Here is a 109,845-nt window from a genome sequence, read left to right on the forward strand (position 1 = left end):
CCATCGCTGTTCTCAAGGTTGAAGAGCGCAAGGTCAGCATAGTCACCGGCCGCCTCGGTCAGGTTGGCGCGTGCCGCCGACAGCATCGGCGGGATGGCGGCGAGCTGTACAGACACCCGCCCGCGGGCCTGCGCACCTGCCCCCAGATCGGTGAAGGCGACCCGCATCAGTGGATCCAGATAGAAGCCGGGGTCGCGCTTCCATGGTCGCAGTACCTCCAGATTGAACCGGTAGCCGTTCAGCAGTGACTTCACAGCGAGGAAGTCAGCCTGCTGATCGCGCGGCCAGCTATCGACCGCCATGCCGGCGAGGCGTTCCTCAAAGCGCGTCAGACCTGCGCGTTTGTCCGCCATGAGCGGGTCAGCATAGAGCTCACCGACCCGCGCTCCTGAATCGAGCACCACGCTCGGCGTGAAAGCGGGCACCATATAGGCCTGGAGCTCCTCGTGCACGGCGAGAAGCTCGTCGTAGGTGCCGCTAGGCGCGGCTTGTGCATTCGCCACCGACGCCCAGGCCACAAGGAAGAGAAACGTCAGGAAGTGCCGCATGATTGCCTCCGGTTGCCGCCAGAGGGTGCGAAGGCGATTGCCTTTTGTCTAGTGGGCAAATTTGCGGCGCAAAGAACCGCCCGGCTCTAATCCCAGCTGGGGGAAAGCTGGCTGTCACGTCAGACGCAATGGCTCCGTCTCGACCCGTAACAGCCGCAACGCATCCGCACACAAATTTAAAGGGCCTTTGCGAAGAGGCGCCGGAGTTTTGGAATGTCCCCCGGCCGCCAGTCGCACGTGCACCTCCGACTGGCGGCCACCTTTAGCTTCAGTCTCGCCGACCTGCGCTATCGCGGCGGGATCGATTCTTTCCTTGCCAGCCTCGATGCGCAGCGCGCTTCCTACGCTGCACAGCGCACGCTTCTCGCAACGCAGCTGATCGAAGCCAGCAACCGGGTCGCCCTGTACCGCGCCCTGGGAGGCGAAACTGTAGATGAGCGGCGACCTGACGGATTGCCTTGAAGGGAGGCGCCGGACAGTAAGCCCGGCGCCTCGCAGTCGTCTTGCCTTACCGCAGATCGAAGCGGTCGAGCATCATCACCTTGTTCCAGGCCTTGGCAAAGTCTTGCGCGAACTTTGGCTCGCCGCCTTTCACCGCATAGGTTTCCGCCACGGCGCGCAGTTCCGAATTGGAGCCGAACACCAGATCGACTTCGGTGGCGGTCCACTTGAGCGCGCCGGTTGTGCGGTCGCGGCCTTCATAGACGCCCTTGGTCTCAGCCGGCTTCCAAGTGTTGCCCATGTCGAGCAGGTTCACAAAGAAGTCGTTGCTAAGCGTGCCGGGGCGATCGGTGAACACCCCATGCTTGGCGCCGCCGCTATTGGCATCAAGCATCCGCATCCCTGCCAGCAACACGGTCATTTCCGGCACGGTCAGTCCCAAGGTGTCAGCCTGATCGATCAACATCTGGGTTGGCGTCAGGCGGGCCTTGTCGCTGTAGAAATTGCGGAAGGCGTCGGCTGCCGGACGCAGCAGTTCGAAGCTCTTGGCATCGGTGTGAGCCTCAGTCGCATCGGTCCGACCCGGGGTGAAAGGCACGGTGACACTCTGCCCCGCCGCCTTGGCCGCGTCCTCGACAGCGACCACGCCGCCGAGCACCACGAGATCGGCGATCGACACCTTCTTGGCACCCGCGCCAGCGTTGAACTTCGCCTGCACAGCTTCCAGCGCGGTGACCACCTTGGCGAGCGTGGCGGGATCATTCACACCCCAGTCCTTCTGCGGCGCAAGCCGGATGCGCGCACCGTTGGCACCGCCGCGCATATCGGTGTCACGGAAAGTGACCGCAGATGCCCATGCGGTGCGGACCAGATCGGAGCGGCTGAGCCCGGTGGCGCGGATCGCCTGCTTGAGCTGGGCGATGTCGCCCGCTTCGACCATGGCGTAATCTGCCTTTGGCAGCGGGTCCTGCCAGATCAGGTCTTCGGCAGGCACCTCGGCCCCGACATAACGCGCCTTGGGGCCAAGATCGCGGTGGGTCAGCTTGAACCATGCACGGGCGAAGGCCGCGTCCATCGCCTTGGGGTCCTTGGCCCAGCGGCTCGTAATCGCGCCATAGGCCGGGTCATAACGCAGCGCGAGGTCGGTGGTCAGCATCACCGGCGAATGCGTGACGTTCGGATCGAACGCGTCGGGGACGACCTTCACATCTGCCGCATTGACCGACTCCCACTGCTTGGCACCGGCCGGGCTGGTGGTCTGCTTCCATTCGAAACCATAGAGGTTTTCAAGGTAGTTGCTGCTCCACTGGATCGGCGTAACCGTCCACGCGCCTTCAAGGCCGCTGGTGGTCGCATCCTTGCCAACGCCAGTGCCGCAGGTGTTCTTCCAGCCCAAGCCCTGCGCCTCGACGCCCTCGGCAGCGGGCTCCTTGCCGACGCAATCGGCCGCCTTGCGCGCGCCGTGCATCTTGCCGATGGTGTGCCCGCCGATCACCAGCGCAGCGGTTTCCTCGTCATTCATTCCCATCCTCCCGAACGTGGTACGGATCTGCTGGGCGGACTTGAGAATGTCGGGATTGCCTTCCGGCCCTTCGGGATTGACGTAGATCAGACCCATTTCCGAAGCGGCGAGCGGGGTGTCGAGGTTTTCGCCCTCGGCGTTGCGCTCCGAAGTCAGGAACTTGGTTTCCGGGCCCCAATAGACCAGCTCCGGCTCCCACGCGTCGGCGCGGCCACCGGCAAAGCCGAAGGTTGTGAAGCCGGTGTTTTCGAGCGCGACATTGCCTGCCAGGATGATGAGGTCCGACCACGAAAGCGCCGCGCCGTACTTCTGCTTCACCGGCCACAGCACGCGGCGAGCCTTATCGAGGTTGCCGTTATCGGGCCAGGAGTTGAGCGGCTCAAAGCGGATCTGCCCGCCGTCCGAACCCCCGCGCCCGTCACCCGAACGATAGGTGCCTGCCGAGTGCCAGGCGAGGCGGATGAACAGCCCGGCATAATTGCCATAATCGGCCGGCCACCACTCCTGCGAATCTGTCAGCGCAGCGTTGATGTCGGCCTTCACCGCCTTCAGATCGAGCTTGGCGAATTCGGCTGCGTAATCGAAATCCGTGCCGTTGGGGTCGGGGTTGTATTCGTTCTGGCGCAGGCGGTTGAGGTCGACCACATTGGGCCACCAGCCCTGCACATTGCGCGGCGCAGCTTCAGTCTGCGGCATCGCCGCGCGGCCCATGCCATGCTCGTTGAACCCCGGAGGCGTGGCCGCCGCAGGCAAGGCAAGCATAAGGCTGGAGGACAGGAGCAACAGCCCCTTCGTTTTGCTAATCATTTGTAGCCCCGTTCTGGTCTGTTGATCATCACGCACCGCGAGACATTGTCAGAACCGTTGTTCAGGTCCGGTAGCGATGCGCGCCGAGGGCCACATAGGGCGGCGCGCTGAACGGAGAAAACGGCTTGTCGCGATAACTGTGATGCGGTGCGTCGATGATCCACACAGCTTGAGCGCGATCAAGCCCACTTTCGGCCAGCTATCCGGAAGCGGCCGTCGACCCCCAACCGCTCATTACCTTGGTCCCGTCGGCTCGCTAAGAGCAGGCTGCGTTTGAACAGCAGCGGCGGGTGTCAGCTTACCGCAAATTCGACCGTCCCGTTCATGGCGTGACCATCACCCGCTGCGGCCTGCCACCGCACCTCGTAGCTCCCGGTCGGGAGGGGCTTCTTGAGTGTGAGCGTCAGGGTTGTACGGTCAGCGGACCAGCTTGTCGTGAAATTGCGGATGAGCATTTCACCGTGGTTCGCCATCCCGGGCATGGCAGTCATTACAATGCTGGCGGCAGCGCTCGCTTGATCGACCGGCTGACTGAAGGTGAGGGTGATCTGCTTGGGCGCTTTGGCGGAAGAGTCAGCTGTCGGCGTCGAGGCGGTAAGCTGGACGTGGGCTAGCAGTGCCGCGGGCGCGAGCGTGGTGAGGGCAAGAGCAGCGATGAAAGCAGGGATGCGCATGTTTGGTGTCCTTCGTGTCGATCAGAACCAGAAACGGATGCCGGCCAGAAAGCTGGTGGCAGATGGGTCTTCACCCCGAGCGCGGGCCAGTGTTGCGCTGCGTCCGGTGCGCCATGATTGTTCGACGCCGATATAGGGCGCGAATTCGCGGCGGATTTCGTAACGCAGCCGCGCGCCAATCTCGATCTGGTCGAATCCCGCACCGATCCCGAGTTCGGGAATGTCCTGCGCGGCAAGGTTCGCTTCAATCCGGGGCTGGAGGATCAGGCGCTGGGTGATGCGCTGGTCGATTTCAGCCTCGACGCGGGCGGTCAGATCGCCCCGCTGGGACAGAAACAGCGCGGTGTCGATCTCGAACAGATAGGGCGCAAGGCCCTGCACGCCGATAACCGCATGGGTGGTGTCGGGCCCGGCAATGTCATGGCGGACACCTGCCTGCACGTCCCAAAAGGGCGCGAAGGCTTTGGCGTAGAGCGCCTGCACTTCGGTATCTTCGGGGTTGGAGCCGAACGCGCCTTCGCCTTCGGATTTGAACCAGAGCCGTTCCGTGGGGCCGCCGTAATACCCCTGGATATCCCAAAGATAGACGTCTTCACCCTCGCGCACCTGCGCTTCCAGCCGATCGCCCTGGAACCAGAACACCGGGAAATCGCCGTGGGTGCGGCGCAGGTCTTCGCGGGAGTCAGCCATCGCCTCCGCGCCCCAAATGGCATCGGCAGCGCGCGGCGGGCCGCTTCCGACAGCGGCGGGTGGCGGGGTTTCCATCGTCGGGCCGGGGGAGGCTGGCTTGTCCATCGCACCCATGTCGTGCCCGGCGTGCTGATCCTGCGAAGCCCCAGGCATGGTATGATCTGCGTGGGGATCCTGCGCGGCGAGCGGCACCGCTGCTATCAGGGCAAGGGCAGGAAGAGCGACCCTCATGACCCGCTCTCCGGCCCCATCACCGTCACGGTTTGCATCATCCCGCCGTGCATGTGGTAAAGCAGGTGACAGTGAAACGCCCAGTCGCCCGGCTCGTTGGCGGTCAGATCGAATTGCGCGCTCGCTCCGGGCTGAACGATCACGATGTTCTTGCGCGGCTGGTGCGCGGCATCCTCGCCGTTGACCAGTTCGAAGAACATCCCGTGCAGGTGGATGGGATGCGCCATCATGGTATTGTTGACGAGCTTCACCCGGACCCGTTCGTTCCAAGCGAAGCGGATCGGAACATCGCTGACGGCGGAATACATCTGGCCGTCGAAGGACCACATGTAGCGTTCCATGTTGCCGGTGAGGTGCAGCTCCAGCAGGCGCGAGGGCGTCCGCGTGTCGCGGTTGGGTTCAAGCGCGGAGAGCATCCGGTAGGTGAGCACGCGGTGCTCTACATCGCGCAGGCCAAGGCCCGGATCACCCAGCTTGTCCACCGGCGCCATGGAAACCATGTCGATGCCGGGGCCGGTCTTCACATCGGGCGGCAGCAACAGCGTGTCGCGCATCTTCATGCCGTCCATCGAATGCGATGCGCCATGATCGCCGTGGTTCATCCCCATATCGCCCATGTCGAGCAAAGGGGGTTTGCGCGGTGGCGGAATAGGAGCCCGCGCACCGGGCCGGCTTGCCAGCGCGGCGAGCGCCATGCCGGAACGGTCCATGCTTTCAGCGACGATGGTGTAAGCCTCGGCCCGAGGCTCGATGATGACGTCGTAGGTTTCGGCCGTGCCGATCTGGAATTCGTCCACCTCGACCGGTTTCACGTTCTGCCCATCGGCAGCGATCACCGTCATCGGCAGGCCGGGAATGCGCAGGTTGAAGAAGGTCATCGCCGAACCGTTGATGACGCGCATGCGGACGCGTTCACCGGGGTTGAACAGGTATTCCAGCCCCTCCTTCGGCCCGCGCCCATTGGCGAGGTAGGTGTAGGTCGAACCTGTCACATCGGCGATGTCGGTCGCAGGCATCCGCATCTGAGCCCACATCCGGCGGTCTTCGGCGGTCAGCGGGTATTGATCGTTCCAACTGGTCTGCTGGTAATTGAAATAGCCTTCGCCCTTGCGCAGCCGATCCATGATGGTGTGCGGGTGTAGCGGGGTGAACTCGCTCAGGAGCAGGATATAGTCCCGGTCATACTCCGCCGGTTCCTCGCCCGCCGGATCAATGATCAGCGGGCCATAATGGCCCTGCTGTTCCTGGAGGCCCGAGTGACTGTGATACCAATAGGTGCCCGCTTGCCGCACCGGGAATTGATACGAGAATGTCTGCCCCGGCCTGATACCCGGAAAGCTGATCCCCGGCACACCATCCATATAAAACGGCACAAGCAGGCCGTGCCAGTGGATCGAGGTGTCCTCTTCGAGATGGTTGGTGACGTTGAGGCGGACGTCAGACCCTTCCCTCAAGCGCACCAGCGGCCCCGGCACCGATCCGTTGATGGCGACGCCATGTCCCTTGCGTCCCTGCACCGTGCGCGGACCGTGACCCACCGCAAGGTCGATCACTGTGCCCGACACCTCGTCAAAGCCCACGCGGATCGGTGCGCCGCCGCGCATCTTGTGCATCGAATGGCCCTGCGCCCAGGCGGGCAGCGCGGTGAAGGCCGAAGCAGCGCCTGCTCCGGCAAGCAGATGACGACGGGTAACAAGCGGTGCAGTCATGCCTTCTATACGCCGGAGCGCGGCTCACCCCTCACCATCTCCGTCAATTTATGCCGTGCTCGATACAGCCGGGTTTCCACGGCCTTGGTGCTGATGCCCAGTGCCTCGGCGGTTTCCTGCTGACTCATTCCTTCGACCGTGCGCAGAATGAGCACGTCCTTGAGCGAGGAGGGCAGTTCGGCAATGGCGCGGGCGGTCGCGATAAGCTCTTCCCGGCTTGCCGCCTGCGTTTCGGGCGAGGGGGCATCATCGGCAATCCATTCAGCGGCATTGTCGGGCAAAGGTAGACCAAGGAACCGCCGCACCGCCCGCCGCCGTGCCCGATCGCGGCACTTGTTGAGCGTTATAGCGGCAATCCACCCCCGGAACGGACGCGCCGGATCGTAGCGGGACAACGCACCGAATGCCGAGACAAAGGCTTCCTGCACGATATCGAACGCGTCCTCGGCGTCGCCCGTCGCTGTGCGCGCGAGCCGGTAAACCGCCTCCCGGTGCCGCGCCACCAGCACCCGCGCCGCCCGCGGATCGCCTGCCAGCACACCGCGCACCAGCGCGGAATCCAGATCCTCGCCGGTCACTGGCCCGGCTGCGCAAGGCTTTCGGCGACCACTGCATCGAAGCGCGCCTGCTGATCGGGCCGCAGGATCGCGCGCATGGCGAAGACATGTTCAAGCGTCGCTTTCTGGAGATCGCCCATGCTGGCATGGGTCGCATCGACCGCTGCCGAGACACGCGCACCATAGACATGCTCAGCCGCAATCGCGTCGGCAAGCCGGGCATTATCGGCCCGCAGCCGTCCTTCGAGCGCTTCGCGTCGCTCGGCGAAATCGCGTTCAAGCACAGCGAGCGAGCGTTCCTGCGCGTCGTCGAGCTCTAACCCATCATGCATCAAGGCGTGCAGCTCGGCGCCGCTGTGATGGGCCACAGGCTGAAACATGCGCCCGAGCCACACCCCCACCAGAGCAAGCACGACGACCAAAATGGCGATGAGAGCGAGCCGGCGGCCGGTCATTCCTGCCCCAGTGCGATCAGGGGAGTAAGGGAGAGCGAAGGGCCGAAGGCGACAATGGACCCTTGGGCCTGCGCCGGGGTCTGCATTCCGCCCAGAATCCCAATCCCCAGCGCGGCAGCCATCGCCGCCGCCAAGGTGCCGCGCGCCTGCCGCGCCTCGGCCCGCGCCCGCACGGCGAGCGCTCCGCCCTCAATCGAAGAAAGGTCGGGCAGCGGGGCCGCCGCGAGCCGCGTAAGATTGCCGTCGAGATCCATCACATTCCTCCTGACCCCATGCATACGCATCCGCGCGAAAAATCCCTCAGGGGATACGTAAAATCATGTCTGGGCCGCTTCGGGGTTGAAGGCCGAGGATAATGTCGCCGCCACGCCGCAAACCATAATCGGCGGGCAGCGCATTGGGGCATAGATGATTTCCGTGTCGGCGTTGTGCAGCACGACGCCCGAGAGGACGTTCTCCATCATGAACTGGTGATCGAGTTCGAGCTTTTCCGCCTTGAGCTCAGCGTTCTTTTGTCGGGTAATGTCCCGCGATATGCCGATGAAATGGCGGAATGACGCATCGGCATTGAATTCGGGCCTGAAGGTGAGGTCGTTCCAGAATATCTCGCCCGACTTGCGGTAGCCCGGATCTCCCCGGAAAAGGCTTGCCGCGCCTCGATCGCTGCGTCGATGGCAGCGATAACCGCGCAGTCCGTATCGGACCCTTGCATGATGCCGCACAACGCGCCCGCCATTTCCGACCGATCGAACCCGGTGCTGTTGAGAAATGCCTGATTGCAATACACGATCTGGCGATCGGCACCGAACACAACCACGCCTTGCGAGACCGTATCGAGGAGAGTCGTAAGCGTGCTACTGTCCATAACCGGTCGCTGCCGTCGTCCCGAAGTAGCTAAACTATGTTAGTATTAGCAGTTCTCATGCTCAATGAGACGGAGGCTTGGTGCAATTTCTACGGGCCCAATCCGCAGACGTCAGTCAGGCACCCTTATCGCACATCGCTCCACGGCTTCGATAGCAGCCCGGCGCAGTTGATCACGCCGACCAGCGAATATGTCTGCGGGAAGTTGCCCCACAGCTCGCCGTCATTGTAGTCGAGGTCTTCGCTCAGCAGGCCTGAGCGGGTGGTGTGGCTCAACATCGTTTCGAACAGGCGGCGGGCCTCGTCACCTCGGCCTGCCATGTGGAGTGCTTCGATCAGCCAGAAGGTGCAGACGTTGAAGGCGGTTTCGGGCGCGCCGAAATCATCTTCGGCGGCGTAACGCAGCATGAAATCGCCGCGGCGCAGCTGCTGTTCGACCGCCGCGAAGGTCGACGCGAAACGCGGATTGTCGGGGGCGAGGAAGCGCAGTTCGACCATCTGGAGCAGGCTCGCGTCGAGGTAGTCACTTTCGAAGCTGGCGCCGTAGTGGCCCCCTTCTGCGCCGTTCTCGACCCACGCATCCTGCTCGATCCGAGCACGGATAGCGTTGGCGCGCTCCCGCCAGAGTTCCGCACGATCCGCCTTGCCGAGCCAGTCCGCCGCCATCGCCAGCCTGTCACACGCCGCCCAGCTCATCACTGCGGAATAGGTTTGGACCTCCTGCCGGGTGCGGAATTCCCACAGGCCGGCGTCAGGCTGATCGTGCATCGCCCACGCCATCTCGCCGACCTGTTCGAGGCTCTCGAAGTCCCGGCCGTCGGCAATGCGCAGCAGGCGCTGGTCGATGAAGGCCTGCACCGTCGGCAGAACGATCTGGCCGTAGCAGTCGTGCTGCACCTGCTTGTAGGCCGCGTTGCCGATCCTGACCGGCCCCATGCCGCGATAGCCTGGAAGTGCGGGGGCTGTGGCTTCGCCCAGTTCGGCCACGCCCATGACCGAATAAAGCGGCTGGATCTGCCCGCCCTTGGCCCCGTCGACGATGTTGCGAAGATAGCCGAGATACTTCTCCAGCACATCGAGCGCTCCCAGCCGGTTCAGCGCCTGCACGGTGTAGTAGGAATCGCGGATCCAGCAGTAGCGGTAGTCCCAATTGCGCTCCGAATGGGGTGCTTCGGGGATCGAGGTGGTCAGCGCCGCAACGATCGCGCCGGTTTCCTCATGCTGGCACAGCTTCAGGGTGATGGCGCAGCGGATGACCTCATGTTGCCACTGGAACGGCGTGGCGAGCCCTCGCACCCAACGCTGCCAATAGCTGCGAGTGGCCTGCTCCATCCGGCGGATTTCCTCGCGCAGATTGCCAGCAAAGGGTTCGTCCGGGCCGAGGAAGAAATGCATGTCCTGCCCGATGCGGAAGACGCGCTGTTCGAGGATATAGCCGACCGGCGCATCGGTGCTGAGGCGCAAGGCTTGCGGGCCGACCAGATAGCGGATGTGATTGGAGCCGTGCGTCGTCTCGGCCAGCGCAGCGCCATAGTCACGCATCGGGCGGAGCACCACGCGGATGCGCGGGCTTCCGGCCACCGGGCGCACGATCCTGCTGATCGCCACAGGCCGATACATTCGCCCCTTGTCTTCATAGCGCGGGCAGAAATCGAGCACTTCGACCACGCTGCCATCGGCCGCCTCAAGCCGGGTGACGAGGATCGGCGTGTTGCGGATATATTCCTGGGTGGCGCTGACCTGTCCGACCATTTCGAACCGCCAGATGCCGGTATCGCGGTTGTCCCCGTTGAGCAGCGAACAGAACACCGGATCGCCATCGACCCGCGGGACGCAAGCCCACGCAATCGCGCCTTCGCGGTCGACCAGCGCGCTGACCTGGCAATTGCCGATCGGCCAGAGTTCGAGATCGGGCGTCGTTGTTCCAACCATGGGGGCGTGTCCTTCTGCCGTTGCAAGGGGAAGGCGCGGCGCAGCCAAAGGCCGCTCGCCAAGCGCAATCCCGGGGAGCCACCATGCCAATCGCAGGCGACAAAGCTGTCCTTGCCAGTAACATTAGCACGGATGAACACAGGCTTGGCGGACGCCACGGAAGGCAGCCATTTACGCCGAGCTTGCCGATCGAACAGCGGTCGCGCGCGCGAAAGCCCGGTTCATCCCGGAATAGCAGATGCCTGCCGGTCAGTCGCCTGCGAAGTCGCCCGGTGTGCCTTCGTGCGGCGCTTCGTGGGTTGCCCAGTCGGCGGAGCCCGGCGGCGGCTCGGGGGTTCCGGCGGGGCCAGCGCCCTCGCTCTCCTCGCCTTGGCGCAGCCGGTGGAGGTGGACCTTGGCGATCATGTTGGCGCTGATCGGCGCGGTGACGAACAGGAAAACCGAAACCAGCAGCTCATGAGTGGTCCACACACCCTCGGCCAGCTGGAACCACACCACCGATCCGACCAGCATCGCCCCCAACCCCAGCGTCGTCGCCTTGGTCGGGCCATGAAGCCGCTCCATCAGCGAAGGCAGGCGCACCAGACCCCAGCTGCCGATCAGCGCAAAAGCGCCGCCCAGCACCACCAGTGCGCTGACGATCAGATCGGCAGAGGCGGGTGCGGTGCCGCTCATTCGATGATGTCCCCGCGCAGCAGGAACTTGGCGTAAGACACCGTGCCGACAAACCCGACCATCGCCAGCAACAGCGCCGCTTCGAAGGAAGTGCCGCTACCCGAGGCGATGCCGGTGAGCACGATGATCCCGATCACATTGATTACCATCGTATCGAGCGCGAGGATGCGGTCGGCGACCCCCGGCCCCTTGAACAGACGCCATAGGTTCAGTGCTAGCGCCGCTCCCAGCGCAGCAAAACCAAAGGCAAGCGCCCAAGGGAGAATGGGGCCGATCATCGGAAAATCTCCTTCAGCCGCGCCTCATACCGCGCCTTGACCTTGGTGATCTCGCCCGCCGGATCGGGCGCGTGCAGGGCATGGACCAGCAAATACTGGCCGCAAGCCGAGATATCGCTCGAAACCGTGCCCGGCGTCAGGCTGATCGTGCCAGCAAACACGGTAATCGCCTCGGGCGAGGACAGATCGAGCGGGATGGTCAGCCAAGCGGGCTTGAGGTCGCGATTGGGCTTGAACAAGATGATCGCGGCCACGTGGAAATTGGCGACCACGATGTCCCACAGCACAATCCCGAGATAGCCGAGCGCAGGCACAAGCCGCACCGGCGGCCGCTCCGGCCACCACGGCGCGGTGAAGATCGGCACCAGAATGCCGAACACGATCCCGAGGAACAGCGTGCCGAAGGTGAGGTCGCTGACCATCACAACCCACATCACCACCAGCAGCAGGCTGAGGCCGGGATGCGGCAAGAGGCGGTTTGTCATTGTCCCGCCTCCGTCAGCACCGCGCGGGCGCTTTGCGCAGGATCGAGCACCTGCGCGGCGGCGGCATCGGTATAGGCGCTCACCCAACCCGCTCCCGCCGCCAGCGCAGCAAGCAGCGCCAATGCGATGGCAGGCGCGGCGAGGTCGGCACGGGTGGCATAGCCAGCGGGTGCGGTACCCTCGCCAGCCGTCTTCCAGAACACCGCGCTCCCCACCCGCGCGAAGCCGACCACGCCGATAAAGGTCGTCCCGAGGATGGCGCCCCACGCCCAGCCCCAGTCGGGGAGGGCGGCGACGGACTTGAGGATCAGCAGCTTGCCGATGAAGCCAGACAGCGGCGGCAAGCCGGTCGCCGCAATCGCTGCAGCCATGAACAAAAGCGCGATCCCGCCGCGCTGCGCGAAGACTGGGCCGGGACTGGCGTTGTCCCCAAAGGCACCCCGCCGCCGCGCGACAACATCCGCCACCAGAAACAGTGCGGCCGCCGCCAGCGTCGAATGGGCGAGGTAATAGAGGCCCGCACCAAGGCTCTCAGCGCTCCACCCGGCGACCGCGATCAGCAGCGTGCCGGTCGATCCGATCACGGCATAGGCGGCTTGTTCGGACAGACTGCGCGCGACGAACACGCCCGCGAAACCGATGATTGCGCTCACCATCGCGGCGGGCAGCAGATAAGGCGCCGGCACCCACGCCGCCGCGCCTGCGCCCTCGCCAAACACCTGCGGCACCACCCGGATCAGCGAATAGACGCCGACCTTGGTCATGATCGCAAACAGCGCCGCCACCGCTGGGGTCGAGACCGCATAGGTGCGCACCAGCCACAGATGCAGCGGCGCCACCGCCGCCTTCAGCGCAAACACGCTCACCAGCAGCAGCGCGGCGATCCGCAGTAAGCCCTGATCCTCCGGCGGAACCGCGGCTACGCGCAAGCCCATGTCGGCCATGTTGAGCGTGCCGGTCAGCGCGTAGAGCATCCCCAGCGCGATCAGGAACAGGGAGGAACCGACGAGGTTCACCACGACATATTGCACGCCCGCCTTAAGCCGCGCCGGGCCTTGGCCGTGCAGCATCAGGCCGTAGGAGGCGATGAGCAGCACCTCGAAGAACACGAACAGGTTAAACAGGTCGCCGGTCAGGAACGCGCCATTGAGGCCCATCAGCTGGAACTGGAACAGGGCATGGAAATGCCAACCCTTGCGGTCGGCGCCGGTGACCAACGCGTGCAGCAACGCAATCAGCGCAAGGCATGCCGTCAGCACCAGCATCATTGCGGCAAGCCGGTCTGCCACCAGCACGATGCCGAAAGGTGCGGGCCACTCGCCCACCGCATAGGCGAAGATCGTGCCATTGCTCACTTGCATCATCAGCATGATCGCGGTGGCCAGCAAGGCAAAGCACGAGGCCACGGAAACAGTAACGCCCAGCGTCGGCCGCCGCCGCATCACCAGCAGCACGATCGGCGCGGCCAGCGCCGGGATAATGACCGGCAGGATCGGGAGATGATCGGCGAGCGTCACGGGCGCGTGTCCTCCCCGTCTTCGGCGGTGCTGCCAGCCATACCGTCCTGCGCGTCACACGGCACATTGTCGCCATCAACATGATCGCTGCCGGTCTCGAGGAAGCTGCGCAAGCTCAGGATCACCACAAAGGCGGTCATGCCGAAGGTGATGACGATCGCGGTCAACACCAGCGCCTGCGGCAGCGGGTCGGTGTATTGGCTCACCGCCTTGTCCCAGATCGGCGGGCGTCCCACCACCAGCCGCCCGGAAGCGAACAGGAACAGGTTGACCGCATAGGAGATCAGCGTGAGGCCAAGCACCACCTGAAAGGTGCGCGCCCGCAGGGCCAAGTAGATGCCGCCGGCCACCAGCACGCCAATCGCGCTCGCGACGAGGAACTCGTAGCTCATGCGCCGCCCTCCCCGCTCTTGCGTGCGGCGCGGGCCGCACGCTGGGCGATGTGGCTGAGTTGGGCGAGCGCGAGCATGACGGCACCAAACACGGTGAGGAACACCCCGGTATCGAACAGCATCGCGCTCGCCAGTTCGAACTTCCCGATCAGCGGCAGGGTGAAATAGCCGAAGGTCGAGGTCATGAACTTCGCTCCGAACAGAAACGAGCCGAGCCCTGTCGCCATCGCCACCAGCACGCCCCAACCGATCAACTGATGCTCGCCGAACCGCTTGCGCGCGTCGGACCAGTCGAACCCGGCGGCGAGGTATTGGACCAAGAAGGCGATCGCAGCCACCAGCGCAGCGATGAACCCGCCGCCCGGCTGGTTGTGCCCGCGCAGGAACAGGTAGATCGCCACTGTCAGTGTCAGCGGCAAGACAATCCGGCTGGCGGTGACGAGCATCATCGGATGACGCTCGGGCGAATGGGGCATGTCTGCGCGCCACGCCCGCAGCCGCGCGCCCGCCGCGCCGGTGGCGGTGCTTTCCAGCAGCGCGAAGATGCCCAGCCCAGCGATGCCGAGCACGATGATCTCTCCGAGGGTGTCGAAAGCGCGGAAATCGACGAGGATGACGTTGACCACATTGGTCCCGCCTCCGCCCGATTTGGCATTGGCGAGGTGATAGGCCGCAATGCTCGGCCCCGGATCGCGGGTCAGCATCGCCCAGGCGATCCCGCCGACCAGCAGGCCACCTGTGATCGCCAGCGCGCCGTCACGCCATTTGCGCGAGGCGGTCGAGAGCAACGGCGGGCTTTTGGGCAGGAGGTTGAGCGCGAGCAGCAACAGCAGGATCGTCACCACCTCGACCGAAATCTGGGTCAGCGCGAGATCTGGTGCGGAGAACTGCACAAAGGTGAGACTGACCACGAGACCAATGACGCTGACATAGATCAGCACCCGCAGGCGGTTGCGCGAATCGTTCACCACCGCCGCCGTCGCCGCGATCAGCAGCACCCACGCGACGACCGCAACCGGCGTGGCGGGCAGGAGCGCGCGGCCACCGGTCAGCATCCCGCCGCCCGTCCGCGCGCCGTCGATGACCAGCAGCACGATCACGCTGAAGCTCGCCAGCAGCATCCGTTGCAGCGACGGTGTGTGAGTGGCGACGATGGCCTTACGCACCCATTTGTCGGCGAACGCAAAGGCCCGTTCGAAGATGCGCTTCGCATCGGGGAGGCTGGCACGCTCCCATGCGGCAAGTAGGGGCTTATGCTGCCACAGCAGCAGCGCGCCGCCCGCGACCGCGATCAGGCTGAGGATCAGCGCGAGGTTGACCCCGTGCCACAGCGCAAGGTCGAATTCGGGCGCGGGCGCTCCGGTAACGGCGGCGGCCACCGCGCCCACCAGCGGGCCGGCGAGCAGCATTGGGACAAGCCCAAGCAGCACCGCCAGCGTGGTGAGCAAGGCAGGCGCGGCCCACATCCCTGCGCCCGGATCATGCGCACGGGCAAAGGGCTCGGCCTCGCGCGGCCTACCAAAGAACAGATGCGCAGCCAGCCGCAATGAATAGCCGACCGAGCAGGTAGCCCCCAGCGTGGCCAGCACCGGCAGCAGCCACGGCAGGCCCAGCAGCGCGAGCTTGGGCGTTTCGTAGAGCATCAGCTCCTTGGAGATAAACCCACCCAGCGGCGGCAGGCCCGCCATGGAGGCTGCCGCGAGTGTGGCAATCAACGCGGTGATCGGCATCGCCTTCGCCAGCCCGCCCAATCGCCGGATGTCACGCGTGCCGGTCTCGTGCTCAACGATCCCGGCGCTCATGAACAGCGCCGCCTTGAACGCGGCATGGTTGAGGATGTGCAGCACCGCCGCCAGCGCCGCCGCCTCCAGCGAAAAGCCGAGCAGCATCACCAGCATCCCGAGCTGCGAGATGGTGGAATAGGCAAGGATGCTCTTCAGATCATGCCGGAACAGCGCCACCACCGCGCCGAAGATCATCGTGGTCAGGCCCACGCTGGTGACGGTGACGGTGTAGAGATCAGTCCCCGCCAGCACCGGCCACAGCCGCGCCAGCAGGAACACGCCCGCCTTCACCATCGTCGCCGAGTGAAGGTAGGCGCTCACCGGGGTCGGCGCGGCCATCGCGTGGGGGAGCCAGAAGTGGAACGGGAACTGCGCCGACTTGGTGAAGCACCCCAGCAGGATCAGCCCCAGCAGCACCGGGTAGAGCGGCGAAGCGCGAACGATGTCGCCTCGCTCAAGGATCGTCGCAAGGTCGAAGCTCCCGCCAGCCACGCCCAGCAGCACCATGCCCCCGATCAGCGCGAGGCCCCCGCCCCCCGTCACCGCCAGCGCCATGCGCGCGCCTTGGCGCGCCTCCGCCTTGTGCTTCCAGAAGCCGATCAGCAGGAAAGAGGCCAGACTGGTCATCTCCCAGAATACCAGAAGCAGCAGCACATTGCCCGCGATCACTATGCCCAGCATCGCGCCCTGAAACAGCATCAGGCTGGCAAAGAAGCGCCCGGTGGCCTCTCCCGCATAGAGGTAGAAATGCCCGAAGATCACCACCAGCAAGCCGATGCCAAGGATCAATCCGGCGAACATCAACCCCAGCGGATCGACCATCAGCGTCAGATCGAGGCCCAGCGCAGGCACCCACGCCCAGCTGGCCGAGGGCACCTCGCCGCCGAGCACCGGTGGGGTCAGCATTACCAGTAGCGCCAGGCCACCTGCGCTCGCACCCGCTGCGATGCTGGAATGCACCGCACGCCCCCCGCCATGCAGCAGGGCAATGGCCAGCGCAGCCACAAACGGGAGCGCCACCAGTGTCAAAAGCGTCAAGGCAATAGCCATTGGCGGCCCCGGTGGTCCTTTATCATACGAATAGGCGTATCGACGGGGCGATGATCTGCGCCCCTCTCAGGCATAGACGAGGGATTTGCACCAGCACAACCCAAACCGGTCAGCGCTGGCTCTCCCACCGAGGGAGCTAAGGTCAGTCGCCTTCGAACTCCATCAATGCGTTAACCGCAATCCCCGCACTGCGCAGCCGCACCGCACCTCCGAGGTCGGGCAGGTCGATCACGAACAGGGCCTGCTCGACAACCGCCCCCGCCATGCGCAGCAGCTCGGCCGAGGCGAGCGCCGTGCCGCCGGTGGCGATGAGATCATCGACCATCACCACCTTCTGTCCAGGCTCGACTGCGCCAGGGTCCATCTCGAGCCGGTCAGTGCCGTATTCGAGCGCGTAGTCGATGCCGATGGTATGGATCGGGAGCTTGCCGGGCTTGCGGACCGGCACAAAGCCGATGCCGAGCTGCACCGCGACCGCCGCACCGAAGATGAAGCCGCGTGCCTCCATGCCCGCGATCTTGTGCGCGCCCGCCGCATCGGCGAGCTCGGCGAGATGATGCACGCTCGCCGCCATGCCCTGATGATGGCCGATCAGCGTGGTAATATCGCGGAACTGGATGCCGGGATGCGGGAAGTCCGGCACGGTTCGCACCAGCGCCTTGAGCTCTTCGGGAGAGAGATGCGGTGCAACCATAGCGAAAGGCCCCTGTTTCAGCCCCGTAAAAGCAGAGCGCCCCGCCATCCGCAAGGGATGACGGGGCGCTGATGCGTTTCGACGGGGTAGGCTTAGCCCTTCTTCGGCTTCAGCCCGGCCCAGATCTGCTTGTAGCTGAGGAAGGCCAACACCGTCGCGAACAGCAGGAAGCCGATCACGAACCAGCCGGTCTGCTTACGCTCTACCAGCGAAGGCTCGGCGGTCCAGGTCAGGAAGGCCGCCACGTCAGTCGCCATCTGCGGGATGGTCGAGGCCGTGCCGTCAGCGAAGGTCACCTGACCATCAACCGCAAGCGGCGGGGCCATGGCGATGTTCACGTTCGGGAAGTGCTTGTTGAAATAGAGGCCGTCGGGGGTCTCGAAGCCAACCTTGGCAGCCTTGGCCGGATCGGCCTCGCCATAGCCGGTCAGCAACGAATAGACGTAGTTCGAGCCGTCATGACGCGCCTTGGTGATCAGAGAAAGATCAGGCGGGATCGCATTGTTGTTGGCAGCCGCCGCAGCGATGGCGTTGGGGAACGGCATCGGGAAGTAATCGGTCGGCTGGCCTGGACGGGTGGTTGTCTCGCCGGTGGCGGGATCGATGCCCGGAACGGTCCAGCTCGCAGCTTCGGCGTCAACTTCAGCCTCGGTGTAGCCAAGGTCCTGAAGGTTTCGGAAAGCGACGAACTTCAGGCTGTGGCAGGCCGAGCAGACCTCCTTGTAGACCTGATAGCCGCGTTGCAGCTGGGCATAGTCCCACTTGCCGAACGCACCGTCGAACGAGAAGCCGTTCGCCGGGCCTTCACCATGCTCGTAGAAGGCATAGGAAGGCTGCTTTTCCGGCGCCGGGCCGAAGGCGAAGTTGTAGGCACCGGGCGCAAGCGACCAGAGCACCAGAACTAGGGTGATGGCCAGGCCTGCAATGATGCCGCCGAGACGAATAGACATGACTGAACTCTTTCTAGTTGTCGGTTCAGATAGCTTGGGACTGCCCCGGCCGATTACTCGGCCGGTTGCAGCGAACCATCAGTTGCGGTGCCAGCGTCAGTGCCGTCAACCGTTCCGGCACGCGGAGCTTCCGCGGCCTTGTCCTTGCCGAGCACCGCTTCGGTGATCGAGAAGGGCAGCGGCTTGGGCACTTCGATCTGGCTGATGATCGGCAGGATCACCAGGAAGTGCATGAAGTAGTAAGCCGTGAAGATCTGGCTGAGCATGATGTACGGCTCTTCCGCGTGGGCACCGCCCAGGTAGAACAGCGCCGCCATGGTCGGGATCAGGCCGAACCAGAAGAACTTGCGGAACAGCGGGCGATAGTGACCCGAACGCACCGGGCTCTTGTCCAGCCAAGGCAGGATGAACCACACCAGAATCGAGCCGAACATCCCGATCACGCCCAACAGCTTGGCGGGGATCAGCACGATACCGGTGAACGGAATGGTGAGGTCACCGGTGAAGGCACGCAGGATCGCGTAGAACGGGTAGAAGTACCATTCCGGAACAATCAACGCCGGTGTCGAGAGCGGGTTCGCTTCGATGTAGTTATCCGGGTGACCCAGCGCGTTGGGCAGGAAGAACACCATCGTGGTGAACAGGATCATGAACACGCCGAGACCGAAGCCATCCTTCGCCGTGTAGTAGGGGTGGAACGGAACGGTGTCCGATTCCTGCTTCACTTCCACGCCGGTCGGGTTCGAGGACCCGGGAATGTGCAGCGCCCAGATGTGCAGGATCACAACACCGGCAATCACGAAGGGCAGCAGGAAGTGCAGCGAGAAGAAGCGGTTCAGCGCGGCGTTGTCCGGCGCGAAGCCGCCCAGCAGCCACACCTGCAACGGCTCACCCACCAGCGGGATCGCGGTGAACAGACCGGTGATGACCTGCGCGCCCCAGAAGCTCATCTGGCCCCACGGAAGCACGTAGCCCATGAAGGCGGTCGCCATCATCAGCAGGAAGATCACCACGCCCAGCAGCCAGATCATCTCGCGCGGGGCCTTGTAGGACGAATAGAAGAACCCGCGGAAGATGTGCAGGTAGATCACGATGAAGAAGAAGCTCGCGCCGTTGGCGTGGGCGTAACGCAGCATCCAACCATAGTTGACGTTGCGCATGATGTGCTCGACCGTGCCGAACGCGACTGCCTGGTTGGCGGCATAATGCATCGCCAGCACGACGCCGGTGACGATCTGCAACATCAGGCAGAAGCCGGCGAGCACGCCGAAATTCCACATGTAGTTGAGGTTGCGCGGCACCGGATAACCGGCACCTACCGCGTTATAGACGAGCCGCGGAAACGGCAATTTCTCGTCCAGCCACTTGGTGAAAGCGGACTGCGGTTCATACTGCTTGGCCCAGGCGAAACTCATGGCGTTCTCTCGGCTTGATCTGAGTTAAAGAAACAGACGATTATCATTATCGTTCAGATACGAAGGCTCACCCGACGCGGACGACGGTGTCTGACGAAAAACTATATTCCGGCACCTTCAGGTTGAGCGGCGCGGGGCCTTTGCGGATGCGGCCGGCCACGTCGTAGTGCGAACCGTGGCAGGGACAGAAGTACCCGCCGAACTCACCCTTGTTCTCACCTTCGGCCGCGCCCAGCGGCACGCAGCCGAGGTGGGTGCAGACGCCCATGGTGATGAGGATGTCTTCGTGACCTTCCTTGGTGCGCGAAGCAAGCGTCGCGGGGTCACGCATGTCAGCCGCGTCATCCTTCTTGGCGGCGGCGATTTCTTCCGGCGTCAGGCGCTTCACGAACAGCGGCTGCTTGCGGAACGTGGTCTTGATGCTCTGGCCCGGCTGGATCGCGCCGACATCGACATCGGTGCTGCTTGCGGCGAGCACGTCTTCCGACGGTGCCATCTGGCTGATCAGCGGGAACAGCAGCGATGCGCCGCCAACGCCCGCCGTGCTCAGCGCGGCAATGTGGATCCAGTCGCGACGGCGCACGCCGTCATCGGTGCTGAGTGCGCTGGTATCGGCCGTGTTAATAGCCATTTCGTCTTACCCTGCTCGTTCTGCCGCGGCGGGGTAATGGCCCGCGCGGCGTTGTGTTCCACTGCCGGGGCTCGCGCCCCGATTCCATTCCGTCGATTGATCCCTGCTTCGAGCCTAGCAGCGCCTTTGAGCGCACCTCACCCGAAACCTGCGCGGGGCAATTAACGGCAATCCTGCGAGAATCCAACCGTGTTTTAAACAAGCCGCGTTCGCCTGCGTGCAAGCCGGTGTCAGGGCAGCGCGATCATACTGATCTGCCGACCATAATTGGCTTCACCCGCTTGGCTAGAGCGTCTGTGGGAATGGTAACGCGCGACATGGGAGAATGTATCCCGCCCCAGATTCGCAATTTTGCTAAGGCCCGACGCTGCCAACTGCGCCATGATGAAGCCGGGCAGATCGAAATGCCACCGCGGCGTCCCATCGCGCTCCAGAGCGAGGGCGAAGAACGGCTCGGCTTCGACGGCGAAATGCGCGCGGAACGGCGCGTCGACCTCGTAGCTCGGCTGCGCGATGGTCGGCCCGAGCACGGCAGTGATGCGCTCTCGCTGCGCGCCGAGCGCCTCCATCGCGGCCATGGTGTTTTCGAGCACGCCGTCCACCGCCCCGCGCCACCCGGCATGGGCCGCACCGATCACGCCCGCTTGCGCGTCGGCAAACAGGATCGGGCCGCAGTCGGCGGTGACGATCCCGAGCACGATGCCTGGAGTGGCCGTCACCACCGCATCAGCCACCGGACGGCCCGCAGCAGCATCGTCCCAAATTTCGTCCACCACTACGACATCGGGAGAATGCACCTGATGCGGCGCGGCAAGGCGCCCACCGGCACGGATCGCTTCGGCAGCGGCGGCGCGCAGAGCCTGCACCTCCGCTGGATCGCCCGGACCGCCAAAGCCGAACTGGTGCACGCCGCCCGCGCTGCCGAAGAAGCCATGCGGCACGCCGTCGAGCAGGGCGGAGCGTTCGATCTGGAAGCCTATCACCTCAGCCTTCCAGACTGCGGCTGACCTGCTCGAACGTATCGCGCGACAGATTGCCCGCCGCCATGATCCGTTCCAGCTCACCCTTCATCAGCGCCGCCCGGCCCGGCTCAATCCGCCGCCAGCGGCCCAGCGCAGGCACAAAGCGCGCCGCCGTCTGCGGGTTGATCGGATCGAGCGCGAGGATCACATCGGCGACCATCCGATATCCCTCCCCATCGGCCTTGTGGAAGCCCTTGGGATTACCCGCGAAGGCCATGTGGAGAGACCGCACGCGGTTGGGGTTCTTCATGGTGAAGTCCGGATGCTCGGCGAGCTGGCGCACATGCGCGATCACATCGGGGTGAAGCGAGAGCGCCTGCAACGTGAACCACTTGTCCACCACCAGCGCGTTGTCGCGGTACCGGGCGTAGAAATCCGCCAGCTTGGCCTCGCGCTCCGGACCGTCGAGCCCGCAGAGCACCATCAAGGCGCCCTGCCGGTCGGTCATATTGTCCGCCGCGTCATATTGCGCCGCCGCCAGATGCGCTGCCCGCGCCGGGTCGGCAGCGGCGATCAAGCCCAAGGCGATGGTCTTGACCTTGCGCGCGCCGCGTCCTGCCGGATCGTCCAGCGTTACCGCCGAGGCCCGCGCATGAAGCGCGTTCAGTTCATCAGCGAGCGCGGTGCCGATGGCAGCCTTCAGCCCCTCGCGCGCGGTATGGATCGCACCAGGATCAGCCTTGCGGTCGCCGGTCGCCATCACCTCGAACAGATAGGTTTCGGACGGGAGCACCATCAATTCGCCGCGCATTGCGTCGTCGAGCGCATTGTCGGCTAGGCTCGACCGGAACGCGCCGATGATCGCCGCTTCGCCTGCCGCCTGTTCGCCCGCCGCCAGCGACCCGCTCGCCGTTCCGACGAGGTGGCTGACGGCGAGTTCCTGCAAGGCTTCCGAGCGAGCAAAAGGATCATCATCATGCGCGGCGAGGAACACGAGGTCTTCGCGCTGCAAAGCACGCTCGATCACCACCGGAGCGGTGAAGCCGCGGTTGATCGAGACCACCGGATCGGGGCCGGTCAGCGGGAGAGAGAAACTTTGCTCCTCGTCCGTCAGCACAATCAGCTGTTCTTCGCCCAGTGCCCCCTGCCCGCGTGAGTGCACCGCAACCCGCAGGGGGATCGGCATGGGCAGCTTGTCAGGCTGACCCGGCGTGACGGGGACGGTCTGCTTGAGGGTCAGCTTGAGCGTGTCACCCTCGACCGCCTGCGACACAGTGACGCGCGGGGTGCCTGCTTGCGAATACCAGCGCCGGAATTGCGCAAGGTCGATCCCTGCCCCATCCTCGATCGCCTTGATGAAATCTTCGCAGGTCGCGGCCTCGCCATCGTGGCGGTCGAAATAGAGATCGGTGCCCGCGCGGAAGCGTTCGACGCCTACCATCGAGCGCATCATGCGGATGACTTCGGCGCCCTTGTTGTAGACGGTCGCAGTGTAGAAGTTGCTGATCTCGCGGTAGGAGTCCGGGCGGATCGGGTGCGCGAGCGGCCCTGAATCCTCAGGGAATTGGGCGGCGCGAAGGATGCGCACATCCTCGATCCGCTTGACCGCCTCGCCGCGCATATCCTGCGAGAACAGTTGGTCGCGGAGCACGGTGAAGCCTTCCTTGAGGCTCAGCTGGAACCAGTCGCGGCAGGTGATCCGGTTGCCCGACCAATTGTGGAAATACTCATGCGCGATCACGCCTTCGACCGCGTCGAAATCGGCATCCGTCGCGGTGTCGGGGTCGGCCAGCACGTATTTGGTGTTGAAGACGTTGAGCCCCTTGTTCTCCATCGCCCCCATGTTGAAGTCGGAGACGGCGACGATGTTGTAGAGGTCGAGGTCATATTCGCGCCCGAACACGTCTTCGTCCCATTTCATCGACCGGTGGAGCGATTCCAGCGCGTGGTCGGTGCGGGTGAGATCTTCAGCCCGGACCCAGACATTGCACTCGACTTCACGGCCCGAGACCGTGACGAAGGGCTTGGAGTTCGCCACCAAATCGCCAGCCACCAACGCGAAGAGGTAGGACGGCTTGGGCCAGGGATCGTGCCACTCGGCCCAGTGGGTGCCGTCCCCGTTCTCGCCCGCATTGGTGCGGTTACCATTGCACAGCAGGATCGGGAACAGGTTGGCATCGCCCTCCATCCGCACCGCATAGGTCGAGAGCACATCGGGCCGGTCGGGGAAGAAGGTGATGCGGCGGAAGCCTTCCGATTCGCATTGGGTGCACAGCATCCCGTTCGACGCATAGAGCCCCATCAGCTGGGTGTTGGCGCTGGGATCGATCCGGGTGACAATGGTGACGCTGTGTGCTTCGCCCGGCAGGGTCACGATCAGATCGGGGCCGTCCATCCGCCACTCAGCCGGGGCGCCGTCGACAGTTACGCTTTGCGCTGTCAGGCTGTCGCCGTTGAGACAAAGCTCGCGGCTTGCTGCGGCAGCGGGGTTGCGTTCGACCTGCAGGGTCGCGGTTACGGTGGTCGCCTCCAGCCCCAGGCGGAAGTCGAGCTGCGTGGTCGGCACCAGCCACGGAAACGGCTGGTAATCCTCGCGCCGGATGACCGGCGGCTCGTGCGGGGTGGGGGCAGCGTCGGCGAGTTCGGGGTTGCCGTCGGGGGTGATGGGGGTGGTTGCGATGTCCATGAGCGCCGATTTAGGTTGATTCGCGCGAGCGTCCAATCTTTAGGTTGGCCCATGGCGCATTTGCTGATCTTCGGACTGGGCTACACGGCGGGACGCATTGCCGAAGCGATGCGGACGCGCGGCTGGCACGTAACTGCCACCGGCAGCGCGGGCGCTATCGCCTTTAGCGACCGGGCGGCCGTGCAGAAGGCGCTGGGCGAGGCGACGCACATCCTCTCCTCCGTCCCGCCCGACCGAGCCAGCGGCGGCGATCCGGTGCTAGATGTCTATGGCGAGGCTCTGGAGGGGCGGGAACTGTTCTACCTCTCGTCCACCGGCGTCTATGGCGACCGCGCCGGCGCGTGGGTCGACGAGGCGACGCCCACTATCGCGCAATCGGGAGAGGGCCGCAGGAACGCGCGAGCCGACGCTGATCTGGCATGGCTCGCCATGGGTGCGCGGGTGTTCCGCCTGCCAGGGATTTATGGGCCGGGGCGCAGCGCGCTCGACCGGGTGCGAGAGGGCAAGGCGCGGCGGATCGACCTGCCGGATCAGGTGTTCAGCCGTGTCCATGTTGACGACATCGTCAGCGGCGTGGTTGCCGCCCTGACGCAGGGTTCGCCCGCAGGGGCCTACAACCTCGGCGATGATCTGCCGTGCAGCGGTAACGAGGTCACCGAACACGCCTGCCGCCTGCTCGGGCTTGAGCCGCCGCCGTTGGAGACGCTGGAGGAAGCGAACCTCTCCGAAATGGCGCGCGGATTCTACATGGAGAACCGCCGGGTCGCCAATGGCAAGGCCAAGCGGGTGCTGGGGTGGCAACCGCGCTATCCGACCTTTGTGGAAGGACTCGCCGCTCTCCTCTAATGAATCATGGCGACCCGCAGGCGTTGCAGGTTTCACGCAGAGTCGCGGAGAAGAAAAGGAAGACGCGGAGGAAGTGCACCCTGCGCCGCAGGCCCAACCCATGCAAGGCCTGACCGGATATAGCGAGCCTTCGGCTCGACGCAGTATCTCTGCGTCTCCCCTGTTTCTCTGCGTCTCTGCGTGAACCCCTTACTTCTTCTTCTGCTTAGAGCGCAGCGCCAAGCCCATCCCCAGCAACGCCAGCCCCATGCCGCCTGCCGACAGCGCATCCCACTCGAACCCCTCGAACAGGGTCGACAGCCCCATCGCCACGCACACCGTCACGATCCCGTTATAGGCCGTGCGTCCCGCGCCGATCTCGCGCACCAGATTGTAGTGCAGCGGGAAGGTCACCACCGAACCGATGATCGCGAGGTACGCCGTCCCCGCCCAGAACTGCCACGCGCTTGGCACCTGCGGCGGGCCGACCGTCACCAGCGCATAGACCAGATCGAAGGCGGTGCCATAGACCATCGCCCAGGCGAGAAAGCTCACCATCGGCACGCCGCGCCCGGTGGGGTTGGCCTGCACCACATTGGCAATAGAGGCCGCCAGCATCCCGCCAATCGCCAGCACAATCCCGAGGCCCACATTGCCCCCCAAAGGCGCCGCGTTCCATTCGTGCACCAGCAGCATCCCCACGCCCGCAATCGCCACGAGGCTCCCGCCGATGAAGCCGCCCTGCACCTTCTCGCCGATGAACACCTTGGCGAAGATCGCGTTCGGGACCATCAGCAGCGCAAACATCACCGCGACAATGCCCGACGTGATGTGGCTTTCCGCATGGTAGACCAACAGGAAGTTGCCGCTGAACTGCGCAATGCCGACACCCAGCGCCAACATATGCTCGGGCCGGTTCAGCTTCAGCCGATTGCCCATTACCACCGCCAGCACGAACAGCGCCGGGGTGGCCAGCATGAAGCGGTAGAACACGCCCCATGCCGCAGGCACATCGCTGATCTGGCCAGTGATGACGAACCAGGTTGAACCCCAGATCGTGCCGGTCAGCATGAAGGGGATCAGCACCTTGGGGCTGAGCATGGACGGCGCGGAGACTTCGCTCATAGCGCGGCGATGGCCTTGCCCAGCGCCTGCGCGTCCTCAGGCCGGGTGTTCCACGCGGTGACGAAGCGCGCAGAGTTTGCGCCCCAATCGTAGAAGGCGAAGTCCTGCGCCCGCAGCGCCGCGCGCTCGGCTTCGGTCAGGTGCACGAACAGCTCGTTCGCTTCGACGGGGTGGAGCAGCCGGTCGGCGCAGCCCGCCGCAACCTCCTGCGCCGCCGCATTGGCGTGGGCGGCGTTGGCGAGCCACAACCCGTCATCCAGCATCGCGAGGATCTGCGCAGCGAGATAGCGGCCCTTGCATTGCAGGTGCCCGGCGCGCTTGCGGCGGTAGCGCACTTGGCTAGCGGCTTCGGGATCGAACAGCACCACGGCCTCGGCTCCCATCCCGCCGTTCTTGATGAAGCCGAAGGCGAGACTATCGACCGGACCGCTCGCCGCGCGAGCCGCTGCGTCGGGCGAACCGCCGAGATGCGCGGCCGCATTGGCGAAGCGTGCACCGTCCATATGCAGGCCGAGCCGGCGCTCCTTGGCGAAAGCTCCCAGCGCTGCGAGTTCTGCTGGAGAATAGGCGCGGCCATATTCGCTGGCCTGCGTGATCGCGATGGCGTGGGGCTGCACCTGATGGACATCATTGCGGATCGGGTCGATCACCGCCACGACGCTCTCAGGCGTCAGCTTTGCGCCCTCGCCATCGGCGTGCATCAGCTTCGCGCCGTGGAGGAAGAACCCCGGCGCGCCGCCTTCGTCGACCTCGATATGCGCCTCGCGGTGACACACCACCCCGCCATGGGGCGCGCACATCGTGGCAAGCGCCAGACAATTCGCCGCCGTCCCCGTAGCCACCCACAACGCTGCGCATTCGCGCCCGAACAGCGCGGTAAACGCTGCGTCGAGCTCAGCCGAGAGCGCGTCCCCATCGTATGGGTTGTCCGGTTCATCGGCCTTGCGCATCGCCTCCCACAGCCGGGGGTGGACGGGCGCGGCGTTGTCGGACAGGAAGGGTTTGAACGGGAAGGTTTGGGCTGGGGTCATGGATTGTCGCCTCTAACCGCCAGCGCAGCCATTACAAGCAGGAGTAACGTGAGTGAGCGAGGAACCGACAAAGCTGACAATCACCCACCACGTGGCGGGTCAAGGCGGACGCTATGTCGCGGTGGTCGAAGGCGCTTCGGATGAAGGCTATCTGGAATGGGAACCGGGCGGGGAGCGTGACGGCGTGGAGATCCGCATCGCCGCCCACACCATCGTGCCGCGGGTGATCGGCGGACGCGGCGTTGCGGGTGCGCTGGTGGACCGGTTGGTCGAGGATGCGCAGCGGCAGGGCTTCCTGATCCGCCCCGATTGCTCCTACGTCGCCAAGAAGTTCTCGGAAAACTCCGAGTGGGGCTCGCTCAAGGCCTGATTCTGAGGGGCCTGATCCAACCGCGAGAAATCAGTCGAAGCGATGGTTTCCAGCACGCTCGCCCGCAAGGCCCGGGCTTCGGCCAGCGGCACGCCCTGCATCGTGAAAGTCCCTCCGGCCAGCCCGAGATGCACCGTGGCATAGCCGCGCAGACGGGCAATTGGCCCCTGTGCGATTTCGACTGAATGGAGCTTCAGCCGGGTCGCGATCTGGCGGGTCGGCGAAAAGAACCCGTGGCTGGCATAGACCTGCGAGGCGTCGATCGCGTGGCGGCGGAACTCCCAGGCATACAGGTTCGCGCCCGCTGCCAGCACCGCTGCCCCGAGCGGCACAAGGAACAGCCCGAAAGGCGCGAAGATCGCGACCGGGATCGCCGCCAGCACGAACACCGCCGAGCCGAAGACCACAGTGTCGGTGCGCTGGCGCGTGCTGGCGCGGTGCCACTGCGTGCTGTCATCCGGCAGGCGGAAGCCCGCTGCGCTGACGATGGGCGCGATCTCTTCCATCTTGGCGAAGGGCGCGACAATGTGGCTCTCGCCTTCCGCGTCCTGAGCGAGGCTGACGAAGCTTAGGCCGTGCCAGCCGAAGCGGTAGCGCACCAGACCGGTGCCGATTACCAGCCCCTGCACCCGGTGCGCGGGCATCACCACATCGGTGCGGGTGAGCAGCCCGCGCTGTCGCCGGAACCCCCGCGCCGAACGGGTCAGGGTAAAGCCCCAGTCGCGCAACACGGTGCGCACCACGCCGGTCGCCATGCCGATCACGACCAGCCCCAGCAGCCCGGCAATCGCCGCCGCTGCCTGCACAAACAGGCCAAGACTCGCCACCGTGCTGCCCTGCTCGGTCAGCCAGCCGCGCCACAGATCGACATTCCACACGTCGATATCCGAAACGTTGTCGACATATTGCAGCGCGCCGCCAAGGACCGCGAACACTGCGAGCGAGAATTCGAACAGGCCAAAGGTCAACAGGCGCGCGGGCGTGAGAGCATAGAGCACTTCGCCAGCGTCAGGCTCGCTGCGAACCGGCGCTTGAGGGTCGGCGACGCTGACCGCTGCCTCGTCATCACGCCGCTCGCGCACCAGCTGGCGCAAATCCTCGCCTTGGGCATCGGTGAGGTATTGCAGCGCAAGGTCATCGGCCCCGCCTGCCCCGGTCTCGAACTTGACCGCCACCAGCCCGAACAGGCGCGGCAGCGGCTTGGCTTCGAGGCTGACATCCTGAATGCGCTCATAGGGCACCGATCGCGCCGAGCGGCTGAACAGGCCGCTTTCGACCCGGATGTCGGTTTCACCAATGGTGTAGGTCAGTCGCCGCCAGTGGGCATAGCTGAAGGCGGTGCCGATCACGACCGACACCAGACCGACGCCGAGCGCGAGCAGGAACCGCCCGTCGCCGCCAATGCCTGAAAAGGCAATCGCGATCGCCGGAAATATCGCGCTGCGAAGGCTGCCGATTGCGCCGAGGATGACGCTGATCGGCGCAGTGCGCTGCGGCTCGCTCATACCGTCTCGCGGCGGATATGGGCGCGGATCTCCTCCCGCATCTCGCGCGCCAGCTCCTCGCCGAGGCCGGGGAGCGACACGCTGGCATTGTGATTGCCCGCGGTGTGGAGCGTCAGCGTGGCGATGCCGAAGAACCGGTCGAGCGGGCCTTGATGCACGTCGATATGTTGCACCCGCCCGAACGGCACCACCGTGTCCGACCGGAACAGCAATCCGCGCACCACCCGCAGCCGGTCAGCGCTGATCTGGTAGCCGCGCGCATTGTAGCGGGTCGCCGGCACGCGAATGATCAGCGCCAGCGCGATCACCAATACTGTCCCGGCGATGATACCCTGCGGGATCAGCGCGAGATCGCGGATCGCCGCTTCAGCCACCAGCGCGCCAATCAGGAACGGGATCGCGGTCAGCGTGGTGCGCAGCCGCAGCGCATGGGCGTAACCGGGGTGCAGTTTGGTCAGCTCCCCTTCGTCGTCGAGCGGGTGACCGGCAGGCGTGTTGGCGGGCGTGTGATCCATGGTGCATTAGTGGCGCAATACAGCGCGCTTGCCTAGCGCATTTATGAGGGCGACGGGCGGGCTTTGCGCCCCTAGAACCCATGCAAAATCACTCCGGGAGAGAACATCCATGACCACGCTCCATTCCAGCCTCGGCCCCAATCCGCGTCTTGTGCGGATGTTCATGATCGAAAAGGGGCTGGAGGAAGGTCGCGATTTCACCCGCGTCCATTACGACATCATCACCGGCCAGAACCGGCAGGATGCGGGCTACATGGGCAAGAACCCGCAGGGCACCACGCCGACGCTGGAACTGGATGACGGAACCTGCCTCACGGAAAGCTGGCCGATCTGCGAATATGTCGAGGAACTGCACCCCGCGCCCAACCTGTTTGGCGAAACCCCCTTGGAGCGAGCCGAGGTGCGCAAGTGGGTGCGGTTGTTCGATCAGGAAGTGGTCGTGCCGATGACGATGGGCTTCCGCGCGACCACCGGCCGCCCGATGTTCGAACCGCGCATGACCGTAGTCACGCCCGAGGCTGGCGCAGAGTTGTTCGCACTGGCGGACGAGAAGTGGCGGATGTTCGATTCCTACCTCGGTGGGAGCAACCACATTGCACTGGGCCGCTTCACCTTTGCCGACCTGATCATGTTCGCCTTTGCCAATTTCGGCTTCACGGTGGGCTGGAAGCTGCCTGAGGGGACGGACAACCTCGCCCGCTTCGTTGAAACGCACAACCACCGCCCCTGCGCCGTGATCTGGACGATGGCCGAGTAATGCCTGACCTGTCGGGTAAGGTCGCCATCGTCACCGGTTGCGCCAGCGGCATTGGCGCGGCGACTGTGCGGCGGTTGCGCTCCGACGGGGCCGAGGTGCTCGGCACGGATCTGGACGCAGCAGCGGGCGAAGCGCTGTGCGCCGAGGTGGGCGCAGAGTTCGCCGTGCAGGACGTCTCCGACCGCGCGCTTTGGCCGCAGATCGTGGCCCGCGCGGTGACGGCCTTCGGGCGGCTCGATATCCTCGTCAACAATGCCGGGATGGTGTCGGGCGCGGGCATCGGCGATTGGGATGACGAGGCGATGTTTGCCGCGTGGGACCGGGTGCTGGCCGTGAACCTTTCCGGCACGATGGTAGGGTGCCGCGCGGCGATTGCGGCGATGCGCGACAATCCGGGCGGATCGAAGGGCGCGATCGTCAACATCGCTTCGACCACCGCGATGGCGCCGCTGCCCACCGATGTCGGCTATTCGGCCAGCAAGGGCGCGGTGCGGGTGCTGTCCAAGTCCGTGGCGACATGGTGCGCCCAGCGCGGCCTCAATATCCGCTGCAACACCGTGATCCCCGGCGCGACCATGACGGGGATTCTTGCGGCGGCCGAAGTCCAGACCCCCGGTCTGATCGCGGCCGTGGCGAAAACCTCACCGCTGAACCGCCTCGCCGATCCTTCGGAAACGGCGGCAGCGATTGCCTTCCTCGCCAGCGACGAATGTCCGTTCATGACCGGGGCGGAGATGCTGGTGGACGGCGCGATGATGGCGATCCATCCGGGGTTCTGATCAGCCCCCGCGCATCTTCTCCAGATAGCCGGTCGGCCCCATCTGCGCCGCGGTCCACACGAAGATCGCCAACGACAGCAGGCCCGACACAAGGCACACACCGAACACCGCCACCGCGAGGGCGCTTGTCCCGTAGGTAGGGCCCATCGCGTCGCTGACCGCGCCGATCACGGCCAGCCCCAGCGCCTGCCCGACCAGATTGTTGAAGAACAGGGCAATCGCCACGGCGAAGCCCCGGCTGGCAGGCTCGACCGCCGCCTGAATGCCCGACATGATCCCAGCCTGACTCGCCACGTAAATCGCGTAGGCGAGCCCGAACCAGCCGAGGAACGCGGTGAACCCGGTCGAGGTCAGGCTCAGCGCCAGCGGTGCCACGCAGCCGAGGCTCACCAACCCCGGCAGCCATGCGCGCCAACGTTCGTCGCGCAAGGTCAGCCAGTGGGTGAGGTATCCGCCGATAAGCGGCCCCGGTATCCCGCCAAGGAAGAAGGTCAGCCCGAGATAAAGCCCAACATCCCCGGTCGAAATCGGGAATTGCCGCAGCATCACCGCCGCCATCCAGAAGGCGAGCGCATAGCCGATCATGATCTGCACCGCCCAGCCGAGCGCCAGCCCCATGAACACCCGATTGGTGATGAGGCTCATGATCGTGCGACCCAGCGGCAGCTGCGCCATATCGGTGCCCGCCGGAGCATAGCGCCCGCGCTTGGGCTCGCGCACGGTGAGGAAGATCACGAGGCCGAGCACCAAGCCCGGCAGGCCCATCAGAATGAAGGCCCAGCGCCAGTTGAACATCTCCGCCAGCTGCCCGCCGAACACCAACCCTGACGCCGTGCCGACGGTCGACCCCAAGGTCAGATAGCCCATCGCCTTGGCAAGTTCATGGCGCGCAAAGAAATCGGCGACCAGGCTTTGCGAAGATGGCCCGGAACAGCCCTCACCCACGCCGACGCCGGTGCGCGCGGCGAACAAGGTCCAGAAGCCGGTCGCCATCCCGCAGGCGGCGGTCATCAGGCTCCAGAAGCTTATCGCGCTCGCGACGATGTTCTTGCGGGTCGACCGGTCGGCGAGCCGCGCCGCTGGGAAGCCTGCCAGCACATAGACCAGCGAAAATGCCGCTCCACCCAGCAGGCCAAGCTCGAAATCCGACAGCGCGAACTCGGCCTTGATGTCCTCGACCAGAATGCCGAACACCAGCCGATCCGCGACGCTGAACGCACTCGTCAGCGTCAGCAGACCGAGGACGTACCAGCGATAGGCGCCCGGCTGATCGCCGGGGCGCTCGTCAGTGGTGGGGACGGGCGTAGAGGCCATTGTCCACCGGGATCGTCAGGCCATTGAGAAAGCGCGCTTCGTCCGAAGCGAGGAACAGCACGCAGCCCGCGACATCCTTGGGATGGCCGAGCGCATCCATCGCCAACGGGCCTTCGGGAATGTCCATCGGCTTTTCGCCGCCGCGCCCGGAAATGCCCATCACCATCGGGGTTTCGATCCCGCCCGGCGCCAGCGCATTGACGCGGATGCCGTAGCCCTTGTCCTGGAAATCGACCGCAAGGCTGCGGGTCATGCCCGCAATTCCCGCCTTTGACGCGGCATAGGCCGGGATATTGCCATAGCCCATCAGCGCCGCAGTCGAAGCCATGTTGATGATCGACGATCCGCCCCCGCCAACCACTTCGTGGCGATGCTTCATCAGCGGCACGGCATATTTGCACCCGAGGAACGTGCCGACCACATGGATTTCGAGATGCAGCTTGAAGTGCGCCAAGCTGCAATCCTCGATGCTTTCGAAGATCACATTGCCCGCGTTGTTGACCAGAATATCGAGCCCGCCGTGGCGCTCCTTCACGGCGCGCATCACTTCGATCCATTGCTCTTCGTTGGTGACATCGAGCGCCATCGCATCGCCGCCGATCGCGGCTGCCACCTGATGGGCGAGTTCGGCATCGCGGTCAGTGACGATCACCTTCGCACCCTCACGCGCCAGCGCCTCACAATCGGCCTTGCCCAGACCCATCGCCCCGCCTGTCACGAGCGCTACCCTGCCCGCTACCCGTCCCGCCATATGCTCTCTCCCAAAAGCTTTTTTGATATGTCGCCAGCCTATCGGGCGGGCGGGTCCGTGCCACTGTCGAAAGCGCGAGGACGCTGGCGGCAAGCGGCGGTGTAACCTGCGCAGCCGAGGAGAGGCGGAAATGATGGAGCCGGAAGAAATCGCGCGGCTGAAGGCGCTGATGGAGTGGGAAGGCCAGCGCACCGCGCCGCCTGAAGGCTTCCCGGTGCTGCCCGATATGCCTGCCGGCCGCTACACCTCGCCCGAATACTTCGCGCTCGAACAGCAACACGTGTTCCGCAAGAGCTGGCTGTTCGCCGGGCATCTGGACGAGATCCCGGAACCCGGCTGCTATATGCGCTGGCACAATGCCGGCGATCCGATCGTGATCGTGCACGGCATGGACGGCACAGTGCGCGCCTTCCACAACACCTGCCGCCACCGCGGCGCACCGGTGGTGACGGAGGATCGCGGCAAATCCTCGCGCCTCATGTGCGGCTATCACAACTGGACCTACAAGACCGATGGCAGTCTGGTGGGCGTGCCCGAACGGCGCGATTTCCCGGCCGATTTCGACATGAGCTGCCGCGGGCTGCTGCCCGTTCGGTGCGAGCTGTTCGGCAAGATCATCTACGTCAACTTCGACATGGAAGCGATGCCGCTGCTCGATTGGCTCGGCCCATTGGCGCGCGAGTGGGAGGAGTTCGCCTTCGACCGGATCAAGCTCGCCGCGCGGCACTCCTTCGATCTCCAGTGCAACTGGAAGGTGGCGATGGAGGCCAACATGGAGGTCTACCATGTGCCCTTCATCCACCCGAACACGGTCGCGCCGCTGGTGGACAGCAGCCGCAACCTCAACACCATCTATCCCAACGGCCACGCGCGGATGCTCGCTCCGCCGCCGCGCACGACTGACCGCGAGCACGTGCGCGCGATCGACAGCCCGCCGGGCTGGCGGCAAATCGAGACCGTGGGCGAATTGGGGCGCACCTGCACCCAGAGCTACACGTTGTTTCCCAACTGGGTCAGCCCCTTGAGCAACTACTTCGTGCCGCCGCTCGTGTTCTGGCCAACCTCGCTCGGCACCACGCGGCTGGAACTGGTGACGATGGCGCTGGATTGGGGCGACGCGCCCGCGCCCGATCTGTGGACCGTTCCTGACGCCAGCCAGCCGAACGGGCGGCAAATGAGCCCGATCATTCTTGAAGACACCCAGTTCGGCGAGGCGATCCAGCAATCGATGCAAGGCTCGGCGTTCCGGTCCGTGCCGCTGTCCTATCAGGAGGCGCGGATCTATTCGTTCCACCAGAGCCTCGACCGGATGATCGGGCCGGAGAATGTGCCCGAGCACCTGAGGGTCGAACCGGTGATCGGCGCGGATTGGGTGTGGCCCAATGATCCGCGCGCCAGCCAGATGGCCCGGGAGCAAGGGGGCGAGGCCGCCGCGAACCGGGAAGCGGCAGAATGACGTTACGGAATCCCGCTTTGGTCTAGGCCTGTGGCGCTTTTGTCGCAGTTTACGCAGTTCACTATCGCTTTTGCTGATGGCGCGCGTGCCGCTGCTCCATACACCTGTAACGCATACCGGAAGGCGTGATGGAGATGCGCCCCCGGGCAGGGGATAACCGGGTACGCGGGAGAGCCGCGGCCTACAGGGGAGAGAGCCATGACTACACTTCGTGCCCGAAATGCGTTCGGCATGCGCCGTGCCTTGCTGTGCGGCGTAGCGCTGAGCGGCCTCGCCGCGATGCCAAGCGTCGCCTACGCGCAGGACGCTGCCGACACCGCCGCCGCCGATGATGACAACGTCATCATCGTTCAGGCCCGCCGCCAGAACGAAACGCTGCAGGAAGTCCCCGTCACCGTGACGTCGATCGGCGGCGACACGCTGCAGAAGTACAACATCGACAACGTCGCTGACGTCACCAGCCGCGTGCCGACCCTCAACGTGCAGGTCGGCGGCTCGGGTTCGGGCGGTCAGATCTCCTTGCGCGGCGTTGGCTCGTCGAACATCTCAGCGGCGTTCGATTCCGCCGTGGCCTTCGAATTCGACGGTGTGATCGCCTCGAGCATGCGTCTCGTCCAATCGGGCTTCTTCGACGTCGAGCAGATCGACGTGCTGCGAGGGCCCCAGTCGCTCTACTTCGGCAAGTCGGCAACCGCCGGCGTGCTCTCGATCCGCTCCGCCAACCCGACAGCGACCTGGCAGGTCGGCAGCCAAGCGTCTTACGAGTTCGAGGAGAAGGGCTACCTCGCCAACGCGTTCATCTCGGGCCCGGTCACCGATACGCTGGGTATCCGCTTGGCCGCACAGTACAACAAGATCGACGAATTCCAGAGGCTTCAGGCCGGCACCCCGGCGGTCAATCAGGAACGCGGGCTGAAGGAATTCATCGGCCGCCTGACCCTTGACTGGAACCCGAGCGAACGGTTCCGCGCCAACTTCAAGCTGCAATACACCAAGAACGAGAACGATGGCGCGATCGGCACCGCGGAAATCAACTGCGGCGCCAACGGACGGGCGGACTCGGTCTTCCTGCTGGGCGGTGCGGTGAACATCCCGGCGGGTTATGACTGCAACACCAATGACCAGCGCTACTTCCTGCCCGATGCCGCAGCGCAGCTGGCGGCTGGCGTGCCGACCCCGTCTAAGGCCGCAGGCCGCAACGGCGTGCCCTTCGGCGAAAGCGAAATCTGGTTCGGGCGCCTGCAATTCGATCTCGACCTGTCCGACACGTTGGCGCTGACCTCGGTCACGGGCCTCCTCAACCTCAATGCGGTCGACTTCGACTCCTATTCCTATGGCGGCTTCTTCCCCGGCCCCAACGGCACCAGATTGCCGGGCGGTGCAGGTGCGTCGGACCCGATCAACAAGCTCGAGCAGTATACGCAGGAACTGCGTCTGACGTCTGACTTTGACGGCAGCTTCAACTTCATGCTCGGTGCGTTTTACGAAGACCGCACCTTCACCTTTGACACCTCGCAGCAGGGCGTGAACATCTCGTTCTTCGGGCCGAGCGGCCCGCGTCCGCTTGTCGGCGGCGGCGTGGCCCCGGGCACGGGCTTCACCTATGACTGGGACAAGACCCACATCACCAAGACCGAAGCGCTCTCGTTCTTCGGTTCTGTGCTGTTCGACATCACCGACAAGCTTGAACTGTCGGGCGGTGTGCGCTGGACCGACGAAAGCAAGGTGCAGACGATCTCGGTGCCCTACGTTCACAACTCGCTGGCCTATGTGTCGGCAGGCGGCGGTCTGTTCCGGCCTAGCCCGGCGTTCTTGCAGAGCGGGTACTTCTCAGGCCCGATCAACTTCGACGACGACAACATCTCGCCGGAAGTCACCCTCAAGTATCAGGCGAACGAGGATCTCAACTTCTTTGCCTCGTATAAGACCGGCTTCAAGTCGGGCGGGATCGACAACTCGGCGCTGCCGTCCAACAGCCTCAGCCAGGCCGCCGCAACGGGTGACTTCAGCGCACTGATCTTCAAATCGGAGAAGGCCGAGGGCGGTGAAGTCGGCTTCAAGTCGCAATGGGCCGGTCGCAGCTTCACCTTCAATGGCACCGCGTTCTACTACGTCTTCACCGATCTTCAGGTGCAGAACTTTAACGCGGTGAGCGTGCAGTTCGCGACCAGTAACGCCGGTGAGCTGACCACCAAGGGTATCGATTTCGAATCGCGCTGGACCACGCCGGTGGAAGGGCTGAGCCTGTCGGCCAACCTGTCCTACCTTGATGCCCAATACACCGACACCTTCATCCAGCCGCTCGGCATCAGCACCGTCGACCTTAACGGTCGCCGCGGCAGCCAGGCGCCGGAATGGTCCGGAAACATCGCGGCCGACTGGGCCATCCCGCTCAGCGATGGCCTCGAACTATTCCTGTCGACTAACGCAGCCTACAACTCTGGCTATATCACCGACGAAGCGACGCTGAACGATTATGTCCAGCCGAGCTTCTGGCTGCTCGACGCGAACGTCTCGATCGGCGATCCGGACGGCAAGTGGAGGCTCTCGCTGATCGCTCAAAACCTCACCGACGAGATCTTCACCATCACCACCGGCGGGCGTCCGTTCCTGCAGCCGGGCGTGGGTGACGACTTCGTGATGACCCAGAACCGCGGTCGGCAGGTGTTCGTGCAGACCAGCTTCCGCTTCTGATCACCGTTCAGACATGAATGACGGATGACGGCAGGGGCGGGCTCGCAAGGGCCCGCCCTTTCTCGTTGAGGGCCGCTTACCTGCGGCCCCCTCCTCCCCATACGCGCACAAAAGTGCCAATTGCCGCTCCCACCCGCCGAGCGCAACATCGTCGCCAAACCGGGAGAGGATCACCCATGTCACGCGAAACACTGGTCGAAATGACCCGCAGTCTGGTCGCCCACGGCGCGGCCGATACGATGGAATATGCCGACGAGGTCGTGCGGATTCCGGCGAGCGCCTATATTGACCCAGACCTGTTCGAGCTTGAGAAAAAGCAGATCTTCCGCCGCCTGCCGCTGATGGTTGCGCCGTCGTGCGAACTGCCCAACCCCGGCGATTTCAAGGCGATGGACATCTGCGGCGTGCCGCTGCTGCTATCCCGCCAGAAGGACGGCAGCATGGGCGCCTTCCTCAACATGTGCACCCACCGCGGCAATCCGCTGGCGGCGGGCTGCGGCAATGCCAGCCGCTTCACCTGCGGCTATCACGGCTGGACCTTCAAGGCCGATGGCGACCTGATCGGCGTCGCAGACTCGCAGGATTTCGGCAAGATCGACAAGAGCCAGCATTGCCTGACCAAGTTCCCGGTCCACGAGGCGGCGGGGCTGATCTGGGTGACGCTCGATCCCCATTCCAAGCTTTCCATCGCCGATTACCTGTGCGGCTATGACGATCTGCTCAAGGCCTTCGAGTTCGACGGCTGGACGCTGTTCGCCCAGCGCACGATCCCCGGGCCAAACTGGAAGACGGCCTATGACGGCTATCTCGATTTCTACCACCTGCCGGTGCTGCACAAGGACACCTTCGGGGCGGACTTCTACAACCGCGCCAATTACTTCGCCTTCGGCCCGCACCAGCGCCTGTCAACTCCGTCGAAGTTCGCGATCAAGGTGCAGGGGGATGACGATCAGGCGCTCGACCTCGAAGCGCTGGCCGATGACGAACTGCCGCAGGAAGTGCTGGTGCAGGGCGTGTGGACGATCTTCCCGCACATCTCGATCGCCAGCTTCTACGGCGGCGGGCAGCGCGGGGCGCTGGTCAGCCAACTGTTCCCCGGCGCCACGGTCGGTGAAAGCTACACCACCCAGTACTACGTCATGGAAAACCAGCCCGAAACGCCCGAGCAGGTCCAGGCCGCGCACGACCAGTTCAACTTCCTCGAAATCGTGGTCCGCGACGAGGATTACGCCACCGGAAAGCGCCAGCATCAGGCGCTGCAATCGGGGCTGATGAAAGAGGTGTTGTTCGGCCGCAATGAAAAGGGCGGACAGGTCTTCCACCAGTGGGCCGAGCGTCTGACGCGGGCGAGCGACGAAGAACTGGTGCAGATCTTCGCTCAGGAACAGCGGCAAGCGGCGGAGTAGCGTTGCCAATCTTTGTCATCCCAGCGAAAGCTGGGACCTAGGGCGGCAAGCTCTACACCAAGAGGCTCTAGGCCCCAGCTTCCGCTGGGGTGAAGGTGAAGGCCGTGAAGTGTCAGGCTTGCGCTGAACCGTCGCCGTTGGCCTCGCAAGGCCGACCGGCCGCCCGCAGCGGGCGCAGCTATGCTGCGCGCCTAGCGAGGACGGGGGCGCGGACGCGCCCCCGCAACAAAAGCGTCACCCAAACGCGGGCCGGTAATTGCTCTCGCCCCATTCCTGACGCTTGGTCCATTCGCCCAGCGGCTCGAGCTTGCCTTCCAGTTCCGGGAAGCGCTCATAAACGTGGTCCATGTCGACCGCGAAGGGCTTAGTCGGGGCGTCGTTGTTGTATTCGTAGAACGCCTGGATGCCCTTGGCGAATTCCTCGCGCATTTCGGGCACCATGGTGTCACCGGCGGCCTCGACCAGATAGCGGCCGAATTCTTCGGGGGTGCAGGGATCGTATGTGATCTCCTTGCCCAGCGCTTCCGACAGGCACTGCGTCACCTGCTTGCCAACCAGCCGCTCCGGCCCGCCGATATTCAGCCACGCACCTTCCATGTCGGGCCGCTCAAGACTCGCCAGCATGAAGCGGGCGACGTCATCAAGGCTGATCCAGTTCGCCTGAAGGTTGGGGTTGTGCGGATACACATACCGGCCCTCATTGACGATGAAGGGCCGCGCCCAGTTGGTCAGCAGGTTGTCCATGAACAGCACCGAACCGAACACCGTCCCTGGCGCGCCAGAACGCCACAGCGCGTTGATGCCCTTGGTGTTCTCGCCATAGGTGAAGGGATCGCCGGGCTTATCAGGAATCCAGCTCGACGTGTTCCACACCACGCGCTTCACCCCGATATGCGCGGCGGCCTTGCCGACCTCGCCGATCAGATAGGCCCGGTCCGCGCGGGCTTGCAGCGGGTGGGTGTAGAAGATGTAGTCGCTGCCTTCGAGCGCTTCGGCGAAGGTTGAGGTGTCGTAGAGGTCCATCGACCGGACCTCGACCCGCTCCACCCCCTCGACCGGCGCGCCCTCCAGCGCGTCCGGACGGCGCGAGATGGCGCGCACGTCATACCCTGCAGCAAGCGCCTGACGCACCTGCGCCAGACCTTGCCTGCCGCTTGCGCCGATCACTGTGATAAGTGCCATTCGTGTCTCTCCCGTATTATGATTGCCGGGCAGACTAGGAAGCGCCCCGCCCTCACGCACCGCGCCAATTTGATAGCCGCACGGGTTTGGCCCCTAGCGAAAAGGCGGGGTTGCCGTAGCGGCGCAGCGCCCGGAATGTGGGCCAATGCAGAACCGTTTCTGGCGCATCGCGCGCCGCCCCGAAGGCACCGATTTCGCCGCCGCGCTGGAGCTGGACGAGGCCCCGCTTGCCCCGCTGGGGACAGGCGAAATTCGCATCCGCAATTCGCACCTGTCGATGGATGCCGGGACCAGGATGTGGCTGACCGACCGCGAGGACGGGTATCAGCCGCCGCTCCCGCTCGGCATCCCGATGTCGGGACTGGTGCTGGGCGAGGTGACGGAAAGCCACGCCGATGGCTTCGCGCCCGGCGATCTGGTGCGCGCTTTCGGGCAGTGGGCCGATGTCAGCACGGTCGATGCGGTGATGTCCGGCGCGATTGTGCTCGATCCGACCGTCACCGACCGCCGCGCGTGGTTCGGACCGCTCGGCATGAACGGGTGGACGGCGCTGTGGGGCGTTGAACAGACCGGCGCGGCCAAGCCGGGCGAACGGGTGCTGGTCTCCGCCGCCGCGGGTGCCACCGGGATACTCGCGGTGCAGGTCGCCAAGCTGCTCGGTTGCGAAGCCTGGGGGATCGCGGGCGGCGCTGCGAAGTGCGCCTACCTGACCGACGAATTGGGGATCGCCGGGGCGGTCGATTACAAGGCCGCGGATGTGGGCGGGCAGCTTGATGCGGCTGGCGGTTTCGACATCTACTTCGACAATGTCGGCGGCGACCTGCTCGATCAGGTTTTGACCCGCATGAACCACTATGGCCGCATTGCGGTGTGCGGCTTGCTTGCCGATTACACCGGCGGCGGGCGCACGAGCCCCCGCGAATTCGATCAGGTGCTGATGCGGCGGCTCAGGATCGAGGGCTTCTTCTCGCCCGACTTCATGCATGAAGGCCCCGCCCTCACCCGCCGCCTGCGCGACTGGACCGAGGCGGGCGCGCTCGTCATGCCCTATGACGTGACGCAGGGGCTCGAAAACACCCTCAGCGCCTATGCCAAGCTGTTCACCGGCGGCAATATCGGCAAGGTGATCGTGGAGCTTGAAGCATGACCGGAACCCTCGAAGACCGCGAAGCCATCCGCGACATCCTCGCCGCCTATGCCCATGCGATTGACCGGCGGCGGTGGGGGATGATGGAGCATCTGTTCCATGCGGATGCGATCTTCCGGTTCGGAATGATCGAGGGGGATTGGCGCGGGTTCGTGGAACAGGCGCGCGCGGTGATCGACCCGTGCCTTGCGACCCAGCACCAACTTGGCCAGACGATCTTTGGCTTCGAAGGCGATACCATCTGCCACACCGAAACCTACATGACCGCGATGCACACCGTCCCCCCCGGCTACCCGCTGGCGGCGGTGTTCCCGGACAAGGGCGTGATCTATTCCGCGATCGTGGCGGGGCGCTATGTCGACCGGTTCGAGAAGCGGAGCGGTGAGTGGAGGATTGCCCAGCGCACCGGCCTGTATGACTGGCGCGAGTTCCGGATGGCGGAGGGCGTTGACCTCTCCGACACACCCGAAGGCGCGGCCGGATACCACGACGAGCGCGATCCCTCGACGGCGGCTGTGCGGGGGTGGTTGGGGTAGGCAAAAAGGGGTTTCACGCAGAGGCGCAGAGGAAGCAGAGGCGCAGAGATGTCGCGCCTGCGGCGAAGCCGCGAATAATTTCACGCGAAGACGCGAAGATGTTGCACGACGCCGCAGCGCGGACTGCCCTCTTCGCGTCTTCGCGTGAAACAAGAAGGCCGCTGGCGCGGCGAGCGCGGCATCTCAGCGCCTCCCCTTTCTTCTCTGCGCCTCTGCGTGAAACCCCGCAGCAAAGCTGCCTAACCTTCACCGCCGAAACGCAAACACCCCGCTCATTGTCGCCAATTGCTCATCGCCGCGCCACACCCCGCCCGAGGTATAGGCCGTGCGCCCGCCCAGCCGGTCGATCCGCACCCGCGCCTCCAGCCAATCGCCCAGCCGCGCGCCGCTGAGATAATTCACCGTCAGCGTCACAGTCGAAGGCGCCAGCCGGGGCCGCTCGGCATCATAGACCGTGTGGCTTAGTGCCACATCGGCGAAGGTCGAGATCACCCCGCCATGCGCGGCGTCCTGGTAGTTGATGTGGTGGGGCATGATCTTGAGGCCCACCACCCGTACGCCATCCACAGCAGGCCCGAGATAGTAAGGCCCGCCATGGTCGAGAAAGCCGGGGGTGAAACCGGCCGGTTCAAAGCCCGAAGGAATATCCATCCCCTCACCCTAACGCCGCCTGCGGCGCACGCCGCTATGAATTGTGCCAATGACAGGCGCACCGCCAAGCCCTATCCTTGGCCGCATGGGAGAGAACACAGCATTGGCAGCGGAGTCCTTTTGCGACGTCGTACGCGATCACGCGCGCGTTCAGGGGGACGTTATCGCTTTCACCTACGTGGGCGAGGAAATCAGCTTCGCTGAACTCGACGAAGGCGCCAACCGCGCCGCGAATGGGCTGGCGGCACTGGGCGTCAAGCCGGGCGAGCGGGTGGCCTTCCTCGGCAAGAACCATCCGCTCTATTTCGAGGCGTTTCTGGGCGCGGCGCGCATCGGGGCAGTGATGACCCCGGTGAACTGGCGGCTGGCCGCGCCGGAAGTCGCCTATATCCTCGACAATTGTCAGGCGCGGGTGGTGTTCATCGGCGAAGGCTTTGCCGAGGTGCTCAGCGGCATCCGTGCAGACTGCCCGCTGGTGGAGCAGGTAATCGGCATCGACGCGACCGACTTCACCGGCACCGATTACCGCATCTGGCGCGATGGCTTCTCTGCGACGCCCCCAGCCCACCGCGTGCGCGCCGAAGACGATGCGCTGCAGCTCTACACCTCGGGCACCACCGGCAAGCCCAAGGGCGCGGTGATGACCCACGGCTCGATCCTCTCCAGCCGCGATGCGACCGCTTCCGGCGAGGAAATGCGCGGCTGGCAGGAACCGATCCCCGGCGATGTGACGCTGCTGGCCATGCCGTGTTTCCACATCAGTGGCACTGGCACCGGCATCGGCACGATGGTCGCCGGCACCAATTCCATCGTCCTGCCGGAATATGATCCGACCAAGGCATTGGACCTGATCGCCAATTTCAACATTTCGAAGATCTTCCTCGTGCCCGCCGCGATCCAGATTTTGCTGAACCATCCGCGTGTGTCCGAGACCGATTTCAGCCGCCTCAAATACATCACCTATGGCGCCTCTCCGATTCCCTTGGAGCTGATGCGCGAGGCGATGCGGGTGATCGGCTGCGGGTTTGTGCAGATGTACGGGATGACCGAGACCAGCGGCACGATCGTGGCGCTCGATCCCGAGGACCATGTGCCCGAAGGCAGCCCCCGGATGCGGAGCGTGGGCAAGCCGCTCGCGGGCGTCGAGCTCAAGATCATCGATGAAGCAGGCAACCCGGTTCCGGTGGGCACCGTCGGCGAAATCGCCACGCGCTCGTCCAAGAATATGCGTGGGTACTGGAACAACCCGGACGCCACCGCCTCGACCATCGATGCCGAGGGCTGGCTGCGAACAGGCGATGCGGGCTATCTGGATGAAGACGGCTACCTCTACATCCACGACCGAGTGAAGGACATGATCATCTCGGGCGGCGAGAACGTCTATCCCGCCGAGGTTGAGAACGCGCTCTATTCGCACCCCAAGGTCGCCGATGTCGCCGTGATCGGCGTGCCCGACCCCAAGTGGGGTGAGGCGGTGAAGGCCTGCGTGGTGGTGAAGCCGGGCGAGACGCTGACCGAAGCGGAACTGATCGCCCATGCTCGCACGCTGATCGCGGGCTACAAGTGCCCCAAGACGGTCGATTTCATCCCCGCTTTGCCGAGGAACCCCTCGGGGAAGATTCTGCGCCGAGAACTGCGCGCGCCCTATTGGGTGGGCAGGGACCGGGCGGTCAATTGACCGGGTTGCCGGTTCGCCAGCTCGCCTACAAGGTCAATGATCTTGAAGCGGCAGCAGCGGCGCATCACCGGCAGTTTGGCTCGGGGCCATTCTTTGTGCTGCGCCATGTCGCGCTGACCTCCTCGCACCATCGCGGGGTGGAGCAGCCGTTCGATCACTCCAGCGCCTATGGCCAATGGGGCGCTGTGATGGTGGAGCTGGTGGTGCAGCACAATCCTGATCCCAGCGCGCTGCACGACATGTTTCCGCACGGGTCGGGCAAAGAGGGACTGCATCACGCGGCGCTGTTCGTCGATGATCTGGATGCAGCAATCGCACGCTTCGCCGCCGAGGGCGCGCCGCTGGCGCAGCTTTCGGTGACGCAGACGGGCACCGCATTTGCCTTCGTCGATACCCGCGCAAGCCTTGGGCATATGCTGGAATTGTATGAGCCGACGGGGCAGCTGACGGGGTTCTATGATTTCGTCGCCGAGGCGGCGAATGGTTGGGACGGGTGCGATTTGGTGCGGGAGCTAAGCTAATCCCCGCCCCGGGCGTGACCCGGGGCGGGGAGAATGGAATCAGACCCCCGCCAACCCCGGCAGACCCACCAACTCCGCGCGGCATTCGGCATCCGCCAGCGCTGTTACCACCGAGAAGGCGACAAACCCCGGCTCGCCCAGATGCGCCACCATTGCGGCGGCTTCGGCGTCGGTGATCGCGGTATGCTCGAACGGCATCCGCCGCGCATAGGCGATGGCCGCGCGGGTTCCGGCGTCGAGCGTGCTTTCGTCGATCGGCGCGCTGTCGATACCGTGCACCTGCGCCACCGCCTGCCGGACCAGCGCCACCAGCGCGGGGTCGAGTGCGCCTTCGGCCTTGGCGCGGAAATCGGCGTAGTGGGCTGCCAGCACCGGATCGCCCGCCAGCGCGGCGCAGACGGCGCTCATTCTGCGGCCTCCAGCACTGCGGGCGTGGGCAGCACAGTGCGATCCATGACCTCCGGCTCCAGCCCCATCGTAATCAGCGCCTTGGCGAGCGCGAGGAACAACGTCACCCCCAACCCGAGTTCGGCGATCTGCGCCGGCGTAAGATGGCGCTGCAACGCCGCCTTGGCATCGCCGGTCAGCAGGTCGGGATCATGAATCAGCGCGTCGGTGAATTTCAGCACCGCCTTTTCGGTAGCGGTGAGCTTGTCCGAGGTCTCGTAGCCATCGGTGATGTCATCCACCACCTCCTCGCCCAACCCCTCGGCCACCGCCTTGTCGAAGCGGACATTGCGGCAGAACCCGCATTCGGTGACGCGCGCATTGCGCATCCGCGCGACCTCCTTGATCCGCGCCGCCAAGACATCGGAGCCCCAGAACCGCCCGTAAAGCGCGAAGAAACTCTCCGCGATAGCGGGCTGATGCGCGAGCACGCTTCCGAAATGCGCCGGTTCGCCAGCAATAGCCGAGGATACGCGCGGGGTGGTCGACATGAAGCTCTCTCCTTGGCGGTCAGACTAGCCCGAGCCTGCCGTAACGGCACCCTCGCCATTTTCGCAGGGGGCAGCGGTGGGTGGGCGTGGCAGATTGCGCCCAGCAGGAGAGACAGCATGGCAGGCGAAGCACAGCGCGTGATCGAGGAGTTTTGGCGCATCCAGGACGATGGCGACTACACCAAACTGGCCGACCTCTTCGCCGAGGACGCGTTTCTCGAAGACCCGATCTGGGGCCAGTATCGCGGGCGCGCGGCGATCATGGGCTTCATGACCACGATGGTGAAGGAAATGGGGGACCGGAAGGTCCACTTCACCGTTGACGAGATCTGCGGCGACGATCACGCCGTGTGGGCGCGCTGGACGATGCACATGGAAGGCGCCCCCTCGCGCGGCGGCGTCGGCATTTACAAGGTCAGCGGCGGGAAGCTGACCTATTACCGCGACTACATGGACCCGGCGGAGTAGCCTCGTGGCGCAGCCGCAGTAAGGCTCGCGCCAAGCCGCCAAGAGGCAAAGAGGGTCCGCCCGGCCGCTGGCCGAGCCGCCAAACTCATGCTGCGGATGACCAGCTGAGCGGCTTCGCCGCGAACGCTACCTCTTGGCTTCTTGGCTTCTTGGCTTCTTGGCGTCTTGGCGCGAACCCTCTGCTTACATCGCCCGGTAATCGGGATGCCCGCTTTCGCACAGGTCCAGCATCGGCAGCGGGAATTCGGCGTTGGGGCTGGCGTCGGGCTGGTCGGGCATCGCCATCGTCCAGTCCATGATGTAGCGGCGGCTCGAAATGCGCCACTCTCCATCCCGCTTTTCATACTGGTCGAGATAGCGCCCGCCATACATGTTGCCCTTGTAGGGCTCGCTCTCATCCTCGCGCCGGAAGCCGAGCGCGATGCCGTAACATTCGCCCTCCGCCGTCGTCGCCGAGGTCAGCTTCACGGCCAATGACGACAACAAGTGCCAGCGCCGCCCGGTTGAGCGTTCCACCGCCATCACCACCGGCACGAAGTCCGCCGCAGTGCCCTTGAAGAAGCCGTAGTCAATCGCCGCATCGGGCCAGTAACAACCCGCCTGCCCCGCATCATCGACCCAGTCGAGGGTGCGCGAATAGCGCGCGATCAGTTCCTGGATCGCCTGCTTGTCGAGCAGTTCCTGAAGCACGGCTTCCACGTTCATACGCGCGCGCTCCACCATGCCGGGATCGCCAGCGGGAAGCGTTCCTGCGCTGTCCGCATCGCCTCGCTCGCATCAGCGGGCAGCGCCGGGTCTTCGGTCGGCGGCAGCCCTCCCCCTGCCCCATCGACGGGGTCGATATATTCAAGTCTTATCCCCGCCAACACGTCCGCGAAATCGTGGCCTTCGTGGTGATCGGACATCTGGTGGTGATAGAACGCCCACTTGTCCTTGAAGCTGAGCAGGCAGTAGTAACTCAGCGGCTCCTGCCCCTTCCAGTATTCATAGCGGATCACCCCTTCCTCGGTGCCGAAGGTGTGGTGGACCATGTCGTGCATGATCGCTTCCCACTTGTCCTCCTTGCCGGGCTGGATCTGGATATGAGCGAGCAATGTGGCCATCGAAGCGTCTCCGTTCAGGCGGGTGTGAGGTTCAAGAACAGCCGGTGGATGCCGAGCATAATCCCGCCCTGATGGCGGAAGTCGTTGCCGGGTGCGTAGGCAAGATCGGCGAAGGCGTCGCACAGGCGCTCCCACGCGATCATCTGTTCCAGCCGCGAAATGTTGGAGCCCGGACACGAGCGCGGCCCCTGACTGAAGGCGAGGTGCCGGGTCGCCGCCTTGCGGTCGAGCTTCAGGTCAAGCGGGTCTTCGAACTCGTCCGCATCGATATTCGCCGCCGCCCAGCGCAGGTGGAGCATTGACCCGGCAGGCACTTCGACGCCCTGAAATACTTCGTCATTGGCGCAGATGCGGGTCGAGAGGCCTTGCGTGGGTGAGCGTAGCCGCATCCCTTCCTCGATGAAGGTACGGATAGCCGCGCGGTCGCCGCGCAAGGTGCCAAACATCCCCGGCCGTTCGCACAGCAATTGCGCTTGCTCGGCGATGGCATATTGGGTCGTTTCCAGCCCGCCGATCACCATCGCATAGACCACACCGTTGATCTCATCATCGGTGAGCTTGCGGCCCAGCGGGGCATATTCGACCTGCGTCAGGAAGCTGACCATGTCGTCCTGCGGAGCGGTGCGTTTCTCGCGCGTTTTCTCCGCCACATATTCCTTCATTCCCGCCAGCAGCCGGAACTTCTCGGCGCTCTGTTCGGGGGTGAGGATGTTCTTGTGGGTCGTCCCGATTACATAGGACATGACCTGCGCATTGCCCCATTGCTCCAGCCGCGGGATGTCTGCGTGCGGGAAGCCCAGCACATCGGCCATCACTCGCTGCGGCAGGGGACGGGCGAAATCGGCGACGAAGTCGACCGGCTCCCCGCGCTTCGCTTTGGCCAGCATCCCGGCGATCAGATCATCGACATGGGCCGTGATCATCGCGGCGTGGCGCGTGCACCCCGGCCCCACCCACGGATCGGTCAACTCCTTGCGATGCGCGCGCCACATCTCCGGATCGGGGCGCAGCGACACGATCGAGGCGACCATCGCGTCAATATCGGGCAGGTGCGTGGGCATCTCGCCCGATTGCTGGATATGCGCAACCAGCAACGACAGCGTCGGCGGGAAGCGGTTCCAGTCCTTCACGACGCGAGAAATGTCATCGTATTTGGTCAGCACGAAAGCATCGCTATCGGGCGTCAGGCCCTCTCCGGGCAGGCGCTGCACCGGGGCCTCGGCATGGAGGATCGCATAGGCCGCATACCAATGTTCCTGCGCGCCGTGGGCGAACAAGTCGACTTCGGCGAGGCTCTGCGGCGCGCCTTCGATACCAGACTGCACAGCCGCCTCTCCCATCGCGGGGCGCTTCGCTTAGCGAATCCGCCAATTGCTCCTGCCTGCCTTGTCCCGCAGCGTCGACCTTACGGAAACGGGCTATTTTGTGAGGCCCGCCAATGGGAGAGACCGCTGTGAGCCGAATTGCCAAACTGGCGCCGGAGCAATGGGACGAACGGCTGGTCACAGCGATCCAGCCCGACAACCTGACCGATCTCGAACAGGGTCTGACCCGCTATTTCGCGCATTGCCCGGAACAGGCGCTGGGCCTGATGGGCTTTGGCGGCGCGTTGAAGCGCAACCGCACTCTGCCTGACCGGCTGGTGGAGCTGGTGCGGCTGCGCGTCGCTTTCTTCAACCAATGCCGTTCGTGCATGGCAATCCGCTATTCCGATGCGGTGGCGGATGGCGTGACCGAGGGGCTGGTGTGCTCGCTCGAACGCCCGCAGGAGGCCGAAAACCTCACCGCCGCCGAGAAGGTCGCGATCCGTTACGGTGAGCTGATGGCGACCGATCATCTGGCGATTGACGATGCCATGTATGCCGATTTGCGGGCGCATTTCAGCGAGGCGCAAATTGTCGAACTCGGCATGACGGTGGCGTTCTTCGTCGGCTTCGGCCGGTTGGCCGCGACGTATCACATGGTCGAGGAACTGCCCGAGGCGTTCCAGACAGCCGAGAAAATCGCGCCTTGGGGCGCTGAAAAGATTCAGGTGCGATGATGGCCACGCTCGACCTCGTCTCCCCACCCCCGTTCGTCCTGAGCTTGTCGAAGGACTGCACTTCTTCTCTGCGGCGACGCGCGACGCCCGAAGAAAAAGACGGTGCTTCGACAAGCTCAGCACGAACGGTTTGATTGCTTCAGCGCTTCAGAGGACACCCCATGGCCACCACCGCCACCCCGCAGATCAACCTGTTCGACCCGGCGCTCCAGCAGTGCCCTTACGATGCCTACAAAACCCTGCGCGACGAGGCCCCGGTTTACAACATTCCGGGAACGCAGATCTTCGTCGTCAGCCGCTACGACCATGTGCGCGAGGTGCTGATGGACCCCGCGCGGTTCCCCTCGACCGCTGCCAATGAGTTGATGCGCGCGAATCCCACCGACATGGAGCGCGGGCGCAAGGTGGCCGAGCGGTTCCGCGAAAAAGGCTGGCTGCCCGCGCCGACGCTGGCGGGGCGCGATGACCCCAACCACAAGCAGATGCGCGCGATGTTCAACGAGGCGTTCAAGCCCAGCCGCATCAAGGACATCGACCCGCGCGTCGAAACCCTCGCCTACGAGCTGATCGACGAATTCGCCCAAGACGGCCACTGCGATTGGGTGCGCCAGTTCTGCGTCCCGCTGCCACTGTTCATCATCGGCGAACAGATGGGCGCCGCGCGCGAGGATATGTGGCGGATCAAGGGCTGGACCGACGCCTTCTTCCACCGCATCAGCCTGATGCTGCCCGAAGACAAGCACCTCGAAATGGTCGACCGCGAGATCGAGGCGCAGCATTACTTCCAGCCGATCTTCGAACGCCTGCGCGAACACCCCGATGGATCGCTCATCAGCGTGCTGGTCAACACCGTGATCGACGGCTGGGGCCGTCCGCTGAACAACGAGGAACTCCACGCCGAGATGATGGCCGACACCTTCGTCGGCGGCTCGGAAACCACCACCAATGCGCTCGCCGCAGGGATGAAGCTGCTGATCGAGAACAAGGATGTGTGGCACACACTCAAGACCGATCCCGACAAATATATGCGCAATTTCGTCGAGGAAGTGCTCAGGCTGGAAAGCCCGGTGCAGAGCCTCATGCGCTTCACCCACAAGGACGTGGAGCTGGACGGGGTGACGATCCCCGCAGGCTCGGTCGTCAACGTCCGCTACGGCGCGGCGAACCGGGACGAACGCTTCTTCGACTGTCCCGAAAAGCTCGACCTCGACCGGCCCAAGGCGGGTGCACACATGGCCTTCGGGTCCGGCACGCACCACTGCCTCGGCGCCCCGCTCGCCCGGCGCGAACTCACCTGGGGCTTCCAGGCCGTGGTCGACCGGTTCGAGGACATGCACTTTGCCGAAGGGCTGAATGACTTCAGCTACCACCCGCACTTCCTGCTGCGCTCCCTCAAGCAGCTCCACATCACTTTTGAAGCGAAGGCACGCTGATATGGCCACCCTGCTCAGCCCCGACACCGCGCCGATGCGGATCGACACCACCCCGCAGCCGATGCCCGCGCTGTCAGCCAAGCCGATTGAGGGCAGCCGCTACTGGTCGCGCGAGTTCATGGACCGCGAGTGGGAGGGGATCTGGACCAAAAGCTGGCTGATCGGCGGCCTCGCGGCCCAGGTCGCCAAGCCCGGCGACTTCTTCACCTATGACATCGGCCGCGAAAGCATCCTCGTCACCCACGGCGATGACGGGCAGATCCGCGCGTTCTACAATGTCTGCCCGCACCGCGGAAAGCGCCTCGTCATGGAGGAGGAGGGCCATTCCAAGCGGATCGCCTGTTCCTACCACGGCTGGCGGTTCACCCATGAAGGTGAGCTCAATTTCGTCCCCTGCCCCGAGGATTTCGTCGGCGGCACCCCCTGCGGCAAGGTCAAGCTGGAGGAAGTGCGGTGCGAGGTGTTTGCCAGCTTTGTCTGGGTCAATCTTGATCCGCACGCCACCCCGCTCGCCGAGCATCTCGGCCCCGTCGCGCCGCAGATTGCGGGCTACCGGATGGAGCAGATGCACCGCACCCACTGGGTCACGCTGGAGGGCGACTGGAACTGGAAGTGCGTGCAGGACAATTTCAACGAGTCCTACCACCTGCCCTTCGTCCACCCGCAAACCCGGTTTGTGATGGAGCAGAGCTACAAGGACTGCCAGTTCGATCTCTACGCACCAGAGGGCCATGCGCGGATGTTCATGCCCGGATCACGCCCGGCGCGGAGCCTTCGCGGGCACACCGACACCGTGCTCGAAATGATGGCGAAGGAGCTCACCTATTGGGGCCTCGACCCCGAAGATTTCCGCGATGATCCGCTGCGCACCCGCGAGGCGATCCAGCAGGCCAAGCGCAAGCTGGGCGCCGACAAGGGTTATGACTTCAGCCACTTCCACGATGCGCAGCTGACCGATCATTTCCACTACACGATCTTCCCCAACATCAGCTTCAGCCTCAAGCCCGACGGCTGCATCTGGCTGCGCGCCGACCCGCATCCGACCGATCCCGAGCGGTGCTATTTCGACATGTGGTATTTCACCTGGTTCCCCGAAGGCGCGGACCGGTATTACTCCTACTCGATGGGCGAGGAAGTCGACCGCACCGTCCCCGTCCCGCACAAGCGCGGCAAGGTTGGCGAACTCAGCTGCGGCCCGGGCATCGATCAGGATGTGAGCATCTGGAGCGAGCAGCAGAAGGGTCTGCGCTCACGCGGCTACAAGGGCGGGCATCTCGCCGGACAAGAGGCGCGGGTGCGGTTCTTCCACGATACGATTGATCGCTGGTTGGGGGAGTAGGGCGCAACCTCCGTTCGCATCGAGCGAAGTCGAGATGCGCTGCGCGCAGTCATAGGTGTCTCGACTGCGCTCGACACGAACGGATCTAGAGGTTCGCCAAAGCCGCCGTCCGCCCTGCGATGTATCCAAAGGTCAGCGCTGGCCCCAACGTCCCGCCTGCGCCTGCGTAAATCCCGCCGGTGGGGCAGGCGATGGCATTGCCCGCGCCGAGCAGACCGGGGATCGGCGCGCCGTCATGCCCGAGGATGCGCGCCTGCCCGTCCGTGCGCGGGCCTCCGTTGGTGCCGAGCAACCCTGAGGCGATCTCCACCGCATAGAACGGCGCTTCGCGGATCGCGCCGAGTGTAACGGCGGTGCCGTCCCGCGAGCGGTCGCCATAGAAGTGATCGTAGGCGCTCGTCCCCCGCCCGAAATCGGGATCGTGGCCTTCATCCGCATGGACGTTGAAGCGGGCCACGGTTTCGGTCAGCGCCGCCGCATCGACGCCAATCTGCGCCGCCAACCCCTCCAGCGTATCGGCGCGCATCACCCAGTCAGGGATCGGCTGACCCGGCTGGCGCGTGCCTAAGGGATAGCGCTCCGCATATTGCGCATCGAAGATCAGATAGGCGGGGAGGTTGGCGTAGTCATAACTCGCCGGATCGAACTGGTGGAACACCCCGCCCAAGGCCGAATAATTCGCCGCCTCGTTACAGAAGCGCCGCCCGCTCCGGTTCACCATGATCGAGTGCGGCACCGTCCGCTCAATCAGAATGATCTGTGCGCGTTGCTCGCCGCTGGCCCATGGCGCATCGGGCGTCACCAAGGTCGGCGCCCACCACGCGCTGGTCATGTTACCGAGCTTCGCGCCCGCCTGCATCACCAGCTTCAGCCCCTCGCCCTTGCCCGTCGGTGGGCTGGCGGGGGCGGTGACGGGGCCGCGCAAGAAGGTCTGGCGCAAGTCCTCGTCCCATTCGAACCCGCCGGTGGTGAGGATCACCCCGCGCCGTGCGGTCATGGCGAAGGGCTGACCATCGCGCGTGCCTTCCATCCCGGTGATCCGCTCGCCGTCGCGCACCAGCCGCTTGGTTTCAACGCCCATGATCGGCTCTATCCCGCGCGCCAGACACGCCTTCAGCAGCCGCGCCACCATCGCCTGCCCAAACCCGCATTGCCGCGCCGCCATGCGCTGGCCCAGCACTGCCATCGGCGGCATCGCGGTCGCCCCGCCCAAGGGCGTTTCGCGCAGCATCAGCGGCTTGGGCTCCTCGATGGCGTAGATTTTCGCGGCCCAATCGCCGAGCTCGCCCAGCGCGAACAGATCATGGTCAAGCGCGCGGGAGCCCTCGGGCTTTGCGCCGGGGCGGTCGAGATAATAGTCGGGATAGCCGGGGAGCACCGCGACCTTGAGCGCGTCGATCCCTTCCAGAAAGGCGAGTGCCTCCGGCCCCTTGTCGACGAAGGCCTCCAGCGTCTCGTCCACCAGATCGCCGTGATCGAGGCTGCGGAAATAGGCGAGCGCATCCTCGCGGCTGTCGGCCATGCCCGCCGCGCGCATCTGGGGGTTGTCGGCGACCCAGATCACCCCGCCCGATATCGCCGAGGTGCCGCCGATCCGCTCCCCCCGTTCGATCAGCGCGACCCGCGCGCCTGCTTCATGGGCGGCAAGCGCAGCGGTCATGCCCGCCGCGCCGGTGCCAAGGATGATGACGTCGACGTGTTCCATACGGGCGGTTAGACGCCCTGCGCGCGGCTTCCGGCAACCCGTCATTTTGGCAAGGTGCGCTTCGCTCGCCCCTCCCCTACTCGTTATTGCGAGGAGCCGCAGGCGACGCGGCAATCCATGACCCGTCCTTTGCGATTGCACGGTCGGTCGATGGATTGCTTCGCTACGCTCGCAATGACGAGGAAGGGCTGGAGAACATATGAAACTGGCAGGAAAAATCGCTGCAATCACCGGCGGCACAGCGGGCATGGGGCGCGGGATCGCTGAAGCATTCTTGGCCGAGGGCGGGAAAGTCGCGCTGTTCGCGCGCAATCCCGAAAAGGGCGCGAAAGTTCTGGAAGAACTAGGTGCCGGAGACAACGCGATCTTCATCGCGGGCGACGTGATGGAACAGGCCGATCTCGAAGGTTTCATCGACCAGACCATCGCCCATTTCGGCACGCTCGACATTCTGGTGAACAACGCCGGCGGCGCGGGGGATTTGCAGCCGCTGGTCAATCTGTCCGATCACGCCTTTGACGAAGCGATGAAGTGGAATGTCTATTCGACCTTCTGGGCCACCCGCCGCGCGCTGCCGACCATGATTGCCAAGGGCGATGGGCGGGTCATCAACATCTCGTCGATGGAGGGCAAGCACGGCAAGCCGGTGCTGACCGCCTACTCCGCCGCCAAGCACGCGGTGAACGGCATGACCAAAAGCGTCGCCCGCGAAGTCGGCGTGAATGGCGTGACAGTCAACGCCATCTGCCCCGGCATCGTCATCACCGACATCATCAAGAACAACGGCCCGGCCACCGCCAAGGCGATGGGCATGGAGCTGGACGAAATGATCGCGATGTTCGCGGCCGACTCGGCGATCAAGCGGCCGAACACGGTTGAGGAAGTGGCCGCTGTGGCAGTGCTGCTGGCAAGCGCGGCGGGCGCAGGCATCACCGGCCAGCAGATCAGCGTTGACGGGGGAACGGCGCAGTATTGAGGCCGCGCGAAGACCCGCAAGCATCCCCCGTCATCCCGGGCTTGACCCGGGACCGCTTTCGGCAGGCACCAAGCTGCGAGCGATCCCGGCTTTCGCCGGGATGACGGCGTCAGACTCTACCCGCCCCAACTTCGCCATCGCCGCGCCAACCGGTTTCCTACACGCCCGGTTGGCGATACACCCTGCGCCGTTCTTTCCCATCGTCCGCTGACCCGGAGCGGGGGCTGTGCGCAGCACCTCCCCCCCCCCGCACCGATGCGATGTGTCAGTTTCGTTTTCAGAGCGTAACTCTCTCTAAATGCTTATAAAATCGCGTCAGATGGCGCTTGACACCCTGTCAACTTTGTCAACTTCGGCCTATCCCTGAAGCTTCGCCATAGCCGCGCCGACCGCTGCGGCAACGTCGCCCGCTTGCGGATTACCGCGCATGATGAGGCCGCCATTGGGCTGGATATTGGCGCCCGTGACATAGGCCTGATCGGTGCTCAGCCACAGGCAGGCATGGGCGACATCCTCCACCGTATTGAGCCGTCCCATCGGATAGCGCGGCAGGAAGGCGTCGGTCAGGCCAGGCACCTGGAAGCTCGCGTGGGTCATCGGGCTATCGGTGAAAGCGGGCGAGACCGTGTTGGCCTTGATCCCCAAGTGCCCGTAATCATTGGCGACGCACTCGATCAGCGCCTCACTGCCGCGCTTGGTGCCGATATAGGCCGCGTGGTTGGTGAGGATCGCCTTGGTGGTGGCCGAAGACAGGCTGATGAGCGATCCGCCGGTAGGTGCCTGCGCGCTCATCACCCGCACGAAGGCCTGCAGGAAGTGGTGCACGCCCTTGAACTGGAGATCGACGATCTGGTCGAGCTGTTCGTCGGTGATCTCCTCCAGGCTGGCGAGCAGGCCCCAGCCGGTGGTGTTGATGGCGATGTCGACTCTTCCGAAGGTCGTCACCGCCTTGTCGGCCATGGCGTTGACCTCGGGCTTCTTGGCGATGTCGCACAGGGCGTAGGCCCCGCCGATCTCGTCAGCCAGCGCGGCTAGTGGGGCTTCCTTGCGGCCCGCGACCATGACCTTCGCGCCCTCCTTGGCGAACAGGCGGGCGACGGTCTGGCCCATGTTGCCCTCCGACGCTGCGCCCAGCACCACTGCGGTCTTGCCCTCTAACTGTCCCATCACAAATCTCCTCTCGAGATGCCGAGTAACACGGGGAGCAATGCCGCGGCCCTTCCCAAAAGTGTCCATTGTTCCGCCAGCCCCCGCGGCGGATAGCGGCGCGACAATCGTGGGAGAGCGCGCAATGTTTACCGGACCGCTGGAGGATCGCGTGGCGATCGTCGAACTCAATGGCACCTATGCCGATGGCGTGGTGCGCTTCGATGCCGAAACCTGGGGGAGCGTGTGGGCGGATGATGCCGACTGGGATCTGATGGGCCACAAGACCAAGGGCAAGGACGCCATCGTTGGCTTCTGGAACGGCGCGATGGGCGGGCTGGAGGCGGTGAGCTTCCAATGCGTGCCCTGCATGATCGAAGTCACCGGCAACACCGCGAAATCGCGGGTGCAGACGCAGGAAATTTTGAAGCCCAAGGATGCGCCCGCGCGCCATGTCGGTGGGCTTTACGAAGACGAACTCGCCAAAATCGACGGGCGCTGGGTGTTCACCAGCCGCACCTTCAAGATCATCGCCGAATTCGGCGCTCAGGGGTAATTCGGCACATGGCCAAGATTCTCATTTCCGCGCAAATCGACCTCGATCCCGCCCAGCGCGAAGAAGCGCTGCGCACCGCCCGCCCGCATATCGAAGCGGCGCTCGCGGAGAAGGGCTGCATCCATTACGACTGGAGCGCCTGTTCGATGAATCCGGCGCGCGTGAACGTGTTCGAGGAATGGGAAAGCGAAGAGGCGCTCGCCGCCCATTTCAAGGACCCCGCCTATACCGGAATGCGCGATCACATCGGTCAATTCGGCCTCACCGGCGCGGTGAGCGCCAAGTACCGCGTCGATGCGGAAGGCCCGGTCTACAACGCCGAGGGTAATGCGACCGAGGCGTTTGACTAAACTGCGCCAGTGATTCTGGGCGCGATCCTCGCCGGCGGACAGGCGCGGCGGTTCGGCAGCGACAAGGCGCAGGCGCTGTATCAGGGCGAGCGGCTGATCGACCGGGTGGCGGCAGCGCTGCTGGCGCAGTGCGGCGGGTTGGTGGTGTGCGGGCGCGAAGAGCCGAGGTTTGCCTGCATCCCTGATTGGCCCGAGGCTGGACTTGGCCCGCTCGGCGGGCTGGCAGCGGCGTTGCGCCATGCGCGGGAACAGGGCTTCAGCCATGTCCTGTCCGCCGGAGTGGATGTGCCCGACCTGCCGCATGATCTGGCCGCCAGCCTCACAGGCGAAGGCGCGGCGATTGTGGAGAGCCAGCCGGTCGTCGGGCTGTGGCCGGTAGTAGACTTCCCGGCGATTGATACCTTCCTGAGCGGCGGAGGGCGGTCGCTCTACCGCTTCGCCGATGCCATTGCCGCGCGGCGGATCGATCTTCCGGCGGCCTTGATGAACGTCAACCGGCCGGAGGATTTGGCGGGGTAACCCCTCCGTCACCGCTTCGCGGTGCCACCTCCCCATTGCTGCGCAACGGGGAGGGACTTTGGCCCTTTTGTCCCTCCCTGTCCCGAAGGGATGGGGAGGTGGCAGCCCGTAGGGCTGACGGAGGGGTAAACCTCCTAAAGCTTCAGCATCTGCTTCCCGCGGTTCAAGCCAGCGAACAGCCGCTGCAAGGTCTGCGGCGCGTTTTCGAAGCCGTGCTGGATGTCTTCCTGATACTTCAGGCTGCCATCCTTGACGAAGCCTTCGAGCCGCTTGCGGATGCCGGGAAATTCGCTCGCCCAATCGAGCACGATGAAGCCCGCCATGGTCCCGCGCCGGAACACGAGGTTGAAGTAATTCTCGGGGCCAGCGGGAAGCGAGCCGGTCTCGTACCGGCTGATCCCGCCGCAGATCACCACACGGGCATTGGTGGCGATGCAGGCGAGCATATCATTGAGGATCTTGCCGCCGACATTGTCGTAGATCACGTCCACGCCGCGCGGGCAGTGCTCCTTGATCTGCGCCTTCACATTGTCCGCCTTGTAATCGATGGCGGCGTCATAGCCCGCTTCGCGCACCAGCCAATCGCACTTGTCCTGACCGCCCGCGATGCCGACCACGCGGCACCCGGCGATCTTGGCGAGCTGGCCGACGATGCTCCCCGTTGCGCCTGCCGCGCCGCTAACCAACACGGTATCCCCTGCCACCGGCTTGCCGACCTTGAACAGCCCGCAATAGGCGGTCAGCCCGGTCGTCCCCAGCACCGAGAGCACCGCAGTGGGCGAGATTTCGGTTTCGACCTTGGTAAGTTCCTTGCCGTCGGTGACGAGATATTCGGTCCAGCCGGTTGTGCCGAACAGCATATCGCCCACAGCGAACCGGCCGCCATTGGATGCGACCACTTCGGCAATCCCGCTGCCGCGCATCACGTCGCCGATCGCCATCGGGGCGACATAGTCGGCAATGTTCTCCATCCAGCCCTTCTGCGCCGGATCGAAGCCGAGGTAATGCAATTTCAGCAGCATCTCACCGGGCGCAGGATCGCCAAGTTCGGTGGTGACCAGCTTGAAGTCGTTCTCGATCTCGATCCCGCGGCCGCGCGGGTGTCCGTTCAAGAGCCATTGGCGGGTGGTGGTCGGCATCGGGGCATCTCCTCGTTTCGCCTGCCCTATTGCGGGGGCGCGGCGCCCGTCTCCACGGACAAAAGTGTCAGTCGAGTGGTTCGCACCCTGTGGTAGTTTGCACAGATAAAGGGAGAACCACGATGGGCGTCGAGACTCACAAGACCTTCTGCCGCTTTTGCCACGCCAATTGCGCGATGGAGGTGGACGTTGCCGATGGGAAGGTGATCGAAGTGCGCGGCGATCCCGACGATCTGGCCTATGGCGGTTACACCTGCATGAAGGGCCGCGAGCTGCCGGATTCGCACAATTCGGAAAACCGCCTGCACCATTCGCTGGTGAGGAACGCCGAGGGCGAATTCGTCTCGACCCCGATGCCCGAAGCGCTGGCCCATGTGGCAAGCGAACTGCGCCGCATCATTGACCAGTATGGCCCGAATTCGGTGGCTGTGTTCATGGGTTCTGGCGGGTTCCAAAACAGCGCGGCCATGTCCGCTTCATTGAGCTTTGCCAACGCGGTGGGGAGCCGCAATTTCTACACCTCGGTGACGCTCGATCAGCCCGCCAAGGTGTTCACCACGCAGCGTTACGGCAAGTGGATGGCGGGGCCGAATACCTTCTCGGAAAGCGACGTGGCGATGTTCATCGGCAACAACCCGATTGTCTCGCACTATTCGCCGGTGGGCGGGGTGCCGCCGTTCAGTCCCTCGCGCCGCATCCGTGACCAGCAGGCCAAGGGCCTCAAGCTGATCGTCGCCGATCCGCGCGAAAGCGATGTGGCGCGGCTGGCTGACATCTACTTGCCGGTGAAGCCGGGCGAGGATCCGGCGATGCTGGCGGGGATGCTCAACGTCATCATCAGCGAAGGGCTGTATGACCGCAATTTCGTCGCCGCGCATGTCGATGGGTTCGATGAACTCGCCGAAGCGGTGAAGGCCTTCCCGCCTGAAGTCGCCGCGGAACGCGCGGGGCTCGACAAGGACCAGCTTGTAGCCGCTGCACGGATGTTCGCCACCGGCTCCAAGGGCTGCGCGGTCACCGGCACTGGCCCCGAAATGGCGGGCAACGGGACGCTCACCGAATATCTCGTCGTCTGCCTCAACACGATCTGCGCCCGCTTCAAGCAGGAGGGCGAGAAGGCCGCGATCCCGGGTGTCTTCAGCCCCTACCAGAACGCCCGCCGCGCGCAGGTTGCGCCGCCGGTGCCGATGTTCGGCGCGGAAGGGATGCCGAAATCGCGGTTCCGGGGCTTGGGCCATCTGGGCTGGGAGATGCCCTGCAACGTGCTGGCCGACGAAATCCTTACCCCCGGCGAAGGCCAGGTGCGCGCGCTGATCTCGGTCGGAGGCAATCCGGTGGTCGGCTTCCCCGATCAGGCCAAGATGGTCCGCGCGCTCGATGACCTTGAGCTGTTCGTGCAGATCGACCCGTGGATGAGCGCCAGCGCCAAGCGCGCCGACGTCGTCCTCGCCCCCTCGCAATGCCTAGAGCGCGAGGACATCACCAGCCTTTCCGAATGGTGGCACGAGGAACCCTATGCCCGCTACACTGAAGCTGTGGTGGAAGCGCCGGGCGACTGCATCGACGAATATGAGATGTTCTGGACGCTCGCCCATCATCTCGGCATCCAGATGAACCTCAATGGCGGGCCGTTGCCGATGGACCGCAAGCCGACCAAGCAGGAGTTCCTCGATCTCGCCGTAACCGGCTGCCTCGTCACGCCCAGCCAGGTGCGTGCCGATTGCGCCGCCAATGGGGGCGCGGCGGTGATCTATCCCGAGGTTCACCCGATGGTTCAACCGGTCGACGAAGGCGAATTCCACCGCTTCGATCTGGCGGTCGGCGAAATGCCATCGGAGATCGGCAAATATGCCGAGAACCGCGCGGCGCGCGAAGGCTTCGATTACCGGCTGATTAGCCGCCGCTCCAAGACACGGTTCAATTCGATCGGCCATCCGCTCAAGAAATTGCAGGCCAAGACCACTACCAACCCCGCCTATATCCATCCCGAGGATATCGCCGCGCTCGGGCTGGAGGAAGGCGGGCTCGTCGCTATCACTTCGCCCCATGCTACGATCCACGGGGTCGTGAAGGCGAGCGACAAGGTGCGGCGCGGGATCATCTCGATGGCCCATGCTTACGGCGATGCCGATGCCACCAAGGAGGATGTGCGGGAACGTGGGTCTTCCACCAACCGGCTGGTGAGCGAGGTGGTCGATTACGATCCGATCACCGGGCAGTCCCTGCAAAGCGCCATTCCGGTGAAGCTCGAACCGGCCTGATTTAGCCTTCTCACCCCTCAACCCGTTCGGGCTGAGCCTGTCGAAGCCTTGTTCTTCCCTTGAGAAGAGAAGTGCGGCCCTTCGACAACCTCAGGGCGAGCGGGAATGGAGACAATAAGCCATGCCGACCAACCGCCGTTTCCTGCTGCAACGCCGCCCTGATGGCACGCCCGTCAAGGAAGATTTCGAACTCGTCACCGAACCCACGCCCGCGCTGGAAGAAGGCCAGTTCCTGATCCGCAACCACTACGCCTCGCTCGATCCGGCGATGCGCGGGTGGATGGATGCGGAAGGCAATTACATGCCGCCGATCCCCTTGGGCGATCCGGTGCGGGCGAGCACCATCGGCGTGGTCGAGGAAAGCCGCGCCGAAGGCTTTGCGCCCGGGCAATGGGTGATGGGCCTCAACGCGCTGGAGGATTACTCGGTCAGTGCTGTCGGCGGTTTCACTCAGCCGATTGACCCCACCGTGGTGCCGAGCGTCACCAACTACCTGTCGATCTTCGGTGCTGTCGGAATGACGGCCTATTTCGGCTTCCTCGAAGTGTGCCAGCCCAAGGCCGGTGAGACTGTGCTGGTCAGCGGCGCGGCGGGCGCGGTGGGATCGCTCGTGGGCCAGCTCGCCAAGATCCACGGCTGCCGTGCGGTCGGCATCGCGGGCGGCCCCGCCAAATGCGCGCGCCTCATCGAGAAATACGGCTTTGACGCGGCCATCGACTATCGCGGCAAGGACGAAGCCGCATTGACCGCCGCCATCGCCGAAGCCTGCCCGGACGGCGTGGACGTGATCTTCGAGAATGTCGGCGGGATCATCCTTGATGCCGGGCTGATGAACCTGAACCTGCATTCGCGCGTCGGGCTGTGCGGGCTCATCAGCGAATACAACACCGAGCGGCGCGGCATCCGCAACCTGTGGCAGCTCATCGTCAAGCGCGCCCATATCCGCGGGCTTTTGGTGGCCGACTACGTCCCCCGCTTCGCCGAAGGCGGCGCGCAGATGGGTGTCTGGGCCGCGCAGGGCAAACTCACCATCGACGAGCATATCGACGAAGGTCTGGAGCACGCCTTCGACAGCTTCATGCGGCTGTTTGCAGGCACCAATGACGGCAAGATGATCCTCAAGATCGCCTGATGCGCTCGTTGCTGGTCCTGTCGGGGGGCCATCCCTATGAGGAAGGCCCCTTTGCCGAATTGCTCGCTGCGCTTGGCGATTGGGACATCACGCACCTGATCCACCCCGAAGGCGGCGAGGCCGACGCGGCCGAGGCGATTGCTGCTGCCGATGCGCTGCTGTTCTACGACATGGCAGGCTACACCTTCGCCAATGGCACGGTGACGATGCGCCCGCCCTCGCCCACCTTTCGGGCGGCGATCACCAAGCGGTTCGCGGCGGGCAAAGGTGCGGTCGCTTTGCACCACGCGCTGGCCGGGTGGGCCGAGTGGCCGGAATGGCATGAGTGGCTGGGCGGCGGGTTCCTCTACCAGCCGGGCGAATGGCAGGCCGAGGCTTGGCCGGATTCAGGCTATCGCCACGATGTCGCCTACGAAGCCCATGTGATCGCCGATCACCCCGTGACGCGCGGGTTGCCCGTTAGCTTCTCGGTGACCGACGAAGTTTATCTCTGCCCCATCGACGAAAGCGCCATCATCCCGCTGATGCGGGCCGAGGGGTTCACCTTCACAGCGGGCAACTTCTACTCCGCCGCCAATGCCGTCGCCGGCGCGATGTTCAGCCGCGAGGGATGGGACCACCCGCCGGGCAGCAATTGCATCGCCTGGGAAAGCCGCACTTGCCCCGCACCGCTCGTCTACCTGCAATGCGGCGACGGCCCAGCGACCTATGCCAACCCGCATGTCCGGCAGATGCTGGCCCAAGCGCTCGACTACACTTCAGGAGGAACCGCATGACACCCCAGCAAACCGTCGAAGCCTTTATCGGCCACTGGAATGCCTGCGATATTGACGCGATGTTGGCCCTGTGTGCGCAAGGGATCGTCTACCATAACATTCCGATGGAGCCGGTCCACGGCACCGCCGCGATGCGCGAAATGGTTGCCGGATTTCTGGCCGATATCGCATCCTGCGACTGGCAGACCCACGCCATCGCCGCGAACGGCAACACCGTCCTGACCGAGCGTACGGACGCGTTCAACTTCAAGGACGGCCGCCGCGCCGCAGTTCGGGTGATGGGCACCTTCGAGATCGACGCAAACGGCCTCATCATCGGCTGGCGCGACTATTTCGACATGGCTGAATTTGTACGCGAATTCGCCGCAGAGTGATGTTCTCCGCACAATCCTAACACAAACGCGCATCGCAACGTAGGCGGGGTCATGGCTAGGCTTGCGACCTAATATTCAAGGGTCTGGAGCCGCCTCACATGAACAAGCCACAAGGCAACGTGTTTGCGCCTGAAACACTGATCGATCCGTTCGACCATTACCGCGCCATGCACGAGGCCGGGGTTGCGATCGAACTTCTCGAAGGCATGAACACCTACGTCGTCTACAGCTACGACCTGTGCAGCGAGGCGACCACCAAGCCGGAAATCTTCTCGAACGATTTCACCGCGCTGATGGGGCGTGAGGCGGATGAGGATATTCAGGCCATTCTGGCTGAAGGCTGGCCTGACCTGCCCACACTGCTCACCGCCGATCATCCGGTCCACACCCGCAACCGCAAGCTGGTGAACCTCGCCTTCTCTGCCCCGCGTGTGAACGCGATCGAGGCCGATATGCGGCAGAAATCGATCGACCTGATCGAGGCCTTTGCCGACCGGGGGGAATGCGAATTCGTCGAGGAATTCGGCGTGCCGCTGCCGGTCGCGATGATCGCGGGGCAGATCGGGCTTGATGACGATCCCAAGCGGGTGAAACGCTGGTCCGATGCGGCGGTCGACCGTTTCAGCCAGATGGTGGATCACGACCGCAAGCTCGAATGCGCGCGCAGCCTTGTCGAATTCCAGCACTACATGAAGGGCCTGATCGACGATCGCCGCGCCAATGGCGGCAATGACCTGCTGACCGATCTGGTCGAAGCGCGGATCGAGGGGGAGACCCCGCTGATTGATCCCGAGATCATGTCGCTGATGCAGCAATTCATGGTGGCGGGGAACGAGACCACCACCTCGACGCTGGCAGGCGGATTGCTCCAGCTGATCCGTAACCCCGATCAGATGGCGAAAGCCAAGGCGGCAGCGGGCGGGCGCGATCCCAAGGTGATCGGCAACCTCGTCGAAGAGGCGCTGCGCTACGAAACGCCGACGGCGGGGATGTGGCGGATCGTCAAGCAGGACACCGAGCTGGGCGGCATGGCGATCCCGGCGGGCAGCGTGGTGCAGCTGCGCTATGCCGCGGCCAACCGCGATCCTTCCAAGTTCCCCGATCCCGACCGGTTCGACATCGAACGCACGAATGCGCGCACCCATCTCAGCTTCGGCAAGGGGCCGCATATGTGCGTGGGCAACATGCTTTCCCGCAAGGAAATGCTGGTTGCTTTCGACGAGCTGCTCGAACGGCTCGATAACTTCGCGGTGGCGGACGAGAATGAAATCCGCATCCTGCCCAATATCCTGCTGCGCGGGGTGACCCACCTGCCGATCACGTTCACGCGGAAAGCCTGACGCACATGAATTTCGACCTTTCCGAAGAACAGCAGATGTTCGTGACCTCGGTCGAGCGGTTCGCCGCGCCGGTCGATGTGGAGGCCCGGCGCAAGCTGCGGCTTTCGCCCACGGGCTATGACCGTGCGCGCTGGCAGCAATTGGCCGAGATGGGCCTGATCGCGCTCGCTGCGAGCGAAGATGCGGGCGGCATGGGCGGCTCGGCGGTGGATCTGGCGCTGGTGGCGGAAGCCATCGGCAAGGCCAATGCGCCCGATCCCTTGCTGGAACACGGCATCCTGCCCGCACTGCTGCTGGAACGCGGCGGCGCGACCGAGGCGCTTGACGGCGTGCTGGCGGGCGAAACCATCGCCACCCTCGCCTGGACCGAACGCGGCCAGCGCTACAGCCTCAAGGCCAAGGGCATGAAGGCCGATGGTGTTGAGGGCAGCGTCACCCTCACTGGCGAAAAGACGATGGTGATGGGCGCGCTGATCGCCGATCTGTTCATCGTCACCGCCGACATGGGCGGGGAGACCGCCTGTTTCCTCGTGCCAAAGGGCGCGCCGGGGCTGGAAGTGCGGGCCTATCGCCTTGCCGACGGCAGCATCGCGGGCGAGTTGAAACTGACCCGCACGCCTGCCGCCACGAAACTGGCGCTGGACGCCGAGGGGCTTGCTGCCGTCGCCGCCGAAATGCGGCTTTATGCCGCCGCCGAGATGGTCGGGCTGGGCCAGCGCCTGCTCGACGATACGCTGACTTACGTGAAGGAGCGCGAACAGTTCGGCGTCGCCATCGGCAGTTTCCAGGCGCTCCAGCACCGGCTGGTCGATTGCTATGCGCGCGAGGAACAGGCGCGCTCGATGCTACTGCGCGCGGCGCTGACCGACCGGGCCGATCCCGCCAAGTGGCAGCGCGCCGCCGCCGGGGCCAAGGCCTTCATCGGCGAGAATGTCGACGCCATCGCGCGCGAAGCGGTGCAGATGCACGGCGGGATGGGGATCACGGATGAACTGGCGATCGGCCATGCTTTGAAGCGCGTGCTGGTGCTCGCCCGGTTATTCGGTGACGTCGACACCGTGCTCGCCGAATATGCTTTGGCAGCCTGAGGGGGCTTGGACATGGGACAGAAGATCGACCCAAACCTGTGGAGCGACGGGCCGGAACCGCACCTGATGGGCGGCAAGTTGCCGTCTGGCGAAGTGGTGTTCCCGATGCCGGTCGGCGATGCGGCTGCGGGCGTGGAGCCCTACAAGCTGTCACGCCGGGGCAAGCTGTGGTCATGGACCTCGCAGGGCTTTTTGCCGAAAGAGCCCTATGAAGGCCCCGGCTCCGGCCCCGGCGAAGGCCCGCCCGATTTTCAGCCCTTCCTCTTGGGCTATGTCGAACTGCCCGGCGAGGTGATCGTCGAAAGCCGGATCGTCGATGCGCGGCTGGAAGACCTGCACCTCGGCATGGAGCTCGAATTCTGCATCGTGCCGTTCAACATGACGCATGACACCTTCGCCTTCCGCCCGGTCGCCGCAATCGAGAGTAAAGCCGCATGAGCGAGAACGTCTATATCATCGGCGCAGGCATCCACCCCTTCGGGCGCACAGACGGCCGTTCAGGCCGCGAGCAGGGGGTACATGCGGTGCGCGAGGCGCTGGCCGACGCCGGGCTCGAATGGCCCGACATCGAATGCGCCTATGGCGGCTCGGCAGCGGCGGGCAATGCCGACATCATGGTCAACGAGCTGGGGCTGACCAGCCTGCCCTTTACCAATGTCGCCAATGGCTGCGCGACCGGCGGCAGCGCACTCGCCGCCTCGCAGCAGGCGATTGCGAGCGGGATGTATGACCTCGCGCTCGCCGTCGGCTTCGACAAGCACCCGCGCGGCGCATTCAACGCCAAGCCCGCCGATTACGGCCTGCCCGAATGGTACGGCCAAACCGGCATGATGCTGACCACGCAGTTCTTCGCGCTCAAGATCCAGCGCTATATGCAGCTGCACGGCATCAGCCGCACGACGCTGGGCCGGGTCGCGGAAAAGGCGTTTCGCAACGGCACCCTGACGCCGCACGCATGGCGGCGCAGCCCGGTCGATCTGGAGACGATCCTCAACGCGCCGATGATCAACGACCCGCTGACCAAATATATGTTCTGCTCGCCCGCAGAAGGCGCGGTGGCGCTGATCCTCGCTTCGGAAAAGAAGATGAAGGAACTAGGCGCGGACGGGGTCAAGATCCGTGCGGTCTCGGTGAAAACCCGCCCGCCCAACTCCTTCGAGGTATTCCAGGCCGGCATCAGTATCGAGGAAGGCGGCAAGCCCACCGTGCTCGCGTCGAAGGCCGCGTTCGAGAAGGCCGGGGTCGGACCCGAGGACATCTCGGTCGCACAGCTTCAGGACACCGAAAGCGGCGCAGAGATCATGCACATGGCCGAAAACGGCTTCTGCAAGGATGGCGATCAGGAAGAGTGGCTCGCCAATGGCTGGTCGGAGATTGGCGGCAGGCTGCCGGTCAACACCGATGGCGGCTGCCTTGCGTGCGGCGAGCCCGTCGGGGCTTCGGGTCTCCGGCAGATTTACGAAAATGTCACCCAACTGCGCCAGCGCGGCGGCGAACGGCAGGTGCCCGGAAAACCGCGGTTCGGCTATTCCCACGTCTACGGCGCGCCGGGGCTTTCGGGCGTCGCCATTCTGGAACGCGAATGAGCCGCATGCGGGGCAAGGTCGCGCTGATCTCGGGCGGCGCGGAGGGGATCGGGGCTGCTGTCGCGCGGCTGATCATCGCCGAGGGCGGCAGCGTGATGCTGGGCGATGTGCAGCTGGAAAAGGCGCAAGACCTGGCCGCTGAACTGGGCGAGCGCGCGGCGGCCTGCCTGCTTGATGTGCGTGACCTGCACCAGTGGGAAGCTGCCGTTTCCGCCACGCGCGGCCATTTCGGCAAGCTCACCGTGCTGTGCAACATTGCGGGCATCTCCGAACCCGGCAACGTGCCCGATGGCGATCTCGACGTGTGGCATCGCACCATCGACATTAACCTCCACGGCCCGTTCTACGGGATGCGGGCTGCGATCCCGGCGATGGAAGCCAGCGGAGAACCCTGCGCCATCGTCAACATCGGCTCGATGATCGCGCTGCGCCCGGCGGCGTTCGTTGCTGCTTACTCAGCGTCGAAGACCGGCCTGCGCGGTCTCACCCAGTCGGTTGCGCTTGATCTGGCCGCACGGGGCCTGCCGATCCGCGCCAACATGGTCCACCCCGGCGCGATCCGCACGCCGATGTACAATCGCTATAAATTTTCCGGCGCCGACACGCCCGAGAACATCGAAACCAATTTTGCCGCCACCCACCCGATGAACCGTATTGGCGAGCCGGAGGAAGTCGCCCGCGCGGTCGTGTTCCTCGCCAGCGATGATGCGAGCTTCACCACGGGCTGCGACCTAACCGTTGATGGCGGCGGGAGCATCAGGAGCTAACGTGACCAAAGCGCATTTTCACAGCCCGGCCACCCGGACCCAGCGTTTGCACCCGCGCCGCCGGCCAGTCGATGGCGGCGGTAGCATCAGGAGCTAATCATGGCCGAACAACCCGCCACCCGCATCGACGCGCATTTCATCGCCGCGGGTAAGTATCACGATATCGACTTCCCGCGGATCGAGATCCTCAAGCTGCTGGCCGAACACCCGCATATCCGCACCACGGTGGCCTGCGACTATTCGGGGCTCGAACGGCTCGATGCCTGCCGTTTCCTCATCACCTATACCTGCGACCTGATGCCCACGCCTGAACAAGCCGCGCAGATCAAGGCGTGGATGGAGAAGGGCGGCAAGTGGATGGCGCTCCACGGCACCAATTCGATCCTGGTCTTCACCGCCGAAGGCTTGGTCGATGCGCCCGATGATCGCCCGGACGTGATGGAGATGCTCGGCACGCAGTTTGTTGCGCACCCGCCGATCGGCAAATTCCCGGTTGAGGTGGTCAATAAGGATCACGAGCTGACCCAGGGGATTGAGAACTTCGAAGTGGTGGACGAGCTATACCTCTCCAAAACCACTGCCCCGATCGAAACCCTGATGCAGACGACCTTCGAAGGCGAGGCCACCGGCTTCACGCACAGCCAATGGCCGACCACCACCGTACCTATCCTTTATACGAGGGATATCGGCGCAGGGCAGATCGTTTACAACGCATTGGGCCATTGCCGTGGCCACTATGACCTGCCCGGCATGGCTGATTTCTACCCGCATAAGGAAATGTGCGCGTGGAATTACGATGTTTATTATGATCTGCTGCGGCGCACGATACTCTGGGCGATGCGCGACGGGGCCTGAGCGGCTGGACTGATTACGAGAAGTGGGACTCGACTGACATGGATATGGACTTCTCCCCCGAGGACATCGCCTTCCGCGAAGAGGTGCGTGCGTTTCTCAAGGATAACCTGCCCGCACGGCTGCGCGACGGGGCACGCCGCACGCCGGGGGTGTTCGTCGAGCCCGATATCGGGATGGAATGGCACCGCATCCTGTTCCGCCAGGGCTGGGTCGCTCCGCACTGGCCCAAGGACGACGGCGGCACCGGCTGGAGCCCGACGCAGAAGTTCATCTTCGAAAAGGAATGCGCGCTGGCGGGCGCTCCGTCGCTGGCGATCCTCGGCCTGCGCCTCGTCGGCCCGGTGATCTGCGAATTCGGCACGCCCGAACAAAAGGCGCGCTTCCTCCCCGGCATCCTGTCGGGCGATGATTACTGGTGTCAGGGCTATTCCGAGCCCGGCAGCGGCTCCGACCTCGCCAGCCTGAAAACCGCCGCGCGGCTTGATGGCGACGAGTATGTCATCAACGGCTCCAAGATCTGGACCACCCACGCGCATCATGCCGACTGGATTTTCGCACTGGTGCGCACAGATGCGACCGTGAAGAAGCAGGCCGGGATCAGCTTCCTGCTCGTGCCGATGGACCAGTCGGGGGTGTCGGTGACACCGATCCATTCGATGTCCGGCGATCATGAAGTCAACGCGGTGTTCTTCACCGATGCCCGTACGCCTGCGGAAAACCGCATCGGCGAAGAAGGACAGGGCTGGAGCATCGCCAAGTTCCTGCTGGAGAACGAACGCGGCGGATCGTGCTACGCCCCACGCCTGTTGCAATCGATCGAGCGGCTGGAAAACCTCGCACAAACCCAGCCTTCGGGCGTCAATGGCGCGCTCGCGCATGATCCGCGCTTCCGCGACCGGCTGGCCCGCGTCAGGCTGGAGGCCGAGGCGCTGGAGATCACCGAACTGCGCATCCTCGCCGAACTCGCCAAAGGCCGGGCGCCGGGGCCGCAAACGTCACTGGTGAAGCTGCTCGGCTCTAACATCGGCCAGCAGGTCGATGTGCTGCGTTTGGAGCTGCTCGGGCCCGACGCGCTGCAATTGCCCTTGGAGCGCCCACTATACGGCAATGAAGCGCCCGAACCGGTCGGGAGCGAATATGCCCAGACCGCGATGGGACGCTACCTCAACAACCGCGCCGCGACGATCTTCGGCGGCTCGGACGAGGTGCAGAAGAACATCATCGCCAAGACCGTGCTGGGGCTTTGAGATAGCTCTTACTCGTCATTGCGAGGAGTGAAACGACGAAGCAATCCATGAACCGGCGCTCGCAATTGCACGGTCGAGCCATGGATTGCCACGCCGCCTTCGGCGGCTTGCAATGACGAAAAACAGAGGAAACTAAGATGGACGCTTCGAAGCTGATGTTCCGCGATGGGTTGATGGCGGGCGAGCGAATTCTCGTCACCGGCGGCGGCACGGGCCTTGGGCGCGAGATGGCCGAGGCGTTCCTGAAGCTGGGCGCGACCGTCTACATCTGCGGTCGCCGCCAGAACAAGCTGGATGAGACTGCGGCGGAACTCACTGCTTTGCATGGAGGCAAGATTGCCGGCATGGCCTGCGACATCCGCGATGCCGATGCGATCCACGCGATGGTCGATGCGATCTGGGCCGATGGCGGGGCTTTGACCGGGGTTGTCAACAACGCGGCGGGCAACTTCATCAGCCGCACCGAAGACCTTTCGGTCAACGGCTTCAACGCCATTGCCGACATCGTGATGCGCGGCACCTTCTACGTCACGCTCGACATCGGCAAGCGGTTGATTGCCGAGAAGAAGAAGGCGAGCTTCCTCTCGATCCTCACCACCTGGGTGTGGTCGGGCAGCGCCTTCGTGGTGCCGTCTGCCATGAGCAAGACCGCCATCAATGCCATGACCCAGAGCCTTGCGACCGAATGGGGCCGCTATGGCCTGCGCTTCAACGCCATCGCCCCCGGCCTCTTCCCGACCAAGGGCATGAGCGCACGCCTGTCACCCAGCGGGCAGGGCGGCAATTCGAAGAACGACCTCAATCCGATGGGCCGCGCGGGCGAGATGCATGAACTCGCCAACCTCGCCGTGTTCCTGATGGGACAAGGCGCCGAATATGTGAACGGCCAGACCATCGCCATCGACGGCGCGGGCTTCCAGGCCAATGGCGGCACCTTCTACCCGATGCTTCACGCGCTGGGCGATGCAGAATGGGACCAGATGCGCGCGATGATCAAGGGTACGAACGAGAAGGACAAGGCCGAACGAACGACCGGCTGAACGGGCGCGCCCTTTCCTACTTTGCCGAGTTCTGCCAACCTTCCGGCATGACGCAATTTCCCCCCGAATTCCGCCCTTTCATGGTCGGGCCGGGACGAACCGGTTTTCCTTTCCTGGACAGTGTCTCATGTGTCTCCAACACGATGAGCAGCCCGCGCTGTGAACCGTCAGGTCACAGCTGCGCGCTGGTGGAACTCGGGGCGCTGCCATTCGCACCATGCCAGCACTTCGGCCAGATGGCGCGCGGCGGCGGCGATATCGGCGAAGCTCAGATAGGCAGGCGCAAAGCCAAGTCGCAGCACATCAGGCGCACGGAAATCACCGATGACGCCGCGCGCGATCAGCGCCTGACAGATGGCGTAGGCCTCGGGATGGCGGAACGAGAGTTGGCTGCCGCGATCAGTGCTGCGGGGCGGACTGACCAGTTCAAGGTGCACGTCATGCGCCATCACGCTTTCGAGGAAGAACTCCGACAGCGCCTGCGATTTGCCGTAGAGCCGGTCGACGCCGATTGCGGCGATCAGATCGACCCCCACCTCAAGCGCCGCCAGCCCCAGCACCGGCGGGGTGCCACATTGCAGCCGGTCGATGCCCGGTGCGCCCGCGTAATCGTCGGAAAAGGCGAAGGGTGCGGCATGGCCAAACCAGCCGGTCAGCGGCTGTTGCAAGTCCGCCTGATGCCGCTCAGCGACGAAGGCAAAGGCCGGCGCGCCCGGCCCGCCGCACAGGTATTTGTAACCGCAACCCACAGCGAAATCCGCGCCGATGCCATTGAGGTCAACAGGCAGCGCCCCGGTCGAATGCGACAAGTCCCACAGCACCAAAGCGCCAGCCTCATGAGCGGCGCGGGTGAGCTTCACCATGTCGTGCAGCGCGCCGGTCTTGTAGTGGGCATGGGTCAGCATCAGCAGCGCCACATCGCCATCGAGCGCCTGCGCAAGCTTGTCCCGGTCGGCCAACCGCCGCTCGGCAAGGCCCTGCGCTTCCAGGCCGGCGATCATGTAGAGATCGGTCGGGAAGTTGCCGGGTTCGGACAAGACCACCTTGCGGCCTGGGCGCATTTGGAGCGCGGCGGCGATCAGCTTGAAAAGGTTCACGCTGGTCGAATCGCAGGCGATCACTTCATGCGGGGCGGCACCGATCAGGGGTGCGATCTTGGCGCCGATGCGGCTCGCCATGTCGAACCAGCCAGCGCTGTTCCACGAGCGGATCAGCCCTTCGCCCCACTCGCTCTCCACCACCCGCGTTAGCGCCGCAGGGGTGTCCTTGGGCAGTGCTCCCAATGAGTTGCCGTCGAGGTAGATCACGCCCTCCGGCAGCGTGAACCGCTCGCGATAGCCCGCCAGCGGATCGGCAGCGTCGAACTCGGCGGCGCGGCTTTCCGGGGTCATATCGCTGTCCTGACGGTGAGCAATTCGGGGAAGAAGGCCTGCTTCAGCACGCCTTCGAGATAGGGCACGCCGGGGGTGCCGCCGGTGCCGCGCTTGAAGCCGATGATGCGCTCGACCGTTTTCAGATGCCCGAACCGCCAGCGTTGGAAATGGTACTCCAGATCGACCAACTTTTCGGCGAGTTCATACAAATCCCAGTGTGGCTGCGGATCGCGGTAGATCTCCGCCCACGCTGCCTCGACGCTGGCATTGGGGGCATAGGACGCGGCCGGATCGCGCTCTAGTGCGGCCGCATCAATCGCGAACCCGCGCCGCGCCAGCAACCGGATTGCCGCATCATAGAGGCTCGCCCGGCCCTGCTCCGCCTCCAGCCGCTCAGCCCAGTCGGCGTTGTTCTTGTGGAGCCGCACATGCTTGCCGTCGCGCCCGCCGAGCATGAATTCCATCATTCGGTACTGCGCCGACTGGAACCCGCTCGATGCGCCGAGATGCGGGCGAATCGCGGAATAATCATGCGGGGTCATGGTGCTGAGCACATCCCAGCTCTGGATCAATTGCTGCTGCGCCCGCGCCACCCGCGCCAGCATCTTGAAGGCGGGACGCAGATTATCCGCCTCGATACACTCGCGCGCGGCGGTCAGTTCGTGCAGGCACAGCTTGAGCCACAGCTCGCTCGCCTGATGGACGACGACGAACAGCAGCTCGTCATGCGCATCGGACGCGGGATGCTGGGCGGCGAGGATGCGGCCAAGGTCGAGATAGCTCGCATAGGTAACGTCAGCGCTCATGGCTGCGCTCCTAGCGCGCCCGTTGCCCTGAGGGAACTCCCGCTAGATTCGTCCCTCGATCACGCGGGTTTCCGGGTGATGCTTGTCGATGTGTTTGAGGATGATCTTGAGGTTCTTGGTGTTGGACCGGAACACAAGGTCTACCGCATCACCCACCAACGGGATTGCGCCAATCGCGGTGTCGAACAACACGTTCGCCCCCATCCGCGCCAGCTTCCACTTGGACAGGCCAAGATTGCGCGCTTCCCAGATGATATAGGCACCCATCGCGGTGGTCACGATCTCGCCCAGCACCGGCACCAGGCCGATCAGCGCATCCAGCCCGACGGGCATGTTGACGCCGGGGATGACGAAACTGCGTTCGAGCAGCTTTTCCATCGCCACCACCCGCGCGCGCACCGATGCGGGATCGGTGCCGGTGGGCAGCGTGAAGGTCATCGGCTGAGGGCGGCGGGGTTGCTCTATTTCCATGCCTCTTAGGTGGTGGGCTCTGACAGCGGGAACAAGGGGTGCATCCCCCACACGTTGGGGAGGTAATTGCGGATTGTGCCGCGCACCAGCGACCAGCGCACGGGGGCGCCGAGCGGGATGTAGACCTCCCGTTCGACCAGTGCTGCATGGGCTTCGATGAGCAACCGTTCGCGCGCAGCGGCATCGCGCTCGGTCAGGGACTGGCGCACCAGCTCATCGGCTTCGGGGGCGCACAAGCCCGCATTGAGACCGCAGTTGAACTGATTGAGATACCAGCGTGCCGAAGTGTACCGCGCCAACGTATCGCGCAGCTCGAGGTCGGCGGCCTCGCCCTTCCCAGCCCGGCGCACGGACACACCAATCTCGCCCCAGGCCGATGCCAATTCTCGCAGCAGGAGATCGCCCCCCGGCCCGGACGGCAAAGCGAGGCGCACGGTTGCCTCGCGCCCCGGCCCGGCCCAAGCGCTTACTCTTGCGGCGGCAGCGCGGCGGCGCTCCTCGATCGAAGCGCCGTTCCAGCGATCTTCGGGATAGGGTGCGTCCGTGAAGATCTCGGATGGGACGACCCAGCTGCTTTCACGCCAGCCAGCCAGCCCAAAGCTGCGGATCAGCGCAGTCCGGTCAATCGCCATCGACAAGGCTTCGCGCCGGGCGGGATCGGCGAGGAACCCGGTCTCACGCCGCACCACCAGCCCCAGCAGGCCGAGCGCCGGATCGACCTGAATCGTCCCGCGCGATAGCGGCCCGACTTCGGCCAGCGGGAAATCGATCAGCGTGCCGCCGAGCACCAGATCGACCTCTCCGCGCGCAAACGCCGCCACGGCATTGCGCGCCGATAGCGCCCGCACCTCTACCGGGCGGGCGATGTCTTCCCAATCCTCGCGCGCTGGCAGGCCGCGGGATTCGGGCGGAAGTGCCGTGAGCCGGGCGACTGTGCTATCCTCGTCGCGCGACATGGCCATCGGCCCTGCCCCGTTGCTGCCACGCACCAGCCCGAGTTCGGGCTGAGCCAGCAGGCGCAGGAAATCGGGCATTGGCGAGGAGAGCCGCACTTCGATCACCCGCCCGGTCATCGCCCGGATGTCGCGCACCTTGGCCAGATCGAGCCCCAGCGAGGTGCCGCGCAGCCGGACGAGTCCGGCGCGCAATTGTTCGCGGACGTCAGCCGCGGTGATCTCATCACCACCAGGCCAGGTGCTGTCGCGCAGGCGGAAGATGTAGCTGAGGCCGTCCTCGGTCACGATCCAGCGTTCGGCGATGGCGGGGACCACCTGACCCACCGGATCAAGCGCGACCAGCCCTTCGCGGGTGGCTGCGCGCATGTGCTGCGCGGCTGGTGAAAGGCGCACGCCTTGTTCGAACGGATCGTCAGGCGCGCCGATGACCGCGACTGCGACCGGCCCGCCGCCGCCAGATGGGCCGCAGGACCATGTCGCCAGTGCAGCAATCAGAGGAAACCAGAATCGCATCGCAGCCTGCCTAGCAGGTTGAAACGCGGCGGTCAGCTTGTGGTGGAACACGCAGCGGGGCAAAGCCCGCAATAGGCTCAAATCTTGCGCAGCGTGCTCAGCTCGGGCGGCGGCGGGGCGCGATGGCTCCACGATGGCTTGACGATGGTTGCCTCGTGACCTTCGTTGGTCTGGAGCGGACGGCGCGCCTTCTGGGAATCGATTTCCTCATCGAATGCGACCCCGAAGCGATTGTCCTGCACCCAGGCGACGGTGCCGTTCACAGCGCCGATATTGCGCAGCTCGACCACGACGCGGTGCCCGCGCTGAACGCGCAGCTGGCCTTCGCCCATCATCCCGCCATCCGAAAGATTGCGCACCCGCGCACGGTGAGTCTCCGCGCTTTGCTCGACCCGAATTTCGGCCAGCAAAAACAGGCTGTCGCGTGCGACACTGCGTGTCTCAACTCCTGTCATCTTAAGGATCGCCTCCTCAGCGGAACTTCAATCAAGCAAATCAGATGACGCAGCCTAAACCGGCACGCCACAATGCGCCATTGCTGGTGCGGCATTCGCGGTTAACGCGAGGTAAAAATCTGCCCTTGGAACCGTGGCTTGTGCTGAGGCGTCCCAGCGCGGCACAAGGTGCTGAAGGGAGATTTACGCTCAGTCGTCGCGCGAGATCTTTTCGCGCCGTTCGTGCGCTTCCTGCGCCTCGACCGTCATGGTCGCGACCGGCCGGGCGATCAGCCGGCGCAGCCCGATCGGATCGCCGGTGACTTCACAGTAGCCATAATCGCCCGAATCAATCCGGCGCAGCGCAGAGTCGATCTTGGCAACCAGCTTGCGCTGACGATCGCGGGTGCGCAGTTCGATGCCCCAGTCAGTTTCGCTCGAGGCGCGGTCGGTGAGGTCGGCTTCGCGGATCGGGCCATCCTGCAAGGATTGCAGCGTTTGCCCGGCGGCGGAGTGGATGGAACGTTTCCATTCGAGCAGCAGCATCCGGAAATAGGTCTGCTGGCGTTCATTCATATATTCCTCGTCCTCGCTCGGGACATAGTCCGGAGCCAGAAGGCGCTTGGCCTTTTCGAGGACGTCGATGTCGTCAGACGCGGAAATTGGCATCAAGGTGTCTCATCCCGTGAGCCGCTGGGAAGACCTTCGCGTCCTGACGCCCTGAATTTTTTCATTGGCTCACTTGGTCCCAGCAAGCTGAAGCAATGCGCGCCCTATAGGCAAGGCCCTGAGAGCGCACAAGCGGGTTTGGGAATGAAGTGGGGGCAAAAGCCGTGCCGCGACAAAGTGCAACCGGCGTTAACTAATTTTTGACCATAACAGCCGCACTTCTCGTTGCACGGAAGGTCGCTTGGGGGCGATCTGGTGACTGACGGGGACCAAATCATGACAATCATCGCAATCAGCGCGAACGCTTCACGGAGTAACGAAGCACTGCTGAAAGCAGACATTACGGGCGAGACCATGCTGGGCGCATGGCTGGCTGCGGCGAGCCAAGGTCAAGTGGGGGCCTGCTTCGATCTGGGCGTGGCCTTCTCGACCGGAAGCAACGGCGCGACCTGCGATCTGATCGAAGCGCACAAGTGGTTCAACCTCGCTGCTGCACGCGGACATGAAGATGCCGCCCATTGCCGCGCCGATATCTCCGACGAGATGACCGCACGCGAAATCGCCGAAGCCCAGCGCCGCGCACGCCAGTGGCTCGCCGAAGGTCGCCAGCGCGCAGCGTAAGGCGGGTTAGTCGCCCTTCCTGAACGGCGTGCGACTGCCGAGGTAGAGCTGATCGCTCGCTACGCCTGCCCGCTCGCGCTCAAGGAAATCGGCGACCGCGCTGCGGAAGCCGGGATCGGCGATCCAGTGGGCCGAAAGCGTCTGCACCGGCTCATAACCGCGCGCCAGCTTGTGCCCGCCTTGCGCGCCCGCCTCGACACATGGCAGGCCTCGCGCAATCGCAATGTCGATCGCCTGATAATAGCACAGCTCGAAATGCAGGAACCGCACCTCACGGGTGCAGCCCCAATACCGCCCGTAAAGCGCATCGCGCCCGGCGAAATTGAGCGCACCAGCAATCGCTTCGTCCCCGTCGTAGGCGAGGATCAGGATGATCCGGTCCCCCATCCGCTCGCCCAGCAGGCTGAAAGCCTCGCGCGTCAGGTAGGGCTGGCCCCATTTTCGCGCGCCGGTGTCCTGATAGAAAATCCAGAACGCGTCCCAATGCGCCTCGGTGATGTCCGCGCCGGTGAAATGCCGGATCGTCAGGCCTTCCACCGCCGCCGCGCGTTCTTTGCGCAGGTCTTTGCGTTTGCGCGATGAGAGGGCGGCGAGGAAGTCATCGAAGCTGGCATAGCCACGGTTGAACCAGTGGAACTGGATATCGGCGCGCGAAAGCCAGCCCGCTTCCTCGAACAGCGGCAATTGTTCGGGTGTGATGAAGGTCGCGTGGGCCGAGGACATCTTGTTCTGGAGGCACACCGCCTCCGCGCCCTTCAGCAGATGCGAGGCGAGGCTCGGATCCGACAGCAGCAAGCGCGGACCGGTCGCAGGCGTGAACGGCGCAGCGATCTGGAGCTTGGGATAGTATCGCCCGCCAGCCCGGTGCCACGCGTCCGCCCAGGCGTGATCGAACACATATTCGCCTTGGCTGTGCCCCTTGGCATAGGACGGCATGGCGGCGAGCAGCTTGCCCGCATCATCAGTGATGGCAATCGGCGCAGGCTCCCACCCGGTGCCGGGGCCGACACTGCCGGAATCCTCCATCGCGGTGAGGAATTCGTGGCTGACGAAGGGATTGTCATTCCCGCCCAGTGCGTTCCATTCCTCGCGGTCGAAGCTGCCCACCGATGGGGCGATGCGGACAGTCAGACCCTGATCGCTCATGCCAGCCCTTCGCCTTCGGCAATCAGGGCGTCGACGTGCGCCAAGGCGCGTTTGCGCAAGTGGGGCGAACGGATCGTCCAGCTAAGTAGGGGGCGCCGGTCGGCGCGCCACAAATCGGTCAGGGCATTGGGCAGATCGCGGATGTCGATCGCCAGAAAGTCAGGGTCAGCCTGCTCCAAGGCACCGGGCGCGCGCCAGGCACTGAGAAAGCCATGATCGAGAGTATCGGTCCCCACCAGCCCCCGGACGAAGGCGGGTTCGTGCTTGCGAACCCATGCCCCCATGCGCGGATCGAAGCTCATCACCGCGAACGGCCCCGCGTAGTTGGCGAGCACGCGGCTGACTTCGGCGCAGCAATTGGCGATATTGAAACCGGGCAGCGACTTGATCTCGATCAGTAGCGGCACCCGGCCCGCGACTAGTTCAAGAAACTGCGCCAGCCGCACGGGATGCTGATTGGTACCGAGCAGGGCGAGCGCTTCAAGCTCAACAGCGGTGCGGCTCGCGACCATGCCGTCTGTGCCGGTGAGCCTATCTAGCGCCCAGTCGTGGAATACCATCGGCACATTGTCGGCCGACATCTGGATATCGCACTCGATCCCCAGCCTTGCCGCAATTGCGCCCTCAGCAGCCGCCAGCGAGTTCTCCGGCACGCCGTCCCCGTGCAGCCCGCGGTGGGCATATTCCCACGCGGTCAGCCATTCGGGAGCGCGCCTTGCGCTCATGCCTTCAGCGCGACAATCGCATCAACCTCGACCGCCGCGCCGCGCGGCAGAGCGGGCACGCCTACGGCTGCGCGGGCGTGCTGCCCGGCGCCGCCGAACACCTGCTCCATCAGGTCCGACGCGCCATTGGCGACTTCGGGCTGGTCGGTGAAATCGGCTGTGCAATTGATGAAGGCACCCAGCTTGACGATCCGCTCAACCTGCTCAAGCAGGCCAGCCGCTTCCAACTGGGCGACGATCATCAAAGCACATGCTCGGGCGGCGGCCTGACCATCGGCAACGCTGACATCGTCACCCAAGCGGCCCTTGACCACCACGCCATCGACAAATGGCAGCTGGCCCGAAACATAGGCCATGCCGCCATGCACCACCACCGGCACATAGCTGGCAACAGGTGCAGCCGCTCTGGGCAAAGTGATGCCGAGTTCGGCAAGGCGTGCGCGGGTGGTTGTCATGTGGTTGTATCCTCCAGTCGTTCCAGTAGCCACGGCAGGGCCTCGTCCCAGCGGTCGATCCGGGCTTCGGCGTGGCCTGATTTGTGGGCGCAATCAATCGCGTGGGCGATCATCGGTTCGCCGCACAGGTGCAGCCGCGTGACTTGCGGCGTGATCTCGGCGACCGAGGCATGGTGCTTCGCCAGGTCGTCGATGAACAGCGCGCGGGTGGGTGCATATTCATCAATGATCGCCTTCAGCGCCGGGCCTTTGGGGCCCTGGTTGGTGAACACGCGCGCGTTGATGCCGACCTTAGCGAGCTGCGCGGCGCGCGCATCACGGTGGGCATCGACCAGATTGGTCAGGATCACGATATCGGCCTTTTCGGCGAGGGTGTTGATACCCTCAACCGCGCCCGCAATCGGCATCTGGCTGTCCATCTCGTTATCGAAGAAGCTGCGCAGCATCTTCCAGATATCGGGCGGGGCCAGCACTTCGCCGCTCGCCTGCCAGCGCAGCGCCTCGGCGAAATTGTGGCCTTCGAGGTTGAAGCTGACGCCCTGCGATGCCTCCAGCCAATCCTTGAACGGGGCAACCATGTGCAGCAGCACTTCGTCGCAATCGGAGATAATCAGCGGGCGGGTCATGATTGCAAAGCGTCCTTGGCGGCGACCAGTTCCTCAGGCGTCACAGCCAGAGCTTCGGCCGCGCGGATCAGATCGGGTTCGTGGTTGGCGAGAAATTCGAGCGCGGAGGCAAGGATCATCGGATCGCCCAGCCCTGTCCGCAGAGAATCGGGATCAAGGCCGGTCAATTCAAGGTAGCGCGCCGCCCGGTCCTCGCATTCCAGCACCCAGCCCAAGGCCGCCAGCGCCAGCGTCTGCGGGTTGACCGGCTCGGATGGGGCGCGAGGTGGGATTGTCCTGTCCTTCGGGCAAGGTTAATCGTAGAGGGAGTGAATGCGGGGCGAGCAGTGACAAAGCGGATCATGGTTGTCGAGGATAATGACCTCAACAGGAAATTGTTCTGTGACGTCTTGCGCGCCAACGGCTTCGAAGTGGAGCCGGTGGCGGACGGAAATCTGGTGCTGCAAACCGCGCGCGATACCTCGCCTGATCTCATCATTATGGACATCCAGCTGGGCGGCATTTCCGGAGTCGATCTGATCGAAGCGGCCAAGCGTGATCGCCGGCTTTCGGGTATTCCCGTGCTGGCGGTGACAGCCTTCGCTGCCAAGGGCGACGAGGAGCGGATTCGCGCAGCGGGCGCGGAAGGCTATCTCTCCAAGCCGGTCTCGATCGGGCCCTTCATGAGCGCCGTCAACGCGCTGGTCTAGGCGTCACCCCCGCGCGGCAAGCCACGCGCGGCTGGTGCGGGCACATTCACGGGCGCGTTCATTGAGATCGGGGAAAGCATCGCGCAGGGCCGCTGAGCGCTCCTCGATTGCCATCGGCAAGTGATCGGGCAACGCATCCACCATCGCGCCAAGCGCCAGCCCGCCTTGGCCGAGCGGCATCCGGCAGTTGATCGCATCATCGATGATCGCATCGAAACTGGTCAGGTCCGGGCCGTCCGCAGGCGCGTCGCAGGGTTGGCAGTAGCTCAACCATTCGCGCGGGATCGCCGCCAAGTCCTCCGACGTCCCGCCCGACCGCGCCCAGTGGAGCGTATCGACCAGCAAGCCCTTGGCCTCGCCCTCGACCGCTTCCAATACCGCGCGGGCCATGTGGATGGTCTTCACCTCGGTGAAGATGCCGAATTCGAGGTTGACCCTGACGCTGGTGCCCTTGGCCGCATCGACCATCGCCTGAAACTTGGCGGCGGTGGCGGCCATGTCGGGGTCGCTCGAGACACACAACAGGTTTCGCGCGCCCAGCTCCGCCGCGATGCCGACCAGCTCGGTCAGCCACGGATCGGGCGCGCCGGGCATGATCCATGCGACCTCGCAATCGAGCAGCTCCACCCCCGCGTCGCGCGCCTGCGCGCGGATGGCGCGGGTGGTCGCCGGGGTCCAGGTGTCCTTCTCGACCCACATCCCGCCGAAGTCGAAATCGGATGCGGCGGCGCATTCGATCAGCTGGGCCGGGGTAGCCTCGGGCATGATCCCGGCGGCGAGCGAGATCAGCCGTCTGGTCACAAGGTTTGCCCGTCGTCGAGCACGAAGTCGGTGCCGGTCACGAACTCGCTCGCGTCCGAGCACAGGAACAGGATCATCGCATCGAGCCCCTCCTCGCCCATCAGGCGGCGCTTGGGGAACTTCGCGATCTGCTTCTGGCCGCCCTCGGTGTCGAACCACGCATCGTTGATCGCGGTGCGGATGTAACCGGGGGAGACGGTGTTGACGTTGATCCCGGCCCGCGCCCATTCGCGCGCCAGCGTGCGGCCCGCCTGCACCACGCCTGCCTTGGACGCGGCATAGGCGACAAGGCCGGGGGAGGGTTCAAACGCGGTGATCGAGGCGATCAGCACGATCCGGCCGCCCGTCACCCGGTGCGCCATCATCCTGCGCGCGCCTTCGCGAGCCGTAAGTATCGCGCCCTTCAAGTTGATGGCGAGGGTCTGTTCGATCTCGTCTTCCGAGATGGTGGTCGCCATCCCCGCGCCATCGACCCCGGCATTGGCAATGACGGTATCGACCGGGCCGCCGAAGGCCGCTTCCGCCGCATCGAACCCGGCGATGATGTCCGCCTCGCGCGCGACGTCCATGGTGACGGCAGCGGCGGGAGGCCCGATCTCGGCCGCCAGCGCCGCGAGCCGGTCCGCCCGCCGCGCGCCGAGTGCAACCTTCGCGCCGCTCGCGGCCAGAATGCGCCCGAAGCGGGTGCCAAGGCCCGAGGACGCGCCGGTGACCAGCGCGGTGCGGCCGGAAAGGTCGAAGGAGAAGCTCATGCGGGTCTACTTGGCCGCAGGCAGCTCCCCGTTCACATATTTCATCAGCGTGGTCTGGAAGTGGCGCACGCGGCTGTCCTGATAGTGGCCGAGCTCCATCAACCCGTCGCGCATGCTTTTCATGCCTTCCTGCACATAAGGAAGGTTCGCCATGTCCTGATCGAACACATTGGCCAGCTGCGGCCCCATGATGTCGTTGGCCCAGGCAAAGGGCTCGTCATCGGGGATGTAGGTCGGCGCGACCGCGCGGGGGCGTTCCTGACCCTTGGGGGTCGGGAACAGCAGGCGGATTTCCATGATGCACCAGTCGGGGGTGTCGCCCGGCAGCCAGCGGTAGACCAGCGTCGGCAGGAAGCCGATCCAAGGCGAGAAATTGGGGAAGATGTTGTAGGTGAAATTGTCGAGGATCTCGGTGTCCGACGCGTCCGAATAGTCATAGCCGTAATTTTCGGCAAAGCCCTTGCGCCCGGCCTCGGCCAGCACTTTGCGCGCCGCCAGCGGATCATCGGCGTCATAGCCTTCGACCGGCTCTTCGCTGGCGTTGAAACGGCGGTTGGTGCGGGCGTCCTGCCCGCCGGAGAACTCGTTCATCTTCTCCAGCACGTAGTCCGAATTCTTGCCCTTCACATGCGGGCTCAGCACCCCCGAAGGCGTGATCGCGCGGTTGAAGTGATCGCCGATATGGTCGTAGCGCGTGTTGGCATCGCCGAGGAAGGCGAGGAGCTGCGGGTGGGTGGTGATCGAGTGCCAGGCTTCCATGAAGGCCTCGGCGGTCGCCTTCCAGTTGGCCGGGATCTTCTTCTGCACCCACATGCCGGTGTAGCGGTTGCCGAAGTCATAGCGCTCGTAATGCGAGGCAGCCGGGCCGAGCCAGGTCTTGAAATCGGGCAAGGCATGGTTCTCGGTGAGCATGACAAAGCCCTGCCACAGCTCGACGCGGGCTTGGGGCAGGTCCATGTCCTTGCCTTCCAAGTGCTTGAAGTCCCACGCGCAGGGGATTTCCTTGAGGCTCCCGTCATTGCGCCACGTGAAGCCGTGGAACGGGCAGCGCAGCTGGACCGACTGGCCGCTTTCGGTGCGCAGCTTGCGGCCGCGGTGCAGGCAGGCGTTGTAGAAGGCCTTCACGCCGCCATCCTTCTGGCGGATCAGCAGGAAGCTCTTGCCCGCGATGTCGAACACCACCGTGTCGCCCGGATCGGGCAGTTCATCCTCCCGCGCGGCGAACAGCCACACGTTGGGCCACAGCTTCTCGCGTTCCAGACGTGCGAAGTCCTCAGAGATATAGGGCGCAACCGACAGCGGCTCGTCCCCCATCTCGATGGTGGTTTCCTCGAACAGGTAATCGGGCGGACGCCGCGTGTCGCCGTTGAGCATGTCGGTGTAGCTGATCCCCGGGCAGCGATCAGCGCGGGCGATATCCTTGATCTCGTTCATCGGCCTGAAGTGTCCTTTCGGGGTGGTCCCCGTCCTCATCCTCGCACTTTGTGCAGTGTTTCGTGGAGGGAATATCACACAGTCTCGGCAAGGGGTCACCCTAGCGGATTGGAGAGGAATATGGCTTTGCCGGGAAAGATCGCCGCGCTGGGCGACATAATGCAGCTGGCTTTCGTGCCGGAGGATTTCGATGCGGCGGTGGCGCATTGGACGCAGGTGATGGGCGTCGGCCCGTTCTTCATCATCGAAGGCATCCACCTCGATGGCATGAAATATCGCGGCGAGCCGACCAATGCGGTGTTTGATCTGGCGCTGGCCTATTGGGGCGACTTGCAGATCGAGCTCATCCGCCCGCGCGATAATCATCCTTCGGTCTACACCGGCGAGTACGGGGCGACCGGCAATGGCCTCCATCACGTTTGCATTCTGGTCGACGACATCGCGGAGGCGCGGCGGGTCTGCGAGGAGGAAGGCGCCGAGGTGATGATCGAAGGGACGTTTGGCACCAGTCAGGCGATTTACGTCGATGCCGGCGGCGGCCCCGGCACGCTGGTGGAGATTCTCCAGCAGGCCAAGGACGGGCCGGACCTGTTCGGCATGATCAAGGCTGCGGGTGTGGGCTGGGACGGGAGCGAACCGCTGCGGAAGCTGGGATAAGAGGCAAATCCCCCGCCCCGGGCTTGACCCGGGGCCCAGCTTTCTACCTGCTCGATCGCATCGCTAGAGAAACGACAGCGGGACCCCGGGTGAAACCCGGGGCGGGGGAATGATCAGTCAGACGCGCCCAAATAGCCCAGCTGCCCCGCCTTGAAGATCGTCTGCGCGCGGTTCACCGAGTCGAGCTTTTCGCCCGCGCGGTGGATGTGGTAGCGGATCGTGGCGTGTGACCGGTTGAGGATCATGCTGATCTCCTTGTCGGTCTTGCCGATCGCGGCCCAGCGCAGGCATTCAACCTCACGCTTGGACAGCACGCAGTCCGACGGGATGCGCCGCTTGGTGCGGTTAGCCTGCACGTAACCGGCGACAAAGCAGCGCGTGACCATCGCGAACAGCGCGCCATATTCGGCGAATTCAGCCGAGAGGTCTTCCTTCTCGCGGTCCATCGAAATGAAGCTCGAGGCCGAAATCTGGCCGAACGGCAGATGCACCGGCACTACGATCGCGGCCTTGCACAGGGAGCGTTTTTCGAAATCGTTGAGGTCGATCTCGGCCAGATAATGGTTGCGCCAGCGCGTGTTAAAGCCCTGAGCGTTGGCCCAGAACGGCTCGCTTTCATAGCGGCAGGCGCGCGGAAGAGGTGAATGGAGCGCCAGACGGTGATCCTCCCACCAGCGCGCACCATCATCCAGCCAGCGGAAGATATCGGCGTTGAGGACTGTGCCGTCGGCATCGACCATCGGCTCCTTCGAGGAAATGTCATCGCACACCGCGATCTGCATCCCCCGCTCCTGCGCGATGCGGGCGAGGTTCAGCGCAGCATCGTGAATATCTTCCGGGCAGGTGATGGTGACAGAATCGAGCAGCCGTTCAAGCGACTCGCGGCCTTGCGGCGTGCGCAGTTCGACAACATTAGTAGCCATTATCAGGCCTTGCTCCTCTCATTGTTTTCTGATTCGGGACACTAGCGCAATTTTTCCGTTTGTCCTCATTATTTACGTAGGGGAAACGGGCGGCCTGCGGGGCTAGCGAAATTGACAGAGGAGAGTGCAGCTGATGGCTTTTGCGGGCGCGAATTTCGGATTGGTCCTGAAGGCTTTGGCAGCGGTGGTCCCGCCTGATCGGCCCGCGCTGGTTCACGGCGCACGGGTGGTGAGCTGGGGCGATTTCGATGCCGTGACCGACCGGATTGCGGCCGGACTGACAGCGCGCGGATTGCAGCGCGGTGACATCGCAGGGCAGATGCTGCGCAACACCCCGGACTATATGCTCGCCTATTTCGGCTGCGTGAAAGCGGGGCTGGTGCCGGTCAATGTGAACTACCATTACAAGGCCCGCGAGCTGGCCGACATATTCTCGCGCTTCGGGTTGAAAGCGCTGTTTACCGAGAGCGACTTTGCCGATTCCGCTATCGAGGCGATGCCCGAAGGCGCGCTGACCGTGGATGTCGGCGGCGATGCGTGGGCCGATCTGTGCGCCAGCGACATCCCCGCAGACTTCGCGATCCACGATGATCCCGAAGCCCTGTTCCTGACCGCGACCGGCGGCACCACAGGAATGCCCAAGGCGGTGATGTGGCCGATGGATCAGGCGTGGGGCGCGTTCAATATCGGCGTATGGCAGCGCCCGCCCGGCACACCGCCGTTGGTGACGACGAGCGTCGATGAACAGGTGGCCGAAGCTGCCCGCATCGGCCCGGATCACCCGGCGAGCAATTCGCCAATGCTGCTGCTCAGTCCGCTGATGCACGGCGCGGGACAGTTTACGGCGGTGATCCACTTGCTCAAGGGCGGCACGTTAGCGCTGCTGCCGGGGCCCAAGTTCGACGCCGATCTGGCGTTGGACGAGATCAAGCGCATAGGCGCGCGCGGGATATTCATCGTCGGCGATGCCTTCGCCATGCCGCTGGCCGACCGGCTGGATGCGCGCGGGGATGGAGCCGCGGTGCTGGCGAGCCTGCGTTCGATCACCTCGTCAGGCGCGGTGTTCTCGCCTGCGGTGAAGGCCCGCCTGATTGCGCATCACCCCACGCTGATGATCATCGACGCCTTGGGCTCTTCGGAAAGCTCGGGCACCGGTATCGTCATCACCACGGCCGCCGGATCGAGCGGCGGCGGCAAGTTCCAGCCGCTGCCGGGACGCGAGACCAAGCTGTTTGACGAGAACTTGCAGGAAATCCCGCGCGGCACCGAAGGCGTCGGCATCGTCGCGAGGACCGGCCCGCTGCCGTTGGGCTATCTCGGCGAGGACGAGAAGAACCGACAGACCTTCCCCGAGATCGGCGGCCAGCGCTGGCTGATGACCGGCGACCGCGCGCGCTGGGCATCGGACGGCACGCTCGAATTCATCGGCCGCGACAACATGTGCATCAACACTGGCGGCGAGAAGGTCTTTCCCGAGGAGGTGGAAGCCGTGCTGCTCGAACACCCGCAGGTGCAGGATGTCCGCGTTGTCAGCCTGCCCGATGCGCGGTTCGGGCGCAAAGTGGTGGCGGTGGTACAACCCGAAGGCGAAGCCGAGGGCCTGCGTGAGGCGCTCGATGCCCATGCCCGCGCCGGACTGGCCGGCTACAAGATCCCTCGGCTTTACCTGCTGACCGACACCTCGCTGCGCCTCAACAATGGCAAGCCCGACTACAAGACCGCTCAGGCCCTTGCCGATGCGGCGGTGAGTTAGTGCCGCCAACGCAGCAAAGAATCAGTATCCGCCATTCTTGTCCGAGAAGCGCGTGGGTTCGACCCAATCGCGCCGCTTGACGCGCCGGCGATGGGCGATCAGTAATCCCCACGGCATGCACAAAAGCAGTCCGATCCCAAGGCTGGCCAGACGAACAGCGACGACATCGAACCAAATCAAAGCGATGATCAGGAAGGGCCAAAAGGGTACAAACAGCAGCCACCGGATGTCGCTCCAGAAGAGGGAACCGACGGAAATTTGGCTATCCAGCCAGAACAGGAAGTGTTCGCGCACACTCATCGCCGCCTCCATTCGTCAGGCTTCTCCTTTGGCGATTTAAAACAAGATATCAATGGCTCGCGCACGATCCAACGTCATCCAAACCTCGCCGCATATTCCACCGCAAGCGTGATCGCGGTCAGCGAAAGGCCGGTCATGAAGCTCTTGTAGGCGTAGGCGAGGTATTTGTACTTCTTGCGCTGAAGCACCTGCCCGTTCTGGTAAATGTCATGCAGCATCGCGCGGAACACGGTTTCGTCGGCACGCAGGTCGTCGAGCACACTGTCGGTCCAGTCGGTTTCATCCATGTGGGTGAAATGGCCGAAGAACAGGATGTTCGGATTGGCATCGCGGACCCTAGCCTGATCCGGGCCGCTGACCGAGGGCAGCACGGCGAACACCGCACACATGGCCGACACGAAAGCGAATAGCGCCAGCACGCCCAGCGACCATGGCAAGGCGCCGTCCCGCGCCTGTCCCACAGCGATGGTGAAGACGAGGAACGTCGCCCCCATCAGGATCGAAGCCTTGGCGTCGGCCATCTGGCTCAGCATCATGTTGATTTGCTGGGTGGTGCGCAACAGATGGATCGCGTGGTTCGAAAATCCCGTGGGCGACGGCATCGAAGGGGATGCTTTGACCGGTTCAGCCTGCGGTAAATCTTCGGCCATCATATCCCCCCGGACAGGCCGCCCCGCCTCTTGCGGCGCGGCGAAAACTTGACAAGCTGCATCATCCGCCGCTTTGCAGCCGTATTACCGGGTGATAGCCCCTCCGACAACCGACGCACAGAAAGCATAGCCGCCCATGACCCCCGCCGAAGTCGAAGATCGTATTCGCGCACTGATCGAACCCTTCAACAAGAAGGGCGTGTCGATCGAGGACGCGACCACCTTTGCTGGTGATCTCGAATTCGACAGCTTGACCGTGATGGATTTCGTCGCCGAGATCGAAGACGAATTCGATGTGATCATCTCGATGAACCAACAGGCCGAGATCGAAAACTGGGGCCAGCTCGTCGCGGCAGTCCACAAGTTGCAGGATAGCTGATAATGGCGACCGCTATGACCGAGACCCTGAGCGCCGCCGAACCTGTCGACCTGCTGTCGAAGTTCGATCCGATCATCCATACCCGTGAGACTTTGCTGGCCGCCGGGGTGGAAGATCCGTTCAATCTGGTGATGGAAGAGGTGCTCTCTCCCACCCGTGCGATCTGCAACGGGCGCGATACGATCCTGCTCGGCACCTACAACTACATGGGCATGACCTTTGACCCGGACGTGATTGCGGCGGGCAAGCAGGCGATGGAGGATTTCGGCGCGGGGACAACCGGCAGCCGCGTGCTCAACGGCACCTTCCGCGATCACCGCGATGTCGAGGCCGCCTTGCGCGAATTCTACGACATGGATAACGCCATGGTCTTCTCGACCGGGTACCAGGCCAATCTCGGGATTATCTCGACGCTGGCTGGCAAGGGCGACTACATCATCCTCGACATCGATAGCCACGCGTCGATCTGGGATGGCTGCGCGATGGGCAATGCCGAGGTCGTGCCGTTCAAGCACAATGATGTCGAAGCGCTGGAAAAGCGCCTCAAGCGAATCCCTGAAGGCGCGGGCAAGCTGGTGGTGCTCGAAGGCGTCTATTCGATGATGGGCGATGTCGCCCCGCTCAAGGAAATGGTCCGCGTCTGCAAGGAAAACGGCGCGATGGTGCTGGTCGATGAAGCGCATTCGATGGGCTTCATCGGTGAACATGGCCGCGGCGTTGCCGAGGAACAGGGCGTGCTGGACGACGTCGATTTCATCATCGGCACCTTCTCCAAGAGCGTCGGCACGGTCGGCGGCTTCTGTGTTTCCAACCACCCGAAGTTCGAAGTGCTACGACTGGTGTGCCGCCCTTACGTGTTCACCGCCGCGCTTCCGCCATCGGTGATGGCCAGCTCGGCCACCTCGATCCGCAAGCTGATGCACGGCGGGAACAAGCGCGCGCATCTGTGGGAGAACAGCCGCACGCTGCACGGCGGGCTGAAGGCACTTGGCTTCAAGCTCGGCACCGAAACCCCGCAAAGCGCGATTATCGCGGTGATCATGCCTGATCTCGAAAAGGGCGCGATGATGTGGGAGGCGCTGCTCAAGGAAGGCCTCTACGTCAACTTGGCCCGCCCGCCGGCGACCCCGGCAGGGATGACGCTACTGCGCTGCTCGCTGTGTGCCGAGCATACTGCCGATCAGGTGCAGACCATCCTCGGGATGTTCGAACGCGCGGGCAAGGCGATCGGGATCATCTAACCTCTCTTGCTAACCATATTGGTTATTTCTCTTGACATCGTGACGCTCTCCGGTTAGGAAGGGGCATCATCGAGAAATAGCGATTCGCCCAGGCGGCGCTCCCCAGTGGAGTGCCGCCTGTTCGTTTTGGCGCCAGGAGAACCCGTCATGGCCAAGCCGCGAGGCAAGCATATCCTCATCCGTCCCGAGCTGCGGGAAGGAGAAACCAAAAGGGTCAATAACCACTGGCGGGTGCTGTTCCTCGATCACCTTGCCGAAAGCTCCAACGTCACCGAATCCGCCGCCAAGGCCGGGATCAGTGTCAGTCGCGCCTACAAGGTTCGGCGCGAGGAACCCGCATTCGCCACCCTGTGGCTCGCCGCCTTGTGGGAGGGCTACACCCATCTCGAAATGGAAGTGGTGCGCCGGTTGCGGCAGGGCGATCATTCCACGCTTGATGCGGGCCGCTATGATTTCGCCAACGCGATCCGCCTGCTCGCCGCGCACCGCGACACCGCCTCGCAGGCTATGGCGCAGCAACGCAATGTCAGCGCCGCAGAAGTACGCGCCTCGATCGATCGCAAGGTCGAAGAAATCCGGCTGCGACTCAAACACGAGCGCGCCCGCGCGGACGGCGCGCGTTGAGCGCCGATCTCGAGTGGATGGACGAGGACGAGAAGGAAGCCGGCCCGCTCATCGCCAATGCCCTCGACCACAAGGAGAAGGCTGAATTCCAGTTCCACTGGCAGCTGCTGGCGCGACGGGAGCAATGCGCACCCGACGGCGATTGGCGCATCTGGATGATCATGGCGGGGCGCGGGTTCGGCAAGACCCGCGCCGGCGCCGAATGGGTGCGCCAGATTGCCGAAGCGGACCCGACCGCCCGGATCGCGCTGGTCGCCGCATCGCTGGCCGAAGCGCGCGCGGTGATGGTGGAGGGCGAATCCGGCCTGATGGCGGTCTGCCCGCCTGACCGAATGCCGCACTTCGAGCCCTCACTCCACCGCGTCCGGTTCGCCAATGGCGCGCAAGTGCAGCTATTCTCGGCCGCCGAGCCGGAAGGCCTGCGCGGCCCACAGCACAGTCACGCCTGGTGCGACGAGATCGGCAAGTGGCCGCTGGCGCATGAACGGGCAATCCGCTGCTGGGACAACCTGTTGATGGGCCTGCGGCTAGGGTCTGACCCGCGCATCATGGTCACCACCACGCCGCGTGCGGTGCCACTCGTGCAGCGATTGGTCAGGCAGGAGCAATCGGACGACGTCGTGATTTCACGCGGTTCGACCTTGGCAAACGCAGCCAACCTGCCCGAGCGGTTCCTCACCGCGATCGCGGACGAGTTTGGTGGGAGCAATCTCGCCCGACAGGAAATCGACGGTGAGTTGCTGGAGGATGTCGAAGGCGCGCTGTGGACTCGCTCGATGCTCGAACAGGCCCGCGAACATGGTCCGGTGCCTGAAGCGGTAAGAATCGTCGTCGCGGTCGATCCCCCGGCGAGCGCTCATGGCGACGAGTGCGGAATTGTGGTCGCAGCCCTAGGCGATGATGGGATCGCGCGGGTGCTGGCCGATTGCTCGGTGAGCGGCGCGGCTCCGTCCGAATGGGCTGAGCGGGTCGCAGATAGCGCGCGCGAATGGAACGCAGACCGGGTGGTGGCCGAAGCCAATCAGGGCGGCGCGATGGTCGAAAGCGTGCTGCGCGCCGCCGATCAGGCGCTGCCGGTCAAGCTGGTGCACGCCAGCCGCGGCAAGGTCGCCCGGGCCGAGCCGGTCGCAGCGCTCTATGCCGCCGGGCGGGTGAGACACGTGGGCGTGTTTGCACGGCTGGAGGACCAACTGTGCGGCTTGCTGGTAGGCGGCACTTACGCTGGCCCCGGCAAAAGCCCTGACCGCGCCGATGCGGCCGTCTGGGCGTTCACTGAATTGCTGCTGGGGCGCCAGCTTCGCCCCAGCGTGCGGCAGATCTAACCGAAGGAACTGCAATGGCTTTGCTCGACAATATCCTCTCCGCCTTCAAAGGCGGGGAGCGCACCCGCGTGCCGCTTGCGCATGGCGCTATACAGGGCTGGCCGCCCGCGTTTGATCCCGGCCCGAGGCTACGCGGCTATGATTATACCAAGGGCATCACCGAAGGGTTCCTGGCCAACCCCATTGCCCAGCGTTCGGTGCGGCTGCTGGCCGAGGGGGTCGGGCAAGCGCCGCTCCAATGCTCCGACCCGCGTCTGGCTGCGCTGGTAACGGCGACCAGCGCGGGCCAATCGCTGATCGAAACGCTCGCGGCCAACCTGCTGCTGCATGGCAATGGCTATGTGCAGATTCTGAAGGATGCGGCCGGTGTGCCGGTCGAGCTGTTCGCGCTGCGCCCGGACCGGGTCAAGGTGGTGCTCGATCACAATGGCTGGCCGTGCGGCTATGATTACTCCGTCGGCGGCCACACCAGCCGTTTGCCGATCGAGGATGAGGACGGGTGGCCCGGCCTGATCGCGATCCGGACGATGCACCCGCTCGACGATCATCGCGGGGCAGGCGCACTTCAGGCGGCATGGCAGGCGGTGATGATCCACAATGCAGCGACCGTCTGGAACCGCGCGCTGCTGGAGAATGCGGCGCGGCCTTCGGGCGCGCTGGTTCACGAGTCGGGCGACGGCGCGGCGCTGACGCTCGAACAGTTCGACCGACTGAAACGCGAGCTCGACGTTGCCTTTTCGGGCGCGGTCAATGCGGGCCGCCCGATGCTGCTCGACGGCGGGCTCAAGTGGCAGAGCATGGCGCTCACCCCTGCCGACATGGACTTTGCGACCCTCAAGAGCGCGGCGGCGCGGGATATTGCGCTGGCGTTTGGCGTGCCGCCGATGCTGCTCGGCCTGCCGGGTGACAACACCTACGCCAATTACCGCGAGGCAAGCCGCGCACTGTGGCGGCTGACCCTGCTGCCGCTCGCCGAAAAGCTGCTTGCAGCCCTGCGCGAAGGCCTCGCCCCGTGGTTTCGCGATGCCGAGCTCAGGATAGATCTCGACCGGGTTCCGGCCCTGTCCGAAGACCGTGAGCGCCTGTGGTCGCAGGTCTCGGACGCCGATTTTCTGAGCCGCGCCGAAAAGCGCCAGATGCTGGGCCTGCCGCCAGAGGAGACTGCCCCATGAGCCGAGAAGACATCCTCGCCAGCCTCATGGCGCAGGCGCGCGAAGAAGGGGCCGAAGTCGTGACTTTGCGCGCCATCATCGAGGAAACCAGCGTTCTCGCCACTGACCGCGCGCTGGAACGGCTCGGCCTCGGAGATGCGGGCGCGGAGGGCGATCTCGTCGAACTGCGCGAGCTGCTGAGGGCGTGGCGCGATGCCAAGACCAGCGCGTGGAAGGCGCTGGTGGACTGGATCGTCCGCGGCGCTCTGGCGCTGCTGCTGATCGGGATCGCAGTGCGGTTCGGCATGTGGGACCGGCTGTGAGCGCGTCCGCCCCGCTGCGCTTTGCGGGCTACGCCGCCCTGTTCGACATTGCCGATGCCGGGCGTGACACGATCCGGCGCGGTGCCTTTGCCCGCACGCTGGCGGCGCGTGACCAGCCGCTGCCGCTCTATTGGCAACACCGGCCAGATCAGCCGATCGGCGTGATCGAGCAAGCTACCGAGGATGCCCGCGGCCTGCGCGTCATCGCCCGGATCGACCGGCCCGATTGCCGCGCAGCGCATCTGCTGGCGGCAGGCCACGTCACCGGCCTCAGCTTCGGCTTCCGCACCCGCGCAGCGCGGCAATCGATGGCGGGGCGCGAATTGCTGGAGATCGACCTGTTCGAAGTCAGCCTTGTCACCCATCCGCTCCACCATCTGGCGCGGGTCCATCTGGTCGCCTGAGCGCGCCCGCCAACTACCCTCTTTCCACCGGCCGCCTTTGGGGCGGCCTTTTTTCTGCCCAACCGAAAGGCCACTGCCCCATGGACAATACCCCCACTCCGATGACCGCCACCGACCCGCTGGACGCCAGCTTCGACCTTTTGGCGCGGCAGGATCAGGCCGAAGCCGATATCACCGCGCTGCGCGGCGATGTTGACGAGGTGAAATCGCGGCTCGACAAAGTTGCCCGCGCAGCCAGCCGTCCGGCAATGGGCGGCGCTGCTCCGGCAAGCGATGCAACCGAGGTGAAAAGCTTCGTCGATGGCTATCTGCGGCGCGGGCGCGAGACCGAGCTGAAGTCGATCAGCGGGGTCGCTCCGGCTGACGGCGGCTTTGCCGTGCCGCGCCAGATCGACGCGCTGATCGCAGATGTCCTCACCAGCATCAGCCCGATCCGCGCTATTGCGCAGGTCGTTCAGACGGGGACGGCAGGCTATCGCAAGCTGGTCACGACCAGCGGCACGGCCTCAGGCTGGGTCAGCGAAGTGGCCATGCGGCCCGAAACCGCCACGCCCAAATTCGCGGAAATCGCCCCGCCGATGGGTGACCTCTACGCCAATCCAGCGGCCAGCCAGGCAATGCTCGACGACGCCGGGTTCGACATTGAAACCTGGCTCGCCAGCGAGATCGCGGTCGAGTTCGCGCGCGCCGAAGGCAGTGCCTTCGTCAAGGGCACCGGCACCAACCAGCCTGAAGGCTTCCTCACTGCGGCCAAGGCCACCACCCCAGACGCCACGCGCGCCTTCGGCACGTTGCAATATGCTGGCTCGGGCAACGCCACCGGGCTCGGCACGGCGCCCGACACCAAGCTGATCGACCTGGTCCATATGCTCAAGGCCGGTTACCGACAGGGCGCAGTGTTCGTCATGAACTCGGCGACCTTGGCTGCGATCCGCAAGCTCAAGACGGTCGATGGCGCATTGCTTTGGCAGCCGGGTCTGGTCGAAGGCCAGCCCGACCGCCTGCTCGGCTACCCGGTGGTCGAGGCCGAGGATATGCCTGATGTCGCCGCAGGAACCTTCCCGATTGCCTTCGGTAATTTCCGGTCCGGCTATCTGATCTCGGAGCGCGGCGCCACGCAGGTGCTGCGCGATCCCTTCACCAACAAGCCCTTCGTCCATTTCTACGCGACGAAGCGGATCGGCGGGAAGGTGCTCGATTCGAACGCGATCAAGCTGCTGAAGATCGAGCTGTAGGCCCAGCGCCAGATCTCCTCCCCCGGCCGGTCGCGTGTCCCCTTCGTGCCCGCCGGGCTCTCGCGCCCGCATCGCCTCAGGCCGTTCCCCCGCCTGAAACCAGCGATGCGGGCGCATTCCTTGTGAATCACATTCTGGGAGACACCGCGATGCAGCGGACAATCGTGCAGCCCCCGATGCCCGGCGACGCCGCGCTGGCGGAGCTCAAGCACTGGCTCGGGATCAGCCGCCCCAACGAAGACGAAACGCTTGAGCAACTGCTCGATGCCAGCCTGACCATCTGCGAAGCCTTCACCGGCAAGACGCCACTTCGGCAGACGGTCGAGGAAGTCATTCCGCTGGCGGGGGGATGGCAGGAGCCGGTCTCCCGCCCGGTTCGCGAGGTGACCGGCGCGGAGCTCATAAAGGCGGACGGCTCCCGCGAGGTGATCGCCGCGCTGACGGACGCGCTGGAATGGCGCATCTCAGGCTCGGCCTGCGTCCAGCTGCGGCGCCCGTTCGAGGGCCAAGGCCTGGCGCTGCAATTGGTGGTCGGGATTGCCGAGGACTGGAGCGGACTGCCCGCCCCGCTGCGGCATGGCATAATCCGGCTCGCCGCCCATCACTTTCGCCACCGCGATGGCACTGGCGAAACCAGCGCCAGCGCCGTTCCGCCTGCCAGCGTCACCGCCCTGTGGCGGCCGTGGCGCGACGTGCAGTTCGGATGATCCGCGCCTCCGCCCGCGCGGACAAACTGGTGCAGCGCCTGCGCGCCCGCGCCGCGCGGATCGCAGCAGGCCGTACGGCCAAGCGCCGCCCGCCAGCGCGCTCAGACTGGCATTCGGCGGCCACCTTGTGGCCCGATCTGTTGGGAGACCCCCGCGATGGAAAATGACCTGCGCGCCGCGCTGATCGCCTGGCTGGCCGCCGATCCGGCCCTGGCAGCGATCAACGCGATCGAGGAAGAGGCCCCGCTCTCCGTCACCCCGCCGTGGCTCGGTATCGCCGCCAGCGCCTCGACCGATTGGGGTACCAAGGACCGCACGGGCCGCGAGATCCGCGTGGCGCTCGAACTTGAGAGTCACACCGATCTGACTGCGGGCGATGCCAGTCTGCTCAGCGCGATTGAGCGGCGCGTGCTCGACTTGCCACCGTTCCAGCCGGGCTTCGAACTCGCCTCGATCCGCTTCCTGCGCTCACGCAACGAGGCCCGTGCGGACAACCGCCGAGCCGCGCTGCTCGAATACCGGTTCCGCCTTTTCGCCCCGAATTAGGAGTAAGCCATTATGCCCGTACAATCCGGCGCCGCCTTCCTGCTCAAGATCGCCGACGGGGCCTCGCCTCCGGCCTACCAGACCATCGCTGGCCTGCGCACCACGCAGATGTCGATCAATGGCGACACCGTGGTCGTCACTCACAAGCAATCGGGCGGCTGGCGCGACCTGCTGTCAGGCGCGGGCACTCGCTCGGTCTCGGTCAGCGCGGCGGGGATCTTTCTCGGCAGCACCGCCGAAGCCACCGTGCGCGCCCATGCGCTGGCCGGAACGCTCGACCAATACGAATTGTCGTTCGAAGACGGCGAGAAGTTGCGGGGTCGGTTTCTGGTGCAGCGGCTCGATTATGCCGGGGATTTCAATGGGGAGCGCAGCTACACGCTCCAGCTTGAAAGCTCCGGGCCGGTGGTGCCGGCATGACCGCCGCCGCCAATCCCTTGCGCGGCGAATGCGCGCTGATTGTGGCCGGTGTGAGCTATGTGCTGCGCCCGAGCTTTGAAAACCTGGTGCTGGCCGAAGCCGAACTGGGCTCGCTGTTCGCGCTGGTGGAACGGGCGGCGGGCGGCGCGCTGACGCTGACCGAGATGACTGCGCTGTTGTGGCATTGCTTGCCTGCCGAGGGCCGACCCGAACGGCTCGCGGTCGGGCAGGCGGTGCTGGCGATGGGGCTGGTGGGAGCAACCGCCCCGGTGCGTGCGGTGCTCGCGCAAGTGCTTCAGGGCGAGGCATGACCGACGGTTTCGGTGTCGCCGCCGCCCGCTGGTGCGCGCTCGCCGCTCGTCTGCTCGGCTGGCGGCCCGCCGAATTCTGGAACGCCACCCCCGCCGAACTGGCGATGGCGCTCGCTGCCCCCGAAGACCCTACCACCCCTTCACCACCGAGCCGCGAGGCAATCGCCCGCATGATGGAGCGCGACACCGATGACTGACAATTTCGAAGAACTGGTGATCGACGTTCGCGCCAGCACCGATGGCTTTGCCAGCGATGTGGAAGCGATGCGCCGCACGCTCGATGGGTCGCTGCTGGACGGGTTCAGCCGTGCGGGCAATGTGCTGGAGCGGGGGCTGCTCGGCGCGCTGCGGCGCGGGAGCCTGGGGTTCGACGATCTGAAGCGCGTGGCCTTCAGCGCGCTCGCCGAGATCGCCGGATATGCGCTGCAATCGGGGATCGGCAATCTGTTTGGCGGCACTAGCGGCGGAGCCGGGGGTTTGGGCAATCTGCTCGGCCAATCGATCGGCGCGCTGTTCGGCCTGCCGGGCCGGGCGACCGGCGGGCCGGTGGCGCCCGGGCGGGCCTATCTCGTCGGCGAGCGCGGGCCGGAATTGTTCGTGCCCACGGCCGCTGGCCGGGTCGAGACCGGCATGGCGGCGCCGGGCCGCGATGTTCGCGTGGCGATCCAAGTCGCCGTTCCGCGCGGACAAGCGGCACCCACTGCGATGCAGCGCTCTTCCCGCCAGATCGCGAGCGCCGTTCGCCGCGCGTTGCAACAGGCCTGAGCAAGGGGGTTTCCGATGGCATTCTGGCTGGCCCGCGAACGCCGCGCGCAGGAAAGCACCTTCATCCAGCGCTTCGATCCGCGCTTCTGGACCGTCAATTTTCCCCGGCCCGCGATGGCTTCGGTGGTGACGACCGGCCCGGATTCATTGCGGGTCGACATCGAACTGCATCATGCGGGCGAGCTGGTCGGGCTGATCTGGGAGAGCGCGGACACGCTCGATCACCCACTCCTCGCCTACCAGACCGACCGCGATTATTCGCGCACGACGCTGCGCTTTCGCTGGCAATCGGATGGCGTGATCGCGCTCGATCAACCCAATGGGCCGACGCTGACGATCGAGGGGCGCGATGCTGCGGGGTTGTCGCGCACCTGGTACATCCGGCTGTGGAACTATGCCCATGGCACGCCGACTGATGCGCGGATCAGCCTGCCGTTTTCCGCGCTGGAAAGCGGTTACGGCCTGCCAGGCGAGCCGATCCACCCCGGCGATATCGACCGCATGTTCATCTCGCTGGTAGCACCCGGCTTCAGCTGGGGAAGCACCGCGCTGCTGCCCTCGCGGTTCGATGGATCGGTCACCATGTCTGAAATCGCCGCCGACGGCGCGCGGGCCATGCTGGAACTGGGCGACGTCCTCGTCCCCCCGCACGGCGAACGCATGTCGACTGCCTATGACGATGCCTACAACCAGACCCCGGCACGGTTGCTGCGGACGGTGACCGGGCTCGGCTACCGCGACGATATCGTCCACTATGTCGGGATGAGCCACTTCATGCGGCTCGCGCGCCAATCGGATGGCAGCCTGCTTGCGTCGGCTGATGGCGAGTTGTGCGAGCCTGCTGTGGTCTGGCACCGCAACCTGTTCATGTTGGCGCAGGCAGACGGCTTGGAGGTCATTGCTTCGCTCTCCTATGAGCTGCTCGACGCCTATTGTCCGGAAAGCTGGAAGCAACGCACCGCCAGCGGTGCCCCGGCGCTGACGGGGTGGGTGCCGCCTTCAACCTTGCTGTCGCCCGCCAATCCGCAGGCAATGGGCTGGCTGGCCGATGCGGCCGAGAGGTTTGTCGCCTTGCTTAGCCAAGCAGTCCTCCCAGTCCGCTTTCAGATCGGCGAGCCGTGGTGGTGGGTGACGCCCGCGCGGGAAATCTGCCTTTATGACGATGCTGCCAAGGCGGCTTTCGGAGGCAATCCGCCGATCATCGCGAATATTGCCTCGCCGCTCGATGCGGCGGCAACATCGCTGCTTAATGCGGCGGGCACGCTGCTTGCCCAATCGACCTCCGCGCTGACTGATGCGGTGCGGGCTGCGGCGCAGGGGCCCTCCGAGGTGCTGCTGCTCGCCTTCACGCCCACGATCCTCGATCCTGCTACACCCGAGCTTTACCGGGCCAATCTTCCGACCGGATGGGCTGCGCCGGCATTCGACCGGTTGCAGCTGGAAGATTACGACTGGCTCACCGCCGGAGCCGACGCGGCCCGGCGTGCGGCCTATGCCTTGGTCGATGCCCGGCTCGGCTATCCGCCCGCCGATCAGGACTATCTCGCCGGTTTCGTGCTCAACCCTGCCGATGCGGAAGCGATGTGGGCGCGAATCGACAGCGGGCTGAGCGAGGCCGCCGCGCGCGGCATCACCCGGCGCTACGTCTGGGCGCTGCCGCAGGTCAATCGCGACGGCTACACCCGCCTCGCCCCTTCGCCGGAGCAAGCCATGGATCCCTTCGACAACGTACTTTACCCCTTTCCGCTGGGGCGGAGCGCCTCGGTCGCGCCCGAGTTTTCGACCTCGATCGCGGTGACCGCCTCGGGGCATGAGCGGCGCAACTCGCTGTGGTCGGACGCCCGGCTGCATTTCGACGTCGGCCCCGGCATCCGCTCGGAAGGCGAATTGTCTGAATTGATCGCCTTCTTCCGCGCCCGCCGCGGTCCGGCGCGCGGGTTCCGGATCATGGACCCGTTCGACAATAGCTCGAACGGGATGACGGGTACGCCGACAAAGCTCGATCAATTGATCGGCATTGGCGATGGGGTGCGCGCCGATTTCCAGCTGGTGAAGTCCTATGGCGGCGCCGAGCCGCAGGTGCGCCCGATCACCCGTCCGCGCGCCGAAACGCTGGTGGTGAGCGTCGGCGGCGCGGCCAGCACCGCCTGGACGCTGGGCGAGAAGGGCACCTTGCGCTTCCTCACCGCTCCGCCTCCGAGGGCCGAAATCCGCGCCGGCTTCCGATTCGATGTGCCGGTGCGGTTCGCCGAAGATCGGCTCGATGTTGCGGCGGTGAACTTCGCCGCCGGGGAAGCGCCCTCGGTGCCGCTGATCGAAATCAGGGAGTCCGCCTGATGCGCGTGTTCTTTGACCGCGAGCTCGACACAGTGGCGACCTTCTGGCGCATCTATCGCCGCGACGGGGCGGCGCTCGCCTTCACCAGCCATGACCGCGACCTTAGCTTCGGCGGCATCCGACATCTTGCCACCCCCGGCATGATCCCGGCCGCGATCCGTCTGACCTCCGAACTCGCCAATGACAGTGCCGAGGTGCAGGGCGTGCTCAACCACGATTCGATCTGCGCGGACGAACTGGCCGCCGGGCTGTTCGATGAAGCCGCGATCGCAATCGGTGCGGTCGACTGGATCAGCCTCGATCACCACACGCTTTACACCGGGCAGATCGGGCGGATCAAGGACGACAGCACGCAGTTTTCAGCTGAACTGCGTTCCACCAAGAGCCTGCTCGAACAAGATCTCGTGCCTCGCACCAGCCCCACGTGCCGGGCCGAGTTCTGCGGGCGCGGGTGCGGGCTTTCGGCGGTGCGGTTTACTGCGGTGGTGCCACTTGCCGCGATTGATCTTGAAGCCAACCGCGTGCGGTTTGCAGGCCTTGATGGCGAGGCGCATGTCGATGGCCGGCTGCGCTTCATGGCCGGGCCGCAGACCGGGGTGGCCTTCGGGGTCATTGATGCCGAGGGGGACTGGCTGGTGCTCGACAGGCCGCTGGTGGCTGGCACCCCGCTCGGCACACGGGCGGAATTGCGCGAGGGCTGCGACCATACCATCGCCACCTGCGCCGCGCGGTTCGGGAATGCGGCGAACTTCCGTGGCGAGCCGTTCCTGCCGGGCAATGATCTGCTCGCCCGCTACGGCCAGCCATGACAGCGCCCGACGAAGCGCTGGCCGAGGCTGCGCGGGCATTGATTGGCTGTCCGTTCCGGCTCCACGGCCGCGATCCGGCGACCGGGCTCGACTGCGTCGGACTGGTCTCGGCTGCGCTCGCGGCAAGCGGTGTGCGTCCAGTGGTTCCAAGCGGCTATGGCCTGCGCAATCTCGAGATCGCCCAGTGGTTGCCGCTCGCGCACCGCTCAGGGCTCGTGCCCGCACCCGGACCGATTAGCGCAGGCGAGGTGCTGCTGATCACGCTCGCGCATTGCCAGCACCATCTCGTGATCGCGGCTGACGCGATGACAGTCATCCACGCCCACGCCGGGCTGCGGCGCGTGGTGCTCCAGCCGCTCGATCCCGCCTGGCAGGTTCATGCCAAGTGGCGGTTCGCACCTCAGAGGGAAGGCTAGTTCATGGCGACGATAGTTCTGACTGCGCTGGGCACAGCAATTGGCGGCCCGATCGGCGCATCCTTCGGCGCGTTGATCGGCCAGCAGATCGATTCGCGCATCTTTGCCCCCGGTGGGCGCGAGGGGCCACGCCTGCGCGATCTCGCGATCAGTACCTCGAGCTATGGCCAGCCGATCCCGCGTCAGTTCGGACGGATGCGGGTGCCCGGCACGGTGATCTGGTCGACCGATTTGGTCGAAAGCAAGCGCAAGGAGAAGGGCCGCAAGGGCCAGCCTTCGACCACGGTCTATGCTTACACCGCATCTTTTGCCGTGGCGCTGTCGAGCACGCCAATTGACCGGGTCGGGCGGATTTGGGCCGATGGCAACCTGCTGCGGGGCGCGCAGGATGACCTTAAGGTCGGCGGGACTTTGCGCGTCTATCGCGGCTTCGGCGATGACCCGGTCGACCAGCTGATCGCCGCAGCCAAGGGCCCTGCCGCACCTGCTTTCCGTGACTGCGCCTATGTCGTGTTCGAGAACCTCGAACTGGGCGATTACGGCAACCGCATCCCCGCGCTCAGCTTCGAGATCTTTGCCGATGGCGGGGATGAGAACGTGTCGCTGGCGCAGTTGGTGCCGGGTGCGGCAGCCCCCGCCATCCGCGCGCCATTGGCCCATGCACGCGGGTTTGCCGATGAGGGCGGGCCGCTGGCATCGACGCTCGCGGCGATTGACCAGGTGATCCCGCTGGTCTGCATGTCGGGCAGCGAGGGCCTCACCATCGCTGTTCGCGACTCGGCTGCGGCGGGCATCGTGACCCTGCCCGGCCAACTCGCGACAGGTGACCGACAGCAAGACGAAGCATCGCACAAACAGCGCGCTGGCGTGCCCGCACGCTCCCCTGCTGCCCTGCGATATTACGACGAGGATCGCGACTATCAGACCGGGGTGCAGCGCGCATCCGGTGCCCGCCAAGCGGGCCGCGAGCTGATGATCGACCTGCCCGCAACCATGAGCGCCAGCGGCGCGCGCAGCCTCGCCAATGACAGCGCCAATCGCGCGCGGTGGCAGCACGAGACCGTTAGCTGGCGAATCGGTGAGCTCGATCCGCGGGTCACGCCCGGTTGCATTGTGCGCCTGCCGGATATGCCTGGCCACTGGTTGCTACGCAGCTGGGAATGGCTGGATCGCGGGATCGCGCTCGAGCTGGAGCGACTCGCGCCCGCAGGCGGTGCCGCGCGTCAGAGTGACCCGGGGGAGAGCTTGTCGCCCACCGATCTCGTCATTCCGCCGACCCAGCTTGCAGCCTTTGAAGTCCCATCCGATGCCAGCAGCAACCCGGCCAATCCGCTGATCTTTGCAGCGGCTTCTGGCGCGAACAGCGCTTGGCGAGGGGCGGCCCTGTTCGCCGTTCAGGGCACCGCGCTGGTCGATCTCGGCACCACGGGAACGCAGCGCGCGGTGATGGGAGCGCTTGGTCAGCCGCTCGAGCCTTCCTCGGCGCTCTTGTTCGAACCGGCAGAGACTGCGGTGATCGATCTGGTCGCGGGCGATCTCGATCTGGCGGACACCGACCTTGCGGGCCTCGCCGCCGGCGCCAACCGTGTGCTGATCGGCGGTGAGCTGGTGCAGTTCCTACGCGCCGAGCCTGTAAGCGAAGGTCGCTGGCGGCTGGCTGGGCTGTTGCGCGGACGGGGCGGCACCGAGCCGGAGGCTGCCCGGGGCCACCCAGCACAAACACAGGTGGTCGTCATCGACGACAATCTGGTCCCGCTTGATCCGCAATTGGTCCCGCCCCTTGCGACCTCGCGAATCGCCGCGATCGGGACGGGCGATCCAGAAACCATCATCGCCCCGCTCGCCAATCCAGGCCTCTCGCGCCGACCGCCATGCCCCGTCCATCCGCGTGTGCGCATCGAAGCCGATCAGGCCAGCCTGTTTAATTGGACCCGGCGGGGGCGTGGGCAATGGCGTTGGGAGGACAGCGTGGAAGTTCCGCTGGTCGAGGAGCGAGAGGCCTATCTCGTCGGCTATGGCCCGGTCGATGCTCCGCATGCCGCCTGGCAGCGCGATTCCGCCTGGCTGCGCCTGACTTTAACGGAGCGGACGGCGCTGATTGCCGCACACGGTCCGGCTCCAATGTGGGTCAGGCAGGTCGGCACCTTTGACCATTCGCTGCCGCTGCTGCTCGCTTCATTGTCCTGAACACCGGGAGATTTGCATGTCCGATCCGATCGCCTTTGCCAGCACCACGCCGACCATCGGCCTGCCACTTTTGATCCCGGGTCAGGCCCAGAAGGAGTTTTTCGTCAATCAGGCCCTCTGCCTGCTCGACGCCTTGCACACGCGCTCTGTCACGGCCTCTCAGCCCGCTCCACCGCAGAGCCCGAATGGGGGCGACTGCTTCCGGATCACCGCGCCAGCGGCAGGCGCGTGGGCCGGGCACGAGGGCAAGCTTGCGATATGGATCGGCGGGATTTGGCACTTTGTCGCGCCGCGCGAAGGGATGCAAGTGTTCGACCTGACGGCGGGCCACTCCATCGTCTACCGGTCGGAGTGGGAAAGCGCCGCTGCCCCTGCCGGTCCTGCCGGCGGAACCATCATCGACACCCAAGCGCGCGCCGCGATCACATCCCTGATACAGGCTTTGCTGGCAGTGGGCATACTGGCGACTGAAGGGCCTTAGACTCAGAGAATGGCAGATTCTGGCCTGTTTTGTGATTGCATTTTTTTCCACAGGCATGTCTTCGCGACATTCTTGCAACACCATTAGGCCATTGATTGCTTGCCTCATGCAAGGGGAAAAGATAGAGACGGCCGGTGCCTCAAGTCCAATACAAAGGGGAATTTTAGAATGCGCAAACTCGTCATTGGGATGGCGATGGCTTCGACCGCGCTGACCACACCTGCCATGGCCCGTGAAGGCCAGTGGTACATTCAGGGTGATGGCGGCGTGATGCTCGTCGAAGACCAGAGCCTCGATGTTAACGGTGTCGCCGACAACGCGGTTGCCAACTATGACACGGGTTACGATTTCGGCGGTATCGTCGGCCATGACTTCGGTGCGTTCCGGCTCGAAGCTGAAGCCAGCTATCGCGCTGCTGACCTGAGTGATGTGCAGGCCGGCAATCAGGGTCTCGTGGTTGTCCCGCAGACCGGCGCTTCCAGCACCTTCACTGGCACTCGTATCGCGGCCGGCGAAGTCAACGCGCTCAGCTTCATGTTGAATGGCCTGTTCGACTTCGGCTCCGATGACGGCATTCAGGCCTTCGCCGGCGGTGGTGTCGGCGTGGCCCGCGTCGATATGGACGGCCGCGTCAATCAGCGCGGCCCGGGCGTGTGGAACGACTCGGACACTGGCTTTGCGTGGCAGCTGCTCGCGGGCGTTCGCGCTCCCCTGAGCGATTCGTGGGACGTCGGTCTGAAGTATCGCTACTTCAACGTTCCTGACGTCGGTCTCGTCGACCCGATCGGCCGTTCGCTGGAGACCAAGCTGAGCAGCCATTCGATTCTGGGCTCGATCACCTACAACTTCGGTGGCGAAGCTCCGCCGCCGCCCCCGCCGGTTGTGGCTCCGCCGCCCCCGCCGCCGCCCCCGCCGCCTCCGCCCCCGCCGCCTCCACCGCCCCCCAAGGCTGCGTGCAACACGGGTCCGTACGTGGTGTTCTTCGACTTCGATAAGTCGGACATCACTCCGCAGGCTGCAAGCATCCTCAACAGCGCCGTCACCGCTTACGCGAACTGCGGCACTGCAAGCGTGATGCTGGCCGGTCACACCGACCGTGCCGGTACGCCCAAGTACAACGTGGCTCTGGCCGAACGTCGTAACGCTGCTGTAAGCTCGTACCTGAGCGGTCGCGGTGTCCCGGCTGCTCGCATCACTGGCGAAGCCTTTGGTGAAACCAAGCCACGTGTGCCGACCGCCGACGGTGTGCGTGAAGCGCAGAACCGCCGCGTGGAAGTGACCTACGGTCCGGGTTCGGGCATGTAAGCTACTGTTCCCAAGGAACATGAAGAGGGGCCGGAGCAATCCGGCCCCTTTTTTGTTGTGCGGCGCTCAAGCAAGGGGTCGCAGAAGACCCAGGCTCACCGCAAGCCCCCCAATTGGGGAAGCCCTTGAATCGGGTGCAGAACTGCTATTAGGTCAAATGGCTAGGCAGGAATAAATGCCGCAAGGCCGCGCCGGGTGTGGGCGGTGCACCATCGAACCAAGCAGACGAAGCTACGCCATGCCCACGGTTCGGACTGAGCGTGCCATCATTGTCACTGGGTGCGGAGTCTCAGGCGGGTCAGCCCGCCCGCTCCCTCGAGCTATTCGCCAGCAGCTGCCCGCGCCCGCTCCGCGATCGTGGCCTCGGCCTTTGGCAGGGTGCGATAGGCGTAGATCAGCAGCGCCAGCGATATCGGCGCTACCCCGATCAGCGAGAGGACGCCGATCCGCATGCTCCCACTCAGCTCGGAAATCTGCCCGACCATATAGGGGCCGAGCCCAAGGCCGACCAAGGTTGTCGCTAGGAAGAACGAGGCCGTAGCGGTTCCCCGCATCCGCGGCAAAACTAGATCCTGCGTCGTTGCAGCGGCGGCCCCGAGCGCGGTTGCCGCGAACATCCCCGCGAGGAAGTTCATCAGGTAGAACAGGGCGGGGATTTCGGTGGTGAAACCGATCCAGATCGGAATGACCGGCGCGACAATGCCGAACATGATGACGAGAATCCGCCCCGACGGATTGCGCGAACGCAGCCAATCCGACAGGCGCCCACCGAGAATCACCCCCAGAAAGCCCGATACCGCACCGCTGCCGCCAAGCACGAAGGCCAGTTCGTCCTTGGGCAATTTGAGCACGGTCTCGGCATAGGGCGCTGACCAGAACGCCAGCGCATAGGCACCAAGCGAAACGAGCCCGTAGCCCAGCGCCGTGCAGATAAAGGCTGGTGTGCCCCAGATCAGGCTGAAGGTCGCCGGATCGTGCCGGCGCAGTGTCGATGCCCATGAGAACACAGCATAGTAGCCGAAGGCGATCGACGACCATTGCGGGAGATTGCCAGTCAGCTCGATCATGATCAGCGCGAAGCCGGTCATCGCGGCCGCCATCGCGAGGTTGACGACTGCCGCCATCGGGCCGCGGCGCATCGCGTGGTAAAGAGTGAATGGGGGCAACAGCATCGATAGGTCGACGAAGAAATCGGCCAGCGGATGACGACCGCCCACAGTCTCGGCAGCCGGCCGCGCCGGTTCACGCAGCGAAGCAACCCAGATCGCAAGCAGGATGCCCGGAATCCCAACGGCGAGGAAAGCAGCCTGCCAGCCCACCAGCCCGGCCATCCCACCGCCCGGATAGGCCGCGTCCCACACCTTCGAGATCTTCGCACCGATTAGGAGCGACACCCCGCCGCCGAGATAGAGGCCCGAGGAATAGATCGCCAAGGCCGTCGCGCGCTTTCGCGCCGGGAAATAATCCGAAATCAACGAGTAAGCCGTCGGGCTAGCCGTTGCCTCGCCGACGCCTACGCCCATGCGCGCCAGGGATAGGGTCAGATAGTTGCGCGCAAAGCCGGACAGCGCCGTCATCGCCGACCACAGCAACAGGCCGATTGTCAGCAGACGCACCCGGTGCCAGCGGTCCGCCAAACGGCCAAGCGGGACACCGAACAGCGCATAGAACACCGCAAAAGCCGCACCGCCGAGAAAGCCGAGCTGGCCGTCAGTCAGCTGAAGATCGCGCTTGATGTCGACCGCCAGGATCGAGAGGATCTGCCGATCGATGAAGTTGAGGATATAGACCACAACCAGCACCCCGAGCACATACCAGCTATAGGCGGGGACGGAATCCTCGCTGCGGCTCTCGGCCGCTTCGGCTTTATCGCTCAATGATGATCCCCTATCCCGGATGCTCTGCTTATCGACCGGCGCAAGGGGCCGGTCAGGCCTTATAGCGCGTGCTATCGACAATCCCCGCCTCGGCAAAACCCTTTTTCCTGAGGCGGCACGAATCGCACAATCCGCAGGCGAGCCCCTCGGGCGTCGGATCGTAACAGGACCAGCTCCAGGCAGGATCGAGGCCCAGCCGCGCGCATTCGCGGGCGATGTCGGCTTTGGTCATGTGCTGGAGTGGGGCGTGGATCGTAAAGGGCGCGCCTTCCACCCCCGCCTTGGTGCCGAGCCGCGCGGTCTCGGCAAAGCTGGCGATGAATTCCGGCCGGCAATCAGGATAGCCCGAATAGTCGAGCGCATTCACCCCGATGAACACATCGCGCGCGCCTGCTGCTTCAGCGCAGGCGGTGGTGAGCGCAAGAAACACAAGATTGCGCGCTGGGACGTAGGTGACCGGAATGTCGTCCCCCACTCCGCCCTTGGGCACATCAATTGCATCGGTCAGTGCTGATCCGCCAAACGCCCGCAGGTCGAGCGCGATTGGGGTGTGGCGGATAAGTCCCAACTGTTTGGCGATGCGCGCGGCGGATTCCAGCTCGAGCCGGTGACGCTGACCGTAATCGACCGTCAGCGCATGGACCGCAAAGCCGGCTTCCTGCGCCAGCGCCGCCGTCACCATCGAATCCAGCCCGCCGGACAGCAGCACCACCGCCAGCGGCTGCGTGCGCGTATGTTCAGAACCGCTCATCCCGCGCAACTAACACGCACGCGCACAAAGGCAATCGCGGCGGGTTTCAGCAATCGCCGGTGCGGCGCGCTTCAGCGGTCAGTTGGAACGGCATACCATTATGGATGCCTTGGCTTTCCAGCTGCACCAACGCGCCCGTCTCACGGCGGATGCTGGTGCGGCCATAGCCATTGCCCGGGCAGGTATACTGCACCGTGACGCGCGCGGCGCCATCTTCGACCACGAACTGGCTGCACCCGCTTTCCCGGTGCATCAGCTGAATCAGCTCGGCGCCTGACTTGACGCAAATCTTGCGATCCCGCGCCACCCCGCGCTGCTTGATGGTCCACTCGCCCTTGGTCAGCGTGCCGAGCATCGCAAGGCCATTGCCCTGCGCCACCACCGGCATGGCAAACCACAGCGCCGCCCCGGCTGCAATCGCCCCCAGAGCAAGTACGCGCATTATGCTGTCGGTTCGATAGGTCATGCCTGTCCTCATGGCAGCTTTCTGCCTCGTCCAATTGCACATTTTGGCCGAAATACGCCTGATGTGGTGGTTTTTTCGACGAAGCGTCAGATCGATAGCGCGAAGGTGCGCGAACAGAAGGCGCAGTCGACCGCGATGAGGCCGTCGGTGCCGCGCATCTCTTCCTGTTCATCGGCCGGGAAACGCGCGATGATCGTCTCGTAATGCGCCGCGCTGCACCGGCATCCGCGCGACAGCGCCGCGCCGGGCACGACCCGCACCTCGTCTTCCTCATGGAACAACCGCCACGCGATGGCTTCCAGCGAAAGCGTGCGGTCGAGCAGTTCGTCATGGCTGATCGAACCGGCCATCACCGCGACATGTTCCCAATCGGGATGGTCGAGGCGGACATGCAGCCGTTCGCGCCCCTCCTCGCCATCGGCCAGATGCTGGATTAGCAGCCCTGCGGCCATCCGCCCGCCTGCACCGGCACGGCTGGCGACGCGAATCAGCGTCGGGATCTGTTCGGACTGGCTGAAATAGCTCTCGCACGCTTCGGCCAAGCTATCGCCTTCAAGCGGCACGATCCCCTGATAGCGCTTATTGCCCTCGGCTTCGAATGTGATCGCGAGATAGCCTTCGCCGAACAGCGTCTGGAGCGCGGGATTGGACCCCAGCTTTGCCAGCCGCTCGGGATCGAAATCCGCATAGCCGCGCACCGCGCCGTCGCGATAATCGACCACCAGCAGTTTCACGATCCCGCCCTGCGTCTGCGCCTGCATGGTCAGCTGCGCGGCATCACCCTTCAGCAGCCCGCCCATCAGCGTGCCCAGCACCAGTGCTTCGCCCAGCAGGTGCGTAATGGGCGCGGGGTAATCATGCGCCGAGAGCACTTGCTCCAGCACGCTGTCCATCCGCACGATGCGCCCGCGCGCGCTGCGGCCCGGCAGGGTGAAGCCCATCAGGGTGTCGGCGAAGGTCTCGGTCATGTCGGTCGTATCAGTCATGCCGGGCCATATGGGGATCGATCGCGCCGGGCGAAAGACCCCCGCTCACGCACCCTAGCTGCCGAGCAGTCCGAAACTCCACAACAGCACCGATTTCTGCGCGTGGATCCGGTTCTCAGCTTCGTCGAACACCACCGATTGCGGGCCTTCGAATACCTCTTCACTGACTTCCTCGTCCACGTGGGCGGGCAGGCAGTGAAGGAACACCGCATCGGGCTTGGCCTGCGCCATCAGCGCGGCGTTCACCTGATAGGGGGCCATCGCCGCCAGCTTGTTGTGGACGTGCTCCTGCCCCATCGAGATCCACGTATCGGTCACGATCACATCCGCCCCGCGCGCGGCGGCTGCGGCGTCCTGCGTCAGGGTGATGGTCGCCCCGCCAGCCCGCGCCAGTTCGACGAAGGCCGGATCAGGCTCGTAACCCGCCGGGGTCGCCACGCGGACGTTGAACTTCATCAGCCCGGCGGCCTCAAGGATCGAGTGCAGCACGTTGTTACCGTCCCCGAACCACGAGACCTCGAGCCCCGGCAGCGACTTGCCATGCTCGATCACCGTAAGCAGATCGGCCATGATCTGGCAGGGGTGCGACATATCGGTCAGGCCGTTGATCACCGGCACCGTGGCATGGCGCGCCATTTCCTCGATCTTGGCGTGATCATCGGTGCGCAGCATGATGCCATCGACCATCCGGCTGAGCACGCGGGCGGTATCGGCGATGCTCTCCCCCCGCCCCAATTGGCTTGAGGCCGAATCGAGCAGCAGCACGCTCCCGCCCAGCTGGCGCATCGCAATGTCGAAGCTGACGCGGGTGCGGGTCGAGTTCTTCTCGAACACCAGCGCCAGCACGCGGCCCTTGAGCGGCGCATCGGCATCGGGCGCGCCCTTGGGCAGGCCGATGCGTGCAGCCTTACGATCAATCGCATCATTGATCATCGCCGCGATATCATCGCCGCCCGCATCCCCGAGATTGAGGAAGTGGCGATAGGCCCCCGATGAAGCGGTCATGCCGGTTCAGGCACCTTGAAGCTCGCCGCGCCCGCCGACAGCTTGTCGAAGAACTCGTCGATCTCGGCATCGCCGATTACCAGCGGCGGGATGATGCGGATGGTGTTATCGCCCGCAGCCACTGTCAGCAGCTGGTGGTGGTCACGCAGATGGACGTAGAACGGGCGGCTTTCCATCTTCATCTTGAGGCCCAGCATCAGGCCCTTGCCACGCACCAGTTCGAACAGTTCCGGGTAATTGCCGATGAACTGTTCTAGCCGCGAGCGCAGGCGCTCCCCCTTGTCGCGGACCGATGCGAGGAATTCCTCGTTCGCCACGGCTTCCATCACCGCCATCCCAGCGGCCATGGCGAGCGGGTTGCCGCCATAGGTCGATCCGTGTGTGCCGAAGGTCATGCCGCGCGCGGCGTGCTCAGTGGCAATGCAGGCGCCCAGCGGGAAGCCGCCGCCGATGCCCTTGGCGGTCGCCATGATGTCCGGCTCGATCCCATAATGCTCATAGGCATAGAGCTTGCCGGTGCGCGCAACGCCGCACTGCACTTCGTCGAGGATCAGCATCAGCCCGTGCTCGTCACACAAGGCGCGCAGGCCCGCCATGAATTCCTGTGACGCGGGGCGAATCCCGCCCTCGCCCTGGATCGGTTCGACCAGAATGCCCGCCGTGTGCGGCCCG

Annotated in this window: 119 protein-coding genes (2 of these 119 running past the window's edge); 57 read left to right on the forward strand and 62 right to left on the reverse strand. The window is 64.7% G+C overall.

Annotation, left to right across the window (positions count from 1 at the left end; genetic code table 11):
• Window positions 1-548 carry the 5' portion of a DUF885 family protein gene (locus tag GRI59_RS02165; RefSeq protein ID WP_221190895.1) on the reverse strand. It extends 1,102 nt beyond the left edge of the window, so the window shows 548 of its 1,650 coding nt (coding positions 1-548); it begins with the start codon at window positions 546-548; its stop codon lies off the left edge, out of view.
• Window positions 549-761: 213 nt separating this feature from the next.
• Between GRI59_RS02165 and GRI59_RS02170 the strand changes: the two genes are divergently transcribed.
• Window positions 762-1,010: a hypothetical protein gene (locus tag GRI59_RS02170; RefSeq protein ID WP_183363534.1), complete on the forward strand. Its 249-nt coding sequence runs from the start codon at window positions 762-764 to the stop codon at window positions 1,008-1,010.
• 46 nt (window positions 1,011-1,056) lie between these two features.
• Here the strand turns inward: GRI59_RS02170 and katG are convergent, their stop codons facing one another.
• From katG to pepN, 22 genes are all read right to left on the reverse strand, one after another.
• A complete protein-coding gene (katG, locus tag GRI59_RS02175; RefSeq protein ID WP_272916981.1) occupies window positions 1,057-3,318 on the reverse strand; it encodes a catalase/peroxidase HPI in 2,262 nt (753 codons plus the stop codon).
• 293 nt (window positions 3,319-3,611) lie between these two features.
• Window positions 3,612-3,992, reverse strand: a complete 381-nt coding sequence (locus GRI59_RS02180; protein ID WP_160759555.1) for a copper resistance protein CopC — start codon at window positions 3,990-3,992, stop codon at window positions 3,612-3,614.
• 21 nt (window positions 3,993-4,013) lie between these two features.
• Entirely contained in the window at window positions 4,014-4,913 is a 900-nt protein-coding gene (locus tag GRI59_RS02185) for a copper resistance protein B (protein WP_160759556.1), read from the reverse strand.
• Window positions 4,910-6,622: a copper resistance system multicopper oxidase gene (locus GRI59_RS02190; protein WP_160759557.1), complete on the reverse strand. Its 1,713-nt coding sequence runs from the start codon at window positions 6,620-6,622 to the stop codon at window positions 4,910-4,912. Before GRI59_RS02190 ends, GRI59_RS02185 begins: the two co-directional genes overlap by 4 nt.
• Window positions 6,623-6,627: 5 nt before the next feature.
• Window positions 6,628-7,200 carry a sigma-70 family RNA polymerase sigma factor gene (locus GRI59_RS02195; protein ID WP_160759558.1) on the reverse strand — a complete coding sequence of 191 codons (573 nt, stop codon included), beginning with the start codon at window positions 7,198-7,200 and terminating at the stop codon, window positions 6,628-6,630.
• Window positions 7,197-7,634, reverse strand: a complete 438-nt coding sequence (locus tag GRI59_RS02200; protein WP_160759559.1) for a Spy/CpxP family protein refolding chaperone — start codon at window positions 7,632-7,634, stop codon at window positions 7,197-7,199. The genes GRI59_RS02195 and GRI59_RS02200 overlap by 4 nt, the downstream gene beginning before the upstream one ends.
• Window positions 7,631-7,888 (reverse strand): hypothetical protein, encoded by a 258-nt coding sequence (locus tag GRI59_RS02205; RefSeq protein WP_160759560.1) that lies wholly within the window; start codon window positions 7,886-7,888, stop codon window positions 7,631-7,633. The genes GRI59_RS02200 and GRI59_RS02205 overlap by 4 nt, the downstream gene beginning before the upstream one ends.
• Window positions 7,889-7,951: 63 nt before the next feature.
• A complete protein-coding gene (locus tag GRI59_RS16040; protein ID WP_160759561.1) occupies window positions 7,952-8,098 on the reverse strand; it encodes a hypothetical protein in 147 nt (48 codons plus the stop codon).
• The gene (locus GRI59_RS16045) at window positions 8,095-8,499 is read right to left on the reverse strand and encodes a PAS domain-containing protein (protein WP_160759562.1); all 405 of its coding nucleotides are present in this window, start codon (window positions 8,497-8,499) and stop codon (window positions 8,095-8,097) included. Before GRI59_RS16045 ends, GRI59_RS16040 begins: the two co-directional genes overlap by 4 nt.
• A gap of 125 nt (window positions 8,500-8,624) precedes the next feature.
• Window positions 8,625-10,430 carry a glycoside hydrolase family 15 protein gene (locus GRI59_RS02220; RefSeq protein WP_160759563.1) on the reverse strand — a complete coding sequence of 602 codons (1,806 nt, stop codon included), beginning with the start codon at window positions 10,428-10,430 and terminating at the stop codon, window positions 8,625-8,627.
• 249 nt (window positions 10,431-10,679) lie between these two features.
• Window positions 10,680-11,105, reverse strand: a complete 426-nt coding sequence (locus GRI59_RS02225) for a Na+/H+ antiporter subunit G (RefSeq protein ID WP_160759564.1) — start codon at window positions 11,103-11,105, stop codon at window positions 10,680-10,682.
• Window positions 11,102-11,383 (reverse strand): K+/H+ antiporter subunit F, encoded by a 282-nt coding sequence (locus GRI59_RS02230; protein ID WP_160759565.1) that lies wholly within the window; start codon window positions 11,381-11,383, stop codon window positions 11,102-11,104. Before GRI59_RS02230 ends, GRI59_RS02225 begins: the two co-directional genes overlap by 4 nt.
• On the reverse strand, window positions 11,380-11,868 hold the full coding sequence (locus GRI59_RS02235; RefSeq protein WP_160759566.1) for a Na+/H+ antiporter subunit E: 489 nt from the start codon (window positions 11,866-11,868) through the stop codon (window positions 11,380-11,382). Before GRI59_RS02235 ends, GRI59_RS02230 begins: the two co-directional genes overlap by 4 nt.
• A complete protein-coding gene (locus GRI59_RS02240; protein WP_160759567.1) occupies window positions 11,865-13,385 on the reverse strand; it encodes a monovalent cation/H+ antiporter subunit D in 1,521 nt (506 codons plus the stop codon). Before GRI59_RS02240 ends, GRI59_RS02235 begins: the two co-directional genes overlap by 4 nt.
• The gene (locus tag GRI59_RS02245) at window positions 13,382-13,777 is read right to left on the reverse strand and encodes a Na+/H+ antiporter subunit C (protein ID WP_160759568.1); all 396 of its coding nucleotides are present in this window, start codon (window positions 13,775-13,777) and stop codon (window positions 13,382-13,384) included. Before GRI59_RS02245 ends, GRI59_RS02240 begins: the two co-directional genes overlap by 4 nt.
• Entirely contained in the window at window positions 13,774-16,611 is a 2,838-nt protein-coding gene (locus GRI59_RS02250) for a monovalent cation/H+ antiporter subunit A (protein WP_160759569.1), read from the reverse strand. The genes GRI59_RS02245 and GRI59_RS02250 overlap by 4 nt, the downstream gene beginning before the upstream one ends.
• 142 nt (window positions 16,612-16,753) lie before the next feature.
• On the reverse strand, window positions 16,754-17,305 hold the full coding sequence (locus tag GRI59_RS02255) for an adenine phosphoribosyltransferase (protein WP_160759570.1): 552 nt from the start codon (window positions 17,303-17,305) through the stop codon (window positions 16,754-16,756).
• A gap of 92 nt (window positions 17,306-17,397) precedes the next feature.
• Window positions 17,398-18,255, reverse strand: a complete 858-nt coding sequence (locus tag GRI59_RS02260) for a cytochrome c1 (RefSeq protein ID WP_160759571.1) — start codon at window positions 18,253-18,255, stop codon at window positions 17,398-17,400.
• A gap of 53 nt (window positions 18,256-18,308) precedes the next feature.
• The gene (locus GRI59_RS02265; protein ID WP_160759572.1) at window positions 18,309-19,670 is read right to left on the reverse strand and encodes a cytochrome b; all 1,362 of its coding nucleotides are present in this window, start codon (window positions 19,668-19,670) and stop codon (window positions 18,309-18,311) included.
• Window positions 19,671-19,737: 67 nt separating this feature from the next.
• Complete coding sequence (gene petA, locus GRI59_RS02270; protein ID WP_160759573.1) at window positions 19,738-20,301, reverse strand: ubiquinol-cytochrome c reductase iron-sulfur subunit; 564 nt, start codon at window positions 20,299-20,301, stop codon at window positions 19,738-19,740.
• Window positions 20,302-20,531: 230 nt separating this feature from the next.
• Entirely contained in the window at window positions 20,532-21,284 is a 753-nt protein-coding gene (gene pgeF / locus GRI59_RS02275; protein ID WP_160759574.1) for a peptidoglycan editing factor PgeF, read from the reverse strand.
• A gap of 1 nt (window position 21,285) precedes the next feature.
• Window positions 21,286-23,949 (reverse strand): aminopeptidase N, encoded by a 2,664-nt coding sequence (gene pepN, locus GRI59_RS02280; RefSeq protein WP_160759575.1) that lies wholly within the window; start codon window positions 23,947-23,949, stop codon window positions 21,286-21,288.
• Between the two features lie 51 nt (window positions 23,950-24,000).
• Between pepN and GRI59_RS02285 the strand changes: the two genes are divergently transcribed.
• Window positions 24,001-24,795 carry a Rossmann-fold NAD(P)-binding domain-containing protein gene (locus GRI59_RS02285; RefSeq protein WP_160759576.1) on the forward strand — a complete coding sequence of 265 codons (795 nt, stop codon included), beginning with the start codon at window positions 24,001-24,003 and terminating at the stop codon, window positions 24,793-24,795.
• A gap of 189 nt (window positions 24,796-24,984) precedes the next feature.
• On the opposite strand, the gene GRI59_RS02290 is transcribed toward GRI59_RS02285, so the two are convergent.
• Together GRI59_RS02290 and GRI59_RS02295 are read right to left on the reverse strand one after the other, a co-directional pair.
• On the reverse strand, window positions 24,985-25,899 hold the full coding sequence (locus tag GRI59_RS02290) for a DMT family transporter (RefSeq protein ID WP_183363532.1): 915 nt from the start codon (window positions 25,897-25,899) through the stop codon (window positions 24,985-24,987).
• Entirely contained in the window at window positions 25,896-26,930 is a 1,035-nt protein-coding gene (locus tag GRI59_RS02295) for a threonine aldolase family protein (RefSeq protein ID WP_160759577.1), read from the reverse strand. The genes GRI59_RS02290 and GRI59_RS02295 overlap by 4 nt, the downstream gene beginning before the upstream one ends.
• A 52-nt stretch (window positions 26,931-26,982) precedes the next feature.
• Here GRI59_RS02295 and GRI59_RS02300 point away from each other — a divergent pair, with 52 nt between their 5' ends.
• Window positions 26,983-27,300 (forward strand): N-acetyltransferase, encoded by a 318-nt coding sequence (locus GRI59_RS02300; protein WP_160759578.1) that lies wholly within the window; start codon window positions 26,983-26,985, stop codon window positions 27,298-27,300.
• Here GRI59_RS02300 and GRI59_RS02305 read toward each other — a convergent pair.
• Together GRI59_RS02305 and GRI59_RS02310 are read right to left on the reverse strand one after the other, a co-directional pair.
• Window positions 27,246-28,805 (reverse strand): PH domain-containing protein, encoded by a 1,560-nt coding sequence (locus tag GRI59_RS02305; RefSeq protein ID WP_160759579.1) that lies wholly within the window; start codon window positions 28,803-28,805, stop codon window positions 27,246-27,248. The genes GRI59_RS02300 and GRI59_RS02305 overlap by 55 nt on opposite strands.
• Window positions 28,802-29,320, reverse strand: coding sequence for a PH domain-containing protein (locus GRI59_RS02310; RefSeq protein ID WP_160759580.1), 519 nt, complete (start codon window positions 29,318-29,320; stop codon window positions 28,802-28,804). The genes GRI59_RS02305 and GRI59_RS02310 overlap by 4 nt, the downstream gene beginning before the upstream one ends.
• Window positions 29,321-29,429: 109 nt before the next feature.
• On the opposite strand from GRI59_RS02310, the gene GRI59_RS02315 reads away from it, so the two are divergent.
• Together GRI59_RS02315 and GRI59_RS02320 are read left to right on the forward strand one after the other, a co-directional pair.
• Window positions 29,430-30,077 (forward strand): glutathione S-transferase family protein, encoded by a 648-nt coding sequence (locus GRI59_RS02315; protein ID WP_160759581.1) that lies wholly within the window; start codon window positions 29,430-29,432, stop codon window positions 30,075-30,077.
• Window positions 30,077-30,856, forward strand: coding sequence for an SDR family NAD(P)-dependent oxidoreductase (locus tag GRI59_RS02320; RefSeq protein WP_160759582.1), 780 nt, complete (start codon window positions 30,077-30,079; stop codon window positions 30,854-30,856). Before GRI59_RS02315 ends, GRI59_RS02320 begins: the two co-directional genes overlap by 1 nt.
• On the opposite strand, the gene GRI59_RS02325 is transcribed toward GRI59_RS02320, so the two are convergent.
• Together GRI59_RS02325 and GRI59_RS02330 are read right to left on the reverse strand one after the other, a co-directional pair.
• Window positions 30,857-32,170, reverse strand: a complete 1,314-nt coding sequence (locus GRI59_RS02325) for a spinster family MFS transporter (RefSeq protein WP_160759583.1) — start codon at window positions 32,168-32,170, stop codon at window positions 30,857-30,859. It lies immediately after the preceding gene.
• A complete protein-coding gene (locus tag GRI59_RS02330) occupies window positions 32,142-32,921 on the reverse strand; it encodes an SDR family NAD(P)-dependent oxidoreductase (RefSeq protein WP_160759584.1) in 780 nt (259 codons plus the stop codon). The genes GRI59_RS02325 and GRI59_RS02330 overlap by 29 nt, the downstream gene beginning before the upstream one ends.
• A gap of 130 nt (window positions 32,922-33,051) precedes the next feature.
• Between GRI59_RS02330 and GRI59_RS02335 the strand changes: the two genes are divergently transcribed.
• From GRI59_RS02335 to GRI59_RS02345, 3 genes are all read left to right on the forward strand, one after another.
• Window positions 33,052-34,377, forward strand: coding sequence for an aromatic ring-hydroxylating oxygenase subunit alpha (locus tag GRI59_RS02335; protein ID WP_237440647.1), 1,326 nt, complete (start codon window positions 33,052-33,054; stop codon window positions 34,375-34,377).
• A gap of 198 nt (window positions 34,378-34,575) precedes the next feature.
• Window positions 34,576-37,071, forward strand: a complete 2,496-nt coding sequence (locus tag GRI59_RS02340) for a TonB-dependent receptor (RefSeq protein ID WP_160759585.1) — start codon at window positions 34,576-34,578, stop codon at window positions 37,069-37,071.
• Window positions 37,072-37,247: 176 nt separating this feature from the next.
• Window positions 37,248-38,477, forward strand: coding sequence for an aromatic ring-hydroxylating oxygenase subunit alpha (locus GRI59_RS02345; RefSeq protein WP_160759586.1), 1,230 nt, complete (start codon window positions 37,248-37,250; stop codon window positions 38,475-38,477).
• A 234-nt stretch (window positions 38,478-38,711) separates the two neighbouring features.
• Here GRI59_RS02345 and GRI59_RS02350 read toward each other — a convergent pair whose 3' ends face one another.
• Window positions 38,712-39,659 carry an SDR family oxidoreductase gene (locus GRI59_RS02350; protein WP_160759587.1) on the reverse strand — a complete coding sequence of 316 codons (948 nt, stop codon included), beginning with the start codon at window positions 39,657-39,659 and terminating at the stop codon, window positions 38,712-38,714.
• A gap of 145 nt (window positions 39,660-39,804) precedes the next feature.
• On the opposite strand from GRI59_RS02350, the gene GRI59_RS02355 reads away from it, so the two are divergent.
• Together GRI59_RS02355 and GRI59_RS02360 are read left to right on the forward strand one after the other, a co-directional pair.
• Window positions 39,805-40,806: an NADP-dependent oxidoreductase gene (locus GRI59_RS02355; protein ID WP_160759588.1), complete on the forward strand. Its 1,002-nt coding sequence runs from the start codon at window positions 39,805-39,807 to the stop codon at window positions 40,804-40,806.
• Window positions 40,803-41,342, forward strand: coding sequence for a nuclear transport factor 2 family protein (locus tag GRI59_RS02360; protein ID WP_160759589.1), 540 nt, complete (start codon window positions 40,803-40,805; stop codon window positions 41,340-41,342). Before GRI59_RS02355 ends, GRI59_RS02360 begins: the two co-directional genes overlap by 4 nt.
• A gap of 246 nt (window positions 41,343-41,588) precedes the next feature.
• Here the strand turns inward: GRI59_RS02360 and GRI59_RS02365 are convergent, their stop codons facing one another.
• Window positions 41,589-41,993 carry a PaaI family thioesterase gene (locus tag GRI59_RS02365; RefSeq protein ID WP_160759590.1) on the reverse strand — a complete coding sequence of 135 codons (405 nt, stop codon included), beginning with the start codon at window positions 41,991-41,993 and terminating at the stop codon, window positions 41,589-41,591.
• An 85-nt stretch (window positions 41,994-42,078) separates the two neighbouring features.
• Here GRI59_RS02365 and GRI59_RS02370 point away from each other — a divergent pair, with 85 nt between their 5' ends.
• Both GRI59_RS02370 and GRI59_RS02375 read left to right on the forward strand, forming a co-directional pair.
• Window positions 42,079-43,671: a fatty acid--CoA ligase gene (locus GRI59_RS02370; protein ID WP_160759591.1), complete on the forward strand. Its 1,593-nt coding sequence runs from the start codon at window positions 42,079-42,081 to the stop codon at window positions 43,669-43,671.
• Window positions 43,668-44,192 (forward strand): VOC family protein, encoded by a 525-nt coding sequence (locus tag GRI59_RS02375; RefSeq protein ID WP_160759592.1) that lies wholly within the window; start codon window positions 43,668-43,670, stop codon window positions 44,190-44,192. The genes GRI59_RS02370 and GRI59_RS02375 overlap by 4 nt, the downstream gene beginning before the upstream one ends.
• 39 nt (window positions 44,193-44,231) lie before the next feature.
• On the opposite strand, the gene GRI59_RS02380 is transcribed toward GRI59_RS02375, so the two are convergent.
• Together GRI59_RS02380 and GRI59_RS02385 are read right to left on the reverse strand one after the other, a co-directional pair.
• Window positions 44,232-44,600, reverse strand: coding sequence for a hypothetical protein (locus GRI59_RS02380; RefSeq protein ID WP_160759593.1), 369 nt, complete (start codon window positions 44,598-44,600; stop codon window positions 44,232-44,234).
• Complete coding sequence (locus tag GRI59_RS02385; RefSeq protein ID WP_160759594.1) at window positions 44,597-45,130, reverse strand: carboxymuconolactone decarboxylase family protein; 534 nt, start codon at window positions 45,128-45,130, stop codon at window positions 44,597-44,599. The genes GRI59_RS02380 and GRI59_RS02385 overlap by 4 nt, the downstream gene beginning before the upstream one ends.
• 117 nt (window positions 45,131-45,247) lie before the next feature.
• On the opposite strand from GRI59_RS02385, the gene GRI59_RS02390 reads away from it, so the two are divergent.
• Window positions 45,248-45,598: a nuclear transport factor 2 family protein gene (locus GRI59_RS02390; RefSeq protein WP_160759595.1), complete on the forward strand. Its 351-nt coding sequence runs from the start codon at window positions 45,248-45,250 to the stop codon at window positions 45,596-45,598.
• 183 nt (window positions 45,599-45,781) lie between these two features.
• Here GRI59_RS02390 and GRI59_RS02395 read toward each other — a convergent pair whose 3' ends face one another.
• The 3 genes from GRI59_RS02395 to GRI59_RS02405 are packed head-to-tail and all read right to left on the reverse strand — an operon-like array spanning window position 45,782 to window position 48,026.
• The gene (locus tag GRI59_RS02395; RefSeq protein ID WP_160759596.1) at window positions 45,782-46,303 is read right to left on the reverse strand and encodes a nuclear transport factor 2 family protein; all 522 of its coding nucleotides are present in this window, start codon (window positions 46,301-46,303) and stop codon (window positions 45,782-45,784) included.
• The gene (locus GRI59_RS02400; RefSeq protein ID WP_160759597.1) at window positions 46,300-46,701 is read right to left on the reverse strand and encodes a putative quinol monooxygenase; all 402 of its coding nucleotides are present in this window, start codon (window positions 46,699-46,701) and stop codon (window positions 46,300-46,302) included. The genes GRI59_RS02395 and GRI59_RS02400 overlap by 4 nt, the downstream gene beginning before the upstream one ends.
• Before the next feature lie 14 nt (window positions 46,702-46,715).
• Complete coding sequence (locus GRI59_RS02405; RefSeq protein ID WP_160759598.1) at window positions 46,716-48,026, reverse strand: cytochrome P450; 1,311 nt, start codon at window positions 48,024-48,026, stop codon at window positions 46,716-46,718.
• A 113-nt stretch (window positions 48,027-48,139) separates the two neighbouring features.
• Here GRI59_RS02405 and GRI59_RS02410 point away from each other — a divergent pair, with 113 nt between their 5' ends.
• The 3 genes from GRI59_RS02410 to GRI59_RS02420 all read left to right on the forward strand — a co-directional run bounded on the left by GRI59_RS02410 (window position 48,140) and on the right by GRI59_RS02420 (window position 51,514).
• Window positions 48,140-48,742, forward strand: coding sequence for a carboxymuconolactone decarboxylase family protein (locus GRI59_RS02410; protein WP_202390850.1), 603 nt, complete (start codon window positions 48,140-48,142; stop codon window positions 48,740-48,742).
• Between the two features lie 161 nt (window positions 48,743-48,903).
• Entirely contained in the window at window positions 48,904-50,175 is a 1,272-nt protein-coding gene (locus GRI59_RS02415; protein ID WP_160759600.1) for a cytochrome P450, read from the forward strand.
• Between the two features lies 1 nt (window position 50,176).
• Window positions 50,177-51,514, forward strand: coding sequence for an aromatic ring-hydroxylating oxygenase subunit alpha (locus GRI59_RS02420; protein ID WP_160759601.1), 1,338 nt, complete (start codon window positions 50,177-50,179; stop codon window positions 51,512-51,514).
• Window positions 51,515-51,599: 85 nt separating this feature from the next.
• On the opposite strand, the gene GRI59_RS02425 is transcribed toward GRI59_RS02420, so the two are convergent.
• Window positions 51,600-53,219, reverse strand: coding sequence for an FAD-dependent oxidoreductase (locus GRI59_RS02425; RefSeq protein ID WP_160759602.1), 1,620 nt, complete (start codon window positions 53,217-53,219; stop codon window positions 51,600-51,602).
• Between the two features lie 199 nt (window positions 53,220-53,418).
• Here GRI59_RS02425 and GRI59_RS02430 point away from each other — a divergent pair, with 199 nt between their 5' ends.
• Window positions 53,419-54,195, forward strand: coding sequence for an SDR family NAD(P)-dependent oxidoreductase (locus GRI59_RS02430; RefSeq protein WP_160759603.1), 777 nt, complete (start codon window positions 53,419-53,421; stop codon window positions 54,193-54,195).
• A gap of 357 nt (window positions 54,196-54,552) precedes the next feature.
• Here GRI59_RS02430 and GRI59_RS02435 read toward each other — a convergent pair whose 3' ends face one another.
• Window positions 54,553-55,362, reverse strand: a complete 810-nt coding sequence (locus tag GRI59_RS02435; protein WP_160759604.1) for an SDR family NAD(P)-dependent oxidoreductase — start codon at window positions 55,360-55,362, stop codon at window positions 54,553-54,555.
• A gap of 124 nt (window positions 55,363-55,486) precedes the next feature.
• Between GRI59_RS02435 and GRI59_RS02440 the strand changes: the two genes are divergently transcribed.
• The 3 genes from GRI59_RS02440 to mobA are packed head-to-tail and all read left to right on the forward strand — an operon-like array spanning window position 55,487 to window position 56,766.
• Complete coding sequence (locus GRI59_RS02440; protein ID WP_160759605.1) at window positions 55,487-55,897, forward strand: nuclear transport factor 2 family protein; 411 nt, start codon at window positions 55,487-55,489, stop codon at window positions 55,895-55,897.
• An 8-nt stretch (window positions 55,898-55,905) separates the two neighbouring features.
• Window positions 55,906-56,247, forward strand: coding sequence for a putative quinol monooxygenase (locus tag GRI59_RS02445; RefSeq protein WP_160759606.1), 342 nt, complete (start codon window positions 55,906-55,908; stop codon window positions 56,245-56,247).
• A gap of 9 nt (window positions 56,248-56,256) precedes the next feature.
• Entirely contained in the window at window positions 56,257-56,766 is a 510-nt protein-coding gene (gene mobA / locus GRI59_RS02450; protein ID WP_160759607.1) for an NTP transferase domain-containing protein, read from the forward strand.
• 134 nt (window positions 56,767-56,900) lie between these two features.
• Here the strand turns inward: mobA and GRI59_RS02455 are convergent, their stop codons facing one another.
• Complete coding sequence (locus GRI59_RS02455; RefSeq protein WP_160759608.1) at window positions 56,901-57,905, reverse strand: NADP-dependent oxidoreductase; 1,005 nt, start codon at window positions 57,903-57,905, stop codon at window positions 56,901-56,903.
• Window positions 57,906-58,027: 122 nt separating this feature from the next.
• Between GRI59_RS02455 and GRI59_RS02460 the strand changes: the two genes are divergently transcribed.
• The 12 genes from GRI59_RS02460 to GRI59_RS02515 all read left to right on the forward strand — a co-directional run bounded on the left by GRI59_RS02460 (window position 58,028) and on the right by GRI59_RS02515 (window position 70,371).
• Complete coding sequence (locus tag GRI59_RS02460; RefSeq protein WP_160759609.1) at window positions 58,028-60,166, forward strand: molybdopterin-containing oxidoreductase family protein; 2,139 nt, start codon at window positions 58,028-58,030, stop codon at window positions 60,164-60,166.
• A gap of 121 nt (window positions 60,167-60,287) precedes the next feature.
• Window positions 60,288-61,298, forward strand: coding sequence for an NADP-dependent oxidoreductase (locus GRI59_RS02465; protein WP_160759610.1), 1,011 nt, complete (start codon window positions 60,288-60,290; stop codon window positions 61,296-61,298).
• Window positions 61,298-62,074, forward strand: a complete 777-nt coding sequence (locus GRI59_RS02470; RefSeq protein ID WP_160759611.1) for a ThuA domain-containing protein — start codon at window positions 61,298-61,300, stop codon at window positions 62,072-62,074. Before GRI59_RS02465 ends, GRI59_RS02470 begins: the two co-directional genes overlap by 1 nt.
• Window positions 62,071-62,448: a limonene-1,2-epoxide hydrolase family protein gene (locus tag GRI59_RS02475; protein ID WP_160759612.1), complete on the forward strand. Its 378-nt coding sequence runs from the start codon at window positions 62,071-62,073 to the stop codon at window positions 62,446-62,448. Before GRI59_RS02470 ends, GRI59_RS02475 begins: the two co-directional genes overlap by 4 nt.
• Window positions 62,449-62,546: 98 nt before the next feature.
• On the forward strand, window positions 62,547-63,788 hold the full coding sequence (locus GRI59_RS02480) for a cytochrome P450 (protein ID WP_160759613.1): 1,242 nt from the start codon (window positions 62,547-62,549) through the stop codon (window positions 63,786-63,788).
• A gap of 5 nt (window positions 63,789-63,793) precedes the next feature.
• Complete coding sequence (locus GRI59_RS02485) at window positions 63,794-64,876, forward strand: acyl-CoA dehydrogenase family protein (protein ID WP_160759614.1); 1,083 nt, start codon at window positions 63,794-63,796, stop codon at window positions 64,874-64,876.
• A gap of 12 nt (window positions 64,877-64,888) precedes the next feature.
• The gene (locus tag GRI59_RS02490) at window positions 64,889-65,314 is read left to right on the forward strand and encodes a Zn-ribbon domain-containing OB-fold protein (RefSeq protein WP_160759615.1); all 426 of its coding nucleotides are present in this window, start codon (window positions 64,889-64,891) and stop codon (window positions 65,312-65,314) included.
• A complete protein-coding gene (locus GRI59_RS02495) occupies window positions 65,311-66,462 on the forward strand; it encodes a thiolase family protein (RefSeq protein ID WP_160759616.1) in 1,152 nt (383 codons plus the stop codon). The genes GRI59_RS02490 and GRI59_RS02495 overlap by 4 nt, the downstream gene beginning before the upstream one ends.
• Window positions 66,459-67,229, forward strand: coding sequence for an SDR family NAD(P)-dependent oxidoreductase (locus GRI59_RS02500; RefSeq protein ID WP_160759617.1), 771 nt, complete (start codon window positions 66,459-66,461; stop codon window positions 67,227-67,229). Before GRI59_RS02495 ends, GRI59_RS02500 begins: the two co-directional genes overlap by 4 nt.
• A 99-nt stretch (window positions 67,230-67,328) precedes the next feature.
• A complete protein-coding gene (locus GRI59_RS02505) occupies window positions 67,329-68,084 on the forward strand; it encodes a ThuA domain-containing protein (RefSeq protein ID WP_160759618.1) in 756 nt (251 codons plus the stop codon).
• A 38-nt stretch (window positions 68,085-68,122) separates the two neighbouring features.
• A complete protein-coding gene (locus GRI59_RS02510; RefSeq protein WP_160759619.1) occupies window positions 68,123-69,331 on the forward strand; it encodes an acyl-CoA dehydrogenase family protein in 1,209 nt (402 codons plus the stop codon).
• Window positions 69,332-69,468: 137 nt separating this feature from the next.
• Window positions 69,469-70,371, forward strand: a complete 903-nt coding sequence (locus GRI59_RS02515) for an SDR family oxidoreductase (protein WP_160759620.1) — start codon at window positions 69,469-69,471, stop codon at window positions 70,369-70,371.
• Between the two features lie 167 nt (window positions 70,372-70,538).
• Here the strand turns inward: GRI59_RS02515 and kynU are convergent, their stop codons facing one another.
• The 6 genes from kynU to dksA all read right to left on the reverse strand — a co-directional run bounded on the left by kynU (window position 70,539) and on the right by dksA (window position 75,593).
• Entirely contained in the window at window positions 70,539-71,762 is a 1,224-nt protein-coding gene (gene kynU, locus GRI59_RS02520; RefSeq protein WP_160759621.1) for a kynureninase, read from the reverse strand.
• A complete protein-coding gene (locus GRI59_RS02525; protein ID WP_160759622.1) occupies window positions 71,759-72,550 on the reverse strand; it encodes a tryptophan 2,3-dioxygenase in 792 nt (263 codons plus the stop codon). Before GRI59_RS02525 ends, kynU begins: the two co-directional genes overlap by 4 nt.
• 42 nt (window positions 72,551-72,592) lie before the next feature.
• Window positions 72,593-72,988 carry a DUF4112 domain-containing protein gene (locus tag GRI59_RS02530; RefSeq protein WP_237440648.1) on the reverse strand — a complete coding sequence of 132 codons (396 nt, stop codon included), beginning with the start codon at window positions 72,986-72,988 and terminating at the stop codon, window positions 72,593-72,595.
• A 38-nt stretch (window positions 72,989-73,026) separates the two neighbouring features.
• Window positions 73,027-74,490 carry an ABC transporter substrate-binding protein gene (locus GRI59_RS02535; protein WP_160759624.1) on the reverse strand — a complete coding sequence of 488 codons (1,464 nt, stop codon included), beginning with the start codon at window positions 74,488-74,490 and terminating at the stop codon, window positions 73,027-73,029.
• Between the two features lie 77 nt (window positions 74,491-74,567).
• Window positions 74,568-74,945 carry a PilZ domain-containing protein gene (locus GRI59_RS02540; protein WP_160759625.1) on the reverse strand — a complete coding sequence of 126 codons (378 nt, stop codon included), beginning with the start codon at window positions 74,943-74,945 and terminating at the stop codon, window positions 74,568-74,570.
• Window positions 74,946-75,134: 189 nt separating this feature from the next.
• Window positions 75,135-75,593 (reverse strand): RNA polymerase-binding protein DksA, encoded by a 459-nt coding sequence (gene dksA, locus GRI59_RS02545; RefSeq protein WP_160759626.1) that lies wholly within the window; start codon window positions 75,591-75,593, stop codon window positions 75,135-75,137.
• A 276-nt stretch (window positions 75,594-75,869) separates the two neighbouring features.
• On the opposite strand from dksA, the gene GRI59_RS02550 reads away from it, so the two are divergent.
• Entirely contained in the window at window positions 75,870-76,214 is a 345-nt protein-coding gene (locus GRI59_RS02550) for a sel1 repeat family protein (RefSeq protein WP_160759627.1), read from the forward strand.
• A 6-nt stretch (window positions 76,215-76,220) separates the two neighbouring features.
• Here GRI59_RS02550 and GRI59_RS02555 read toward each other — a convergent pair whose 3' ends face one another.
• Genes GRI59_RS02555 through GRI59_RS02575 form a run of 5 tightly spaced genes read right to left on the reverse strand, consistent with a single transcriptional unit; the run spans window position 76,221 to window position 79,438 of the window.
• The gene (locus GRI59_RS02555) at window positions 76,221-77,360 is read right to left on the reverse strand and encodes a GNAT family N-acetyltransferase (RefSeq protein ID WP_160759628.1); all 1,140 of its coding nucleotides are present in this window, start codon (window positions 77,358-77,360) and stop codon (window positions 76,221-76,223) included.
• Window positions 77,357-78,085, reverse strand: a complete 729-nt coding sequence (locus tag GRI59_RS02560; RefSeq protein WP_160759629.1) for a glycerophosphodiester phosphodiesterase family protein — start codon at window positions 78,083-78,085, stop codon at window positions 77,357-77,359. The genes GRI59_RS02555 and GRI59_RS02560 overlap by 4 nt, the downstream gene beginning before the upstream one ends.
• A complete protein-coding gene (locus tag GRI59_RS02565) occupies window positions 78,082-78,540 on the reverse strand; it encodes a RidA family protein (RefSeq protein ID WP_160759630.1) in 459 nt (152 codons plus the stop codon). Before GRI59_RS02565 ends, GRI59_RS02560 begins: the two co-directional genes overlap by 4 nt.
• The gene (locus GRI59_RS02570; RefSeq protein WP_160759631.1) at window positions 78,537-79,166 is read right to left on the reverse strand and encodes an HAD family hydrolase; all 630 of its coding nucleotides are present in this window, start codon (window positions 79,164-79,166) and stop codon (window positions 78,537-78,539) included. Before GRI59_RS02570 ends, GRI59_RS02565 begins: the two co-directional genes overlap by 4 nt.
• Window positions 79,163-79,438: a DUF3572 domain-containing protein gene (locus GRI59_RS02575; RefSeq protein ID WP_337190241.1), complete on the reverse strand. Its 276-nt coding sequence runs from the start codon at window positions 79,436-79,438 to the stop codon at window positions 79,163-79,165. Before GRI59_RS02575 ends, GRI59_RS02570 begins: the two co-directional genes overlap by 4 nt.
• Window positions 79,439-79,492: 54 nt before the next feature.
• On the opposite strand from GRI59_RS02575, the gene GRI59_RS02580 reads away from it, so the two are divergent.
• Complete coding sequence (locus GRI59_RS02580; protein WP_160759632.1) at window positions 79,493-79,855, forward strand: response regulator; 363 nt, start codon at window positions 79,493-79,495, stop codon at window positions 79,853-79,855.
• A 3-nt stretch (window positions 79,856-79,858) separates the two neighbouring features.
• Here the strand turns inward: GRI59_RS02580 and GRI59_RS02585 are convergent, their stop codons facing one another.
• Genes GRI59_RS02585 through GRI59_RS02595 form a run of 3 tightly spaced genes read right to left on the reverse strand, consistent with a single transcriptional unit; the run spans window position 79,859 to window position 82,842 of the window.
• The gene (locus tag GRI59_RS02585) at window positions 79,859-80,656 is read right to left on the reverse strand and encodes a sugar phosphate isomerase/epimerase family protein (RefSeq protein WP_160759633.1); all 798 of its coding nucleotides are present in this window, start codon (window positions 80,654-80,656) and stop codon (window positions 79,859-79,861) included.
• Complete coding sequence (locus GRI59_RS02590) at window positions 80,653-81,408, reverse strand: SDR family NAD(P)-dependent oxidoreductase (protein WP_160759634.1); 756 nt, start codon at window positions 81,406-81,408, stop codon at window positions 80,653-80,655. Before GRI59_RS02590 ends, GRI59_RS02585 begins: the two co-directional genes overlap by 4 nt.
• A 6-nt stretch (window positions 81,409-81,414) precedes the next feature.
• Window positions 81,415-82,842 (reverse strand): aromatic ring-hydroxylating oxygenase subunit alpha, encoded by a 1,428-nt coding sequence (locus tag GRI59_RS02595; protein WP_160759635.1) that lies wholly within the window; start codon window positions 82,840-82,842, stop codon window positions 81,415-81,417.
• A 120-nt stretch (window positions 82,843-82,962) separates the two neighbouring features.
• On the opposite strand from GRI59_RS02595, the gene GRI59_RS02600 reads away from it, so the two are divergent.
• Window positions 82,963-83,499, forward strand: coding sequence for a VOC family protein (locus GRI59_RS02600; protein ID WP_160759636.1), 537 nt, complete (start codon window positions 82,963-82,965; stop codon window positions 83,497-83,499).
• Window positions 83,500-83,612: 113 nt separating this feature from the next.
• On the opposite strand, the gene GRI59_RS02605 is transcribed toward GRI59_RS02600, so the two are convergent.
• Window positions 83,613-84,422, reverse strand: a complete 810-nt coding sequence (locus tag GRI59_RS02605; protein ID WP_160759637.1) for a helix-turn-helix transcriptional regulator — start codon at window positions 84,420-84,422, stop codon at window positions 83,613-83,615.
• Window positions 84,423-84,555: 133 nt separating this feature from the next.
• Between GRI59_RS02605 and GRI59_RS02610 the strand changes: the two genes are divergently transcribed.
• The gene (locus tag GRI59_RS02610) at window positions 84,556-86,175 is read left to right on the forward strand and encodes an AMP-binding protein (RefSeq protein ID WP_160759638.1); all 1,620 of its coding nucleotides are present in this window, start codon (window positions 84,556-84,558) and stop codon (window positions 86,173-86,175) included.
• Between the two features lie 21 nt (window positions 86,176-86,196).
• On the opposite strand, the gene GRI59_RS02615 is transcribed toward GRI59_RS02610, so the two are convergent.
• Together GRI59_RS02615 and GRI59_RS02620 are read right to left on the reverse strand one after the other, a co-directional pair.
• The gene (locus tag GRI59_RS02615; protein ID WP_160759639.1) at window positions 86,197-86,487 is read right to left on the reverse strand and encodes a hypothetical protein; all 291 of its coding nucleotides are present in this window, start codon (window positions 86,485-86,487) and stop codon (window positions 86,197-86,199) included.
• 62 nt (window positions 86,488-86,549) lie between these two features.
• On the reverse strand, window positions 86,550-87,077 hold the full coding sequence (locus GRI59_RS02620) for a Pycsar system effector family protein (protein WP_160759640.1): 528 nt from the start codon (window positions 87,075-87,077) through the stop codon (window positions 86,550-86,552).
• A gap of 184 nt (window positions 87,078-87,261) precedes the next feature.
• On the opposite strand from GRI59_RS02620, the gene GRI59_RS02625 reads away from it, so the two are divergent.
• From GRI59_RS02625 to GRI59_RS02725, 21 genes are all read left to right on the forward strand, one after another.
• The gene (locus GRI59_RS02625; RefSeq protein WP_160759641.1) at window positions 87,262-87,504 is read left to right on the forward strand and encodes an acyl carrier protein; all 243 of its coding nucleotides are present in this window, start codon (window positions 87,262-87,264) and stop codon (window positions 87,502-87,504) included.
• Window positions 87,505-87,506: 2 nt separating this feature from the next.
• Window positions 87,507-88,745: a serine palmitoyltransferase gene (gene spt, locus GRI59_RS02630; protein ID WP_419866783.1), complete on the forward strand. Its 1,239-nt coding sequence runs from the start codon at window positions 87,507-87,509 to the stop codon at window positions 88,743-88,745.
• 147 nt (window positions 88,746-88,892) lie between these two features.
• Window positions 88,893-89,369, forward strand: coding sequence for a hypothetical protein (locus GRI59_RS02635; protein WP_160759642.1), 477 nt, complete (start codon window positions 88,893-88,895; stop codon window positions 89,367-89,369).
• Window positions 89,370-89,386: 17 nt separating this feature from the next.
• Window positions 89,387-90,691 carry a DNA-packaging protein gene (locus tag GRI59_RS02640; protein WP_160760388.1) on the forward strand — a complete coding sequence of 435 codons (1,305 nt, stop codon included), beginning with the start codon at window positions 89,387-89,389 and terminating at the stop codon, window positions 90,689-90,691.
• A 14-nt stretch (window positions 90,692-90,705) separates the two neighbouring features.
• A complete protein-coding gene (locus GRI59_RS02645) occupies window positions 90,706-91,863 on the forward strand; it encodes a phage portal protein (protein WP_160759643.1) in 1,158 nt (385 codons plus the stop codon).
• Entirely contained in the window at window positions 91,860-92,165 is a 306-nt protein-coding gene (locus GRI59_RS02650) for a DUF6127 family protein (protein WP_160759644.1), read from the forward strand. Before GRI59_RS02645 ends, GRI59_RS02650 begins: the two co-directional genes overlap by 4 nt.
• Window positions 92,162-92,569 (forward strand): HK97 family phage prohead protease, encoded by a 408-nt coding sequence (locus GRI59_RS02655; RefSeq protein ID WP_337190219.1) that lies wholly within the window; start codon window positions 92,162-92,164, stop codon window positions 92,567-92,569. Before GRI59_RS02650 ends, GRI59_RS02655 begins: the two co-directional genes overlap by 4 nt.
• An 80-nt stretch (window positions 92,570-92,649) precedes the next feature.
• A complete protein-coding gene (locus GRI59_RS02660) occupies window positions 92,650-93,804 on the forward strand; it encodes a phage major capsid protein (protein ID WP_237440650.1) in 1,155 nt (384 codons plus the stop codon).
• 149 nt (window positions 93,805-93,953) lie between these two features.
• Window positions 93,954-94,511: a head-tail connector protein gene (locus GRI59_RS02665; protein WP_160759645.1), complete on the forward strand. Its 558-nt coding sequence runs from the start codon at window positions 93,954-93,956 to the stop codon at window positions 94,509-94,511.
• Complete coding sequence (locus GRI59_RS02670) at window positions 94,508-94,678, forward strand: hypothetical protein (protein ID WP_160759646.1); 171 nt, start codon at window positions 94,508-94,510, stop codon at window positions 94,676-94,678. Before GRI59_RS02665 ends, GRI59_RS02670 begins: the two co-directional genes overlap by 4 nt.
• Window positions 94,668-95,057 (forward strand): DUF3168 domain-containing protein, encoded by a 390-nt coding sequence (locus GRI59_RS02675; RefSeq protein ID WP_160759647.1) that lies wholly within the window; start codon window positions 94,668-94,670, stop codon window positions 95,055-95,057. Before GRI59_RS02670 ends, GRI59_RS02675 begins: the two co-directional genes overlap by 11 nt.
• 12 nt (window positions 95,058-95,069) lie before the next feature.
• Window positions 95,070-95,477: a phage major tail protein, TP901-1 family gene (locus tag GRI59_RS02680; protein WP_160759648.1), complete on the forward strand. Its 408-nt coding sequence runs from the start codon at window positions 95,070-95,072 to the stop codon at window positions 95,475-95,477.
• Window positions 95,474-95,788 (forward strand): GTA-gp10 family protein, encoded by a 315-nt coding sequence (locus GRI59_RS02685; RefSeq protein WP_160759649.1) that lies wholly within the window; start codon window positions 95,474-95,476, stop codon window positions 95,786-95,788. The genes GRI59_RS02680 and GRI59_RS02685 overlap by 4 nt, the downstream gene beginning before the upstream one ends.
• Entirely contained in the window at window positions 95,785-95,985 is a 201-nt protein-coding gene (locus tag GRI59_RS02690) for a phage tail assembly chaperone (RefSeq protein ID WP_160759650.1), read from the forward strand. Before GRI59_RS02685 ends, GRI59_RS02690 begins: the two co-directional genes overlap by 4 nt.
• Complete coding sequence (locus tag GRI59_RS02695; protein WP_160759651.1) at window positions 95,978-96,553, forward strand: tail tape measure protein; 576 nt, start codon at window positions 95,978-95,980, stop codon at window positions 96,551-96,553. Before GRI59_RS02690 ends, GRI59_RS02695 begins: the two co-directional genes overlap by 8 nt.
• A 15-nt stretch (window positions 96,554-96,568) precedes the next feature.
• On the forward strand, window positions 96,569-98,890 hold the full coding sequence (locus GRI59_RS02700) for a DUF2460 domain-containing protein (protein WP_160759652.1): 2,322 nt from the start codon (window positions 96,569-96,571) through the stop codon (window positions 98,888-98,890).
• Window positions 98,890-99,699 carry a DUF2163 domain-containing protein gene (locus GRI59_RS02705; RefSeq protein WP_160759653.1) on the forward strand — a complete coding sequence of 270 codons (810 nt, stop codon included), beginning with the start codon at window positions 98,890-98,892 and terminating at the stop codon, window positions 99,697-99,699. The genes GRI59_RS02700 and GRI59_RS02705 overlap by 1 nt, the downstream gene beginning before the upstream one ends.
• Window positions 99,696-100,115, forward strand: a complete 420-nt coding sequence (locus GRI59_RS02710; RefSeq protein ID WP_160759654.1) for an NlpC/P60 family protein — start codon at window positions 99,696-99,698, stop codon at window positions 100,113-100,115. The genes GRI59_RS02705 and GRI59_RS02710 overlap by 4 nt, the downstream gene beginning before the upstream one ends.
• Before the next feature lie 3 nt (window positions 100,116-100,118).
• Entirely contained in the window at window positions 100,119-102,302 is a 2,184-nt protein-coding gene (locus tag GRI59_RS02715; protein WP_160759655.1) for a phage tail protein, read from the forward strand.
• Window positions 102,303-102,318: 16 nt separating this feature from the next.
• Window positions 102,319-102,783, forward strand: coding sequence for a DUF2793 domain-containing protein (locus tag GRI59_RS02720; RefSeq protein ID WP_160759656.1), 465 nt, complete (start codon window positions 102,319-102,321; stop codon window positions 102,781-102,783).
• A gap of 168 nt (window positions 102,784-102,951) precedes the next feature.
• Complete coding sequence (locus GRI59_RS02725; protein WP_160759657.1) at window positions 102,952-104,088, forward strand: OmpA family protein; 1,137 nt, start codon at window positions 102,952-102,954, stop codon at window positions 104,086-104,088.
• A gap of 320 nt (window positions 104,089-104,408) precedes the next feature.
• Here the strand turns inward: GRI59_RS02725 and GRI59_RS02730 are convergent, their stop codons facing one another.
• The 6 genes from GRI59_RS02730 to GRI59_RS02755 form a co-directional block, all read right to left on the reverse strand.
• On the reverse strand, window positions 104,409-105,965 hold the full coding sequence (locus tag GRI59_RS02730; protein ID WP_160759658.1) for a spinster family MFS transporter: 1,557 nt from the start codon (window positions 105,963-105,965) through the stop codon (window positions 104,409-104,411).
• A 52-nt stretch (window positions 105,966-106,017) separates the two neighbouring features.
• Complete coding sequence (queC, locus tag GRI59_RS02735; RefSeq protein ID WP_160759659.1) at window positions 106,018-106,716, reverse strand: 7-cyano-7-deazaguanine synthase QueC; 699 nt, start codon at window positions 106,714-106,716, stop codon at window positions 106,018-106,020.
• Window positions 106,717-106,762: 46 nt separating this feature from the next.
• Entirely contained in the window at window positions 106,763-107,182 is a 420-nt protein-coding gene (locus tag GRI59_RS02740; RefSeq protein WP_237440651.1) for a DUF3617 domain-containing protein, read from the reverse strand.
• Window positions 107,183-107,268: 86 nt separating this feature from the next.
• Entirely contained in the window at window positions 107,269-108,168 is a 900-nt protein-coding gene (gene hslO / locus GRI59_RS02745) for an Hsp33 family molecular chaperone HslO (RefSeq protein WP_160759660.1), read from the reverse strand.
• A 54-nt stretch (window positions 108,169-108,222) separates the two neighbouring features.
• Window positions 108,223-109,173 (reverse strand): ornithine carbamoyltransferase, encoded by a 951-nt coding sequence (gene argF / locus GRI59_RS02750; protein ID WP_160759661.1) that lies wholly within the window; start codon window positions 109,171-109,173, stop codon window positions 108,223-108,225.
• Window positions 109,170-109,845: the 3' portion of an aspartate aminotransferase family protein gene (locus GRI59_RS02755; protein WP_160759662.1), read on the reverse strand. It continues 524 nt past the right edge of the window; 676 of the gene's 1,200 nt are visible here — the last part of the coding sequence; its start codon lies off the right edge, out of view; its stop codon occupies window positions 109,170-109,172. Before GRI59_RS02755 ends, argF begins: the two co-directional genes overlap by 4 nt.

The sequence above is a fragment of the Erythrobacter ramosus genome (assembly GCF_009828055.1).
GTDB lineage: Bacteria > Pseudomonadota > Alphaproteobacteria > Sphingomonadales > Sphingomonadaceae > Erythrobacter > Erythrobacter ramosus.

Excerpts from the sequence above, each read along its gene's own strand:
- GRI59_RS02685 (WP_160759649.1), top strand. The coding sequence starts at position 95,474 with ATGACCGCCGCCGCCAATCCCTTGCGCGGCGAATGCGCGCTGATTGTG.
- GRI59_RS02320 (WP_160759582.1), top strand. The coding sequence starts at position 30,077 with ATGCCTGACCTGTCGGGTAAGGTCGCCATCGTCACCGGTTGCGCCAGC.
- GRI59_RS02255 (WP_160759570.1), bottom strand. The coding sequence starts at position 17,305 with ATGGTTGCACCGCATCTCTCTCCCGAAGAGCTCAAGGCGCTGGTGCGA.
- petA (WP_160759573.1), bottom strand. The coding sequence starts at position 20,301 with ATGGCTATTAACACGGCCGATACCAGCGCACTCAGCACCGATGACGGC.
- GRI59_RS02660 (WP_237440650.1), top strand. The coding sequence starts at position 92,650 with ATGGACAATACCCCCACTCCGATGACCGCCACCGACCCGCTGGACGCC.
- GRI59_RS02535 (WP_160759624.1), bottom strand. The coding sequence starts at position 74,490 with ATGCGATTCTGGTTTCCTCTGATTGCTGCACTGGCGACATGGTCCTGC.
- GRI59_RS02345 (WP_160759586.1), top strand. The coding sequence starts at position 37,248 with ATGTCACGCGAAACACTGGTCGAAATGACCCGCAGTCTGGTCGCCCAC.
- spt (WP_419866783.1), top strand. The coding sequence starts at position 87,507 with ATGGCGACCGCTATGACCGAGACCCTGAGCGCCGCCGAACCTGTCGAC.
- GRI59_RS02390 (WP_160759595.1), top strand. The coding sequence starts at position 45,248 with ATGGCAGGCGAAGCACAGCGCGTGATCGAGGAGTTTTGGCGCATCCAG.
- GRI59_RS02500 (WP_160759617.1), top strand. The coding sequence starts at position 66,459 with ATGAGCCGCATGCGGGGCAAGGTCGCGCTGATCTCGGGCGGCGCGGAG.
- GRI59_RS02335 (WP_237440647.1), top strand. The coding sequence starts at position 33,052 with ATGATGGAGCCGGAAGAAATCGCGCGGCTGAAGGCGCTGATGGAGTGG.
- GRI59_RS02265 (WP_160759572.1), bottom strand. The coding sequence starts at position 19,670 with ATGAGTTTCGCCTGGGCCAAGCAGTATGAACCGCAGTCCGCTTTCACC.
- GRI59_RS02615 (WP_160759639.1), bottom strand. The coding sequence starts at position 86,487 with ATGGAGGCGGCGATGAGTGTGCGCGAACACTTCCTGTTCTGGCTGGAT.
- GRI59_RS02440 (WP_160759605.1), top strand. The coding sequence starts at position 55,487 with ATGTTTACCGGACCGCTGGAGGATCGCGTGGCGATCGTCGAACTCAAT.
- GRI59_RS02360 (WP_160759589.1), top strand. The coding sequence starts at position 40,803 with ATGACCGGAACCCTCGAAGACCGCGAAGCCATCCGCGACATCCTCGCC.
- GRI59_RS02310 (WP_160759580.1), bottom strand. The coding sequence starts at position 29,320 with ATGGATCACACGCCCGCCAACACGCCTGCCGGTCACCCGCTCGACGAC.
- GRI59_RS02290 (WP_183363532.1), bottom strand. The coding sequence starts at position 25,899 with ATGAGCGAAGTCTCCGCGCCGTCCATGCTCAGCCCCAAGGTGCTGATC.
- GRI59_RS02180 (WP_160759555.1), bottom strand. The coding sequence starts at position 3,992 with ATGCGCATCCCTGCTTTCATCGCTGCTCTTGCCCTCACCACGCTCGCG.
- GRI59_RS02570 (WP_160759631.1), bottom strand. The coding sequence starts at position 79,166 with ATGACCCGCCCGCTGATTATCTCCGATTGCGACGAAGTGCTGCTGCAC.
- GRI59_RS02380 (WP_160759593.1), bottom strand. The coding sequence starts at position 44,600 with ATGAGCGCCGTCTGCGCCGCGCTGGCGGGCGATCCGGTGCTGGCAGCC.
- GRI59_RS02490 (WP_160759615.1), top strand. The coding sequence starts at position 64,889 with ATGGGACAGAAGATCGACCCAAACCTGTGGAGCGACGGGCCGGAACCG.
- GRI59_RS02495 (WP_160759616.1), top strand. The coding sequence starts at position 65,311 with ATGAGCGAGAACGTCTATATCATCGGCGCAGGCATCCACCCCTTCGGG.
- GRI59_RS02530 (WP_237440648.1), bottom strand. The coding sequence starts at position 72,988 with ATGACCTTCACGCTGCCCACCGGCACCGATCCCGCATCGGTGCGCGCG.
- GRI59_RS16045 (WP_160759562.1), bottom strand. The coding sequence starts at position 8,499 with ATGGACAGTAGCACGCTTACGACTCTCCTCGATACGGTCTCGCAAGGC.
- GRI59_RS02350 (WP_160759587.1), bottom strand. The coding sequence starts at position 39,659 with ATGGCACTTATCACAGTGATCGGCGCAAGCGGCAGGCAAGGTCTGGCG.
- GRI59_RS02640 (WP_160760388.1), top strand. The coding sequence starts at position 89,387 with ATGGACGAGGACGAGAAGGAAGCCGGCCCGCTCATCGCCAATGCCCTC.
- GRI59_RS02565 (WP_160759630.1), bottom strand. The coding sequence starts at position 78,540 with ATGACAACCACCCGCGCACGCCTTGCCGAACTCGGCATCACTTTGCCC.
- GRI59_RS02645 (WP_160759643.1), top strand. The coding sequence starts at position 90,706 with ATGGCTTTGCTCGACAATATCCTCTCCGCCTTCAAAGGCGGGGAGCGC.
- GRI59_RS02230 (WP_160759565.1), bottom strand. The coding sequence starts at position 11,383 with ATGATCGGCCCCATTCTCCCTTGGGCGCTTGCCTTTGGTTTTGCTGCG.
- katG (WP_272916981.1), bottom strand. The coding sequence starts at position 3,318 with ATGATTAGCAAAACGAAGGGGCTGTTGCTCCTGTCCTCCAGCCTTATG.
- GRI59_RS02590 (WP_160759634.1), bottom strand. The coding sequence starts at position 81,408 with ATGAGCTTCTCCTTCGACCTTTCCGGCCGCACCGCGCTGGTCACCGGC.
- GRI59_RS02600 (WP_160759636.1), top strand. The coding sequence starts at position 82,963 with ATGGCTTTGCCGGGAAAGATCGCCGCGCTGGGCGACATAATGCAGCTG.
- pepN (WP_160759575.1), bottom strand. The coding sequence starts at position 23,949 with ATGGACATCGCAACCACCCCCATCACCCCCGACGGCAACCCCGAACTC.
- GRI59_RS02455 (WP_160759608.1), bottom strand. The coding sequence starts at position 57,905 with ATGCCGACCACCACCCGCCAATGGCTCTTGAACGGACACCCGCGCGGC.
- GRI59_RS02680 (WP_160759648.1), top strand. The coding sequence starts at position 95,070 with ATGCCCGTACAATCCGGCGCCGCCTTCCTGCTCAAGATCGCCGACGGG.
- GRI59_RS02620 (WP_160759640.1), bottom strand. The coding sequence starts at position 87,077 with ATGCCGTCGCCCACGGGATTTTCGAACCACGCGATCCATCTGTTGCGC.
- GRI59_RS02720 (WP_160759656.1), top strand. The coding sequence starts at position 102,319 with ATGTCCGATCCGATCGCCTTTGCCAGCACCACGCCGACCATCGGCCTG.
- GRI59_RS02460 (WP_160759609.1), top strand. The coding sequence starts at position 58,028 with ATGGGCGTCGAGACTCACAAGACCTTCTGCCGCTTTTGCCACGCCAAT.
- GRI59_RS02540 (WP_160759625.1), bottom strand. The coding sequence starts at position 74,945 with ATGACAGGAGTTGAGACACGCAGTGTCGCACGCGACAGCCTGTTTTTG.
- GRI59_RS02305 (WP_160759579.1), bottom strand. The coding sequence starts at position 28,805 with ATGAGCGAGCCGCAGCGCACTGCGCCGATCAGCGTCATCCTCGGCGCA.
- GRI59_RS02285 (WP_160759576.1), top strand. The coding sequence starts at position 24,001 with ATGGCGCATTTGCTGATCTTCGGACTGGGCTACACGGCGGGACGCATT.
- GRI59_RS02250 (WP_160759569.1), bottom strand. The coding sequence starts at position 16,611 with ATGGCTATTGCCTTGACGCTTTTGACACTGGTGGCGCTCCCGTTTGTG.
- GRI59_RS02220 (WP_160759563.1), bottom strand. The coding sequence starts at position 10,430 with ATGGTTGGAACAACGACGCCCGATCTCGAACTCTGGCCGATCGGCAAT.
- GRI59_RS02395 (WP_160759596.1), bottom strand. The coding sequence starts at position 46,303 with ATGAACGTGGAAGCCGTGCTTCAGGAACTGCTCGACAAGCAGGCGATC.
- GRI59_RS02430 (WP_160759603.1), top strand. The coding sequence starts at position 53,419 with ATGAAACTGGCAGGAAAAATCGCTGCAATCACCGGCGGCACAGCGGGC.
- GRI59_RS02235 (WP_160759566.1), bottom strand. The coding sequence starts at position 11,868 with ATGACAAACCGCCTCTTGCCGCATCCCGGCCTCAGCCTGCTGCTGGTG.
- GRI59_RS02665 (WP_160759645.1), top strand. The coding sequence starts at position 93,954 with ATGCAGCGGACAATCGTGCAGCCCCCGATGCCCGGCGACGCCGCGCTG.
- dksA (WP_160759626.1), bottom strand. The coding sequence starts at position 75,593 with ATGCCAATTTCCGCGTCTGACGACATCGACGTCCTCGAAAAGGCCAAG.
- GRI59_RS02710 (WP_160759654.1), top strand. The coding sequence starts at position 99,696 with ATGACAGCGCCCGACGAAGCGCTGGCCGAGGCTGCGCGGGCATTGATT.
- GRI59_RS02410 (WP_202390850.1), top strand. The coding sequence starts at position 48,140 with ATGGGAGAGACCGCTGTGAGCCGAATTGCCAAACTGGCGCCGGAGCAA.
- GRI59_RS02560 (WP_160759629.1), bottom strand. The coding sequence starts at position 78,085 with ATGAGCGCAAGGCGCGCTCCCGAATGGCTGACCGCGTGGGAATATGCC.
- GRI59_RS02365 (WP_160759590.1), bottom strand. The coding sequence starts at position 41,993 with ATGGATATTCCTTCGGGCTTTGAACCGGCCGGTTTCACCCCCGGCTTT.
- GRI59_RS02370 (WP_160759591.1), top strand. The coding sequence starts at position 42,079 with ATGGGAGAGAACACAGCATTGGCAGCGGAGTCCTTTTGCGACGTCGTA.
- GRI59_RS02675 (WP_160759647.1), top strand. The coding sequence starts at position 94,668 with ATGGAAAATGACCTGCGCGCCGCGCTGATCGCCTGGCTGGCCGCCGAT.
- GRI59_RS02355 (WP_160759588.1), top strand. The coding sequence starts at position 39,805 with ATGCAGAACCGTTTCTGGCGCATCGCGCGCCGCCCCGAAGGCACCGAT.
- GRI59_RS02325 (WP_160759583.1), bottom strand. The coding sequence starts at position 32,170 with ATGGCCTCTACGCCCGTCCCCACCACTGACGAGCGCCCCGGCGATCAG.
- GRI59_RS02610 (WP_160759638.1), top strand. The coding sequence starts at position 84,556 with ATGGCTTTTGCGGGCGCGAATTTCGGATTGGTCCTGAAGGCTTTGGCA.
- GRI59_RS02435 (WP_160759604.1), bottom strand. The coding sequence starts at position 55,362 with ATGGGACAGTTAGAGGGCAAGACCGCAGTGGTGCTGGGCGCAGCGTCG.
- GRI59_RS02690 (WP_160759650.1), top strand. The coding sequence starts at position 95,785 with ATGACCGACGGTTTCGGTGTCGCCGCCGCCCGCTGGTGCGCGCTCGCC.
- GRI59_RS02705 (WP_160759653.1), top strand. The coding sequence starts at position 98,890 with ATGCGCGTGTTCTTTGACCGCGAGCTCGACACAGTGGCGACCTTCTGG.
- GRI59_RS02475 (WP_160759612.1), top strand. The coding sequence starts at position 62,071 with ATGACACCCCAGCAAACCGTCGAAGCCTTTATCGGCCACTGGAATGCC.
- argF (WP_160759661.1), bottom strand. The coding sequence starts at position 109,173 with ATGACCGCTTCATCGGGGGCCTATCGCCACTTCCTCAATCTCGGGGAT.
- GRI59_RS02400 (WP_160759597.1), bottom strand. The coding sequence starts at position 46,701 with ATGGCCACATTGCTCGCTCATATCCAGATCCAGCCCGGCAAGGAGGAC.
- GRI59_RS02505 (WP_160759618.1), top strand. The coding sequence starts at position 67,329 with ATGGCCGAACAACCCGCCACCCGCATCGACGCGCATTTCATCGCCGCG.
- kynU (WP_160759621.1), bottom strand. The coding sequence starts at position 71,762 with ATGACCCCGGAAAGCCGCGCCGCCGAGTTCGACGCTGCCGATCCGCTG.
- queC (WP_160759659.1), bottom strand. The coding sequence starts at position 106,716 with ATGAGCGGTTCTGAACATACGCGCACGCAGCCGCTGGCGGTGGTGCTG.
- GRI59_RS02480 (WP_160759613.1), top strand. The coding sequence starts at position 62,547 with ATGAACAAGCCACAAGGCAACGTGTTTGCGCCTGAAACACTGATCGAT.
- GRI59_RS02510 (WP_160759619.1), top strand. The coding sequence starts at position 68,123 with ATGGATATGGACTTCTCCCCCGAGGACATCGCCTTCCGCGAAGAGGTG.
- GRI59_RS02245 (WP_160759568.1), bottom strand. The coding sequence starts at position 13,777 with ATGAGCTACGAGTTCCTCGTCGCGAGCGCGATTGGCGTGCTGGTGGCC.
- GRI59_RS02525 (WP_160759622.1), bottom strand. The coding sequence starts at position 72,550 with ATGAGCGCTGACGTTACCTATGCGAGCTATCTCGACCTTGGCCGCATC.
- GRI59_RS02605 (WP_160759637.1), bottom strand. The coding sequence starts at position 84,422 with ATGGCTACTAATGTTGTCGAACTGCGCACGCCGCAAGGCCGCGAGTCG.
- GRI59_RS02205 (WP_160759560.1), bottom strand. The coding sequence starts at position 7,888 with ATGGATCTCGACGGCAATCTTACGCGGCTCGCGGCGGCCCCGCTGCCC.
- GRI59_RS02670 (WP_160759646.1), top strand. The coding sequence starts at position 94,508 with ATGATCCGCGCCTCCGCCCGCGCGGACAAACTGGTGCAGCGCCTGCGC.
- GRI59_RS02650 (WP_160759644.1), top strand. The coding sequence starts at position 91,860 with ATGAGCCGAGAAGACATCCTCGCCAGCCTCATGGCGCAGGCGCGCGAA.
- GRI59_RS16040 (WP_160759561.1), bottom strand. The coding sequence starts at position 8,098 with ATGATGGAGAACGTCCTCTCGGGCGTCGTGCTGCACAACGCCGACACG.
- GRI59_RS02260 (WP_160759571.1), bottom strand. The coding sequence starts at position 18,255 with ATGTCTATTCGTCTCGGCGGCATCATTGCAGGCCTGGCCATCACCCTA.
- GRI59_RS02420 (WP_160759601.1), top strand. The coding sequence starts at position 50,177 with ATGGCCACCCTGCTCAGCCCCGACACCGCGCCGATGCGGATCGACACC.
- GRI59_RS02340 (WP_160759585.1), top strand. The coding sequence starts at position 34,576 with ATGACTACACTTCGTGCCCGAAATGCGTTCGGCATGCGCCGTGCCTTG.
- GRI59_RS02485 (WP_160759614.1), top strand. The coding sequence starts at position 63,794 with ATGAATTTCGACCTTTCCGAAGAACAGCAGATGTTCGTGACCTCGGTC.
- GRI59_RS02550 (WP_160759627.1), top strand. The coding sequence starts at position 75,870 with ATGACAATCATCGCAATCAGCGCGAACGCTTCACGGAGTAACGAAGCA.
- GRI59_RS02555 (WP_160759628.1), bottom strand. The coding sequence starts at position 77,360 with ATGAGCGATCAGGGTCTGACTGTCCGCATCGCCCCATCGGTGGGCAGC.
- GRI59_RS02225 (WP_160759564.1), bottom strand. The coding sequence starts at position 11,105 with ATGAGCGGCACCGCACCCGCCTCTGCCGATCTGATCGTCAGCGCACTG.
- GRI59_RS02595 (WP_160759635.1), bottom strand. The coding sequence starts at position 82,842 with ATGAACGAGATCAAGGATATCGCCCGCGCTGATCGCTGCCCGGGGATC.
- GRI59_RS02170 (WP_183363534.1), top strand. The coding sequence starts at position 762 with ATGTCCCCCGGCCGCCAGTCGCACGTGCACCTCCGACTGGCGGCCACC.
- GRI59_RS02635 (WP_160759642.1), top strand. The coding sequence starts at position 88,893 with ATGGCCAAGCCGCGAGGCAAGCATATCCTCATCCGTCCCGAGCTGCGG.
- hslO (WP_160759660.1), bottom strand. The coding sequence starts at position 108,168 with ATGACTGATACGACCGACATGACCGAGACCTTCGCCGACACCCTGATG.
- GRI59_RS02470 (WP_160759611.1), top strand. The coding sequence starts at position 61,298 with ATGCGCTCGTTGCTGGTCCTGTCGGGGGGCCATCCCTATGAGGAAGGC.
- GRI59_RS02465 (WP_160759610.1), top strand. The coding sequence starts at position 60,288 with ATGCCGACCAACCGCCGTTTCCTGCTGCAACGCCGCCCTGATGGCACG.
- GRI59_RS02715 (WP_160759655.1), top strand. The coding sequence starts at position 100,119 with ATGGCGACGATAGTTCTGACTGCGCTGGGCACAGCAATTGGCGGCCCG.
- GRI59_RS02330 (WP_160759584.1), bottom strand. The coding sequence starts at position 32,921 with ATGGCGGGACGGGTAGCGGGCAGGGTAGCGCTCGTGACAGGCGGGGCG.
- GRI59_RS02725 (WP_160759657.1), top strand. The coding sequence starts at position 102,952 with ATGCGCAAACTCGTCATTGGGATGGCGATGGCTTCGACCGCGCTGACC.
- GRI59_RS02385 (WP_160759594.1), bottom strand. The coding sequence starts at position 45,130 with ATGTCGACCACCCCGCGCGTATCCTCGGCTATTGCTGGCGAACCGGCG.
- GRI59_RS02700 (WP_160759652.1), top strand. The coding sequence starts at position 96,569 with ATGGCATTCTGGCTGGCCCGCGAACGCCGCGCGCAGGAAAGCACCTTC.
- GRI59_RS02295 (WP_160759577.1), bottom strand. The coding sequence starts at position 26,930 with ATGACCCCAGCCCAAACCTTCCCGTTCAAACCCTTCCTGTCCGACAAC.
- GRI59_RS02315 (WP_160759581.1), top strand. The coding sequence starts at position 29,430 with ATGACCACGCTCCATTCCAGCCTCGGCCCCAATCCGCGTCTTGTGCGG.
- GRI59_RS02695 (WP_160759651.1), top strand. The coding sequence starts at position 95,978 with ATGACTGACAATTTCGAAGAACTGGTGATCGACGTTCGCGCCAGCACC.
- GRI59_RS02425 (WP_160759602.1), bottom strand. The coding sequence starts at position 53,219 with ATGGAACACGTCGACGTCATCATCCTTGGCACCGGCGCGGCGGGCATG.
- GRI59_RS02515 (WP_160759620.1), top strand. The coding sequence starts at position 69,469 with ATGGACGCTTCGAAGCTGATGTTCCGCGATGGGTTGATGGCGGGCGAG.
- GRI59_RS02625 (WP_160759641.1), top strand. The coding sequence starts at position 87,262 with ATGACCCCCGCCGAAGTCGAAGATCGTATTCGCGCACTGATCGAACCC.
- GRI59_RS02185 (WP_160759556.1), bottom strand. The coding sequence starts at position 4,913 with ATGAGGGTCGCTCTTCCTGCCCTTGCCCTGATAGCAGCGGTGCCGCTC.
- GRI59_RS02415 (WP_160759600.1), top strand. The coding sequence starts at position 48,904 with ATGGCCACCACCGCCACCCCGCAGATCAACCTGTTCGACCCGGCGCTC.
- GRI59_RS02445 (WP_160759606.1), top strand. The coding sequence starts at position 55,906 with ATGGCCAAGATTCTCATTTCCGCGCAAATCGACCTCGATCCCGCCCAG.
- GRI59_RS02200 (WP_160759559.1), bottom strand. The coding sequence starts at position 7,634 with ATGACCGGCCGCCGGCTCGCTCTCATCGCCATTTTGGTCGTCGTGCTT.
- GRI59_RS02190 (WP_160759557.1), bottom strand. The coding sequence starts at position 6,622 with ATGACTGCACCGCTTGTTACCCGTCGTCATCTGCTTGCCGGAGCAGGC.
- GRI59_RS02740 (WP_237440651.1), bottom strand. The coding sequence starts at position 107,182 with ATGACCTATCGAACCGACAGCATAATGCGCGTACTTGCTCTGGGGGCG.